99 protein-coding genes and 1 pseudogene (2 of these 100 only partly in view) are annotated in these 113837 nt (G+C 61.9%); 36 read left to right on the forward strand and 64 right to left on the reverse strand.

The window, feature by feature from the left end; all coding sequences use genetic code 11:
* A protein-coding gene (locus THIDRDRAFT_RS07020; RefSeq protein WP_007040128.1) for a hypothetical protein crosses the window boundary here: on the forward strand, positions 1-287 show its 3' portion. It extends 34 nt beyond the left edge of the window; the window shows 287 of its 321 coding nt (coding positions 35-321); the start codon falls outside the window, past its left edge; its stop codon occupies positions 285-287.
* 82 nt (positions 288-369) lie between these two features.
* Here the strand turns inward: THIDRDRAFT_RS07020 and THIDRDRAFT_RS07025 are convergent, their stop codons facing one another.
* From THIDRDRAFT_RS07025 to mnmL, 5 genes are all read right to left on the reverse strand, one after another.
* Positions 370-1728: a sigma-54-dependent transcriptional regulator gene (locus tag THIDRDRAFT_RS07025; RefSeq protein WP_007040129.1), complete on the reverse strand. Its 1359-nt coding sequence runs from the start codon at positions 1726-1728 to the stop codon at positions 370-372.
* Complete coding sequence (locus tag THIDRDRAFT_RS07030; RefSeq protein WP_245535792.1) at positions 1725-3680, reverse strand: sensor histidine kinase; 1956 nt, start codon at positions 3678-3680, stop codon at positions 1725-1727. The genes THIDRDRAFT_RS07025 and THIDRDRAFT_RS07030 overlap by 4 nt, the downstream gene beginning before the upstream one ends.
* Entirely contained in the window at positions 3614-4546 is a 933-nt protein-coding gene (ubiV, locus tag THIDRDRAFT_RS07035) for a ubiquinone anaerobic biosynthesis protein UbiV (RefSeq protein WP_007040131.1), read from the reverse strand. Before ubiV ends, THIDRDRAFT_RS07030 begins: the two co-directional genes overlap by 67 nt.
* 73 nt (positions 4547-4619) lie before the next feature.
* A complete protein-coding gene (gene ubiU, locus THIDRDRAFT_RS07040) occupies positions 4620-5615 on the reverse strand; it encodes a ubiquinone anaerobic biosynthesis protein UbiU (protein WP_007040132.1) in 996 nt (331 codons plus the stop codon).
* Positions 5616-5635: 20 nt separating this feature from the next.
* Positions 5636-6610 (reverse strand): tRNA modification radical SAM protein MnmL/YtqA, encoded by a 975-nt coding sequence (mnmL, locus tag THIDRDRAFT_RS07045; RefSeq protein WP_007040133.1) that lies wholly within the window; start codon positions 6608-6610, stop codon positions 5636-5638.
* Between the two features lie 297 nt (positions 6611-6907).
* Here mnmL and THIDRDRAFT_RS07050 point away from each other — a divergent pair, with 297 nt between their 5' ends.
* Positions 6908-10759: a DUF3683 domain-containing protein gene (locus THIDRDRAFT_RS07050; protein ID WP_007040134.1), complete on the forward strand. Its 3852-nt coding sequence runs from the start codon at positions 6908-6910 to the stop codon at positions 10757-10759.
* Between the two features lie 288 nt (positions 10760-11047).
* On the opposite strand, the gene THIDRDRAFT_RS07055 is transcribed toward THIDRDRAFT_RS07050, so the two are convergent.
* The gene (locus THIDRDRAFT_RS07055; RefSeq protein WP_007040135.1) at positions 11048-11242 is read right to left on the reverse strand and encodes a hypothetical protein; all 195 of its coding nucleotides are present in this window, start codon (positions 11240-11242) and stop codon (positions 11048-11050) included.
* Positions 11243-11567: 325 nt separating this feature from the next.
* Positions 11568-12485: a LysR substrate-binding domain-containing protein gene (locus THIDRDRAFT_RS07060; RefSeq protein WP_040844218.1), complete on the reverse strand. Its 918-nt coding sequence runs from the start codon at positions 12483-12485 to the stop codon at positions 11568-11570.
* 378 nt (positions 12486-12863) lie between these two features.
* On the opposite strand from THIDRDRAFT_RS07060, the gene clpB reads away from it, so the two are divergent.
* From clpB to THIDRDRAFT_RS25510, 3 genes are all read left to right on the forward strand, one after another.
* A complete protein-coding gene (gene clpB / locus THIDRDRAFT_RS07065; RefSeq protein WP_007040137.1) occupies positions 12864-15461 on the forward strand; it encodes an ATP-dependent chaperone ClpB in 2598 nt (865 codons plus the stop codon).
* Positions 15462-15576: 115 nt separating this feature from the next.
* Entirely contained in the window at positions 15577-16554 is a 978-nt protein-coding gene (locus THIDRDRAFT_RS07070; RefSeq protein WP_007040138.1) for a PDC sensor domain-containing protein, read from the forward strand.
* A gap of 128 nt (positions 16555-16682) precedes the next feature.
* On the forward strand, positions 16683-16997 hold the full coding sequence (locus tag THIDRDRAFT_RS25510; RefSeq protein ID WP_159105397.1) for a DUF4124 domain-containing protein: 315 nt from the start codon (positions 16683-16685) through the stop codon (positions 16995-16997).
* Positions 16998-17123: 126 nt separating this feature from the next.
* Here the strand turns inward: THIDRDRAFT_RS25510 and THIDRDRAFT_RS07080 are convergent, their stop codons facing one another.
* From THIDRDRAFT_RS07080 to THIDRDRAFT_RS07095, 4 genes are all read right to left on the reverse strand, one after another.
* A complete protein-coding gene (locus THIDRDRAFT_RS07080) occupies positions 17124-18374 on the reverse strand; it encodes a NupC/NupG family nucleoside CNT transporter (protein ID WP_007040140.1) in 1251 nt (416 codons plus the stop codon).
* 42 nt (positions 18375-18416) lie between these two features.
* Positions 18417-19289, reverse strand: a complete 873-nt coding sequence (gene hslO, locus THIDRDRAFT_RS07085) for an Hsp33 family molecular chaperone HslO (protein WP_007040141.1) — start codon at positions 19287-19289, stop codon at positions 18417-18419.
* Positions 19290-19349: 60 nt separating this feature from the next.
* Positions 19350-20186, reverse strand: coding sequence for a metallophosphoesterase family protein (locus THIDRDRAFT_RS07090; RefSeq protein ID WP_007040142.1), 837 nt, complete (start codon positions 20184-20186; stop codon positions 19350-19352).
* Between the two features lie 71 nt (positions 20187-20257).
* Positions 20258-20590, reverse strand: a complete 333-nt coding sequence (locus THIDRDRAFT_RS07095; protein WP_007040143.1) for an MTH1187 family thiamine-binding protein — start codon at positions 20588-20590, stop codon at positions 20258-20260.
* Positions 20591-20730: 140 nt separating this feature from the next.
* On the opposite strand from THIDRDRAFT_RS07095, the gene THIDRDRAFT_RS07100 reads away from it, so the two are divergent.
* The 4 genes from THIDRDRAFT_RS07100 to THIDRDRAFT_RS23665 all read left to right on the forward strand — a co-directional run bounded on the left by THIDRDRAFT_RS07100 (position 20731) and on the right by THIDRDRAFT_RS23665 (position 24957).
* Positions 20731-21192 carry a hypothetical protein gene (locus tag THIDRDRAFT_RS07100; protein ID WP_007040144.1) on the forward strand — a complete coding sequence of 154 codons (462 nt, stop codon included), beginning with the start codon at positions 20731-20733 and terminating at the stop codon, positions 21190-21192.
* Positions 21193-21291: 99 nt separating this feature from the next.
* Positions 21292-21564, forward strand: coding sequence for a DUF6489 family protein (locus THIDRDRAFT_RS07105; RefSeq protein WP_007040145.1), 273 nt, complete (start codon positions 21292-21294; stop codon positions 21562-21564).
* Between the two features lie 239 nt (positions 21565-21803).
* Positions 21804-24257: an EAL domain-containing protein gene (locus THIDRDRAFT_RS07110; protein WP_245535793.1), complete on the forward strand. Its 2454-nt coding sequence runs from the start codon at positions 21804-21806 to the stop codon at positions 24255-24257.
* Positions 24258-24339: 82 nt separating this feature from the next.
* Positions 24340-24957, forward strand: coding sequence for an Lcl C-terminal domain-containing protein (locus tag THIDRDRAFT_RS23665; protein ID WP_007040147.1), 618 nt, complete (start codon positions 24340-24342; stop codon positions 24955-24957).
* A 16-nt stretch (positions 24958-24973) separates the two neighbouring features.
* Here THIDRDRAFT_RS23665 and purN read toward each other — a convergent pair whose 3' ends face one another.
* Together purN and purM are read right to left on the reverse strand one after the other, a co-directional pair.
* A complete protein-coding gene (purN, locus tag THIDRDRAFT_RS07120; RefSeq protein WP_007040148.1) occupies positions 24974-25657 on the reverse strand; it encodes a phosphoribosylglycinamide formyltransferase in 684 nt (227 codons plus the stop codon).
* The gene (purM, locus tag THIDRDRAFT_RS07125; protein WP_007040149.1) at positions 25650-26723 is read right to left on the reverse strand and encodes a phosphoribosylformylglycinamidine cyclo-ligase; all 1074 of its coding nucleotides are present in this window, start codon (positions 26721-26723) and stop codon (positions 25650-25652) included. The genes purN and purM overlap by 8 nt, the downstream gene beginning before the upstream one ends.
* Positions 26724-26884: 161 nt before the next feature.
* Here purM and THIDRDRAFT_RS07130 point away from each other — a divergent pair, with 161 nt between their 5' ends.
* Positions 26885-27442, forward strand: coding sequence for a CDP-alcohol phosphatidyltransferase family protein (locus tag THIDRDRAFT_RS07130; protein WP_007040150.1), 558 nt, complete (start codon positions 26885-26887; stop codon positions 27440-27442).
* Between the two features lie 81 nt (positions 27443-27523).
* Here the strand turns inward: THIDRDRAFT_RS07130 and hda are convergent, their stop codons facing one another.
* Positions 27524-28282 (reverse strand): DnaA regulatory inactivator Hda, encoded by a 759-nt coding sequence (hda, locus tag THIDRDRAFT_RS07135; RefSeq protein ID WP_007040151.1) that lies wholly within the window; start codon positions 28280-28282, stop codon positions 27524-27526.
* The gene (gene wrbA / locus THIDRDRAFT_RS07140) at positions 28283-28882 is read right to left on the reverse strand and encodes an NAD(P)H:quinone oxidoreductase (protein ID WP_040844224.1); all 600 of its coding nucleotides are present in this window, start codon (positions 28880-28882) and stop codon (positions 28283-28285) included.
* A 244-nt stretch (positions 28883-29126) separates the two neighbouring features.
* On the opposite strand from wrbA, the gene THIDRDRAFT_RS07145 reads away from it, so the two are divergent.
* A complete protein-coding gene (locus THIDRDRAFT_RS07145) occupies positions 29127-29669 on the forward strand; it encodes a thioredoxin family protein (RefSeq protein WP_007040153.1) in 543 nt (180 codons plus the stop codon).
* Between the two features lie 82 nt (positions 29670-29751).
* Positions 29752-30042 carry an acylphosphatase gene (locus tag THIDRDRAFT_RS07150; protein ID WP_007040154.1) on the forward strand — a complete coding sequence of 97 codons (291 nt, stop codon included), beginning with the start codon at positions 29752-29754 and terminating at the stop codon, positions 30040-30042.
* 157 nt (positions 30043-30199) lie between these two features.
* On the opposite strand, the gene cpdA is transcribed toward THIDRDRAFT_RS07150, so the two are convergent.
* Positions 30200-31069 carry a 3',5'-cyclic-AMP phosphodiesterase gene (cpdA, locus tag THIDRDRAFT_RS07155; RefSeq protein ID WP_007040155.1) on the reverse strand — a complete coding sequence of 290 codons (870 nt, stop codon included), beginning with the start codon at positions 31067-31069 and terminating at the stop codon, positions 30200-30202.
* Between the two features lie 288 nt (positions 31070-31357).
* Here cpdA and THIDRDRAFT_RS07160 point away from each other — a divergent pair, with 288 nt between their 5' ends.
* Positions 31358-31777, forward strand: a complete 420-nt coding sequence (locus THIDRDRAFT_RS07160) for a rubrerythrin family protein (RefSeq protein WP_007040156.1) — start codon at positions 31358-31360, stop codon at positions 31775-31777.
* 118 nt (positions 31778-31895) lie between these two features.
* On the opposite strand, the gene THIDRDRAFT_RS07165 is transcribed toward THIDRDRAFT_RS07160, so the two are convergent.
* The 3 genes from THIDRDRAFT_RS07165 to glgX all read right to left on the reverse strand — a co-directional run bounded on the left by THIDRDRAFT_RS07165 (position 31896) and on the right by glgX (position 36297).
* Entirely contained in the window at positions 31896-33386 is a 1491-nt protein-coding gene (locus THIDRDRAFT_RS07165; RefSeq protein WP_040844172.1) for a lytic transglycosylase domain-containing protein, read from the reverse strand.
* A gap of 134 nt (positions 33387-33520) precedes the next feature.
* Positions 33521-34114: a Maf family protein gene (locus THIDRDRAFT_RS07170; protein WP_007040158.1), complete on the reverse strand. Its 594-nt coding sequence runs from the start codon at positions 34112-34114 to the stop codon at positions 33521-33523.
* A 104-nt stretch (positions 34115-34218) separates the two neighbouring features.
* Entirely contained in the window at positions 34219-36297 is a 2079-nt protein-coding gene (gene glgX, locus THIDRDRAFT_RS07175) for a glycogen debranching protein GlgX (RefSeq protein ID WP_007040159.1), read from the reverse strand.
* A gap of 503 nt (positions 36298-36800) precedes the next feature.
* On the opposite strand from glgX, the gene THIDRDRAFT_RS07180 reads away from it, so the two are divergent.
* Positions 36801-37196, forward strand: a complete 396-nt coding sequence (locus THIDRDRAFT_RS07180; RefSeq protein ID WP_007040160.1) for a DUF2750 domain-containing protein — start codon at positions 36801-36803, stop codon at positions 37194-37196.
* Between the two features lie 93 nt (positions 37197-37289).
* Here the strand turns inward: THIDRDRAFT_RS07180 and THIDRDRAFT_RS07185 are convergent, their stop codons facing one another.
* Positions 37290-38216: a LysR family transcriptional regulator gene (locus tag THIDRDRAFT_RS07185; RefSeq protein ID WP_007040161.1), complete on the reverse strand. Its 927-nt coding sequence runs from the start codon at positions 38214-38216 to the stop codon at positions 37290-37292.
* 117 nt (positions 38217-38333) lie between these two features.
* Here THIDRDRAFT_RS07185 and THIDRDRAFT_RS07190 point away from each other — a divergent pair, with 117 nt between their 5' ends.
* Both THIDRDRAFT_RS07190 and THIDRDRAFT_RS07195 read left to right on the forward strand, forming a co-directional pair.
* Positions 38334-38939 carry an FMN-dependent NADH-azoreductase gene (locus THIDRDRAFT_RS07190; RefSeq protein WP_007040162.1) on the forward strand — a complete coding sequence of 202 codons (606 nt, stop codon included), beginning with the start codon at positions 38334-38336 and terminating at the stop codon, positions 38937-38939.
* A gap of 11 nt (positions 38940-38950) precedes the next feature.
* Positions 38951-39802, forward strand: a complete 852-nt coding sequence (locus THIDRDRAFT_RS07195) for a pirin family protein (protein WP_007040163.1) — start codon at positions 38951-38953, stop codon at positions 39800-39802.
* Positions 39803-39845: 43 nt separating this feature from the next.
* On the opposite strand, the gene THIDRDRAFT_RS07200 is transcribed toward THIDRDRAFT_RS07195, so the two are convergent.
* The 16 genes from THIDRDRAFT_RS07200 to THIDRDRAFT_RS07275 form a co-directional block, all read right to left on the reverse strand.
* Positions 39846-41798 (reverse strand): bifunctional diguanylate cyclase/phosphodiesterase, encoded by a 1953-nt coding sequence (locus THIDRDRAFT_RS07200; protein ID WP_007040164.1) that lies wholly within the window; start codon positions 41796-41798, stop codon positions 39846-39848.
* 7 nt (positions 41799-41805) lie between these two features.
* Positions 41806-43677: a methyl-accepting chemotaxis protein gene (locus tag THIDRDRAFT_RS07205; RefSeq protein WP_007040165.1), complete on the reverse strand. Its 1872-nt coding sequence runs from the start codon at positions 43675-43677 to the stop codon at positions 41806-41808.
* Positions 43678-43687: 10 nt separating this feature from the next.
* Entirely contained in the window at positions 43688-44413 is a 726-nt protein-coding gene (locus THIDRDRAFT_RS07210; protein ID WP_007040166.1) for a hypothetical protein, read from the reverse strand.
* Between the two features lie 162 nt (positions 44414-44575).
* Positions 44576-45400: a phosphate ABC transporter ATP-binding protein PstB gene (pstB, locus tag THIDRDRAFT_RS07215; protein WP_007040167.1), complete on the reverse strand. Its 825-nt coding sequence runs from the start codon at positions 45398-45400 to the stop codon at positions 44576-44578.
* Positions 45401-45425: 25 nt separating this feature from the next.
* On the reverse strand, positions 45426-46331 hold the full coding sequence (gene pstA / locus THIDRDRAFT_RS07220; RefSeq protein WP_007040168.1) for a phosphate ABC transporter permease PstA: 906 nt from the start codon (positions 46329-46331) through the stop codon (positions 45426-45428).
* Positions 46328-47302, reverse strand: a complete 975-nt coding sequence (gene pstC / locus THIDRDRAFT_RS07225; RefSeq protein WP_040844174.1) for a phosphate ABC transporter permease subunit PstC — start codon at positions 47300-47302, stop codon at positions 46328-46330. The genes pstA and pstC overlap by 4 nt, the downstream gene beginning before the upstream one ends.
* A 134-nt stretch (positions 47303-47436) precedes the next feature.
* Positions 47437-48495: a phosphate ABC transporter substrate-binding protein PstS gene (gene pstS, locus THIDRDRAFT_RS07230; RefSeq protein ID WP_007040170.1), complete on the reverse strand. Its 1059-nt coding sequence runs from the start codon at positions 48493-48495 to the stop codon at positions 47437-47439.
* 167 nt (positions 48496-48662) lie between these two features.
* Positions 48663-48941, reverse strand: coding sequence for a hypothetical protein (locus THIDRDRAFT_RS07235; protein ID WP_007040171.1), 279 nt, complete (start codon positions 48939-48941; stop codon positions 48663-48665).
* Between the two features lie 220 nt (positions 48942-49161).
* Complete coding sequence (locus THIDRDRAFT_RS07240) at positions 49162-49923, reverse strand: SDR family oxidoreductase (RefSeq protein ID WP_245535794.1); 762 nt, start codon at positions 49921-49923, stop codon at positions 49162-49164.
* A gap of 132 nt (positions 49924-50055) precedes the next feature.
* Complete coding sequence (locus THIDRDRAFT_RS07245) at positions 50056-53151, reverse strand: serine hydrolase (RefSeq protein ID WP_007040173.1); 3096 nt, start codon at positions 53149-53151, stop codon at positions 50056-50058.
* A 60-nt stretch (positions 53152-53211) separates the two neighbouring features.
* The gene (locus THIDRDRAFT_RS23670; RefSeq protein ID WP_007040174.1) at positions 53212-54306 is read right to left on the reverse strand and encodes a hypothetical protein; all 1095 of its coding nucleotides are present in this window, start codon (positions 54304-54306) and stop codon (positions 53212-53214) included.
* A 347-nt stretch (positions 54307-54653) separates the two neighbouring features.
* Positions 54654-55838: a sulfate transporter CysZ gene (gene cysZ / locus THIDRDRAFT_RS07255; RefSeq protein ID WP_007040175.1), complete on the reverse strand. Its 1185-nt coding sequence runs from the start codon at positions 55836-55838 to the stop codon at positions 54654-54656.
* A 273-nt stretch (positions 55839-56111) separates the two neighbouring features.
* Complete coding sequence (locus tag THIDRDRAFT_RS07260) at positions 56112-56849, reverse strand: alpha/beta fold hydrolase (protein ID WP_342610828.1); 738 nt, start codon at positions 56847-56849, stop codon at positions 56112-56114.
* Entirely contained in the window at positions 56840-57694 is an 855-nt protein-coding gene (gene folE2, locus THIDRDRAFT_RS07265) for a GTP cyclohydrolase FolE2 (RefSeq protein WP_007040177.1), read from the reverse strand. The genes THIDRDRAFT_RS07260 and folE2 overlap by 10 nt, the downstream gene beginning before the upstream one ends.
* A gap of 245 nt (positions 57695-57939) precedes the next feature.
* Positions 57940-58833 (reverse strand): (2E,6E)-farnesyl diphosphate synthase, encoded by an 894-nt coding sequence (gene ispA, locus THIDRDRAFT_RS07270; RefSeq protein WP_007040178.1) that lies wholly within the window; start codon positions 58831-58833, stop codon positions 57940-57942.
* Positions 58826-59068: an exodeoxyribonuclease VII small subunit gene (locus THIDRDRAFT_RS07275; RefSeq protein WP_040844180.1), complete on the reverse strand. Its 243-nt coding sequence runs from the start codon at positions 59066-59068 to the stop codon at positions 58826-58828. The genes ispA and THIDRDRAFT_RS07275 overlap by 8 nt, the downstream gene beginning before the upstream one ends.
* A 135-nt stretch (positions 59069-59203) precedes the next feature.
* Here THIDRDRAFT_RS07275 and parE point away from each other — a divergent pair, with 135 nt between their 5' ends.
* A complete protein-coding gene (gene parE, locus THIDRDRAFT_RS07280; RefSeq protein WP_007040180.1) occupies positions 59204-61090 on the forward strand; it encodes a DNA topoisomerase IV subunit B in 1887 nt (628 codons plus the stop codon).
* 40 nt (positions 61091-61130) lie between these two features.
* On the opposite strand, the gene THIDRDRAFT_RS07285 is transcribed toward parE, so the two are convergent.
* The 9 genes from THIDRDRAFT_RS07285 to THIDRDRAFT_RS07325 all read right to left on the reverse strand — a co-directional run bounded on the left by THIDRDRAFT_RS07285 (position 61131) and on the right by THIDRDRAFT_RS07325 (position 70916).
* Positions 61131-64730 (reverse strand): EAL domain-containing protein, encoded by a 3600-nt coding sequence (locus tag THIDRDRAFT_RS07285; protein ID WP_007040181.1) that lies wholly within the window; start codon positions 64728-64730, stop codon positions 61131-61133.
* A 42-nt stretch (positions 64731-64772) separates the two neighbouring features.
* Positions 64773-65444: a YceH family protein gene (locus tag THIDRDRAFT_RS07290; RefSeq protein WP_007040182.1), complete on the reverse strand. Its 672-nt coding sequence runs from the start codon at positions 65442-65444 to the stop codon at positions 64773-64775.
* Positions 65445-65511: 67 nt separating this feature from the next.
* The gene (locus tag THIDRDRAFT_RS07295; RefSeq protein ID WP_007040183.1) at positions 65512-66123 is read right to left on the reverse strand and encodes a histidine phosphatase family protein; all 612 of its coding nucleotides are present in this window, start codon (positions 66121-66123) and stop codon (positions 65512-65514) included.
* Positions 66120-68285, reverse strand: a complete 2166-nt coding sequence (locus THIDRDRAFT_RS07300; RefSeq protein ID WP_007040184.1) for a tRNA(Met) cytidine acetyltransferase TmcA — start codon at positions 68283-68285, stop codon at positions 66120-66122. Before THIDRDRAFT_RS07300 ends, THIDRDRAFT_RS07295 begins: the two co-directional genes overlap by 4 nt.
* Positions 68286-68291: 6 nt before the next feature.
* The gene (locus THIDRDRAFT_RS07305) at positions 68292-68588 is read right to left on the reverse strand and encodes a hypothetical protein (RefSeq protein ID WP_007040185.1); all 297 of its coding nucleotides are present in this window, start codon (positions 68586-68588) and stop codon (positions 68292-68294) included.
* A gap of 94 nt (positions 68589-68682) precedes the next feature.
* Positions 68683-69120: a YqaA family protein gene (locus THIDRDRAFT_RS07310; RefSeq protein WP_007040186.1), complete on the reverse strand. Its 438-nt coding sequence runs from the start codon at positions 69118-69120 to the stop codon at positions 68683-68685.
* Between the two features lie 182 nt (positions 69121-69302).
* Positions 69303-69512, reverse strand: coding sequence for a hypothetical protein (locus THIDRDRAFT_RS07315; protein WP_007040187.1), 210 nt, complete (start codon positions 69510-69512; stop codon positions 69303-69305).
* A complete protein-coding gene (locus THIDRDRAFT_RS07320; RefSeq protein WP_007040188.1) occupies positions 69509-70057 on the reverse strand; it encodes a hypothetical protein in 549 nt (182 codons plus the stop codon). Before THIDRDRAFT_RS07320 ends, THIDRDRAFT_RS07315 begins: the two co-directional genes overlap by 4 nt.
* A 382-nt stretch (positions 70058-70439) precedes the next feature.
* A complete protein-coding gene (locus tag THIDRDRAFT_RS07325; RefSeq protein WP_040844183.1) occupies positions 70440-70916 on the reverse strand; it encodes a DsrE family protein in 477 nt (158 codons plus the stop codon).
* Between the two features lie 433 nt (positions 70917-71349).
* Here THIDRDRAFT_RS07325 and THIDRDRAFT_RS26360 point away from each other — a divergent pair, with 433 nt between their 5' ends.
* Positions 71350-71490: a DUF3096 domain-containing protein gene (locus tag THIDRDRAFT_RS26360; RefSeq protein WP_007040190.1), complete on the forward strand. Its 141-nt coding sequence runs from the start codon at positions 71350-71352 to the stop codon at positions 71488-71490.
* A 158-nt stretch (positions 71491-71648) separates the two neighbouring features.
* Here the strand turns inward: THIDRDRAFT_RS26360 and THIDRDRAFT_RS07330 are convergent, their stop codons facing one another.
* The 10 genes from THIDRDRAFT_RS07330 to THIDRDRAFT_RS26135 form a co-directional block, all read right to left on the reverse strand.
* Positions 71649-72023: a Rieske (2Fe-2S) protein gene (locus tag THIDRDRAFT_RS07330; RefSeq protein WP_007040191.1), complete on the reverse strand. Its 375-nt coding sequence runs from the start codon at positions 72021-72023 to the stop codon at positions 71649-71651.
* 74 nt (positions 72024-72097) lie between these two features.
* The gene (locus tag THIDRDRAFT_RS07335; protein ID WP_007040192.1) at positions 72098-72325 is read right to left on the reverse strand and encodes a hypothetical protein; all 228 of its coding nucleotides are present in this window, start codon (positions 72323-72325) and stop codon (positions 72098-72100) included.
* Positions 72326-72574: 249 nt separating this feature from the next.
* Positions 72575-75298: a bifunctional diguanylate cyclase/phosphodiesterase gene (locus THIDRDRAFT_RS23675; RefSeq protein WP_007040193.1), complete on the reverse strand. Its 2724-nt coding sequence runs from the start codon at positions 75296-75298 to the stop codon at positions 72575-72577.
* A 67-nt stretch (positions 75299-75365) separates the two neighbouring features.
* Positions 75366-76760 (reverse strand): sensor histidine kinase, encoded by a 1395-nt coding sequence (locus THIDRDRAFT_RS07345; protein ID WP_007040194.1) that lies wholly within the window; start codon positions 76758-76760, stop codon positions 75366-75368.
* Positions 76757-77431 (reverse strand): response regulator transcription factor, encoded by a 675-nt coding sequence (locus tag THIDRDRAFT_RS07350; protein ID WP_007040195.1) that lies wholly within the window; start codon positions 77429-77431, stop codon positions 76757-76759. Before THIDRDRAFT_RS07350 ends, THIDRDRAFT_RS07345 begins: the two co-directional genes overlap by 4 nt.
* A gap of 613 nt (positions 77432-78044) precedes the next feature.
* Positions 78045-81194, reverse strand: coding sequence for an efflux RND transporter permease subunit (locus tag THIDRDRAFT_RS07355; RefSeq protein ID WP_007040197.1), 3150 nt, complete (start codon positions 81192-81194; stop codon positions 78045-78047).
* A complete protein-coding gene (locus THIDRDRAFT_RS07360; protein WP_007040198.1) occupies positions 81184-82458 on the reverse strand; it encodes an efflux RND transporter periplasmic adaptor subunit in 1275 nt (424 codons plus the stop codon). Before THIDRDRAFT_RS07360 ends, THIDRDRAFT_RS07355 begins: the two co-directional genes overlap by 11 nt.
* Positions 82455-83822 carry an efflux transporter outer membrane subunit gene (locus THIDRDRAFT_RS07365; RefSeq protein ID WP_007040199.1) on the reverse strand — a complete coding sequence of 456 codons (1368 nt, stop codon included), beginning with the start codon at positions 83820-83822 and terminating at the stop codon, positions 82455-82457. The genes THIDRDRAFT_RS07360 and THIDRDRAFT_RS07365 overlap by 4 nt, the downstream gene beginning before the upstream one ends.
* A gap of 245 nt (positions 83823-84067) precedes the next feature.
* Positions 84068-84490, reverse strand: coding sequence for a site-specific integrase (locus THIDRDRAFT_RS07370; RefSeq protein ID WP_007040200.1), 423 nt, complete (start codon positions 84488-84490; stop codon positions 84068-84070).
* Positions 84487-84720, reverse strand: a complete 234-nt coding sequence (locus THIDRDRAFT_RS26135; RefSeq protein WP_007040201.1) for a hypothetical protein — start codon at positions 84718-84720, stop codon at positions 84487-84489. Before THIDRDRAFT_RS26135 ends, THIDRDRAFT_RS07370 begins: the two co-directional genes overlap by 4 nt.
* Positions 84721-85003: 283 nt before the next feature.
* Here THIDRDRAFT_RS26135 and THIDRDRAFT_RS07380 point away from each other — a divergent pair, with 283 nt between their 5' ends.
* From THIDRDRAFT_RS07380 to THIDRDRAFT_RS07390, 6 genes are all read left to right on the forward strand, one after another.
* Positions 85004-85810, forward strand: a complete 807-nt coding sequence (locus tag THIDRDRAFT_RS07380; protein ID WP_007040202.1) for a GIY-YIG nuclease family protein — start codon at positions 85004-85006, stop codon at positions 85808-85810.
* Between the two features lie 110 nt (positions 85811-85920).
* Positions 85921-86394: a hypothetical protein gene (locus THIDRDRAFT_RS25520; RefSeq protein ID WP_139058662.1), complete on the forward strand. Its 474-nt coding sequence runs from the start codon at positions 85921-85923 to the stop codon at positions 86392-86394.
* 233 nt (positions 86395-86627) lie between these two features.
* On the forward strand, positions 86628-87215 hold the full coding sequence (locus THIDRDRAFT_RS25525) for a hypothetical protein (RefSeq protein ID WP_007040203.1): 588 nt from the start codon (positions 86628-86630) through the stop codon (positions 87213-87215).
* A gap of 139 nt (positions 87216-87354) precedes the next feature.
* Complete coding sequence (locus THIDRDRAFT_RS24490; RefSeq protein ID WP_007040204.1) at positions 87355-87951, forward strand: NAD(P)H-dependent oxidoreductase; 597 nt, start codon at positions 87355-87357, stop codon at positions 87949-87951.
* Between the two features lie 198 nt (positions 87952-88149).
* On the forward strand, positions 88150-88602 hold the full coding sequence (locus THIDRDRAFT_RS07385; RefSeq protein WP_040844187.1) for a DUF6714 family protein: 453 nt from the start codon (positions 88150-88152) through the stop codon (positions 88600-88602).
* 110 nt (positions 88603-88712) lie between these two features.
* Positions 88713-89960, forward strand: coding sequence for a S41 family peptidase (locus tag THIDRDRAFT_RS07390; RefSeq protein ID WP_007040205.1), 1248 nt, complete (start codon positions 88713-88715; stop codon positions 89958-89960).
* Between the two features lie 167 nt (positions 89961-90127).
* Here the strand turns inward: THIDRDRAFT_RS07390 and THIDRDRAFT_RS07395 are convergent, their stop codons facing one another.
* Both THIDRDRAFT_RS07395 and THIDRDRAFT_RS07400 read right to left on the reverse strand, forming a co-directional pair.
* On the reverse strand, positions 90128-91618 hold the full coding sequence (locus THIDRDRAFT_RS07395; protein WP_007040206.1) for an aldehyde dehydrogenase family protein: 1491 nt from the start codon (positions 91616-91618) through the stop codon (positions 90128-90130).
* Between the two features lie 36 nt (positions 91619-91654).
* Positions 91655-93253, reverse strand: coding sequence for a GMC family oxidoreductase (locus THIDRDRAFT_RS07400; RefSeq protein WP_007040207.1), 1599 nt, complete (start codon positions 93251-93253; stop codon positions 91655-91657).
* An 886-nt stretch (positions 93254-94139) separates the two neighbouring features.
* On the opposite strand from THIDRDRAFT_RS07400, the gene THIDRDRAFT_RS07405 reads away from it, so the two are divergent.
* The 6 genes from THIDRDRAFT_RS07405 (at position 94140) to THIDRDRAFT_RS07430 (ending at position 98832) form a co-directional block, all read left to right on the forward strand.
* Positions 94140-94970 (forward strand): hypothetical protein, encoded by an 831-nt coding sequence (locus tag THIDRDRAFT_RS07405; protein WP_040844242.1) that lies wholly within the window; start codon positions 94140-94142, stop codon positions 94968-94970.
* 40 nt (positions 94971-95010) lie between these two features.
* Entirely contained in the window at positions 95011-95493 is a 483-nt protein-coding gene (aprB, locus tag THIDRDRAFT_RS07410) for an adenylyl-sulfate reductase subunit beta (protein WP_007040209.1), read from the forward strand.
* Positions 95493-97355: an adenylyl-sulfate reductase subunit alpha gene (gene aprA / locus THIDRDRAFT_RS07415; RefSeq protein ID WP_007040210.1), complete on the forward strand. Its 1863-nt coding sequence runs from the start codon at positions 95493-95495 to the stop codon at positions 97353-97355. The genes aprB and aprA overlap by 1 nt, the downstream gene beginning before the upstream one ends.
* A gap of 140 nt (positions 97356-97495) precedes the next feature.
* Entirely contained in the window at positions 97496-97846 is a 351-nt protein-coding gene (locus THIDRDRAFT_RS07420) for a hypothetical protein (RefSeq protein WP_007040211.1), read from the forward strand.
* 15 nt (positions 97847-97861) lie between these two features.
* Positions 97862-98371: an FKBP-type peptidyl-prolyl cis-trans isomerase gene (locus tag THIDRDRAFT_RS07425; protein ID WP_007040212.1), complete on the forward strand. Its 510-nt coding sequence runs from the start codon at positions 97862-97864 to the stop codon at positions 98369-98371.
* Between the two features lie 41 nt (positions 98372-98412).
* Positions 98413-98832 carry an HIT family protein gene (locus tag THIDRDRAFT_RS07430; RefSeq protein ID WP_007040213.1) on the forward strand — a complete coding sequence of 140 codons (420 nt, stop codon included), beginning with the start codon at positions 98413-98415 and terminating at the stop codon, positions 98830-98832.
* 30 nt (positions 98833-98862) lie between these two features.
* Here the strand turns inward: THIDRDRAFT_RS07430 and THIDRDRAFT_RS07435 are convergent, their stop codons facing one another.
* Together THIDRDRAFT_RS07435 and THIDRDRAFT_RS07440 are read right to left on the reverse strand one after the other, a co-directional pair.
* A complete protein-coding gene (locus THIDRDRAFT_RS07435) occupies positions 98863-99174 on the reverse strand; it encodes a hypothetical protein (RefSeq protein ID WP_007040214.1) in 312 nt (103 codons plus the stop codon).
* Between the two features lie 566 nt (positions 99175-99740).
* A complete protein-coding gene (locus THIDRDRAFT_RS07440) occupies positions 99741-100685 on the reverse strand; it encodes an alpha/beta hydrolase (RefSeq protein WP_007040216.1) in 945 nt (314 codons plus the stop codon).
* Positions 100686-100937: 252 nt separating this feature from the next.
* On the opposite strand from THIDRDRAFT_RS07440, the gene THIDRDRAFT_RS07445 reads away from it, so the two are divergent.
* From THIDRDRAFT_RS07445 to THIDRDRAFT_RS25530, 4 genes are all read left to right on the forward strand, one after another.
* Positions 100938-101984 carry a ligand-binding sensor domain-containing protein gene (locus THIDRDRAFT_RS07445; RefSeq protein WP_007040217.1) on the forward strand — a complete coding sequence of 349 codons (1047 nt, stop codon included), beginning with the start codon at positions 100938-100940 and terminating at the stop codon, positions 101982-101984.
* A gap of 214 nt (positions 101985-102198) precedes the next feature.
* Positions 102199-103935, forward strand: coding sequence for an OPT family oligopeptide transporter (locus THIDRDRAFT_RS07450; protein WP_007040218.1), 1737 nt, complete (start codon positions 102199-102201; stop codon positions 103933-103935).
* A gap of 202 nt (positions 103936-104137) precedes the next feature.
* Positions 104138-104341, forward strand: a complete 204-nt coding sequence (locus THIDRDRAFT_RS07455) for a cold-shock protein (RefSeq protein WP_007040219.1) — start codon at positions 104138-104140, stop codon at positions 104339-104341.
* Between the two features lie 72 nt (positions 104342-104413).
* Positions 104414-104584, forward strand: a complete 171-nt coding sequence (locus THIDRDRAFT_RS25530) for an IS3 family transposase (RefSeq protein ID WP_139058663.1) — start codon at positions 104414-104416, stop codon at positions 104582-104584.
* A 186-nt stretch (positions 104585-104770) separates the two neighbouring features.
* Here THIDRDRAFT_RS25530 and ppk2 read toward each other — a convergent pair.
* The 5 genes and pseudogenes from ppk2 to THIDRDRAFT_RS07480 all read right to left on the reverse strand — a co-directional run bounded on the left by ppk2 (position 104771) and on the right by THIDRDRAFT_RS07480 (position 111313).
* Positions 104771-105690, reverse strand: a pseudogene (gene ppk2, locus THIDRDRAFT_RS27295) (polyphosphate kinase 2).
* 88 nt (positions 105691-105778) lie between these two features.
* Positions 105779-107350 carry an inorganic phosphate transporter gene (locus THIDRDRAFT_RS07465; protein WP_007040223.1) on the reverse strand — a complete coding sequence of 524 codons (1572 nt, stop codon included), beginning with the start codon at positions 107348-107350 and terminating at the stop codon, positions 105779-105781.
* A gap of 309 nt (positions 107351-107659) precedes the next feature.
* Positions 107660-109183, reverse strand: coding sequence for a carboxypeptidase-like regulatory domain-containing protein (locus THIDRDRAFT_RS07470; RefSeq protein WP_007040224.1), 1524 nt, complete (start codon positions 109181-109183; stop codon positions 107660-107662).
* Between the two features lie 187 nt (positions 109184-109370).
* A complete protein-coding gene (locus tag THIDRDRAFT_RS07475) occupies positions 109371-110099 on the reverse strand; it encodes an esterase family protein (RefSeq protein ID WP_007040225.1) in 729 nt (242 codons plus the stop codon).
* Positions 110100-110359: 260 nt separating this feature from the next.
* Positions 110360-111313: an acetylxylan esterase gene (locus THIDRDRAFT_RS07480; protein WP_007040227.1), complete on the reverse strand. Its 954-nt coding sequence runs from the start codon at positions 111311-111313 to the stop codon at positions 110360-110362.
* 511 nt (positions 111314-111824) lie between these two features.
* On the opposite strand from THIDRDRAFT_RS07480, the gene THIDRDRAFT_RS07485 reads away from it, so the two are divergent.
* Both THIDRDRAFT_RS07485 and THIDRDRAFT_RS07490 read left to right on the forward strand, forming a co-directional pair.
* Entirely contained in the window at positions 111825-113540 is a 1716-nt protein-coding gene (locus THIDRDRAFT_RS07485) for a methyl-accepting chemotaxis protein (protein ID WP_007040228.1), read from the forward strand.
* An 84-nt stretch (positions 113541-113624) separates the two neighbouring features.
* A protein-coding gene (locus THIDRDRAFT_RS07490) for a substrate-binding and VWA domain-containing protein (protein WP_007040229.1) crosses the window boundary here: on the forward strand, positions 113625-113837 show its 5' end (the start). Its footprint extends 1569 nt past the window's final position; only the first 213 of its 1782 coding nucleotides appear in the window; the start codon lies at positions 113625-113627; its stop codon lies beyond the right edge, outside the window.

Genomic DNA, 113837 nt, shown 5'->3' on the forward strand with positions numbered 1-113837 from the left:
CGCTTGCTCTGACCGGCTGCGGCAGCGGTATCCTTGCACCGGAAGGCCCGGTGAGCAATGCGTTTCTGAATCGGGTGGCCACCAACTGCGCCAAGCTCAAGATCGGAAACCAGCCGATCGACTTCCTGCTCGACGTCAACGGCGACGATGACTATTTCATCGACGAGACCAGCAAGCTCGCTGTAGGCAGCGTCGACAAGGCTACCTATGCCGAAGACATCAATGCCTATTATCCGACGGGCACCGATCAGGCGGCCCTCGACTGCATCTTCGATCAGATCGATTGATCCCTCGATGCGCCTCAATAGACGCCCATTCCAACCTCGAGGTTTGAGCGCATCCCTGTAGGCAGGAGCCGCCCTTAGCGGCTCATGCCTTGTAGTCGTCCTTGTCGAGTTGGTACTTCTGCATCTTGTCGTAGAGTGTCTTGCGGGGGATGCCGAGTGTGGTCATGGTGTCCTTGATGCAGCCTTTACTGAAGGCGAGGGCCTGTACGATCAGACTCTTTTCGAAGTTCTCGATTTGTTCCGGCAGGGTTCGAGGTGCACCTGCCATTGGGGTGGCTAAGAGGTCTGCGAGGGACCAATCGAACTGTTCGCCGAGCAGGACGTAGCGTTCGGTGAGGTTGCGCAGCTCGCGCACGTTTCCCGGCCAATCGTAGCCGATCAGGCGGCTGACCTCGCTCTGGGCGGGGAAGGGCGCGTCGCGCTGGAAGCGGTCCTGGGCCACCAGGAGGAAATGGTGGAAGAGCAGCGGGATGTCGTCGCGTCGGTTGCGCAGTGGCGGGATGTGCAGGGTCACGACATTGAGCCGATAGTAGAGGTCCTCGCGGAAGCTGCCCTGATTGGCCGCCTCGCGCAGGTCGACCTTGGTGGCGGCCACCACGCGGAAGTCGAGCGGGATGAGCTGGTTGGATCCCAGCCGCTCGATGGCGCGTTCCTGCACCACCCTTAGCAGCTGCACCTGGGCCGAGGCGGGCATGCTCTCGATCTCGTCGAGAAAGAGGGTTCCTCGATGGGCGTGCTCGAATTTGCCGATGCGTTTGGATTTGGCTCCGGTGAAGGCGCCCGCCTCGTGGCCGAAGAGTTCGCTTTCGATCATGGTCTCCGGCACCGCGCCGCAGTTGACCGCGACGAAATTGCAGTCGCGCCGGCGGCTGTGTTCGTGCAGCGAGCGCGCCACCAGCTCCTTTCCGGTTCCTGTCTCTCCGAAGATCAGCACGTCCGCGCCCGTATCGGCGATGCGGGCGATGGTCGCGCGTAGCTGGCACATTTCAGGGCTGCGTCCGATGATGCGCGGCCCCAGTGCCGTGTTGGCCATGAGCTCGACCCGCAGGTTGCGGTTCTCCATCACCAGGGCGCGTTTGTCCAAGGCGCGCTGCACCGTGTCGATCAGACGCTCGGCGGGATAGGGCTTCTCGATGAAGTCGTAGGCCCCGCCGCGCATCGCCTTGACGGCCGTGCTGACGTCGCCATGCCCGGTGATGAGAATGACCGGGATGTCCGGGTCGATCGCGTGAGTCTGTGCCAGCAGTTCCAGGCCGTCCATTCCGGGCAGACGGATGTCGGTGATGAGGACGCCCGGCCAGTCGCGGGTGATCATTGGCAAGGCGGTCTCGGCGCGCTCGAATGTCTGCGAGGTCAATCCGGCGAGATCGAGTGTCTGCTGATTGGCCGCGCGGATGTGTTGTTCGTCGTCGACGAAGAGGATCGATGGGCTGCTGTTCATGTTGCCTGAGATGGGTGGATGTCCGCCGCTGGAAGCCTGAGTTCAAAGCAGGCGCCAGACTCGAGCGGGACGGTGGCGAGCGAGCCGCCCATCTCGGCGGCGATGCGGGCCGAGATCGCGAGCCCCAGGCCCAATCCCTCGCCGGCGTCCTTGGTGGTGAAGAAGGGCTCGAAGATGAGATTCAGATCGGATTCGGGAATGCCTGGACCTGTGTCTTCGACGGTCGTGATCACCCAATCCTGGGTGCGGTGTGCCTCGATGCGGATACGTCGCTCGGTCTGTCCGTCGATCGCCTGGCAGGCGTTGCCGAGCAGATTGACCAGGACTTGCTGCAACAAGACGTCGTTGGCCTTGACGCTAAGCTCAGACGGAACCCGCGATTCCAGGGTGCCTCCGCAGCGGTCGAGGATAGGAGCGGCGATACGCGCCGCGCCCTCGACGACCGGCGCCAGCGGCAGGGCGATCAGATCGCCGGAGGTCTTGCGGGCGAAGAGCTTGAGCTGAGAACCGATCTTGGCCATGCGCTCGGTGAGCGCCAGGATCTGTTCGAGGTTGAGCTCGACCTCTTGGGTGCGGCCCTTGGCCAGCAGCAGCCGACCGTTGTCGGCATAGGTGCGGATGGCGGCGAGCGGTTGGTTGAGCTCGTGGTTGATTCCGGCCGACATTTGTCCCAGCGTGGCCAGCTTGGCCGACTGGATCAGCGCCTGCTGGGCCTCGCGTAGCGCCTGTTCGGCGCGTAGCCGTTCGTCGACCTCGGCCAGCAGGCGGCGGTTGGTGCGGGTCAGCTCGGCCGTGCGGGTGGTGACCCGTTCCTCGAGTTCAAGGTTGATGCGTTCGAGCGAGGCCCGTGCCCGTTCGGTCAGGATGGTATGGACGCGTCGTGCGCGCTGGTGCTGCAGCAGGAGTGCGGCGATCAGGGCAGCGGTGGCGGCGAGTGCGGCGGCGAGGGTGGTCAGCTTGAGCGTGTCGCGGATGACTTCGCGGGTATCCGAAAGTTCGTGAACCTGCCAGCCGGCGTTTGGCATGGCGCGGGACTGTAGCAGATAGCGTCTGTGCTTGCGCCATCCCTGTTCGGACTCTAGGCGCACGAGCTGGCCTTCGGGAAGACGTTTTAGGATCTCCAGCCCCATCGGGGATAGTGTGGCGTCCAGATAGCGGTTGCTGTGGGCGATGCGCTGGCGGGCTGCCTCGTCGAGCGGGAAGAGGGTGCGGAAGCGTTGTTCGGGTTGGGTGGAGACGAAGACGACCCCGTCCGGGTCCGTCACCAGAAAGATCCGGTCCGTCTTGGCCCAGCGGCGCTCGGCTTCGCTGATGTCGATCTTGACCACGACGGCGCCGAGGATCTCGCCTTTTTCATGTACCGGATAGGCGAAATAGTAGCCGCGCTGCTTGGATGTGGTTCCGAGGGCGAAATAGCGTCCCAGTTGTCCGCCCATGGCGTCGCGGAAATAGGGGCGGAAGCTGAAGTTGCGGCCCACGAAGGGACGTTCCGCCTGCCAGTTGCTGGCCGCGATCGTCAGCCCCTCGGCGTCCATTAGGTAGGTGTCGGTGGCGTCGCTGATCCGATTGATAGTTTCGAGATAGCGGTTGAGCGCCTGGATGCTTTCCTGGCCGCCGGGCGCGCGCATGAAGTCGATCAGGCGGGGGTTGGTGGCCAGCAATTCGGGGAGCGGTTCGTATTTGGCGAGCAGCCCCTGGAGGTGGGCCATGTAGAGATTGAGGTCGGTGCGTCCCTGGGCGGCGAGGCGTCCGATGCCGTCGCGGTAGGACCAGAGGCCGAGCGCCCAGAGCCCGGCGCACAATCCGAGGAGCAGCGCCGCCCAGAGCAGGCGGCGCTTGAGTCGGCTGGACCTTGGCTCGATGCCGATTGCTCCTCCGGGGGCGTTTAGCGCGAGCTCGGAATCGCCAGTCCGGTCAGGTGACCGGCATCGCCAGTCCAGTAGCCGTCGCACAGACCGGAAGGCGCCCAGTCGCGCAGCTTGGCCATGCCTTCGGCGGTGTCCAGTTGGCCGCTCAATGTGTCGGCGAAGACGCGGACCACATCGGCGGTATGGGCGGACTGGGGACTGATGCGCAGCAGGTCGACACCCAGTTCGCTCACCTCGTCCAGCGCGGGCAGCAGATTGTGCGTATTGGCCGACTGGGTCTGGATGCCGTTGAGGGTCAGAAATTGCAGTCCGTCCTGGGTCGAGATCGTCAGTCCGTCCGGATAGTCGCCGCAGCAGAACTGACAGTCGTCCTTGCCCAGGTCGCGGTTGTAGGCGGTAAAGCAGCGCGCCGAGTAGGCGAGCGGAAGACGGCCGAAGGCGAACAGTTCGCACTCGACGCCGGTCGGGCGCAGACGCAGCAGATCGGTGGCATTCTCACGGCCGAGCTCGACCGGCAGCACCCAACGCTTGAGTCCGCGCTCGGCGAGGAAGGCCAGGGTGCGGTGGTTGTAGAGGTTGATCGAGTGTCCGGCGATGAAGGGGCGTCCTTCGAGGAAGTCGAGCGCGCCCAGATCATTGGCCTCGATCGAGAAACGCTCGTCGGCGCAGATGCGTTTGAGGGTCTTGAGTTCGCCGTCGGATTCGATCAGGGCCAACGTGGAAATGACCGCTTCCTTGCCGGCGGCGACGACGCGCTCGGCCAGCTCCCAGTAGTCCTCGGGACGCAATTGGCGGCGCTTGGAGCAGATGGTCTCGCCCAGATAGATGACGTCGACGGGCGACTCGATCATCTCGGCGTAGAAGTCCATGACCTGCTCGCGCGACCAGAGATAGAGGATGGGGCCGAGCGAGAGGCGGGGGCGATGTGTGCTGTTGCTCAAGGATGTCATAGGTTCGGTCGGGTGTTCATCAAGGCGTGCTGTTGCAGCGCTGGAAACTGGGGTCTGGAAGCTGGCCGCTTCTTCAGTGCCAGGTCCGCTCGTAGGGGCCGATGGTGGTCTGGGCGCCTTCCGAGACCTGTGCCAGGATCTGGTGCCAGCTCTCCTTGGGACGGAAGGCCTGCGGATTGCGCTGGCAGCTGTCGATTGCCTCGCGCCAGACCTTGGCGATCTGGGAGACGTAGCGGGTGCTGCGCTGGCGTCCCTCGATCTTGATGGCGCTCACACCGGCAGCCATGATGTCGGGCAGGATGTCCAGGGTGTTGAGGCTTGTCGGCTCCTCGATGGCGTGGCGCAGCTCGCCGTCGACCTGATAGCGCCCCTTGCAGAGGGTCGGATAGCCGGCCGCCTCGGAGTGCGAGCGGCGCTCGATCAGAATGCCGCCGAGCCGCGTCTCCTGGCCCTCGGGGGTGTCGCGCCACTCGACGTGCGCAGCCGGTGAGCAGGCGCCGTAGGTATTGGGCGACTGGCCGCTGGCGTAGGAGGACAGCAGGCAGCGTCCCTCGACCATGACGCAGAGGCTGCCGAAGCCGAAGATTTCGACCGGGACCGTCGTTTCCTTGATGAGATTGGCGACCTGGGTCAGAGAGAGCACGCGCGGGACCACCACGCGCTTGATGTTGAAATGACGTTGCATGAAGCCGATCGCGGCCGGATTGGTCGCCGATCCCTGGACCGAAAGGTGCAGGTTGATGTTCGGGTGACGTTGCGTCGCGTAATCGAGTATGCCCATGTCGGCCAGGATGATGGCGTCGACGCCCAGCCCGGCGGCACGGTCGACGGCGGCCGTCCAGCGCTCCCAGCCGTTGGGTTGCGCATAGGTGTTGATGGCGACGAAGACCTTGACGCCTCGGTCATGGGCGTACTGGATGCCCTGCTGGATCTGTTTGTCGTTGAAGTTCAACCCAGCGAAGTGGCGGGCATTGGTGTCGTCACGGAAGCCGAGATAAACGGCATTGGCGCCGTTGTCGACGGCAGCCTTGAGCATCGGCAGGTTGCCGGCGGGGCAGACGAGTTCCATGGTGGATGGTCTCCAGCGGGTCAGGCAGTGCTAAGAAGTTTCTGTTGAGAGAGCGGATCGATCCCATCGCCCTGGCGCGTACCGCGACGGTGCAGCTCCGCCTCGATCCCGTTCAGGGCCGCCCATTTGCCGCTGCACCAGTCGGGCGCGAGCAGGATGTCCTTGGACGCGGTTCCGGTGAGGCGGTGGAAGATCACGGAGGGCGGCGTGCGCTCGATCAGATCGGCGCAGATGTTGATGTATTCGGCGAGGGTCAGCGGTTCGTAGTCGCCCCGCTGCCACTCGATGGCCAGACGCGTGTGGCGGACCACGTGCAGCGGATGGAGCTTGAGCCCCTCCACGCCGAGCTCCAGCACGCGGTCGAGGGTGCGCAAGGCCGCCTCGCGACCCTCGCCGGGCAGTCCGATGATGAAATGGGTGCAGACGGGGATACCGCGCCGGTGCGCCGCCATGACCGCCGTGCGATAGTCGGCGAAACCATGCCCGCGGTTGACCTTGGCGAGCGTGGTATCGTTGGCGGACTGCAGACCCAGTTCGAGCCAGACCTCCTTGCCCTTGGCGCGATAGCTGGCCAGCAGGTCCAGAACCGCCTCGGGGACACAGTCCGGCCGGGTGCCGACCGAGAGTCCGATCACGTCCGTGTGGCTCAAGGCGTCGTCATAACGCGACCTCAGCACCTCCACCTCGTCGTAGGTGTTGGTGTAGGTCTGGAAGTAGGCCATGAAGCGACGGGCACCCGTGCGCTTGGCGAGCACGCCGCGTCCTGCTTCGAGCTGCGGGTCGATCTGCGGCGATCGCTTGGCGTTGGGGCCGAAGGAGACGTTGTTGCAGAAGCTGCAACCGCCATGGCCTTTGGTTCCATCGCGGTTCGGACAGGTGAAGCCGGCGTTGAGCGCGAGCTTGTGCACCCGCTGGCCGTAGCGTTTCAGCAGGTACTGTCCAAACGTATTGACGCGATCACTTAAGATGCGGTGTTGAGCGGGAGGGGAGGGCATCCGGGCAAAACTAACTGGGCTGGCTGGTGAAAAGTTTGATCTTGATCAATTAAAACTCAATTAAGGTTTCGTTGATAGTCAGCGATTGAGATCTGGACTTGGATCTGAGGCAGGTTCACTGGGTACCCTCCTAACGGATTCAGTGCGGCGTCGATTGGTCGAGGTGCCGGGACTAACACGAGAAGCAACGTCGTCTCGCAAGACGGATACCTGCGCGAAAGACAGGGAAACGCGGGGGGCGACTTTGCAGTACCATTTTGTGCAGTGCAAAAACACGCCCTACAGCAGAATTCAATAATGTCAGACACCCAGCAGCGTATCCGCGAGATCCCTTACAACTACACCTCCTTCTCCGATCGCGAGATCGTCATCCGGTTCCTCGGCGAATCCATGTGGAGCCTGATCGAGGAGCTGCGCGGTACGCGTCGGACGGGGCGCTCGGCGCGGATGCTGTTCGAGGTGCTGGGCGATATGTGGGTGGTTACCCGCAATCCCTACCTGCAAGACGACCTGCTCGAGAATCTCGATCGGCGTCGGCTGTTGCTGCAGGCCCTTGAGCACCGGCTCGATCAGTTCGAGCATCGGCTCAACGATAACCAGCGCGCGGCGCGGCTGCTGGAGGCCGCGCGCGCTGCGGTGCAGCGTTTCGGAGACTGGTTCAAGGCCGAGCGCGCCCAGCGCGAGGGTTTGAGCAAGGCGCTGTCCGGGATTACCCGCAAGGATAATTTGGACTTCGGCGGTCTGGCGCGCGTCTCGCACGCCACGGACGCCACCGACTGGCGCGTCGAACTGCCCTTCGTCGTCATTTCGCCGGACACCGAGGCAGAGGTCGCGCCCATCGTGCGGGCCTGTATCGACTGCGGTCTGACCTTGATCCCGCGCGGCGGCGGTACCGGCTACACGGGATCGGCGGTGCCGCTGCATCCCATGACGGCGGTCATCAACACCGAGAAGCTGGAGACCCTCTCGGGTGTCGAACAGCTCGCCCTGCCGGGCGTCGAGGGGTTGGTGCCGACGGCCCATTGCGGCGCCGGTGTGGTCACCCGACGCGTTTCCGATCTGGCCGATGCCAACGGCTTGGCCTTTGCCGTGGATCCGACCTCGCAGGATGCCTCCTGCATCGGCGGCAATATCGCCATGAACGCGGGCGGCAAGAAGGCGGTGCTGTGGGGTACGGCGCTCGACAACCTGGCCTCCTGGCGCATGGTGACGCCGGACGCGGACTGGCTGGAGGTCGAGCGGCTCGATCACAACCTCGGCAAAATCCATGACCAGGAGCTGGTGCGCTTCCGGGTGACGCGTTATGCCCTCGACGGCAAGACGCCGCGCGGCGAGCCAGAGATCCTGGAGATGCCGGGTCAGTCCTTCCGCAAGTTCGGTCTCGGCAAGGACGTGACCGACAAGTTTCTCTCGGGCCTGCCGGGCGTCCAGAAGGAGGGCTGCGACGGCATCATCACCTCGGCGCGCTTCGTGCTGCATCGCATGCCGGATCATGTCCGCACGGTGTGCCTGGAGTTCTTCGGCACCGACCTGGATCTGGCCGTGCCCGCCATCGTTGAGATTAAGGATTACATCGAATCCCAGTCGGGCGTGCTGATGGCCGGTTTGGAGCATCTGGACGAGCGCTATGTGCGCGCCGTGGACTACTCGACCAAGGCGGCCCGGCACGAGCTGCCGAAGATGGTCCTGATCGCCGATCTGGTGAGCGACGACGAGGCCGCGCTGGTCAAGGTCGCCGAACAGGTCGTGCGTTTGGCCCAGGCACGCGACGGCGAGGGCTTCATTGCCGTGAGCCCCGAGGCGCGCAAACGTTTCTGGCTCGATCGCGCCCGCACGGCCGCGATCTCGCGTCACACCAACGCCTTCAAGATCAACGAGGACGTGGTCATCCCGCTCGATCGGCTGTCCGACTACAGTCGGGGCATCGAGCGTATCAACATCGAGCTGTCGATCCGCAACAAGGACGCCATCATGGCGGCCGTGCTCGACTACCTAGCCTCGGACATGCCGGAAGCGCGCTGCGAGGGCGATTACGAGGAATCGGACGAGGGCCGTGCCATCCTCAACGCCAAGCGCGATGCGGCCCGCGATTCCATCGTCGGGGTGCGTACGCGCTGGCAGGCGATCCTGGAGCGTCTCGACCAGCCAGCCGCCGAGAACCTGGATCTGCTGGAAGATGCCGAACGGGCGCTGATCCGCGAGGGCGATAGTCTGGCCTCCATGATGCTGCGTCGCGACCTGCGTCAGGCGCTCAAGGGTGAGATCGCCGACCGCCTCGACGAGATCTTCTCGGGTCAGGAGTTCGCTCGCGTACGCGAGCGGCTGCGTGAGATCCACAAGCGCGTCAAGGACTCGCGTCTGTTCGTTGCCTTGCACATGCACGCCGGCGACGGCAACGTGCATACCAACATCCCGGTGCACTCCTCGGATTACGCGATGCTGCACGAGGCCGATCAGGTCGTCGCGCGCATCATGAAGCTGGCGACCGGACTGGGTGGCGTCATCTCGGGCGAGCACGGCATCGGCATCACCAAGCTGCAGTTCCTGGAACAGGAGAAGCTGGACGCCTTCGTCGCCTACAAGCAGAAGGTCGATCCCAAGGCGCTCTTCAATCGCGGCAAGCTGATGCCCGGTTCCGGGTTGGACGGGGCCTACACCCCCTCGCTGCGCTTGGTGCAGCAGGAGGCCATCATCCTGGAGGAGACCGAACTCGGTGCCCTCAACGATGACATCAAACACTGCTTGCGCTGCGGCAAGTGCAAGCCTAAGTGCATGACGCATGTACCGCGCGCGAACCTGCTCTATTCGCCGCGCAACAAGATTCTCGGCACCGGGCTCATGATCGAGGCATTCCTCTACGAGGAGCAGACTCGGCGCGGCCTCTCGCTCAGACACGTCGCCGCGATGAACGACGTCGCGGACCATTGCACCGTGTGCCATAAGTGTCTGACCCCATGCCCGGTCGATATCGATTTCGGCGATGTGACCATCCGGCTGCGCCGCATCCTGGTTGCGCGTGGTCAGAAACGCTTCAGTCCGGGCGCCTGGGCGGCTATGCAGTTTCTCAACGTCACGGACCCTACAGCCGTGCGCTGGCTGCGCATGGGGCTGGCCAAATGGGGCTTCGCTGCGCTCAATGTCGCCCATCGTGGCGCCAAGCTGTTGCGTCTGACCCGCAAGCGTACCCAGCGTCCCGGCAGTACCACGGGGCGTCCGGCCATGACTGATTTGGCGGTGGATATGGTCAGTCGGTCGATCCGCGTCGATCTACCGCGTCGGACCTTCCGTCAGGTGCTGAATCTGGAAGACAAGACCCAGGTCGCCATCCTGCGCGATCCCCAGGTCGCCGATGATGGCGAGGCGGTCTTCTATTTCCCCGGTTGCGGGTCCGAGCGGCTCTATTCGGACATCGGTTTGGCGACTCTCGCCATGCTGTGGAACCAGGGTGCCCAGACCGTGCTTCCGCCCGGTTACCTCTGTTGCGGCTATCCGCAAAACTCGGCCGGGCAGGAGGCGCGTGGTCGTCAGATCACCATGGAAAATCGGGTGCTCTTCCACCGCGTCGCCAACACCCTGAACTATCTGGATATCCGCACCGTGCTGGTGTCCTGCGGCACCTGTATGGATCAGCTGCTCAAGTACGAATTCGAGCGTATCTTCCCCGGTTGCCGGCTTCTGGACATCCATGAATGGTTGATGGAGCAGGGGGTCAGTCTCGATGGTGTGTCCGGGGTCCAGTATCTCTACCATGATCCCTGCCATACCCCGATGAAGACCTATGCGCCGACCAAGGTGGCGACCAGTCTGATCGGTCAGAAAGTCGATCTCTCCGACCGTTGCTGCGGAGAGGCGGGTACCTTGGGGGCCTCGCGTCCGGACATCGCCAATCAGGTGCGTTTCCGTAAGCAGGAAGAGCTGACCGGCGGGATTCGTGCCCTGACCGGACGGGATCAGGTGATCGATGGCGAGGTCAAGCTCCTGACCGCTTGTCCCGCCTGCCAGCAGGGTCTAAGCAAATATCAGGACGATACCGGGCTCAAGACCGACTATATCGTCGTCGAATTGGCCAACCGCATGCTCGGTGAGGGCTGGCGCCAGCATTTCCTCGATGAGGCTGCATCGAAAGGGATCGAACGGGTTCTGTTGTAGACGCCATCATCCAGGCTGTCGTTGCGCTCCATCTGGATCGTCGAGGCGTTGTCCTTGATCCGGGTGGAGCAGCGCTGAATGTTGGACTGGTGTCGAGTTGGCCCTTTTGGGCGATCTGCGGACGTCCTGCGGGGTAGACGAGCGTTACCGGACGCTGGTCGAGACGAGGGAGTGAGAGCAAGCGCCTCGTCCGGCATGTGTGCTACCGGTACGAAGCGTTCGGGGCTGTGATGGCGCGTCGATAACGCGCATTGCTTCGTGCCATAAACGGCGCGAAAAGAAGTGGGATCAGATCTTGCTGTGCTCCTTTTCGATTTCCCAATTGCATTGTTCGATGAGGTTTTCCAGCGGTTTGTCGAGATGGGATTCCTCTTCGGGTTCGAAAGGTGCCCCCTTGTTCCAACACCGTGCCGCATCATCTGCGGTGATGGGAAATCCCTGCCGGCAAAGTTCCCAGATCGCTTGTAACTGTTTGACGCTCATGATGGCCCCCCTTGGGTCGATCGACTTCGAGGCGAGCGGTTCGGTCGGTGACCGGTGAATCCGCTCGATACTCGATGGGAGGAATTGGGCGAACGTCTCTCTTTGGCAACAGTCAATAATTAGAGACATTTTACCCGATCCCCAGTACATACTAGCCGATTCCTTCTCGCTCGTGATGACGAGCAAGAAATAAATGGCTCATTTTTGTCACACAGCCGTCATTTTGGCTCTGAGGCCGAGGATGGTGGCATGTGGTGATATTTTCAGTATGCGTGAAGGGTGTTTGCGCGAAGTGTGAGCAAGATCTCGGCTTTGCGCAGGGGCGTCAGCCAATTCGAGTCACGGTGTTCGGGAGTTGGTTGCAGACCGTTGAGGCAAATGCCTCCAATGCCTGGCGGCGTGGAAAGCTGCGCCGGTAGACGAGTGAGATACGACGGAAGGCGTCTTGGATATGTAGCTGGCGGGCGATGATTCCCGTGTCGGTCATCCAGCCGCCGCGGATCGCCAGGGCCGGTACCAGGGTGCAGCCGAAGCCGGCGCCGACCAGCTGTAGCAGGGTCTCCAGACTCGATGCGCGCAGGTCCGCCATTTCGCCGTGGACCGGGCGCACGGCCAGGCGGCAGACCTCCATGACCTGATGCGCCAGACAGTGGCCGTCGGCGAGCAGGAGGAGTTCCAGCTCCTCCAGGTCCTGGGACGTGATCTCGTCCTTGTCGTTGAGCGGGTGTCCCGCCGGATGGGCGAGCCAGAAGGGCTCGTCGAACAGGGGAATGCTGTCGAAGTCGGACTCGTCCACCGGCGTGGCGAGGAGTGCGGCGTCGATTTCGTGGCGCGCGAGTCGGCCCAGCAGGCTGTCGGTAATCTCCTCCGACAAAATCAGCTTGAGCTTTGGAAAGGTGCGTTTCAATGGCACCAGAACGAGCGGCATCAGGTAGGGGCTGATCGTCGGGATGGCGCCGACGCGCAGGGGGCCGGCCATGGGGTCTTGGTGCGCGCGCGCGACCTGTTCGATGGTTTCGGCCTGCTCCAGCGCGAGTCGGGCGTGCGACAGGATGACCTCGCCGACCGGCGTGATCTCGACCGACCGATTGGTGCGTTCGAAGATGACGATGTCCAGCTCGTCTTCAAGCTTCTTGATCTGTCCGCTCAGGGTCGGTTGGCTGACGAAGCAGCGCTCCGCAGCACGTCCGAAGTGGCGCGTTTCGGCAACGGCGAGGATATATTTGAGGTCACGTAGATTCACGTGCGCATGATAACGGAAATCGGCGCCCGCGCGCTCCTTCATCCGTGTCGGCATCCTCTATGACTCGGCTGAAGACTGCATAACCTCGGGCGATCGGGGGCATGCCTCTTGTCGAGGGTGACAGCGACTCTCTGAGCTGGCCCGACGAGGTGCGCCATGCATTGATCGGCTGGTCCAGGGGCTGTAGGAAAACCCGGGTTTGACGCGCGGAGGGATGGGACGCCCGTCGGTATTCTGTCTGGCGCGGCCATCGTCTGAGATACCCTGAGCGGACGTCTGTTTCCACCCGATTTCTGAGGCATGCCGGCGACTTGATACCCTTGATGCGGCGCCCCAATTTCCCATGTCATTAGACAGGAATTATTTGGAGATACGACTGTGAGACAGGACAAGCTGACCGCGAAATTTCAGATGGCGCTCGGCGACGCCCAAAGTTTGGCGCTCGGGCGCGATCATCAGTTTATCGAGCCCGTGCACCTCATGATCGCCTTGCTCGACCAGGAGGGCGGAACCATTCGGCACCTGCTGAGCCGGGCCGACGTCAATACGAACCAGCTGCGCTCGGCCCTTGGCGAGGCGCTCGACCATCTGCCGATGGTCGAAGGGGTCGGAGGCGATGTTCATCTGAGCAACGACCTGAGTCGATTGCTCAACCTGACCGACAAGCTCGCCCAGCAGCGTAATGATCAGTACGTCTCCTCCGAGCTGTTCGTGCTCGCGGCGCTGGAGGACAAGGGGGCGCTCGGGAATGCGCTGCGCGAGGCGGGGGCCAGCCAATCGGCTGTCGAGCAGGCGGTCCAGTCGGTGCGCGGCGGCCAGAAGGTCGATGACCCCAATGCCGAGGAACAGCGCCAGTCCCTGGAGAAATACACCATCGATCTGACCGAGCGCGCCGAGCAGGGCAAGCTGGACCCGGTGATCGGGCGCGACGACGAGATCCGCCGCACCGTGCAGGTGTTGCAGCGTCGCACCAAGAACAACCCGGTGCTGATCGGCGAGCCGGGCGTGGGCAAGACCGCCATCGTCGAAGGGCTGGCGCAGCGCATCGTCAACGGCGAGGTGCCCGAGGGGCTCAAGACCAAGCGTCTGCTCTCGCTCGACATGGCCGCGCTCATCGCCGGGGCAAAGTTCCGCGGCGAGTTCGAGGAGCGACTCAAGGCGGTGCTGAACGACGTCGCCCGCCAAGAGGGCAACGTCATCCTCTTCATCGACGAGTTGCACACCATGGTCGGGGCCGGCAAGGCCGAGGGCGCCATGGACGCGGGCAACATGCTCAAGCCCGCCCTGGCGCGCGGCGAGCTGCACTGCGTCGGCGCCACCACGCTCGACGAGTACCGCAAATACGTCGAGAAGGATGCAGCGCTTGAGCGCCGCTTCCAGAAGGTGCTGGTCGACGAGCCCAACGTCGAGGACACCGTAGCCATCCTGCGTGGGCTCAAGGAGCGCTACGAGGTCCATCACGCGGTCGAGATCACCGACCCGGCGATCGTCGCCGCCGCCGTGCTCTCGCACCGCTATATCGCCGACCGCCAGCTCCCGGACAAGGCCATCGATCTGATCGACGAGGCCGCCTCGCAGATCCGCATGGAAATCGACTCCATGCCCGAGGAGATGGACCGGCTCGACCGGCGTCTGATCCAGCTCAAGATCGAGCGCGAGGCGGTGAAGAAGGAGACCGACGAGGCATCCAAAAAACGCCTGACCGACCTTCAGGGTCAGATTGAACGGCTGGAGCGCGAGTTCTCCGATCTCGACGAGATCTGGAAATCCGAGAAGGCGGCCAGCCAGGGCAACGCGCACATCAAGGAGGCGCTCGACCGCGTGCGTCTGGAGATGGAAACCGCGCGGCGGGCGGGGGACTGGGCGCGGATGTCCGAGCTTCAGTACGGGCGCATCCCGGAGCTGGAGAAGCAGCTGGCGACGTCGGCGGATGTCGAGAAGGGAGAGAACCGCCTGCTGCGCAGCAAGGTCACGGAGGAGGAGATCGCCGATATCGTCTCCAAATGGACCGGCATTCCGGTCTCGCGCATGCTTGAGGGCGAGCGCGAGAAGCTGCTGCGCATGGAGCAGGCGATCGAGCAGCGCGTAGTCGGCCAGAATGAGGCGGTGCGCGCGGTGAGCGATGCCATCCGCCGCTCGCGTGCCGGGCTCTCGGATCCGGCGCGCCCCATCGGTTCCTTCCTGTTTCTGGGGCCGACCGGCGTCGGCAAGACCGAGCTGTGCAAGTCGCTCGCCTCCTTCCTCTTCGACACCGAGGAGGCCATGGTACGCATCGATATGTCCGAGTTCATGGAGAAGCACTCGGTTGCGCGCCTCATCGGCGCGCCTCCCGGCTACGTCGGCTACGAGGAGGGCGGCTACCTGACCGAGGCCATCCGTCGTCGGCCCTACAGCCTCATCCTGCTCGACGAGGTCGAGAAGGCGCACCCGGACGTCTTCAACGTGCTGCTGCAGGTGCTCGACGACGGGCGTCTGACCGACGGACAGGGACGCACGGTCGATTTTCGCAACGCGGTCATCGTCATGACCTCGAACCTGGGATCGGACGTCATCCAACAGATGGCTGGCGAGGACAACTATGCCGAGATGAAGGATGCCGTCATGGAGGTTGTCAGCCATGCCTTCCGGCCCGAGTTCATCAACCGGCTGGACGAAATTGTCGTCTTCCACCCGTTGCAGCGGGCTCAGATCCGCGCCATTGCGCGTATCCAGATCGACTATCTCCAGAAGCGTTTGGCCGAACGTGACATGAAACTGGCGGTGAACGACGCCGCGCTGGACCATCTCGGCGAGGCCGGGTTCGATCCGGTCTACGGCGCGCGTCCGCTCAAGCGTGCCATCCGGGCGCAGTTGGAGAATCCGCTGGCGCAGGAGATTCTGTCCGGCAAATTCGCTCCCGGAGATTTGATCGAGGTCGGCTTCAGCGACGGCCAGCTCGTCTTCGAGCGGGTGCTGCAGGGCGAATTGGTCGATTGATTCATAGCTTCCAGCTTCCAGCCTTCAGCGACCAGCGGATAATCGCGCTTTCGAAAGCTGTAAGCTGCCCGCTGGAGGCTGGCTGCTTTACTTAAATGAGGCATGGCATACCACTATGAGTCAGGCATTGCAGACCACGGTCGCGCGTCAGCGCATCGAGCTTCAGGGGCGTCTTGCCGGATTGCTGGACCGCCTGGTCGTCGATTGTCGTGCATGCTGGCCCGAACGCGCGGCATTGGAGGCGCTGTTGAAGGAGGCGTTGCCGGTTCTGCCGTCCTGCAAGTATCTCTACGTGCTCGACGCCGAGGCTCGCCAGTTGACCGCCAACCTCTCGCCCCAGGGGCTGTTGCCCGAGCATTTCGGCCGGGACCGTAGCGAGCGGCCCTATCTGGCCGAGGCGCTGGCCGGCGCGCGTTTTTCCTTGTCGCCGGCCTATCTCAGCCGCAATGCCCGCCGTCCCTCGCTGACGGCGGTCCAGCGCATCGAGACGGACGCGGGCGAACTGCTCGGCTTCCTCGGCGCCGATTTCGATCTGCGTGAGCTGCCATTGACCCGCGAGCTCTATCAACAGCCGGGGCAATGGGTCCAGCTCAAGGGGGATCCGGCGATTCGGGGTGGTCTCTTCCAGCAGGAGCGGATCGAGAGCCTCATGGACAGCCGCATCGAAGAGGTCTTGGATCTGCTGATCGAACTGATCGCCGCGCACGGCGTCTTCCACGGCAAGCTGCATTTCTCCAGCTCGCGGGCGACGCTTTGGATGATCGACGATCCCTTCCGTTACCGCATCCTCGACTACGAGGATCTGGCCGATCCGGGAACCTGCCTCGCCTATCCTCGGCGCGACTACCCGCAGGATGCGGCCATCCCGGTCGAGCGCCTTGCCGAGGTCTTCCGCGCCTTCCGCGATCTGCGCTTCATGGATGAGACCATCTATCTGCGCTCCGGATCGCTCAACATCTTCAACGGCATGGTCGGTCTCAATTTCTCCTGCGACGGCTCGCACTACATGCCCTGGGATGAGTTTCTCGACAAGAGCCTGTCCTTCTGGCTCGGAACCGGTGAAGCCTGTGCCGCCGTGAAGCCACCCTGTTGATAACGCGTCCGGCACCGCCGGATTGGCCGCTGATCTGGCGCAGGTCGACGCCGAGCGTGAACGGGTGGAAAAAGAGGCGGACCTTCCTGACGTTGGACGATCTCAAAGAGGACGATCATATGAAGCGGATGTCGGCACTAGCAGTGGGTCTGTTCATGGTCAGCGGTTCGGGGTGGGCCGCTATGTATAAATGCGACGATCCCGCAACGGGAAGGCCGATCTATTCGCAGACCCCATGCGCCCCGGACGCACAGGTCATGGAACTCAAGATCCATCGTCCGACCCCTGAGCAGGTTCGCCAGCACGAGGCTCAGGTCGAGTCAGAGCGCAGGCTCATCGAGGAGAGCCGCGCGCGCCGTAAGGCATCGCAGGAGCCGTCCCAGTCGCAGACACCGCGTGATACCCCTCCGCCGCCACAGCCTGGCAAGCCGGCCGAGTCATGATGTTCAGCCGCCAGCCGCCAGCCGCTATCCTTATGCTGGTAGCTGGTAGCTGGTAGCTGGTAGCTGGTAGCTGGTAGCTGGTAGCTGGTAGCTGGTAGCTGGTAGCTGGTAGCTGGTAGCTGGTAGCTACAGCAGCATCCCCACGACAGCGCCCGTCATCAGGGTGGCCAGGGTTCCTGCGACGATGGATTTCATGCCCATGGACACGATCTCTCCGCGTCGTTCGGGGGCCATGGCGCCCAGTCCGCCGATCATGATTCCCAAGCTGCCCAGGTTGGCGAAACCGCATAGGGCGTAGGTCATGATGAGTCGGCTGCGCTCGCTCAATGCCTCTGCGGGCAGCTTGGCCAGATCCAGATAGGCGACCAGTTCGTTGAGGACGGTCTTGATCCCCATGAGCGAGCCGGCGGTCGGTGCTTCGGACCAGGGGATACCGATGAGCCAAACGATGGGTGCCATGATCCAGCCGAGGATACGCTGGGCCGAGAGCGGTTCTCCCGAAACCTCGGGCAGCCATCCGAGCAACTGGTTGACCAGGCTGACCAGCGCGACCATGACGATGAGCATGGCGATGATGTTGAGCCAGAGCGGGATGGCGTCGAGCGTGCCTCGGGTGATGGCGTCCATGCTGCTGTGGTCCTGATTGGGGATGTCCTGCGGGATGTCCTCGATGTCCGTGCGCTGTTCCGGGACCATGACACCGGCGATCATGAGCGCGGCCGGTGCGCTGATGAGCGAAGCGACGAGGATGTGTCCCATGGCGTCCGGGATGACCGGACCGATGATGCCGGCGTAGAGCATCATCATGGTGCCGGCAATGGTCGCCATGCCGCAGGTCATGAGTCCGAACAAGGCCGAGCGTGACATGGCGCTCAGGTAGGGGCGGATGAGCAATGGCGCCTCGGTCATGCCGACGAAGACGTTCGCTGCGGCCCCGAGCCCCAGCGGGCCGCCCGTGCCCATGATGCGGCGCAGGATCCAGGCGAATCCGCGGACCAGTTTCGGCATGATTCCCCAGTAGAAGAAGAGCGCAGACAGTGCGCTGATCACCAGGATCAGGGGCAATGCCTGAAAGGCGAGAACGAAGCTGTTCTGCGGGAATTCGGTCGTGAAGGGTGCCGATCCGCCGCCCAGATAGCCGAAGACCAGTTGGGTGCCCGCCTGCGTGGCCTGCTGCACGGCGAGGACGATCTGGTTGAGCGCCAGGAAGAGTTCCTTGGCGTGGGGCAGTTTGAAAAAGAGCAGGGCGAAACCGAACTGTAGCGCCAGTCCTGAGAGGATCAGTCGCGGGCTGACCTGGCGTCGGTCCTCGCTGAGCAACCAGGCGAACAGGGTCAATAGCGCGAGGCCGAGCATCGGTTGCAGAAGGCTCGTCATGGGGTGCGATTCTCGTCGAGGGCGCCCTGAGTGGGCAGGGCTTCAGTGTTGCGAGGTGGGTGTCTCGTGACGCGTGTGCTCGGCGAACAGCTGGCGCGTATCGACCGGATCGAAGCGGTATTCGCGGTTGCAGAACTCGCAGGTGACCTGGATGGAGCCCTGTTCGGCCAGAATGGAATCCACCTCGTTTTCGCCGAGCAGTTTCACGGTGTTCTCGATCCGGGTGCGTGAGCAGCTACAGCGGAATGCCATGGGCTCTGGATCGAACAGTCGGACCGATTCTTCGTGGAAGAGGCGGTGTAACAGCTGGTCGCTCGGCAGCTCGACGAGCTCTTCCGGTGTGATGGTGGCGGCAAGCATGCAGATGCGCTCCCAGTCCTCGTCGATCGTTTCCGATCCAGGCATGCGCTGCAACAAGAGTCCGGCCGCGCGGTCGGCAGAGGCGGCGAGCCACAGTCGTGTGGGCAGCTGTTCGGATTGTCCGAAATAGCTTTCGATCGCCTCGGAGAGTTGTTGTCCTTCCAGCGGGACGACGCCCTGGTAAGGCTCACCGTCTTCATGCTCCACAGTCAGCACCAGGCGTCCCTCGCCGAAGCAGGCGTCGAGGCCCTGTTCCGTCGGCACCTCGCCGCTCCAGCGGGCCAGTCCTCGGATGGTGTGCTCATGCGTCGCCTGAGCGACCAGTGTGCGGATCGGGCCGGAGCCCTGGGCCTGGAGGATGAGCGAACCGTCGAACTTGATGGTCGCGCTCAGGAGTGAGACGGCTGCGAGCGCTTCGCCAAGCGGGTTGCGCACGGTTTCGGGGTATTCGTGGGCGGAGAGGACCGCCTGCCAGCTGGCGTCCAGATGGACGATGTTGCCGCGGATACCCGCATGCTCGAAGAGAAAACGCGAAAGAGTGTCGGAATCGTTCATTGATGGTGTCGTTGAGATTGTCGCGGTGCTGAATTCAGCACGATCGTGATACATAGAGATTCAGTCGAGCGTTGCGAGGAAGGCGTCCACGGCGGGCTGCAGTGGACGCTCGCCGCGCAGTACGGCCGGTTCGAAATCGCGTCGCCAGAGCGGCATTAGGAGACGTGCCCGGCGCCACTCCTCGTAGAGAATGCGCACCAGCGGTCCGCCCTGATCGATGAATCCGGAGTCGTGGAAGTCGCGGTCCGCATGCGCGCGATCGTAGTCGAATCGGATGATGTCCCAGTGCCAGCGCCCATGGTGCCATTCCAGTTGCGCGTAGCTGCCACGCGGATCGCCGTCGAAGGGCGAGCCGGCGGATCCGACGTTGAGGATGGGAACGCCGTCGAGTGCGCGTTGCAGTGGGCGATGGGTGTGCGCCGTTACGAAGAGCGCGATGTCCTCGGGCAAGGCATCCACCAATTCCGCGTCGGGGATGCTCGCCGTGATGCCCTGGCGGTTGCTGGTCATGGTGCCATGGGTGACGTGGACCCAGTGCGTCTCTCCCTCACCGGGGAAACACAGATGGTCCGGCCAGTCGATCAGCGCATCCATTCGCGGTTGGACCTGGGCCAGGGTCCAGTCGGCGAAGCGGCGCAACTCCTCTTCGAGCGCGTCTTTCGGTGCCTCGCGGGCGCAGCGCATGATCCAGGTTTCGTGGTTGCCATTCACCGGGAGCCATCCGGATTCGCGGCGCAGCCGGTCGAAGAGTTCCAGGCAGGCGAGGCTGCTGGGGCCTCGGTTGATGAGGTCGCCGTCCATGACGACCAGGTCCGGATGCCAGGCTTCGATGGCCTCGACGACCGTTTGCATGGCCGGCAGATTGCCTTGGACGTCGGAAAAGATGGCGACCTTCATTGGTGTCGGCTCGTCTCGGTTGAGGATGTTGCGCGGACACGATACTCAAAGCCGGCCGCGAGGAAAACCACTCAGGATACGAGCGGAGCGGCTGAGTCGACATCTCCGATGTGCGCTCGGATGGAGTCTATTTTACCCGTCAGTCGTCCAAGAGGCCCTTCGCGGATATCGAACTTGGAGACCACGTAGATTCGCTTGCAGCCGAATTCGTCGAGAAGGCATTGGGCGCGGTTGATGATGTCGAGCGCCTCTGGCAGGGTGTCGGTTTCGATTTGGGTGCCCATGGGCGAGAGTTGGTAGGTGTGTCCGCTGTCGCGGATCATGCCGATGACGGGTGCGACGAAGCGACTAACGCTGACTCCTTGGTCCATTGGGAAGATGGTGAGATCGAGGATGACGGACATACTGGTTGCCTTCTTGGGTTTGGTTCGCCGTTTGCTCGGAGGAGACTGGGATTGCCGCCTTCGGGTCCAGGGCCGTAGACTGGGAGCTTGATCATTGCCATTCGAGACCCGGCGCGAGCCTAGGATCCAAATCGACCAAGATGACTCCAGAACATGACACCTCCGAACCGGACTGGGATACCCCGCTATCGCTGACGATTACGCCGGCCTTGCTGATTCATGCACTGATGGGCACGGCGAGCGCGGTCCATACGGGGTGGAGTAGTTGTGTCGATGATACCTTGATGCTGTCGAATCTGGTTTCCATGGATGATGCCAACGGGACCTACGTTCGTCTTGTCGAGCAGGAATTCGTCGAGGAAAACCAGCCGGAGACCCTGTGGCACGACTGGACGTTGGAGATTCGCATCGGTGCCATCCTCACGACCGGCCACTGGCAGTTCCAGTCGACGGCTCACCCCTCCGAATGGGAATGGAATGCGCGCGAGGCGACTCGTGCCTTCGAGCGTGCCTGCGTCTTGATCGGCCGGCGTGTTCGTCCAACGGTTGCCGTCGAGGAGCCGGTGCCGATGGACCCCATACCGCGTGCAAGCCGGCATTGATGCCCATGGCGGCCTCGTTCACACGTCTTTGTAGCTTCGCCCCGGTCCGTCCGTCTGGCGAACCATCGCGGCAGGACGCTGCTCCCACCGGAGAAACCCATGAAGGTCACCGTCGATTTCGATATTACCCCGGAAGAGGTGCGCAAGCTCTTTGGTTTGCCTGATGTCGAGGCGTTTCAACGTCAGCTCATGGACGATATTCGCGACCGCATGGCTGCGGGCGCCGAGGGCTACGATCCCCTCAAGCTTTTCCAGCCCTATCTTGCCGGCACCATGGCCTCCTGGGACATGTTCCAGAAGATGCTCGGCAATGTCACCACCATGGCGGCCTCCGGCTCCGCAAGCGCGGATGGGGATCGTGGAAAGAAATGAGTCTTCGTCGGGATCCTGATGGTCCAGGCTGGTTGCGCGGGGGCATTCGGCGTTTTGGCGTCGATGTTGCCCTCCTGGATCGCGATCGGAATCTCGGGTCGCTCCCGGTGACGCTTCCGGTTGTTCGTCGATGACCTTTTCTCTGCAGATGGCCGATGTCCCAAGGTAAGCGATTAGAACGGCAATCGAATAATCGAATCTACGGACAGGATTTTGCGATCGAGCTAGTTCGGCAGCTGGTGATTCCCACCTTCGTCCTCGACGCAGGCTGCCGGGTCATCGTCTGGAACCGGGCCTGCGAGCGTCTCACGGGAATGGCGGCGATCGAGGTCATCGGGACCCGTGAGCATTGGCGGGCCTTCTATGAAGAGCCGCGTCCCTGCTTGGCCGATCTGGTCGTTCAGGATCGCGGGGGGGAGTTGCCCTGCTTCTATTCGATGCATGACGTCCGATTCGAATCGGCGTCCGACCTGCATGCGGAGAACTGGTGTCGCATGCCGCTGTTGGGGGCCGAGCGCTATCTGGCACTGGACGCCAGTCCGATCTGCGACGCGGACGGTCACCTGATCGGCGTCGTCGAGACCCTGCGCGACATGACGGAGCGTAAGCGGGCCGAGTCCAAGCTGCAGCTGATCGCAAGCGTTTTCGATCACTCCCAGGAAGGCATCCTGATCACGGATCCCAATGGTCGGATTCTGGATGTCAATGCGGCATTCACTCAGGTGACCGGCTATTCGCGCGATGACGTGCTTGGCCAGACACCGGCGTTGCTCAAGTCGGGTCTCCAGGAATCGGCCTTCTACAAAGAGATGTGGCGCGGGCTCGAAAAAACGGGCCAGTGGCAGGGCGAGATTTGGAATCGGAAAAAATCGGGCGAGGTCTATCCCGAAATCCTGCACATCAATGCGGTGAGCGGAAACGACGGGGCGGTCACGCATTACATCGGGATGTTCACCGATATCACCGACCTCAAGAGTACCCAGCAACGTCTCGTCAGCCTCGCCTATTACGATGCCTTGACCGACTTGCCCAACCGTGTCCTCTTGGCCCAGCGCCTGCATCAGGCGATGTCGCGGGCTAAGAGCCGCGAACGGTTGGTGGCCATCTGTTTCCTTGATCTCGACGACTTCAAGGTTATCAACGATCGCCATGGGCACGAGGTCGGCAACCGTTTCCTGGTCGAAATAGCCAATCGTCTGCTCGCTTCGCTGCGCAATAGCGACACGGTGGCGAGACTGGGCGGGGACGAGTTCGTGCTTCTGGTCACCGAGTTGGTCAGCGCCGAGCAGCTCGAAGGAATCCTGGCCAAGATCTTCGAGGTGGTGGCTGCACCGTTTCGTATCGGCGACATCGACATCGCGGTGTCGGCCAGTATTGGCGTGACCCTCTATCCGCTGGACGACAGCGATCCCGACACCCTGCTGCGACATGCCGATCATTCCATGTATCAGGCCAAGCAGCTGGGGCGCAACCGCTATCACCTCTACGACCTGGATGCCGCCAAGGATTTACAGACGCGTCACCGCGAGTTGGAGCGTATCCGCCGGGCATTGCAGCATGGCGAGTTTCGCGTCTATTACCAGCCCAAGGTGAATATGCGTAGCGGTCAGGTCGTCGGGCTGGAGGCGCTGATTCGCTGGCAGCATCCGGAAAAGGGCCTGCTCAGTCCCTTGTCCTTTCTTCCGCAGATCGAGCAGACTCCGCTGATCATCGATGTCGGCGAATGGGTACTGCATGAAGTGTTGGCCCAGATGGGGCAATGGTTGCAGGAGGGGTATCGTCTGTCGGTCAGTGTCAACATTGCGGCGCGCCATTTCCAGCATATCGATTTCGTGTTTCGACTGGAGGCGATACTCTCCGAGCATCCCGATGTGTCTCCGCATCTGTTGGAGCTTGAGATCCTGGAGAGTGCGGCCCTGGATGATGTGGTGTTGATGCGCGAGGTGATGGCGGCCTGTCAGGGAATCGGGGTTTCTTTCGCCCTGGACGATTTCGGGACCGGCTACTCGTCGCTTTCCTATCTCAAGCAGCTGCCTGCGGAAACCATCAAGATCGACAAATCGTTCGTGCATGACATGCTGGACGATCAGGAAGACCTGGCTATCATCGAGGGCGTGATCGGACTCGCCAGGGTCTTCCGCAAACAGGTGATCGCAGAGGGCGTGGAGACGCCGGAGCATGGTCTGCTGCTGATGCGTTACGGCTGCGACTGCGCCCAGGGGTACGGCATCGGTCGTCCGATGCCGGCCGGGTCGATCTCTCACTGGATCTCCGATTTTCAGCCAGACTGGAAGTGGCCGCTGTGGGCCGACGATTGCTGGGACTGGAACGACATGCCGTTGTTGCTGGCCACCCATGATTACGAGAAATGGGTCGAGCATTTGCAGGCGTGCGTGACTGGGAGGGTGCGGGACGATCCGCTATTCGAACTTTCGGATCTGCATGTCTGTCGTCTGAGCCAATGGTATGCCGGCGGCAGTCGGGAACGGTACGGTAATCTGCGCGAGTATGTCGATCTGGAGGCGATTCACGCCCGCATGCATCATCTCGGTTCCAAGGTCATCGCGATGCATAGGAGCGGACGCCAGGTTGTCGCCGCCAGGCTCTGGGAGGAAATGAGCGCGTTCAAGGACCCATTCATCGAGAAGCTCGTCGAGTTGCAAAGGCGCGTAGCGCGTGTGCGGGTATCCTGATGTCGTTGCGCGCTCCTGCGGATTGTCTCGCCGCGTTGCCATCCTCGGATCGAGTTTCAGCACCTTGGGGAGAGCCGCATCCATGAAGCTATCGAGTCCTCTACTGCTGGTCGGGCTCTTGCCTGTCCTCTCCCCGGCGCTGGCGCAGGATTGTGTCGAGAATGGCGTACCGATTCCGGCGGCCCACTTCATTCAGGTTCAGAACGGCACGATCATCGATCGCGCGACCAATCTGATGTGGAAACAGTGCAGCGAAGGTGCGACTGGGGTCGGATGTGCCGCCGGGCAGCCGGAACGGCTCAAATGGAAGGCGGCGATGGGGCGGGCGAGGGATTCCCGTTTTGCGGGCTATGCCGACTGGCGTCTTCCAAATCGGCGCGAACTCAAGACCCTGATGCAGAATCGCTGCTATGGGCTGCGTATCGACGGCGTCATTTTTCCCAATACACCGGCGGCCCGCTTCTGGACCTCGACGCCGGCGGCCTACTATCCCGGTAGCGCCTGGACGCTCGATTTTGCTGATTCCAGCATCGGCTACGGGACCCGGAGCGACAGAGCTTACGTGCGGCTGGTTCGGGATAGCGAGGCCTGTTCTCCAGTGATTCCCGGCACCTGTCTTCCTCACGAAGACCGGCTGTACGAACCGCATGGTTCGGTCGAAGAATTGGATCCGAGCCAGGAGATTCCCCAGGATCCGTAAGGATCCTGGGGCGATGTCAGTCGAGGGGGGCGTTCTCGGAAACGCGTTCGTCGATCAGGTACGGCGATTCGAGCCGCGTTCCATCGAGATAGGGCACCCCGTCCGCACCCAGCTGCAGCCGCCCCTGGGCGAACCAGTCTGCGGCCATGGGATAGATGATGTGCTCGTGTGCCAGGACCCGCGCGGCCAGCGTTTCGGCAGTGTCGCCAGGCAGTACCGACACCTTGGCTTGGGTGACGAGCGGTCCGCCATCGAGTTCTGCCGTCACGAAATGCACGCTGGCGCCATGCTCGGATTCTCCCGCATCCAGTGCCCGCTGGTGTGTGTGCAGGCCACGGAATTTGGGAAGCAGCGAAGGGTGGATGTTGAGCATCCGGCCCTGATAGTGGGCGACGAATTCCGGTGTGAGGATGCGCATGAATCCAGCCAGGATGACCAGACCGGGCGCGTAGCCGTCGATCAGTTGGCGCAGATCGGCATCGTAGCTCTCGCGGTCGGGGTAGCCGGAATGACTCAGCACCTCGGCCGGGATGGCGTGCCGACGCGCCCGCTCCAGTCCGAAGGCATCGGCCCGATTGCTGATGACGGCGGCGATCCGAAAGGGCGCCCCTCGGTGTTGGGCGTCGATCATCGCCTGTAGGTTGCTTCCGCTGCCCGAGATGAGCACGACGACCGCGAGCGGTCCCTGCTGATCAGGCATCGGACGAACCGCCCTGATAGACGACCTCGGGCGCACCCTCGGTCTCCTCGATCTGTCCGATCGTCCAGGCATCTTCGCCTGCCGCGCGGAGTCGTTCGAGCGTCGGCTCCGCGTCCTCGGCGGCGACACAGACCACCATGCCCACGCCGCAGTTAAAGGTGCGGAGCATCTCGGCGTCGGTGATACCGCCCGCGTCTTGCAGCCAATCGAAGACGGCCGGGCGGCGCCAGGAATCGAGATCGATGCGGGCGCGGGTTCCTCCAGCCAGCACGCGGGGCAGATTCTCGGTGAGGCCTCCACCCGTGATGTGGGCAAGCGCGCGCACTCGGATCGCGCGGGTCAGAGGCAGCAGCGAGCGCACGTAGATGCGCGTGGGCGCGAGCAGCCGATCGGCGAGCGACGCGCCGTCCAGGTCGATGCTCAGATCCGTGCCACTCACCTCGATGACCTTGCGGATCAGCGAATACCCGTTCGAGTGTGGCCCGGAGGAGGCCAGTCCGATCAGGACATCGCCGACCCGGACGCGGTCGGGCTGGATGAGCTCGGATTTTTCGGCGATCCCGACGCAGAAGCCGGCCAGATCGTAGTCGCCTTTGCTGTACATTCCGGGCATTTCTGCGGTTTCGCCGCCGGTGAGGGCGCAGCCGGCCAGTTCGCAGCCCTTGGCGATCCCGGAGACGACGGAACTGGCGACATCGACATCGAGGTGCGCCGTCGCGTAGTAATCGAGGAAGAACAGGGGTTCGGCGCCGCTGACCAGGATGTCGTTCACGCACATCGCGACCAGATCGATCCCGATGGTGTCATGACGGTTCAGCTCGATCGCGAGACGCAGTTTCGTGCCAACCCCGTCGGTTCCGGAGACGAGGACCGGCTGACGATAACGATCCAGCGGGATCTCGAAGAGCGCGCCGAAACCGCCCAGTCCGGTGAGCACCCCGGGCCGCATGGTCGCTGCGGCCAACGGTTTGATGCGCTCGACGAGTTCGGCACCGGCATCGATATCGACGCCGGCATCACGGTAGTTGAGAGAGGCGGTTGTTGGCTGTTGCGAATCCTGCGGCACGCGAGGGCTCCGATATTGGGTGGATATAGGGTGCGATCTATCAAGTCGATCGGGGACCGATTCGGTTCAATAGATCGATTGTATAACGAGCCTTGGACAGCCGGCATGCGTCAGGCTAGCATCTGGCGATTAGAAAGCGGTTAAGCGCCAGAGATACTGTCGTGCAGCTCAGGGATATTCCAAATATAATCAGCGTCTTGAGACTGATCGCCGTGATCCCGGTGGTCTATCTTCTGTTGGTGAACGCGTTCGGTTGGGCGTTGCTTCTGTTCATCGTGGCCGGCATATCCGATGGGCTCGACGGTTTTCTCGCCAAGCATTACGGCTGGCAGAGCCGTTTGGGCGGCATGCTGGATCCGCTTGCGGACAAGACACTGCTCGTCTGCTGTTTTCTGGTCCTGGGTGCGCTCGGTCTCATTCCGCTGTGGCTGGTTTTGGCCGTCATCTTCCGTGATCTGATGATCGTCGGCGGTGCCGTGCTCTATAACTATCGGGTGGCCGAGGTCGAGGCCGCGCCCATCCCCGTCAGCAAGCTCAACACGCTCCTGCAGATCCTGTTGCTGGTTGCCGTCATCACCAATGCCGGGATCCGTCCGTTGCCGGATTGGCTCCTCGCGGGCCTTATCTGGGGCTGTTTGGTCACCGTCGTCATCAGCGGGGCGCAATACGTCTGGATTTGGGGGCGTAAGGCGATCGCTCAGGGTTGGAAGGACGACTAGAGCAGGCGCGTCCAACTGCATCCTAGCCTTGTTCGTCCTGTCAAAATCAGGGATCGCGGGTCCGAGACTGCCCTGAAGCGCTCACCCCTCTTCTTTCGAGTCGTCTTCCATGGCGCGGCGCACGAGCGGGATCGTCGGCTGGCGCTGCTCGCGTAGACTGAAGCTGTCGAGGCGCGCGATCAGCGTCACGAGCGACGCAGGGTCTCGCGCACTGTTGTTCATGATGAAGCGCACCACGTCGGGACTCAGACGCATCCCGCAATGCTCGGCGGATCGGATCAGCAATTCCTCGCACTGACGGTCGTTCAGCGGGGCGAGACAGTATCTCGGTCCCCATTGGAGCCGTGAACTCAGGTCCGCCAGTTCGAGGGAAAGGTTGTCCGGGGCCGTGCGCGCGGCCACCAGAAGCCGATGTCCCTGGGCGCGGATCTGGTTGAAGAAGTCGAGTAGCGAGCGTTCCCAGTCCGCCTTCCCGGAGATGGCCTCGATATCGTCGATGGCGACCAGATCCGAGTGTTCCAGGTTTTCCAAGATCCCAGGACCCAATCCCTCCGTTCCCAACGGAACGAAATTGGCCTTGAGTCCGCGCTGCGCGGCATCCAGGCAGGCGGCCTGCAGCAGATGGGTCTTGCCGGTTCCCTGATTGCCGAAGAGGAACAGGAAGGGTTCCCCCGTTCCGGCCGCCATGGCGGCGATATTATCCACCGCCTCGGCGTTCGGGCCTGGAAGGTACTCGGCGAGCGTCGGCTCGCGCCTGAGTTCGATCGGCAGGTGCAGTTGTTGGTTGGAGGTGTTCACGCCGATGGCGACCGCTTGAGCGAGCTGTGTTGCGTTGGACATTCAGTCGTGGCTCCGTGCGAGCTTGGTCGCCGTTTCGGCGAGGCGTTTGCCGAGCCCGTGGCAGAGCCGTTTTTCTTCGTCCGAGACAGGTAGGTTGCTCTCGGTTCCGGCGAGGTGGGAAGGGCCGTAGGGGGTTCCTCCAGTGCGGGTGCGCAGTAGATCGGTTTCACTGTAGGGGAGCCCGGTAATCAACATGCCGTGATGAAGCAGCGGGAGCATCATGCTGAGCAAGGTCGTTTCCTGACCGCCATGCAGGCTCGACGTGGAGGTGAAGACTCCGGCCGGTTTGCCCGCGAGTGCCCCGCTCAGCCAGAGTCCGCTGGTTCCGTCCAGGAAATATTTGACCGGCGCCGCCATATTGCCGAAGCGAGTGGGACTGCCGAGCGCGAGACCGGTACAGTCTCGTAGGTCGTCGAGGTTGGCGTAGGGGGCGCCAGTGTCCGGAATGCTCTCTGCCGTTGCCTCGCAGACGGTCGAGACCGGTGGAAGCGTGCGCAAACGGGCCGCGAGACCGCCGGATTCGACCCCGCGTGCGACCTGTCTGGCCATCTCGGCGGTTGCACCATAGCGACTGTAATAGAGGACGAGGATGTAGCTCACTGTGTTGTCCGGCTCTGTTCTATCGGTCATCGGTTCTGGACTCGCGCTCTAGCTGGATTCGAGGTTGCGAAATCCAACCGACAGTCTATCAGTGTGCGAGTGATTCGTATCCCCCGAATCTGGTGCTCGAGGGTCGGGCGCGAATGCGTTGATCGACTTGACGGAAGCAGCGAGAATCATGCGAACGCCGCGACTGTGGCGTTCGTTCGGACAAACGACGATAAAAACGATGGAGGATGAATCAATGGTCAATCGACTCGATTTCGAGATTTCGCGCTGGGTTGCGGCGATCGCCGTGGCGCTGGTCCTGGTCGCTGGAGCCTCGGCGGCAACCCGCGATCCAGGTCAATATTTCTTCGACACCACCTTCGGCGATCTCCCGGAGGAGTTGAGCACGGCGAAGGCGGAGGGCAAGCAGGGCATTCTGATCATGTTCGAGATGGATGAATGCCCCTTCTGCCATCGGATGAAAAACACCGTGTTGAACCAGTCCGAGGTTCAGGAGTATTTCAAGGAGCATTTCCTCATCTTTCCCCTGGACGTCGAGGGCGATGTCGAGGTGACCGACTTCAACGGTTCTTCGATGTCTGAGAAGGATCTGGCGCTCAAATCCTATCGCGTTCGAGCGACTCCGGTTTTTGCCTTCTTCGACCTCGACGGCAAGCTCATCACCAAATACATCGGAGCGACGCGAGATCCCGCCGAGTTCATGCTGTTGGGTCAGTATGTCGTCGATGGACACTACAAGGAGATGAGCTTCCAGAAGTACAAGCGCGAGCATCAGTAGATGGACGTGGAATATGGCGCGGCTCGTTGCTGTAGGGCGTCGGGCGGCGCGGCCTGGGATACTGGATCGCGAGGACTGAACGATGGATGACCAATCGAGTGAGCAGAAGGTTTGCTATCGCTGCCTCGTCGGCGGGCGGGTGCAGGGCGTTTTTTTTCGCGGCGCCACGCGAGAGCAGGCGATGCGTCTCGGCGTGACCGGGTATGCGCGCAACCTGCCCGATGGACGGGTCGAGGTCATGGTATGCGGTGACGCGGTCGCCGTGTCCCATTTGCGAGATTGGCTGCGAATCGGCTCGGCCCATGCCGAGGTCACCGGGGTGGCGTGCGAGACGCTGGATTATCAGCCGCACGCCAGTTTTCTGATCGACTAAGACGTTTGCCGGAAAAGCGCCTACCAGATGGCGCCGGATCGCGGTTCGCCTTCAAGGCGTGCCGACAGGCGCATAGTCAAGCGATGTGACTGTCGGTGCGACACGGAAGGCGGGCCGCGAGACCCGTCAGGTGGTATGAGATTGTGACAGAAATCGCCTAATAGCCTTGTGCCTGATAGATCGGTAGTTCCTCGTAACTGTCGAGCCTCTGGACCTCTGTCTCAAGCCGCCCATCCGCATGGAGGGAGAGCGTGCGGTAGCCCGGTGGTGTTGAGTCGAGCGCGAAGCACTGGTTTCGCGGTAAGAACTGGATGCAGGTCGAGGGCGTTCCTAGGATCTGATATCCCTGGCGATAGCTGGAGAACTCCTGGTGGATATGACCGAAGATGATGCCCTTGACCTGCGGATTGCGGTCGCAGGTCGCGATGAGTGAATCGCCGTTGTCGATACCGATGCCATCCATCCAATCGCTCTGGACCGGGATCGGGTGGTGGTGCATGAACAGCAAGGTCGGCGCCCGGTCGTCGGCCAGAAGATCCTCCAGTTGTGCGATCTGCTCCGGTTTCAGGTGACCTCCGTCGCTGTCGCAGCGGCTGGAATTGAGGAAGACCAAATTCCAGCCCTCCAGGCGGCGCAGCGCGAATGGGCCGACCGCCGCCGCTCCGAGATGCTCGTCCATCAGTCGCTGCTGGTCGTGGTTGCCCGGTGTGCAGAAATAGGGCAGGCCGGTGCTGTTCAGCATGTCGTGCAGATAACGGTAGCCGGCGGTCGATTCGTCATGAACCAGATCTCCGGTGAGCACCAGCGCCTGTGCGCCCGATGAGCGTTCAAGCGCCATCTCCAAGACAGATTCGAAGCTCCTGCGGGTCGTGATGCCGAGCAGACGGCCTTGCGGGGCGGCGAATAGATGCGGATCGGTGAGCTGAATGAGTTTCAATGGATCTGTCGTATGGTTGCGTTTCCCAGAGTCCTGATGCAGCCAAAGTGGATGGCCAAGGTGACGGGTTGAGGACGTGTTTGCCGACATATGATATCCAGTGTTTTTTGTCCGAATCCGCGATTTCAAGGGAAATCCGCGATCGCATGCAGTTTTACCAGCCGCAGTCCTCGTCAGTCGGGAACCTGTTCACGTGCGCTGCAACCGCGTGCGGAACGCGCTTGTCGTTTGCGAACCAGTTCACATGCTCTGTGTTTTTCCTCGCTCTATGAGGAGGGTCCGTGGAAAACTCGATGTTTGCGCGCGCTGCTCGGTCGAGAGTCATCCGTCCAGCCAACCCGTTACAACCCAATCGTCGTCGATCATGAGGAGAGCACAATGGAACTCAAGGGCAGCAAGACCGAGCAGAGTTTGAAACAGGCCTTTGCGCACGAATCTCAGGCGAATCGGCGCTATCTCTATTTCGCGGCCAAGGCGGACATTGAGGGATATAGCGACGTCGCTGCGGTTTTCCGCTCGACTGCCGAGGGCGAAACGGGTCACGCTCACGGCCATCTGGAATATCTGGAGGCGATCGGCGATCCGACGACCGGCCTGCCGATCGGCGCAACCGAGGCGAACCTGAGGGCGTCCATCGCCGGAGAGACTCATGAGTACAGCGATATGTATCCGGGCATGGCCAAGACGGCGCGCGAGGAGGGTTTCGATGAGATCGCCGACTGGTTCGAGACGCTCGCCAAGGCGGAGCGCTCTCATGCCAATCGGTTTCAGAAGGTATTGGACAATTTGGACGCCTGAACATCCTTGGCTCAGAGTCGACGAAAAAAGGGGCGCCAAGCGCCCCTTTTTCATTCCGTCTCTCCATCCGAAGAGACAGCGCCCAGTCAATGCGGTTGGCGTTCCCAGGGCCGCTGGGTCAGATGCCGACGAGCAGGCGCTGACCGACCTGAATATGGTTGTCGTTCGGTCGCATCTTGTTGAGCTTGCGCAGTTTAGCGACCGAAATGCCATTTTGGAGTGCAACCCGGTAGAGGGTTTCCTTAGGTTTTACGGTGTGGTAACGAACCTTTGCGGTCTTCGAGTGGCGCTTGGTGGAGGTCCGGGCGGTTTTGGCATCGGATTTCCGTGCGACCTTGGCGAGCGCCTTGCGCGAGACGGTGGATTGAGTCCGTTTAGGCTCGGCGCGTGCGATCATGGTCGGGACCGGAGGGGGCGGTGTGGAGACGCGCTTCTTCGAGCCATGCGGCAGCCAGACGGTGGTTCCGACCGGAATGTTTCGAGCCCCGTTGCGCAGCGCGTTGCGCCAGTGCAGGTTGAGGTCGGCGAGAACGCGCGGAGACGTTCCGTAATGTCGGGCGATATGATCCGCCGGCATGCTCGATGCCAGGATGAGGCGATCATGTGGCCAGGGGGATTCATAGTGTATCCCTTCGGAAAAATATCGCTTTGGATGCGATGCAACCTCACGGGCGGCAACGAACTCGGAGTAGAAGTTGCGCGAGGCGAAACCGAAATACCGCCCCTTGTAGCTGCTCACGATCCGGCCGATATCGTTTCCGAACTGGGATTTTGCCTTGGCCATACCGCCTTGGCCGTGGTTGTAGGAGGTGATGGCGAGCGGCCAGCTACCGAGCTTGTCGTAGGCCTGTGCGAGGTAACGGGCGGCACCGTCTGCGGCCAGGATGGGATCGTAGCGTTCGTCCACCGAGTTGTTCACGGTCATGTACAGACGGCCGGTGGAGGGCATGAACTGCCAGACTCCACCCGCGCCGACGGAGGATCTCGCGTTGGTCTGAAAGGAGGACTCCACGTGGGGCAGATAGGCCAGATCCTCAGGGACGCCGTGACTGCGCATGATTTCGCGGAAGATGGAGTCGTAGCGCCCGCTGATCTCCAGACCGCGCTTGAAGCGCTCGCGCAGACCGCGTTGAGAGCGAATGCGATCGGAGGCTCCATAGATATTGCTGAGTCCGCCGGATTGCTCGAATTTGGCGACCAGATCCTTATCCGCCGAGGTCGGTTTCTGACCGGAGCGCAAACGTTGTTCGAGGGATCTTACGCGGTCCGTGTAATAGTGGGTTCGGGTTTCCAGCCAGGCCTTTTGGGTGGCGCTATAACCGGCCTGGACCGGACCGGGAAGCCTGACGACCTCGTACACGACGCCTAGATGGTCGCTGTCGTGAATGGCGACGTCGGAGCGGCTCCAGATGCCATAGACATGACGCCAAAAATCCACGTTGTCCTGAATCTCATCCGGCACGGGGAAGGTGCTCGCGTTGCCGTAATCGATGTGCTTGTGGGTGAGTTGACGCTCTCCGCCAGTCCCAGCGCATCCGGCCAGAAATAACATGGCGAGCAGGGCGAGCATTCCCGCTGATGTGCGAAGGTGGGTGAGGTCAGGTCGCATTGTTTGAAAATCCCCCTGGAAAATCGAGGCCCTATGCGGGGTCTCTCGTGTATAGCATGAAGTTTGGACTAGGGTTTGAGGTCTTTCAATGGGCAAATTCCCTAGTGACGGGGACGGTGCCGCGAGGCCGACGTTCAATCGCCGAGGGGATGGATGCCTGCTGCTTCGAGGAGGGGGATGAGACGGATGAGCGGGAGTCCGACGAGCGTGTTCGGATCCTCGCCCTCCAGCCGTTCGAACAAGGCGATGCCGAGGCCCTCGGACTTGAAGCTCCCCGCGCAGTCATAGGGTTGTTCGCGGTCGAGATAGCCTTCGATCCGACGGCGTGAGAGCGCACGGAAATGAACGTGAAAGGGTTCCACCAGGGTGTGCGCTTGGCCTGTTCGGGCATCGAGTAGACAGAGACCCGTCTGGAAGAGGACACAACGCCCCGATGCCCGCTCCAACTGGGCGATGGCTCTGGTGCGATCTCCCGGTTTGCCGAGAATCTCTTCATCGATACAGGCAACCTGATCGGAGCCGATGATGAGCGCGTTCGGATGGCGTTCGGCCACGGCCCGCGCCTTGGCCTCGGCCAACCGCAGAACCAGCACCTGTGGCGGTTCGTTCGGCCGTCGACTTTCGTCGATTCGGGGCGAGTCCGTCAGGAAGTCCAGCCCGAGCTTTTCGAGCAAGGCGCGACGGTAGGGCGAGGTGGATGCAAGGACGAGCGGGAGGGACGATGACAAACGGATCGACTCCTGGTGTCTGGCTGATCTATTAGGAACGGTCTCCTTCGCTGTGCGAAGGGCGTCTGGTTTCAGTGTGCGAAAAGCACGATGAAATGCCGATTTCAGGCTGGTCTGGCCTCCAGAACGACGACGCTAAAGGGACCGAGCTGAAGTCGGTCTTCTGCTATCGGGCGTTGGTCGGCGGGCTCCACGGCGGGTCTTTCGGACGAGGTGTCGAGTGCGAGTCCCCATTGCAGTCCGGCGATCGGCGGTAAGGCAAATGCGATGGGTTCGGATCCCATGTTCAGCATCACATGGAGTGGCTGTTCGTCGTCGACGGATCCTTCCAGCGTGAAGGCCAGTTGACGGCTTGTGGCATCTGTCCAGTTCGGTTGTTCGAGATCCACGCCGTGCCAGATGATGTCCGGCCGGCTGTGGCCGTAATCCGGTTTGCCCCTGAGAAAGCGGTCGCGCGTCAGCGTGGGATGGCGCCGACGCAGGGCGATCATGGAGCGGACGAACTCGAGCATTTCGCTGTTCGTATCGACCAGGTCCCAATCCGACCAGGACAGTTCGTTGTTCTGGCAGTAGGTATTGTTGTTTCCGGACTTGGAGCGAAAGACCTCGTCGCCCGAGAGCAGCATGGGCACGCCCTGGCTCAGCATCAGGATGCTGATGAAGTTGCGCGCCTGGCGACGGCGTAGCGCCTGGATTTCGGGGTCGTCCGTAGGGCCCTCGATACCGCAGTTCCAGCTCAGATTGTGGTCGTGGCCGTCGCGATTGTCCTCGCCATTGGCCTCGTTGTGCTTGGCGTTGTAGCTGACCAGGTCGCAGAGTGTGAAGCCGTCGTGACAGGTGATGAAGTTGATCGAGTTCATGGGCAGGCGTCCGCGCCCCTCGTACATATCGCTCGACCCGGACATGCGGGTGGCGACCTCGGGCACCATGCCGGCATCCCCGCGCACGAAGCTGCGGATGACGTCACGGTAACGACCGTTCCATTCCGCCCAGCGATAGCCCGGGAAGTCCCCCACCTGGTAGAGACCGGCCGCGTCCCAGGCCTCGGCGATGATGTGTGCGCGGTTCAGGGAGGGCGAGAGCTCGATCGCCCAGAGTACCGGTGCATGGTGATGCGGATTGCCGTCCTCGCCTCGGGCGAGCGCGCTCGCCAGGTCGAAGCGGAAGCCGTCCACATGCATATGGCGCACCCAATAGAGCAGCGCGTCGATCAGGAATCGCGTCACCATGGGGTGGTTGCAGTTCATGGTGTTGCCGCAACCCGTGTAATCCCGGTAGAGGCTGCGGTCTTCGAAATCGAGGTGATAGAAAATCTCGTTGCCGAATGCCTTGAAGCTGATGACGGGGCCGTTTTTGCCGCCCTCGGCCGTGTGATTGAAGACAACGTCGAGGATGACGCCGATCCCCGCGCGGTGGAACGCCTTGACCATGTCGCGGAACTCGTCGCGCGCGTTGATGGCGGTCACCGCGAAACCAGGGTGCGGGGCGAAAAAGCTGTGGGTGCTGTATCCCCAGTAGTTTTCCATCCCCATCTTGGCGGTCTGTGGTGGAACGTCTTGGGGATCGAAGGCCATGACCGGCATCAGCTCCACATGGGTGATGCCAAGGTCCTGCAGATAGGGAATTTTCTCGGTGACGCCCTCGAAGGTCCCCGGATGGACGACGCCGGAGGACGGATGGCGGGTGAAGCCGCCGACATGCATCTCGTAGATGATGGCGTTGTTCAGCGACACGTAGAGTGGCTGGTCTTCCTCCCAGTCATAGTCGTCGCGGATCACCTGGGCGCGCATCGCCTTGGCGACATTGTTGCCTGGGCGGCATGCGGTCGCACGGTCCCAGAGACGGTCGCTGATCGTCGTAGCCCAGGGGTCGAGGAGCGCCTTCTCCGAGTCGAGACGAGAGCCGGTCTCGCTGGTGTCGCCCGGTCCCGTGGCGCGCCAGTTGTAGTAAGTGCCGTCGGGTAGATTTTCGACGAAGATGTGCCAGAAAAAGAAGGTGCGGTTGATGCGTGGATTGAGGTGGAGGACCTCGTAAGGTTCCTTACTGGTCTCGCGCTCGAACAGCAGCAGGGACATGCGCTCCGCGTAACGCGAAAAGACGCAGAAATTCACGCCGTCATTCGAGACGGTTGCGCCGGCCGTATCCCAGCTGCCTGGTCTGACGCGATATCTAGGTGATCTCATTGGACGATCTCCAGCGGGTTCTCATCGACCTGACATCAGGGGCCACTGTCCGGTCGACAAGGATAGGAAGGCGTTGTTTTGTAACGCCATGTCTCAATCCTGCCAATTCACGCTCGAGGCCAACGTGTCACTGGCAGGGATGTCTGCCGCCATCCGCCACGGCGGAGGCGGCGACACAGCGTCAGCCTTGGCTCATTTGAGCATCCCTGGGACGAGGAGATAGCCGATGATGGTTCCGACGATGGTGCCAAGCATGGCGCCCAAGAGAATCCCATACCATTTCACGAGGTCACCCCTCTCGCTTCGATCCAAGCATCGGCTATTGTGATCCGCATCTGTGTTGATAGACAAGTCGCACGAATCTCTTTGGGAGCCAAATTGCGACACGCGTTCCGCCCGTTTTCGGGGTTTTCTCTCGTTGGCCCGCGCTGTTAGAGTGATCGGTCCGGTCGCTCGACCGGTTGCCGTTTGTCACCAAACCTGAATACAAGGCGACCCGATCCATGAACGCACCACTGTCTCAATTTGACATCTCCAACCTCTTCGGTCTGCCGGCCTCCGAGCGTTACACCTATTTTCTCACCGAGGTCGCTCAAGCGGGAAAGGTTTGGACGCTGTGCGGTGACGGAGGATTCGTCGCCTTCTGCGACGAGGAGGGGCACGACTGCTTTCCTTTCTGGCCGGCTCCGGAGCTTGCCCGGGCGCTCGCGGATGCGGATTGGTCCGATTGCAAGCCCGAGCCGCTCGAACTCGACGTTTTCATGAACCGTTGGCTCAAGGGTATGGCCAAGGATGATCGTCAGGTCTCCGTCTTTCCTGCGCCGGACGGAACGGGGATTGTCATGGATCCCTTGGCACTGCTCCAAGACCTCGAAGAGGAGCTGAGTCAGCCGGACTGAGGCCGCGAGCTGCCCCCGGATGCCGTCGAGTGGGCGGGTGATCGAGGCGTTGGCGTTGAATGCATCCTGGTTTTCGCCGCGCTTCATCCCGGGCTATGGGGTTGTGGGGATGCCGGTCGGATCGATGGCTCGATGTGCCTGATCCGTCAATAGGCCTCCCAGGGCTCGGGTCGCGGGTCCCGCTCCGATCGGATCCGCATAGACCAGATAGAGTGTCTCGTGACGTTCGCCGCCTTGCGCCAAGGGGAGGGCGACCAGCGTTCCCTGTTTCAATTCCTCTTGGATGTGCGTGCGTGGGATCCAGGCGAAACCGATGCCGCGCTTGAGAATGGCGATGGCCGTGAGCAGGTGGGAGACGGTCCAGCGCTCCTCGGCGCCGAGCCAACCGCTGTCGACCTGACGGAAGCGCCCGGTATCCCGAATCACCAGTTGGCGGTGGGCCCGCAGGTCTTCAAGCGTCAGGGGACGACTCGATCGGCTCAGAGGGTGGTCCGGGTGTGCGACGGCGAGGAAGGTCGCCTGAGTCAGCGGGGTGCCGAGGAATCCGGGTGGAACCAACCCAGTGACCGCGAGATCCGCCCGCTGCGACAACAGCGCCTCGTTGGTTCCGGATAGCACCGTCTCCATCAGTTGAACCCGTGTCTGGGGCGCCTCTGCGCTGAAGGCGGCCAGCGCGCACAGCAAGGGTTCCGGCGGCATGGCGATGTCGACCGCCACACGCACCTCCGCTTCCCAGCCCTGAGCAAGCGTCTCGGCGAGCTGCTCCAGACGACGCGCCTCCTCGAGCATGAATCGAGCGCGCTGCAGCAGGACCTGTCCCTGTGCGGTCAAAACCGTCCGCCGTCCCTGGGCGGAGAGGATGGAGACGGGAAGTTGTTCCTGCAAACGCTTGAGGCTGTAACTCACCGAGGATTGGCTGCGTCGCAAGGCATCGGCCGCCGCCTCGAATCCACCCCGATCGATGACGGCCTGGAGCGTCGCCCATTGCTCCAGTGTCGTTTTAGGTGCCTGGTTCTCCATGATTCATCGAATTATTTGATGGGAAAGCGCCGAAATTAGAATAAATAAACCGATCAGTCGATCCCATCTTCTTCCTCGAATCGTTCGAAACCCTTCAATACCTTCGAGGACGTCAACATGAAACGCATCCTGCACATCGACAGCAGTCTCTTCTCCGGCGACGGTGTCTCTTCGACCCTGGCGGGCGACTATGTTTCGCGTCTGTTGGAACGCGACCCGCAGTGGCAGGTCACCCATCGAGATTTGGGGCGTGACCCCATCGCGCACCTGGATGCAACGCGTCTGACGGCGATCATGACGCCCGAGGCCGATCGCTCGGCAGAGCAGCGGACGATCGCCGAGGAGGCGGACACCCTGATCCGCGAGGTCCAAGAGGCCGATCTGCTGGTCCTGGGCGTCCCCATGTACAATTTCGCGATTCCGAGCGTGCTCAAATCCTGGTTCGATCATATCGCCCGGGCCGGCGTGACCTTTCGCTATACCGCCGAGGGATCCGTCGGGCTGCTCGAAGGCAAGCGGGCGGTGGTGCTCGCCAGTCGCGGGGGCCTGCATCTGGGGCAGCCCACCGATACCCAGACCGACTACCTGGCCACGATGCTGGGATTCCTCGGGATCGACGATGTCGAGTTCGTCTATGCCGAGGGGCTCAATCTGGGAGACGATGCGCGAGAGCAGGCCCTGGCTTCCGCCAAAGACGAGATCAATCAGCTGTTGGCTGCCTAAGGAGAGACATCATGAACAGACGCTCGATCGAGCGCATTTTGACGGCGGTTCCGGCCTCCGACGGCGGCGGAGTCAGCCTCTATCGCATCCTGGGTCCGGACGGGATGCGTGGTCTGGATCCGTTTCTGATGCTGGACGATTTCGGCTCGGACAGCGCCGAGGACTATATCGCCGGCTTTCCGCCGCATCCGCATCGTGGCTTCGAGACCGTCACCTACATGCTGCAAGGACACATGCTCCATGAGGATCACCTGGGCAATCGCGGTGTTCTCGCCTCGGGCGGGGTGCAGTGGATGACGGCCGGTCGTGGCGTCATCCATTCCGAGATGCCGCAACAGGATTCTGGGTCCATGCACGGTTTCCAGCTCTGGCTCAACCTGCCTGCGTCCGAGAAGATGAAGGATCCGGCCTACCGCAACCTTCCGGCCGAAGAGATCCCCGAGGCCATCCTGGACGATGGCATCCAGGTCAAGGTCGTCGCCGGTGACTTCGCGCAGGGTGACGCACATCTGGCGGGTCCGGCCCAGGGAATCGCGACCGATCCGCTCTATCTGGATCTGAGCCTACCGGCTGACGCGCGTCTGGAGCTTCCGATCCAGTCTGGCCATCGTGCCCTGGTCTATCTGATCGAGGGTGAGATCCTGTTGGATGACCGGAATCTCGTTCGGCGTCAGATGGCGGTCTTCGACATGGACGGCGAGTGCATCGCCTTATCGGGCGGTCCGGGTGGTGCACGAGCACTGGTGCTCGCCGCACGTCCATTGGGTGAGCCGATCGTCCATCATGGCCCCTTTGTGATGAATACGCGCGATCAGATCCGGCAGGCGATCCGGGACTACGAGTCCGGTCGACTGACCGGTTGACGGCGTTCGCTCGAACCCCATCGGGCACCGGGCCACCGAGCGTTTATGCGGTATCGGTGGCCAAGTGCCGATGGTTTACCCCCTTGGAGTCCGAGTCGATCGATTTCTCTGGGGCCGTCTCATGCCACGTCGAGTCGGGCAACGTGTTTGTCCGACCTTGCCGATGTTGTCTCAGGGTCAGCCCGGAAGCGCTCCGTTTCGCCTGACTCTTCATGGTCGCGATGATGCGTCCCAACTCGTCGCCGCTCCCGTAGTCGTCTCCGGGCTGGATCTCCAGAATGGCACCGCTGCAGCGGATCAGCGGAATCTGACGCTTCTGACCGAAACGGTCGCGTGCGTTCAGATGGCCCTGGGCGCGGTCTTCGGGATCATAGAGACTTTGGACGTCCGAGCGGAATTTGGTGACCAGCCCCTGCACCTGCTCGATCACCCGATCGAGATCTGCGTTGCCGATCGCGGCGAAGAAATCGTCCCCTCCGATATGCCCGATGAACCAGCGCCCGGAGTTCAGGTGTTGGCGCATGGCCTCGGCGAACATGAGGATGACCCGATCGCCGCGTCTGAAGCCGTAGTGGTCGTTGAATGCCTTGAAATTGTCGAAATCCAGATAGACCAGGTGCCATGTCTCGGAGCGCACCGATAGCGTCCGCGACAGATACTCGTGGATCGTGTTGTTTCCGGGGAGCTTGGTCAGCGGGTTCTGGTCGCGCGCGGCGGCCAGGTTTTTCTCCTCGATCAGCTGCAGTAGCGCCATCGTGCTGACGAAGCCGTGATAGCGCCCATCCAGCGTGACGATGAGTCCGGCCGGATTGGCGCTGGCGGAGAACGCCTCCAGAAAGCGGTCGGCCGAGTCGTGGATATCGATGGTTGGGCAGGGCTTGACGAAATGCTGCAGCGTGCGACCGAAGGAGCGGTTGGCGATCAGATCCCGTCCATAGTTGGAATAGATGTATTCCTTCATGTCGGTCTCGTGGATCAGGCCGATCGGTCGGTCGGCCGAATCGAGCACTGGGATGATGTTGTGCGTCTTGTCGAGACGGAAGGCGTCGAACAGACGCGAGATGTTGTCGCTGGCGTGCAGTGGGGGGATGCGCTCCAGGCAGCGCTCGATCAGTGCCACGTCGCTCGGGGTATCGCGGCGGTTGTTCGCATGGATCTCTGCGACCCGGTCGTAACGGGTCTGCAGCGATTCGATGTGCGTCTGCGGGTGCGCGATCAGATAGCCCTGTACCAGATCGCAGCCGACTTCGCGGCAGGCCAGCAGCTCGGTCTCGGTCTCGATGCCTTCGGCGATCACCTGGATGCCCATGACGTGCGCCAATTGAACCATGTTGGTGACGAAATGACGCTTGCGATGGTCCTCGGGCATGCCGCTGATGAAGAAGCGGTCGATTTTCAGCAGGTCCGGCGGATGCTCGTACAGCAGTCTCAACCCGGCATAGCCGGTGCCGAAATCGTCGATCGCGAAATGGAATCGGTGGTCACGGTAGGCCGAGATCGCTCGCGCGACGGCCGGGTTCGCGGTCAGATCGACGTGTTCCGACAGCTCCAGGCAGACGGTGTCCGGGGTCAAACCCTGTTGGCGTAGAAGTTCGACCATGGTCTCCGGGTCCTCCTCTTCGATGAGGTGCGGATCCAGGTTGAAGAAGAGTTTGTGGCGCGCGGATCCGGGGATTGCGATAAAGCGTTCCAATGCCAGCGCGCGCAGGGTTCTGTCGAGTTCGCGTGAGCAGCCCAGCGCCTTGGCCAGGTCGAATAGAGACAGGATAGTGGGGATGCCCAGTGTCTCCACGCCGCGCAGGAGCGCCTCGTATCCATAGACGCTGCCCGTGTGCACGTTGACGATCGGTTGCAGTGCGTAGGTCAGATGGTCGCGTGCCTGCGCAAGCAACGTCTGCGCGTCCTGTTTCGATCGATGATGGGTGGGATCGATCATCGCAGGCGCTGTGTCGATCTCCTGTGCTGGATCGCCGTTTGGGATGCGGTTTAGATGCATGACAACCTCAATGGATGCGGAAGGCGGCGACATGCTCCGAGAGCCGGCTGGAAAGCTGCTGAAGTTGGGCGCTCTGGGCGAATCCGGAGTCGGCTGCGCCTGAGTTCTCGGCGGCGAGTTGGGAGATCTGGTCGATGGCGCGCGCGATCTCGTCCGCCATGCGGCTTTGCTCCTCGGCCGCGTCGGCGATGCGGCGAGTCATTTCGGTCAGGCTGTTGATCGATTCGCCGAAGGCATCCAGGTTGCCCATCGCCTGGCCGTAACGGTCGAGGCTCTGCTTGGCGCGATCGCGGTTGGCGTGGATAACGCCGACGGCGTCGGTCGAGCGGTTCTGCAGGGATGCGATCAGGGACTCGATATCCTGGATCGAGTGCTGTGTGCGCATCGCCAGTTGGCGCACCTCGTCCGCGACGACGGCAAATCCTCGACCGTGCTCTCCCGCGCGGGCCGCCTCGATCGAGGCGTTCAATGCCAGGAGGTTGGTCTGACTTGCGATGGCGCGAATGACTTCCAGCACGCTGCCAACCGCATTGCTCTGATCCGCCAGGCCGATGACGACCTCGGCGGCCTGATCGATCTCGGTCGCCAGCGTGTCGATCAGCGCCGAGGTTTCCTCTAGGATCTGGCGGCTGTCGAGGATGCGCTGATGGGCATCGGCGGTCGTTCCGACGGCATGGGTCGTGTGGTTGGCCACGTCTTGAGCGGAGCTGGCAAGCAGGCTGACGGCCGCGTTGACATGATGCGTTTCCGCCTTGTGCCGATCAAACTGGATCTTGCTTGTCTCCGCACGCTGGGCCATGTGACTCGCCGAGTCCTGCAAGTTCCCGCTCGCCTCGCGCAGATGGGTCACGATATCCCGGATGTGTTCGACCATGGTCTGCATGGCGCGCATGAGTTCGCCGACCTCGTCGTGGCGGTTGCTGGCGAATGCGACGTTCAGATCGCCGTCGGCCAGTTTGGATACCATGCCGATCGCCTGGTCGAGCGGACGGGTCGCCCGACGCATGTACCAGTAAAGCGCAAGCGTGGCCAGGATCAGGGTCAGAGCGATGCTGGAATAGGCGATCGTCTCGAAGTGGCTCTGAGCGGCGTAACCCGCCGAGAAGTCGCTCAGACTGACGAGACGCGCCACAGGGTTTCCGTCGATTCCTTGGACGTCGATTCGGGTGGCGTTGAAGACGCCCTGATCCAGGTTGGCCGTGCGCCGTCCCTGCTCGCCGAGCCGGCTCAAGGCGTCACCCTTCAGTTGATCGAAGAGCGTGGCATTGGTGTCGCCGAGACGCGCTCCATCGAGACCGATCAGCGCCGACTCGGTCTCGTCCCACTCCTTGACGCGGTCGAGCAGTGGGGCGATGGGCTGCTCTAGGACCAGCGTGCCGATCTGTGCGTGCCGAACGTTCAATGGCGCGGTCAGCAGCGCGATCGGCGTTCCGTCGGTGTCGCGACCGATGCCCCGATGGCGCTCGCCATCGTCGGCGGTCTTTGCCGCCAGGGCGACGGCGTCCTGAGAGACGCGCGCCGGGTCTCCGCAACAGAGAACGGCGTTCTCCGTATCGAAGAGATGGACATGTTCGAAATAGCCTTGCCCCCCAACCAGGTTTTCGAGCGAGGCGACAGCCTCCTTCAGCGCCGTGGCGTCCTTCTGCTTGATGGCCTGTCGGAGATAGAAATCGTCCTCGAAGCTCTTGGCGCCCACAGCCATGTGGGTGAAAAGGCGCTCGCTGACCTGGCGCCAGATGAGTTGTTTGGCGTCAGCCATCTCCGTGGCGACCCGGCTCTGTAGACGCTGGTCATTGAGGTGCGAGACGAGGATCAGCAGTGCCGCCACGACGAGGGTGACGGAGATGGCTGCGAGAGTGACGCTGGTACGGATACGCATGAGGTTCGGTCTAAAGGTTCCTGCAGCGGGCGACGTTGGGTCCGCCAGCTGCGTCTGGTTGGGATCCGTTCAATAGGTAGCGCGGGTCCTCCGCGTTCTGCAGTAGATTCGCCAGGCGCGTTTGCATTCTCGGGATGTCCAGGAACGCCCGGAAGCTCCGTTTGCGGAATCCCTTCACCAATGACGAGGGGTCGAAATAGTCCTTGGCGTTTTGCTCGGTCAGGATGAATGGGGGTTTGCCGCCACGCAGCAGTACATGGTTCATGAGGAGCGTTCCGGTGCGGTGATTGCCCTCGAAGAAGAGTTGAGGCTCGGACAGAATCTGGATGTAGACGCCTGCCGCGCGCCGCCAGATCGAGGGTTCGGGGTGGTCCGCGAGATAGTTCATCAGCGAACGCACGCCCCCGGGATTGCTGTCGTCGTAGAAACGCCGTTCGGTCTCGCTGAAGTGCGGTTTGCAGCTCTGGGACTCGGTGTCCGTGCTTCCGCACAGCACCAGGCAATTGAGCTGGAGCAGAAGCGCCGAGTTGCCGATCGCGAACAGATCGATGTCGGCCTCCTGGAGCCGGTCCAGGAAGGCATAACCGGCGATCAGGTTGTTCAGAACCTCTTCGCCGAGCGGATCGCGGCGACTGGTCAAGTCCGCATTGATGTGGGCGAAATCGCGTTGAACCTTCCGCAGTGCGGCCTCTATCGCGCTCAGATCGAGACGCAGCGTGGATTGGATCCGTTCCAAGCGGGTTCGGCTCCGATGTGCTCGATTCGCGTCATGCCGATTCGAGTCATACTAGGTCTGTTGTTCTATAAGGTGCCGGAGGCGTTCACCTGGAATGCCTCCGGCTGCCCGTATCCTCTGCGCTCCCGTTGGGCGCGGGCATTCGGCACATGGGGCTCGCTGTCAGCTGAATTCGCCGGAGATGTATTCCTTGGTCAGCTGCTCGCGCGGATCTTCGAAGATCTGGCGCGTGGGGCCCATCTCGACCAGATAGCCGGTGCGACCGCCCTGCGAGATATCGACCGAGAAGAAGGCCGTCGTGTCGGCCACGCGGGTCGCCTGCTGCATGTTGTGGGTAACCATGGCGAGCGTGTAGTGCTCCTTGAGCTCCAGCATCAGCTCCTCGACCTGGCGGGTCGCGATCGGATCCAGAGCGGAGCAGGGCTCGTCCATCAGCAGCACATCGGGTTCGGTGGCGATGGCGCGCGCGATACAGAGTCGCTGCTGTTGACCGCCGGAGAGCGAGAGACCGCTGTTCTTGAGCTTGTCCTTGACCTCGTTCCACAGCGCGGCGCTGCGTAGTGCCTTCTCCACCCGCTCCTCGACGTCCCCTTTGAAGCGATTCAGACGCAGTCCGAAGGCGACGTTGTCGTAGATGCTCATCGAGAAGGGATTGGGCTGCTGGAACACCATGCCGATGTAGCGGCGCACTACCACAGGGTCGACCTTCTTGGCGTAGATGTCCTGACCGTGATACATGACGTTGCCTTCGAACCGGAAGACCTGAATCAGGTCGTTCATGCGGTTGAGGCTGCGCAGCACGGTGGATTTTCCGCAGCCCGATGGGCCGATGAAACCGGTGATCTTGTGCTTTTCGATGGGGACGATGCTGTCGCGCACTGCGAGAAAGTCACCGTAGAAGATCTTGTCGACCTTGCAATCGATCACGACGTCTCCGCTCGCCTGGAAAGGCTCGGCGACGAACAACGCCTCAGCTGTTGCGTTCATGTCTTAAATACCTATGTTGCGAGCTTCAGTACTTCGATCGGCCGAGGATGCGTGCCAGGATATTGAACATCAGCACGATCAGAACCAGGGCCAGGGAGGCGGTCCAGGCCAGTTCGATCTGGTTCTGGAACGGCATTCCCGAGAAGTTGTAGATGAGGATCGAGAGCGAGGCGGTTGGCTCGTTCAGCTCCGAGATGTAGTAATTGCTGAAGAGCGCGGTGAAGAGCAGTGGCGCCGATTCGCCCGCCGCCCCGGCGATGGCCAGCATGACGCCGGTGAGGATCCCCGTCAGCCCTGTCGGTAGCACCACCTTGAGGATGACCTGGGTCCGGGTGCAGCCCATGCCGTAAGCGGCGTCCTTCATGCGTTGCGGAACTTGAGACATGGCCTCTTCGGCGGCCAGCAGTACGGTGGGGAGCATGAGCACCGCCAGTGCGATACCGCCCGCCATGGCCGAGTAGCCGAAGTGGATGACGATGACCGCATAGACGAAGACGCCTGCGAGAATGGACGGGAAACCGGTCAGGACCTTGGCCAGAAAACGGGCATTGGTCGAGATTCGGCTGCTCGGTTCGAGTACGCCGAGATAGATGGCTGCGAGGATGCCGATCGGGATGCTGATGAGGGCGCCGATGCCCACCATGACCAGGGTACCGACGAGTGCCGGCCCGATGCCGCCACCCATTTCGAAGCCCGCCGGAGGCAGTCCGGTCAGCACCTCGCCGATCGAGGAACTGAAGAGCCGGCTGCCGCCCTTGAATATCAGCATGTAGATGACGGAGAGCAGCGGGATGGCTGCGAGTCCGGCGGCGATCCAGGTAAGCCAGGTCAGGAGACCACTCTTGAGGGCCCGGATCTCGAAAGTTTGGTGTTCGAGCCGAGGTAGGCGAGGGGGCTCGATCGCGCGGGTCGTGAGGTCGATATCGCTCATTTCTTGCCCTCGAACTTACGCAGGGTGTATTGCTGAATGCCCAGTCCGAGCACGTTGACCAGGAAGGTGATCGCCAGCAGGACCATGGCGGCGTACATGAGTGCATGCACCTCGACCTGTCCGGCCTCGGGGAAGTTGGAGGCCAGGAGCGAGGCGAGCGTGTTGGCCGGCGAGAAGAGCGAGAGGCTGATCTGGTTGGCGTTGCCGATCAGCATGGCCAGTGCCATGGTCTCTCCCAGTGCGCGGCCGAAGCCCAGAACCAGGGCGGCCAGCAGGCCGGAGGAGGCGGTCGGCAGCATAACCTTGAGAATGGCCTCCCAGCGCGTCGTCCCCATGCCGTAGGCCGCTTCTTTGACCTTGTAGGGGATGCGGCGCAGTGCATCCACCGAGATAGCGGCGACCGTGGGCAGGATCATGATGGCCAGGACCAGGGCGGCTGGCGCCATTCCGGGGCCGGAGAGATCGCTGCCGAACAGCGGGATCCAGCCGAACTCGTCATGAAGCCATTCGGCGCCCGGCTTGAGCAGCGGGATGAGGACGTAGATGCCCCAGAGACCGAAGACGACCGAGGGGATGGCCGCGAGCATTTCGATCAGGGTGCGGAAGATCGTCGCGAGCCGGTGATTGATGAAGTCCTGGGTCAGGAAGATGGCGATGGCGATCCCGAAGACTCCGCCCAGCAACAGAGCGAGCAGCGAGCTGTAGAGTGTGCCCCAGATCTCGGGCAGGACCCCGAAGGTTCCCTTGTTGACATCCCATTCGGTACCGGTGATGAATCCCAGCCCATAGTCGCCGATGGCAGGCATGGCCTTTCCGGCGACCTCCCATAGGATGTAAGCGGTCAGGATGATGATGACGGACGCGGCGCTCAGCGCGATGGCGCGGAAGATCCGGTCGCTGGCGTATTCGAGTGCGCTCGGCGGCCCGGAGATGGGACTCGCGGACTGGGCGTGTGGAAACGGATTGGCCATGGCGTTCTCTTGAGAGTGCGGAAACGGCTGACGGTGGCGTTCGGTTCCGAGCCCAGCTGCCACCAGGCGCGGACGAATCCCAGGCGGCTGCCTGGGATTCATTCCTCGCCTAAATCATCAGCGGATGAACAAAATCAGCGGATGAATTCAACCGTGGAGAGGACACGCTCCTGAACGCTCTTGGGGAGCGGGATGTAGCCCATGGAATCGGCGATCTTCTGGCCCTTCTTTACGCCGTATTCGACCATCTCACGCAGCGCGGCGGCCTTTTCGTCGTCCTGGTCCTTGTAAAAGAGCATCCAGGTGAAGGTCGCGATCGGATAGGCGTCCTCGCCGGCCGGATCCCAAACCCAGGCGATCAGGTTCGGCACGTCGCTGTTGGGCAGGGTGCCCTCGGGGAACTCGGCGGAGGCCAGCGCGGCTGCGCCAGACTCGGGACCGGCGGCGATGAACTTGCCGGACTTGTTTTCGAGCTTGGCGACCTGCTTCCAGCCGGTCAGCTTGGCGTAACCGTACTCGACGTAGCCGATGGAGCCCTCGTTCTGCTGCACCTGAGCCGTGACGCCATCGTTTTTGGGCGCGGCGATGAACTTGCCGGTATTGGGCCAGTTCGGGGCCTTGCCCTGACCGACGGTTTCCTTGAAGGTTTCGTTGATAGCCGAGAGATGTCCGGTGAAGACGAAGGAGGTCCCCGAGGAGTCGGAGCGGGTCACGACGGTGATCGGCTCGTCCGGGAGATCGACGCCCGGATTGGCCTCGGCGATGGCGGGATCGTTCCACTGGGTGATCTTGCCGGAGAAGATCGCCGGATAGACGTCACGGGGCAGATTGAGCTCCTTGACGCCCTTGAGGTTGTAGATGATGACGACCTCGCCAGCGGTCATGGGCAGCAGCACGACGCCCTGCTTGACCTGGGCCATGTCCTTGTCGTTCATGGCGGCGTCGGAGGCGGCGAAATCGACGGTGCCGTTGATCAGATCCTGAATGCCGGCACCGCTACCCTTGGACTGATAGTCGATACGGATGTCCTCGTGCTCGGCGCTGAAGTCCTTGAACCACTTTGAGTAGATGGGGAAGGGGAAGCTCGCGCCAGAACCGTTCAGCTTGACCTCGGCGTGGGCGGCGACGGAAACGGCGCAAAGGGAGACCAGCCCGGCGGCGAGCGCCGACTTGATATAGGAAGGTGTTTTCATGACAGAACCCCAGGGGATGATTGACGGCCGGGGCGAATGCCCAATCGGCCTGCGTGGAAAGCCGCTTAATTTTCCCGCTGGACTGCGAACGCTATGATGACGTTTTCAAGAACGTTTGATGACGGCGAGGGCCTCTGGCCATCAAAATCTTGGGGGTGCTGCATGGATCAGGCGATCAGATCCTCAAGATGACCTGTGTCCGTGTCGCCGCGTTTCGACTTGCCGTGATTGGATTCGATCAGACGACGGAAACGCTCTGGATCCTCGTTCAGCATGTGCACATAGTCCTCGACCAGACTCTGCCAGCCGCGTCGGTCGTGCTCCTTGAGTTCGAGCAGGGCGATCATGAGGAGTTTGGAGGCCGCCCGGACCTCCCTGTCCTTGCCTTCTCCGTACCAGGCGACCAGTTCCTCGTAAAGCGCTTCGACCTTTTCGAGCGGTGTCATGATGGCCTCTTGGGCCTGCTGGGCAGGCAATGATGAATGGGCTGATTCGCTCGGGCAGCCGCCGTCGTTCCGATCGGTGCGGGATCAGAGGAGAGACTCCAACCTGTTGAGCGATTCCCGTCCCGAGCCGACATATCCTAGTGCCGGATTGTTGCTCTCGGATGACGTTCGTCGACGCCCTGTCTGCGGGCGCTAGGCTTGCCCGCAGACACGCGCGCGATCAGGGGTAATCTTGGCGGGTGGGGCGAACCACGATGTCGCTGATATGGACATGCGGCGGCTGGGTGACGATGTGATGGATGGCGTTGGCGATGTCCTCGCCGAACAGTAAGGGACCGAACTTCTCGTCGAATTCACGCACCAGATCGTCGCTGTATCCCGCCACCGCTTGGAATCCGCTGACCACGATCCCCGGTTCGACCAGCGAGACGCGTACCCCCTTGGGGCCGATCTCGCGTCTCAGCCCCTCGACCAGTGCATGGACGGCGAATTTGGTAGAGCCATAGACGGCGCTGAAGGGTGAAATGTGGCGTCCGACGACCGAGCCGATGACCACGATGTCGGCGGCTTTCTTGGGATAGGTGTCCTGCTGGGCGGCGACCATGTGTCGTCCTGCGGCCTGCATCAGACGCATTGCACCGCCGATGTTGATACGCATGACCTCCTCGAAGGCGTCTGCGTCGGCACTGGTCACCGCACCGCCCAGACCGCGTCCGGCATTGACCACGACGATGTCGGCTGGGCTTCCGAATTGGTTCTCGGCGGTCTCCAGCATCTGTTGGATCACGTCGGCCTCACTGGCATCGCCCGCGACGCCGACGAAGGATGCGCCGAGTTCGCTCTCCAGGGCGCTCAACTTGTCGGCGGTGCGACCGTTTCCGACCACTGCGAAGCCGGCGGTGACGAAGGTTCGAGCCGTCGCCTCGCCGATCCCGGAAGTGGCGCCGGTAACGATGGCGATACGTTTAGGGTGTGATGACATCATTGCTGCTCCCATGGTTTGGAGGGTCGGAGTGACGTGGTCTTCGTGCCCACGGACATCCCGTTTAAGAGCGCATTTTCTCAACGAGGTTCATTGATCCCTTAGTCCCGTGCCGTTGCCGGTCGAGCGTCTTCAGAAAGCGAAATCGACGCCCGAAGTAAATCCGACATTGGAGTAGTCGTCGCCAGCGCTGACATATAGAGCGGCTTTGACCATCGCGTTTTTGGTCAGTTTGTAGGAGAGACCCGCCGTCATTCTGGCCTCTGGGCCATCCGCCGAGCGACCCTCCAAGGTGCCGTGGCTACCGTCATCGTACGCGTAGGCGATGTCGGAGTTGTCGAGATCCAGGTGTTGGAACAGATCCAGGCTGAGCGAGGGTGCCACTCGCTTGAGCGTGGGTGTAACAGACGCCGTTGCGCCGATGCCGAGGCGCAGCCGCTCGTAATGGCGTCCGCCAAACCGTGCCGGAATGCCGAGTTCGCTGGCCTCGGTGAACGCGGACTCGCTGCCGCGCATGTAGGTCAGATTGGCGAGCCAGTTCCAGTTCCAGCCCCGCACGACCGTGGTGCGCGAGACTTCCATTCCCAGGATCCAACGCTCGTGATCGGTGTCTCCTGTTGCCATCGCGCTTCCCAGATCTCGCTGATAGTCGATATCGCCGAAACCGTAGGCAATGCCCAGACCGAGGTCGACGAGATCCAGATCCAGCTTGGCCGTGATGCCGATCATGGAGGTGTCGAGCTTTTGCTCCCGGTGCGTGTCGTCGATTTTGGCCTTTTCGGAGGTTTTGGCCAGAGAGATCGCCCAGACTCCACGCTCTCCGAGCGGGCCGCTGAGGCCGGCCAACATGCCGCCGATCCGGATGTCATAGCCGGATACGCCATCCGCGTCGTCGAATGAGAACTCGTCTCCGAGCGCGGAGACGACGAATCCGGACAGCTGTTTCTGTTGCTTGGCGGAGGTAGTTCGTGCGAACGTCAAGACGCTATCCATGACGGCAAGCGAGCTTCGATACGCCGTTTCGGCGGTCCCGTCGAAGATGGCAGGGCTGGTGCTCGTCAGCGTCACCGCGCTGGATGAACTCAGCACATCCAGCGCGGTGCGGCTGGAAGCGGCGCTCATCCCGTCGGGATCTTCAACCCTGGCGAAGCGACCGCTAACACCGTTGGCTGCCGTGAGGATCGGCAACTGCACGTCTCCCTTGAGCGCGCTTCCCTTCAATCGCAGCGTTCCATTGCCGAGGATCGCCACTCCTGTGTCCGCGACCGCGTAGTTCTCGACGGTTGCGGTTTGCTCGACGACCGACAAGAGGTCCGCTCGGCTCGAAGCACCATCGACATCGATCTCTAGGACCCCATCGGCGGCCTCGTAGCGCGTGACGGTCAGCGTCCCAAGCGTGTCGCGGTCACCAGGAGTCATGGTGCCGGAACCGGAGACGAGCCCGTTGATGCGTCCGTTGCCGGACAGACGCGAGGCCGCTCCTGTGGAGACATCTCCCGTGAGGATCCCGTTGACGGTGAGTCGGTCGGATCCCCGGGTGATGTCGATACCGCCGCTCACGCTGCCCGTGGGGCCTATGTCGATCGTATCGTTCGATGGGGCGCTGGCGTCGATTGCGATCGTATTGGCTCCGATGGTCTCGATCTTGCCATCGACCTGTACGCTGTTTTCGGTGCCTTCGAGCCGGATCAGGGTCAGATCGTTGCCATAACCTTTCAGAATCCCTTGATCTTCGATCCTGATCGAGCCATTGGTCATGCGTGTGGCGGTCGTGTCTTGGCCGTAGAAGACATAGGTGGGCACGGGCGCGTCGAAGCCGATTTCAGGGCTCACCCAGCGGTATCCCGAAGGTTGGACCGTGAAAGCAGTCGTCATGTTGCGCTGTTGATCCGCAACCGTGGTGCCCCGACAGAGGGTGCCGCTGTCCGAGGTCGAGCAACCGTTCGGATCCCTCACAAAGGCATCGAAAATGGCGACCGTCTCCTGCAGATCGTAAAAATAGTCGTTGATGTCGGCTGGCGTGAACTGGCGGTTGCCAGGAAAGCTCAGGAAGGTATTGAGATCCGATACGATGAAGAGATCGTCCGCCGTGGTGTCGGGGTCGCCGGGGAAATGGAACATCAGGGTCTGATAGCCGCTCAGCTCGCCACCGTGACCCAGCATGAAGACGCCGGTCTCGGTACTGTGCTGGCCATAGATCGCAAAGCCGTAGCCGCCTTCGATGATGCCGACCTCGCCATTCATGATGTTTGTGTTCTTTAGTCGCTCTGCAAAGACTGCCGGGGCCAGGGTGCCATTGCGGTTCGTTGTCAGCTCGATGAGCCAATCCAGTTGGTCATGAACATTCGAGATCATGGCGCCGGCCGAGTTGGGCACCGAGGGGGTCGTGAAGGTGAAGTCCGTCAGCGCGCCGTATGTATTCCATGTCCCGTTCGTATGCTGGTCGGATCCCCACTCGGTGCCGGTGGGATACAGCGTATTGGTCAGACCCAGCGGCTCGATCACACGCTCGGTGATCAGTTCGCGGATGGTTCTGCAGTTTCCTGTCTCGCAGCTGGCCGCCTCGGCGATAATGCCTGCCAGCGTGAAATTGGTATTGGAGTACTCAAAGGTTCCTTGATCTCCTGGTGTCATCGTCGATCCTTCGGCGAGAGCTGCAGCGATCAATTGGGCGCGCGCCAAGTCGTAGTCGCCATTCTTGGCATTCCATGTATCCAGAATGGTTGCGCCTGGGTGGTTCGGGTCCTCGCCTGACAGATATTCCGCGATTCCGCTGCGCATCGAGATGAGGTCGCGAACGGTGAAGGTCTCGCGCTGCTGCTGGCTCATGACGCTTAGGGCCTGTGTCGCGGCGGGTTGGCGCACGTACCATTCCTGTAGCGTATCGTCCAGGCCAATCACACCCTCTCCGACGAATTGGAGCACCACGGTCCCGGTATAGGTCTTGGTCTGACTACCGATGTGAAAGCGGTCGTCGACCGTCAAGGCCCGTCCGCCCTGGGACGCCGTAGCCGGGCCTGTCGTCCCTGTCGCATGGGTCCAGCGGCCTCCGTTTCCGAACTCCATCCCAGAGACCACCCCGTAGAAACCATGCTGTCCGACCAGCGCGTCTTGGGTGATGTCCAGGTAGCGGGAGAGCGCTTCGACGTCCTGGGCTTCAGCTCCGCCGCACATCGCCAGTGTCAAGGCTGTCGCGAGTGCTTTGCGTGTGTCATGAGTGCCGTTCATCGTGAATGTACTCTCTCGCAGTGGTGGAAATTAGCCATCGGATGTGAGTTCTACGAATCGTCAACCATATTTGGGCAAGCGCAATGGAATGATGAGGTCGAATGAGAGGTAGCCTTCGGGCCTTCCGGCGGTTGCGACAATGGATAGCCCGGTCTGCAGCTTGAATCCGTCGTGCCAGTCATAGTCAATGCCAACCGATATCAACGATGTGTTGCTGCTTTGTGATAGCCGGCGATAGGCATAGGTCAGTGAGAAGGTGAGTCGTTTGTACTGGTAGGCGGTATTCAGCTCGGTGTATTGGGCGCTTTGGTTCATTCCTTGATAGCCGTCGAAGGCGGCGACCTCGGCATAGAGCGACCAAGCGTCGCCGATTTGCCGTAATAGGCTGGCGACGCCTCCGATTTCATCATCTTCGGATGTGCTCACACCCGGAAGATAGCGTGCGCCTAGTGAAAGGCGTCCCTTGTGAATCGTATGAGCCCACTCCAGCGCAACATTGTTCAGGTGGCCAGAGGGATAAGAGCCGACGGCATCGAAGGAGACATTCTTGCCCAGCTTGCAGACTGCATCGGCGGGCAAGACAGTGTCTGCGGACGAGAACAGAGAGACGGTCAATGAACCGTTTTCGGTCTTGTGCGCTAGGGAGGCGCCAAGGCACTCGGTGAGTTCATAGTCTTCGGCGAGGTAGGCGGCCGCGACCCCCTTCGCCAGGGACCAGCTGTTTCCGAAGACGGGTGCGAATTTACCGATGCGTAACCTGTTGTCAGCTCGATCGAATTCGGCGTAGACCTGGTAAACGACATGGCTCGGCGCGCCGAACTGAGCGCCACTGGAAGACTCGGTGTAGTCGATCTCGTTTCCGTAGAGCCCATAGAGCTGCGTGCGGTTGGAAAAATACCACTGGCCTAGAATGAACAGTTCGATATCGCCGTCGTTCGTGGCCGCCTGATTGAGGGCTAAATCGAGCTCGGTCTCAACGGATACCGCCCAATCGAAGCCATGCCGCTCCTGTGCGTCTTTGGCATAGACTCCCGAAGGTGACGCGAGCGTGAGTAACGCGAGAATGGCGGGTCGTGCCGCGTCGTGAAGATGGTTGGGGCGCTTCCTGTCGCGAGGCGCTGTCCAGGATGCGCTCAGAGGCTGATCGACAGTCATCGCAGCGACATCCGGTGATATTGACAGGGGTACGACCTTCTCTTGTGGAGAGGACCAAATGCCCGATGGGGCAGTGGTCTCAGCCGTAATGCGGGGTGCTGCCCGTTTTTAAAGGTCGGTCAATCGAAGCCAGTCTCGGACGATTTCGTTCACGTCACGTTGACTGTAGATCACGCCGGCAATCGCTGCCAGCCGGGGACGTGGTGAGGTGCCGTCCCCTGGGTTCGCTGCACTGTACCCGGGCTATGTCTGTCGCCCGGATGGAGCGGGAGCGCAATCCGGGGATGTCGTTGAGGTGGGGTGGTCGCCTGGGTTTCGCTGTGCTCCACCCAGGCGACGGACGGGCGTCAGGCTGTGAGGATGCGTTTGGCCTCGTTGACCTTGGCGGCGAGGTAGTCCGAGCCGCCGCGGTCCGGGTGGATCCGCTGGATGAGTCGACGGTGCGCGGTCTGGATCTCTTCCGGTCCGGCGTCGCGCTCGATGCCGAGGATGGCGCGTGCCTCGCTCTCGGTCATGGGGGCCGACCCCGGCTGTGGCGCGGCCTCGGGGCGGTGACGCGGCGGTGGTTCTTCCACCTGGTGTCCGCGCGCGCGGGTCAGGTAGACCTCCAGCGCCTCGGCCGATTCGGCGTCCGTTCGATAGCAGGTGGCCAGGAGGTCCAGTAGCTGCTCGGTCGGGATCTGTTCGAGCGATTGTCCGCGCAGTGGGCCGAGCAGGATCTCGCCGCTCATGGCGCCCGAGAGATGGTCGATGACCAGCAGCACGTAGCGGGTTGCGACCCGTGACTGGTTGGGATCCTGGTAGTTGCTGGCGCTCCGGAATTCACGTACCCACATGGCCGTGGCTCCGGCGACCGCGCTCGGCATCATGATGAAGTTGACCACGGGGATCATCCCGAGTCCGGCGGCGGTCGCGCCGAAGCTGAGGCTCATCGTGCGGCGGCTACGGAGCTTCTGGCGCATCTCGGCGAACTTGAGTCCGTGATTGCCCATCGGGTAGTCGGAATATTCCACCGCCAGCATCCAGGCTGTATAGAGAAACCAGATCGCCGGACCCACGATCGGGACGAACAGCAGCACCAGGAAGGGGATGGCCCAGAGCAGCGCATAGAGGATCTTGCGCAGTTCGTCGAACAGGGTCGGTACCAGCTCTGCCAGCAGTCGGCGGAAATCGCCTTCCTGCTCGATCGGGCGTCCGGTCAGCAGGAGTTCGACCTTCTCGGCCAGCAGGCTGTTGAAGGGTGAGGCGACGAGGTTGGCGACCATGCCGAAGGTGTAGAAGACCACGACGAGTAGCAGCACGATGAAGATGGGCCAGAGGATCCAGTCCAGCCAGCCGAGCCATTCGGGGACGTGCGACTGCAGGGTCGCCATGAGTCCCTCGAACTGGGTGACACCGAAATAGATGCCGCCCGTGAAGATGAGGATGTTGATCAGCAGTGGGATGAGCACGAATCGCCTGAGACCTGGGCGTACGATGAGGCGCATGCCCTGCAGCAGGTATCCGGCACCAGAAACGGGATTGGTGACCATAAGAAGACTCTGAATGATTGTCGATGATGACTCAGCGCGCGCTCTGCATCCGGCGGCGCGACGTTCCGGTGCGCGCTCGGTCGGGTGCCGAGCGGCGCGGGCGATAGGTTCGCGAGCGAGCTGAATCCTTCACTGATGAGGTGCGACGGGGAACGGCTGGACCCGCGTTGAATGGGGTCCAGTATACCCTTCGAATCCCGGCAAATCAGGCGCGTTCTGACACATCGGCGTGCCTGCGTCGCGCTGGAGCGACGTGGTGCGGATCGCCCGAAATCAATCGGACAATAACTGGGCGAGTGCGTTCGGCGCTTCCAGGAGCGGATTGTGCCCAACGCCCTCGATCAGGTGGACCTGTGTCGCCGGGCGGCGCTCGGCGACCTGGCGTGCGATCTGGATGAACTTGCGGTCCTCGCCTCCGACGATCCAGGTCAGATCCCCAGGATAGCGATCGAGGTCGTCCCAGGTGCTGGGCATCTCGGCGAGACCGAGGCTGGCGAGACAGCGGGCCAGTCCTCCCGGGCGATGGCTGAGTCGGATCCGGCGCTGGCGTTCGAGTGTGGTCGGCGGTAGCGTCTGCTGGGTGGCGAACAGCGGTTGGCGCTCCCAGGCGCGCACGAATGCCTCGATGCCCTGGGTGTGCAGGAGCTGGATCCAACCCAGATCGGTTGCGCGACGCTGGTGACGCAGCTCCCGATCCGTCAGTCCCGGATCTGCCGAGATGATGGTGGCGGCGCGAAAGCGCTCGGGCGCGGCCTGTAGCAATCCGAGCGCGACTCGCCCGCCCATCGAGTAGCCGATCAGTGAGTCGATGCTGGCCGGAAGCCTGGCCAGCAGCATGGCGACCTCTTCGCTGAAGGTACCGATGGGGGCGGGCTCGTGCCTATGGCCTGGCAGATCGATCGCGACCCTTGATGCGTCCTCGGGGAGGCAGGCGGCCCAGTCGGCCGCGCAGCCGGTGAATCCATGGAGCAGCAGGGTGCGCGGTGCGCTGGAGTTGGAGGTCAGAGCGATGCCTCGGCCATGCGAGCCTCAGCCTGCTTGTCCCTTTCGATCAGGGCGTAGGCCGAGTGGTTATGAATGGACTCGAAGTTTTCCGCTTCCACCACATAGGAGAGGATGCGGTCGTCCTGGTTGAGCCGCTTGGCGACGTCGCGCACCAAGTCCTCGACGAACTTTGGATTGTCGTAGGCGTGTTCGGTGACGTATTTCTCGTCCGGGCGCTTGAGCAGGCCGAAGAGTTCCGAGGATGCCTCATGTTCGATCAGTTCGATCAGCTCCTCCAGCCACATGAGTCCCTGCATGCGCACCTGCACCGTGACGTGCGAGCGCTGGTTGTGCGCGCCGTAGGCCGAGATCTCTTTCGAGCAGGGGCAGAGACTGGTCACGGGCACCACCACCTTGATCTCCAGTCGCGGTTCGCCGTGACGGATCTCGCCAATGAAGGTGACGTCGTAATCGAGCAGACTCTCCACTCCGGAGACGGGCGCCTTCTTGCTGATGAAGAAGGGGAAGCGCATCTCGATGTGGCCGGCCTCGGATTCCAGCCGATGCGACATCTCGGTGAGCATCTCCTTGAAGGACGAGACGCTGATGTCGCGCTCGTGGTTGTTCAGCACCTGCACGAAGCGGGACATGTGCGTCCCCTTGAAATCGTGCGGGAGATAGACGTTCATATTGAAGGTGGCGACCGTGTGCTGCTCGCTGCCGCCACGCTCGCGCACCCGCACGGGGTGGCGGATATCCTTGATGCCCACCTTGTCGATGGCGATGCGGCGGGTGTCGGCGCTCCCCTGAACGTCGGCAATATCGGTCGCCGCGCGCGCGGCGCAGCAATTGGGTTCGAGCGCTTGCTCCATGGGTCAACTTCCTCGGCGGATCTGCACGGCCTGATGCCGGACGATTTGGGTTCTATTAGACCGAAAATAAAGCGAGAGTTGCTCCCGCCGGTCGTGCGATGCGGTGTGCGTTCAGGTGGATTCGGTTCGATCCATGCTTGTTGGTCGGACTCGAAACGGACAGGCTGCAGACCTGGGTGTCCAGTGCATCCCGTCCGAATCGCGTCCTCTGGCCTTGATGTCGATGTTCCGGTGGGTGCGGTGCCTCAGCTCTTGCGTCCCAGCAGACCGCCGGCGATCCAGCGTAGCGGGTCGGCCCCGGCCGGGAATATCTCGATGGCCGAGAGTGCCTCGGCGATGAGATTGGCCGCCATCTCCTTCGCCTCGGTCAATCCGACCAGGGAGGGATAGGTCGCCTTGTTGAGCGCCTGATCGCGGCCTGCGGTCTTGCCGATCTCGGCCGTGTCGCCCTCGACATCGAGTACGTCGTCCTGGATCTGGAAGGCCAGACCCAAACATTTTGCATAGCGGTCCAGGCGCTGGGAGTGATCCGGGTCGAGCGATCCGTGGGCCAGCATGCCCATCTGGACCGAGGCGCGGATCAGTGCGCCCGTCTTGTGGATATGGATGTGTTCGAGCATGGCGACGTCGAGCGGTTTGCCCTCGGCGGCCAGGTCCATCGCCTGTCCTCCGACCATGCCGCGTGCGCCGCTGGCGCGTGCGAGCGCCTCGACCATGAGGACGCGATTCTCGGCGGCGATCCCGGGGGCTTCGGACAGTGCCTGGAAGGCCAGGGTCTGGAGCGCGTCGCCGGCGAGGATGGCGGTCGCCTCGTCGTAGGCCTTGTGGCAGGTCGGGCGACCACGGCGCAGATCGTCGTCGTCCATTGCCGGCAGATCGTCGTGGATCAGCGAATAGGCATGGATCAGCTCCACGGCGCAGGCCGGGCGGTCGAGCAGGTCCGACTCGATGCCGAGCGCGGCGCCCGCCGCGTAGGTCAGCAGCGGACGCAGCCGCTTGCCGTTGGAGAGCGCCGAGTAGCGCATGGCCTCGTGCAGCCGCGCGGGCTCAACGCTCACCGGGGGCAGCAATTCATCGAGTGTGGTGTCGACGCGCGCTTGACAGCGCGCGCGGAAGGCGTCCAGGTTCTGATCAGTCATGGATGTCGAAAGGCTCTGGCTCGGCGCTGGGCCGTGCATCGGTAAGGATTCGCACCCGCTGCTCGGCCGCTTCGAGCGACTGTTGGCAGAGTCGGGTGAGACCAATCCCGCGCTCGAAGGCCGCCAGCGATTCCTCAAGGGGCATCTCGCCCTTCTCCAGTGCGTCGATGAGTCCTTCCAGTTCGGTGAGGGCTTGCTCGAAGGTCGGTTCGGGCGGATTGGTTGTTTTCTTCATGGGGTTTGAATCTGAGTTTCCAGGTACGGTACCGTAGGTCCTTTTGGCGGTCAAACCAGCCTCGGTCGAACCAGGGCCTCTGGATTGGCCATTCTCCCTCATCCACGTCCCTCCTTAGGAAGATCACGCAGCGCCATGACCGGCAATTACGACGCTTCAGCCATCGAGGTCCTGATGGGCCTCGATCCAGTGCGCAAACGCCCTGGGATGTACACGGACACCAGTCGTCCAAACCACCTGGCCCAAGAGGTCATCGATAACAGCGTCGACGAGGCACTGGCCGGCCATGCGCGGGCGATCGCCGTGGTGCTCCATGCCGACGGCTCGCTGGAGGTCGCCGACGATGGTCGCGGCATGCCGGTCGATATCCATCCTCAGCAAGGGTTGCCGGGCGTCGAGGTCATCCTTACCAAACTCCATGCCGGCGGCAAGTTCAGCAATGACAATTATCGCTTCTCCGGCGGTCTGCACGGCGTGGGCGTCTCGGTGGTGAACGCGCTCTCGGGCCGTCTGGAGGTTTGGGTCAAGCGCGGCGGGCATGAGTACCAGATGGCCTTCGAGCATGGCAATAAGGTGAGCGATCTGGTCCAGGTCGGTACGGTCGGGCGCGGCAACACCGGGACCCGGTTGCGCTTCTGGCCGGATCCCAAATATTTCGACAGCCCCAAGTTCGCCACCCGGCCGCTGACCCATCTGTTGCGGGCCAAGGCGGTGCTCTGTCCGGGGCTGGAGGTGCGTTTCCGCGACGAGGTTGCGGCGGACGAGCAGGTCTGGTGCTATCGCGAAGGGCTCAAGGACTATCTGGTTCAGGAACTGAAGGGTGCCGAGACCATCCCCCCCGAGCCCTTCGTCGGCGATCTGCAAGGCTCCACCGAGGCGGTCAACTGGGCCGTCGCCTGGCTGCCCGAGGGCGGCGAGCCAGTGGCCGAGAGCTATGTCAATCTGATCCCGACCGTGCAGGGCGGTACCCATGTCAACGGGTTGCGCAGCGGTCTGACCGAGGCGGTGCGCGAGTTCTGCGAGTTCCGCAACCTGCTTCCGCGCGGGGTGAAGCTGGCGCCGGAGGACATCTGGAACAAACTCAGCTACATCCTCTCGGTCAAGCTGCTCGATCCCCAGTTCTCGGGCCAGACCAAGGAGCGGCTCTCCTCGCGCGAATGTGCCGCCTTCGTCTCGGGCGTGGTCAAGGATTCGTTCAGCCTCTGGCTTAACCAGCACGTGGCCGAGGGCGAGCGCATCGCCGAGCTGGCGATCGGCGCGGCCCAGGCCCGGCTGCGCGCCGGGCGCACCGTCACCCGCAAGAAGGTCACTCAGGGGCCGGCATTGCCGGGCAAGCTCGCCGACTGCACCGCGACCGATCCCGAGCGCGGCGAGCTGTTCCTGGTCGAGGGCGATTCGGCCGGCGGCTCGGCCAAGCAGGCGCGTGATCGCGAGTTTCAGGCCATCCTGCCGCTGCGCGGCAAGATCCTCAACACCTGGGAGGTGGATCCGGCCGAGGTGCTGGGGTCGCAGGAGGTCCACGACATCGCCGTCGCCATCGGGGTCGATCCCGGCACCGACGACCTCTCCCGGCTGCGCTTCGGCAAGATCTGCATCCTGGCCGATGCCGATTCGGACGGCGCCCACATTGCGACCTTGCTGTGCGCGCTCTTCCTCAAGCATTTCCGACGACTGGTGGCCGAAGGGCATGTCTATGTCGCCATGCCGCCGCTGTATCGGATCGATGTCGGCAAGCAGGTCTTCTATGCCCTGGACGACGGTGAAAAACGGGGCATCCTCGATCGTATCGCCGCCGAGAAGATCAAGGGCAAGGTCAATGTTCAGCGCTTCAAGGGCCTGGGCGAGATGAACCCGGCACAGTTGCGCGAGACCACCATCCATCCCGATACCCGGCGCCTGGTTCAGCTCACGGTCGATGCGGACGACGAGAGCGAGCGTCTGCTCGACATGCTGCTCGCCAAGAAGCGGGCCGCAGACCGCAGGGGCTGGTTGCAACAGAAGGGAGATCTGGCCGAGGTGTGATCCCTTCCTGGTCATCCGGTCGCGGCCCAGGGCGGGGGTGTTAGGCCGCGAAGGCGCAGATGAGGTTGTAGCAGACGTGAACGTCCTCGGACATGTCGAGGAAGTTCATGGTCCGTGCCCGCCAGCCCCTGTAGTCGAACCCCTGGTCGAGATGATCCATGTTGCGGAATCCCATGCTCCAGTCGCTGAAGATGCGCTTGTCGATTCTGCCTTCGTAGAGACGGGTGACGTTTCGATGCCGAGGGTCGGCCTCGATGCGCTCCATCAGGCGCTGGATGCGTGGATAGCTGCCCTCGATCATCTGCATGAAGGAGCCGTTGAGATAGAGCAGGAATCCGGTGATGCCCTGGGCCCGGTTCGTCTCGCGCGCGAAGCCGAGCAGATCCATGAGGGCGTCCTGACTCATGGGCTGGGTCGCCAGGCTCACGTAGAGCACGGCATGGAGATCCTCGGGCATCGCTTTGCGTTCTTGCGCGTCGCTTTCGAGCAGTAAGGAAAGGAATTCGGACGGCGGCAGGGGGCGGTGAAAGAAATAGCCCTGGACATAGTCGCATCCGATGTCGCGCAGATAGCCGTGCTGAGTTTCGTTCTCGACCCCCTCGGCGACCACCTGGAGCTGCATGGCGCGGGCCATGCTGCATACGGCCGAGACGATGGCCTTGCTGTCGTGCCGCTTGTCGAGCCCGTCGACGAATTCGCGGTCGATCTTGAGAAAGTTCACCGGCATGCGCAGCAACTGGGCCAGAGACGAATAGCCGGTGCCGAAGTCGTCCACGGCCACCCGCAGGCCCAGATCGGCTAGGCGGTGGAGCAGACGGAGATTCGAGGTGACGTCGCTCATCAGCGACGTCTCGGTCAGTTCGAGCAGGAGGCGGCTCGGGTCCGCCCCCGTGTCACGCAGGATTTCGGAGAACGCCTCGACCACCGACTCGTCGTTGAGCTGACGTGCTGAGATGTTGACGCTGACATAGGGGGCCTGTTCGCCGAAGCGCGCGAACCAGTCGCGCTCGGCTTCGCAGGCGGCCTGGAACACCCATTTGCCGATCGGCACGATCGAGCCGCTCATCTCGGCGATGGGGATGAAGAGCGAGGGCGGGATCTCGCCTGTGGGAGGCATCCAGCGCAGCAACACCTCCGCCCCTCGGATGATCTGGCTCTCGGTGCAGAGGATGGGCTGGAACCGGATCTCCAATTCCGCGTTCTGGATTGCCTGGCGAAGTCCGTTACTGATGTCGAGCCGTTTGCGCGCCTGTTCGTGGATCTCCTCACTGAAAAAGCGCCAGCCGTCGCGTCCTTGCTCCTTGGCCGAATACATGGCCGTATCCGCGTTGCGCAGCAACTCCTCGGCGCAATGGGTGCGTCCGTGTCCAATGGCGAGTCCGATGCTCGCGGTGGCGAAGAGTTGCCGTCCCTGCAGGTCGAGCGGCTCGCGCAGCGCGTCGTTGAGCCGTTCGGCGAGGCTCACGATGGAGACGGAATCGTCGACCTGATCGCAGAGGACGACGAATTCGTCCCCGCCGAGTCGGCCCACGGTATCTCCAGGTCGGACGTGCTCGACCAGCCGCGTGGCGATCCCTTGCAGCAACGCGTCTCCGACGCTGTGGCCGTGCGTGTCGTTGATGAGCTTGAATCCGTCGAGGTCGATGAAGAGCAGGGCGACCGCGTGGCCCTGTTTCTTCGAGCGGGCCAGGGCGTGCGCGAGACGCTCCTGCATCAGATCGCGGTTCGGCAGCCCGGTCAGCGCGTCGTGCGAGGCGCGCCAGACCAGTTCGGTTTCGGCGGTCTTACGGTCGGTGATATCGCGCAGTGCCGCGACCAGGATTGTATCGCCGTCGGCGTCGAATCGGGAGATGGCGACCTCGACCGGAAAGAGCGAGCCGTCACCTCGATAACCGTGGACCTCGGTGCGCATGCCCATGCGTCGTTCGTTGTCGGCCTCTGCCTGGAAGCGCCGGATGTTGTCGGCGTGCCGGCGGCGCGCCTGGGGTGGAACCAGTTCGTGGATGGAGAGCCCCAGCAGTGCGCCACCGGCGTAGCCGAACAGGTCGTTGGCCCGGTGGTTGGTCTCGATGATGGTGCCCGAGGAATCGGTGGCGATCACGGCGATGTCGGCCATGGCCAGGCACTCATAGGAGGCGATGGTCTGCTGGAGTCGGACCGCATGGGTGTCGACACAGCTCAGGATGTATCCGGGCCGCTCGGCGTGCAGATGTGGGCTGATCTCTCCGATGACCCTCAGCCGTTTGGGGGTGCCATCGGCGAGTCTGGCCGTGAGAGCGTCTTGCCATTCCGTGTGATGTTGGTGCCGAGTCATGAACTCGGCGAATGCCTCCGCTGACTGCCAGAGCGTTTCGACCGGGACGCCATGCAGTGTATGCCGTTCATCGAAGCCCCAGAGCCGCGAAGCGGCACGATTGACGAATGCGATCCTTCCATCCGCGTCGATGCCGATGACGGCGAACTCCGGCATGTTGTTCGCCCCCTGGGGCGGCGCTGTCTGGTCCTGGGCTGGGGCGAGTGGCTGTTGGTCTGTTGGCTCGGACGCGCTGGCTGGCTCTGGGATGGGGTCGAAGGATTGAATGATGCTGAAGGTGCCATCGAACCTGCAGCGCGCCAGATGGGTGGCGAGACGGACGCGGTGGCTGACCGGGTCCATCCGCACTGGACCCTGTGGACCGTCCAGTTCGAGCCGCTCCAGCGCGCTGATGAGCGCGGAAGGCTCCAGGCTGCCGGCTTGCTCGGCGGCTCGGGCGAATCCTCTGACGCAGAGATAGGTGGACGCCCCGACTTTGGCAACGGGTGGCAGCGGGGTCTCGGTGTCCCCCAGTTGGTTGCCGAGTGCGGCCAGATAGGCCCGATTCGCCGGGTTATCCAGGCAGGTGAAATAGCTGCCGCAGGCAAAGACGCCCTCGCGCACCTCGGGTGCGAGCCGTGCGGCGACCGATTCGTCGAGCCGGCTTGCCAGGACCGCGATACGCCGCTTCAGTCCGCGCCGGGTGAAGCGAGTCAGGAGCGCCGGGAGATCCTTGCGGTCGAAACAGGGCAGGAAGACATCGACGCCGGATCGCTCGACGTGATCTAGGAGCGTTTCCATCTGCACCCCATCCAGATCCAGATGTTCGGTCGAGACCAGCTCGCCGCCGATCGCCTCCAGCGCCCGGGACGCGGCCTCCGTCGTGCCGCACGACCAGGCATCCCGGCCGCCAGCGATGAAGAATTTCGGACCGGCGATCCGGGCCATGCGCTCAAGCACGGGTGTGACGTTGTGCACGGGCAGGGGGGTGAATCGAAAGACCTCCTGCGATGCCTCGTCGAGGGTTGCGCCATGGTCGAGCGCGATGCGTGGACGGCTCGGCGCGACCGAAGTGCTTGGGTTCCCGATCAGCGCGTCGCAGCCGAGCACCTCGGTCAGGTGTCGGGTTGCCGCTTCAAGCCCGAGGGTCGGTGCTGCTTCGATCAGTTCGATCGGACGCCCGAGGAGACCGCCTGCGGCGTTGAGTTCGGTGCAGGCCGCCTGCGCCGAGATGCGGATTTTACCGAGCTGGCGGGCATCCACGACCTTTGCGGATGGAAGGAGACCCAGTCTGATCGGCTGTGGCGGGCCGCTTTCGATCGGACTCAGTGGTTTGCTCGATGACACGGTGGCAGACCTCGGGTTTGGGTTGCACGTGACGCTGGGAGGCTAGCGTTGATCCGAGAATCCGGTGAGTTCCCACAGCCGATCCAGCTCGTCGCGTAACGTGGCGACCTCGGCTTCCAGCGCCGCGACGCGATCCTCCGCGTGCGTCGTTCTAGACGTCTGTCGGTTCGGCGCGGGTGCGTCCTGGGCTTCCGGCTCGGGATGTCCGCACAGCAGATGGGCATAGCGCTCCTCGCGTTTTCCAGGTAGGCGGGGCAGTTCGGTGACGAGCGCACGCTCATGCCCAGACAGTCCCTGGACCGTTTTGGCGACGCCCTCCAGATCGGTGAAATCGGCCATGCGGGCGCAATTGACGCGCAGTTCGCCCAGGGTCTGCGGCCCGCGTAGCAGCAGGACGCAGAGCACGGCCTGTTCCTCGCGGCTGAGAAAATAGGTGCCGACCATCTTGTGGTCGTAACGCTCGGTCCGTCCGTTGGAGCTTTCATGGACCAGGCCCCGGTCGCGTAGCCGATTGACCGTGTTCCCGACCTCGCCCTGGGTCAGATGCATGACCGGGTGACGGGCCGTCTTCTGATTGCAGGCGCTGACGAGACCGTTGAGTGTGAGCGGGTACTGATCCGGGGTCGTACGCTGCTTCTCCATCAGACAACCGATGACACGCGCTTCGAGTGGCGTCAGCTGAGCGGTCGAGCTGGATGAGTCGTCTTGGGGCATGGTTTCGCCTGTTCGTTGAGAGTCGATGGGGCTGGAGACGGGATCTTCACGCGGAATGCCGGTCGAGTCACGGATGCTTGGACTGGTCGCATGCCTGGAACCCGCCATCGGCGTGCGGCTCGATCCAGAGACATTCGCCATTCTTGCGCTTCATATCGAGAACGGTGGTTCGTGGCAATCCCATGACCTCGCGTGTGATGACGTCCATGACCCAGCCGTGGGTGATGACCAGTATATGGGTGCCGACGTGGTCGCAAGCGATGGCGTTCAATGCATTCATTACCCTGTTTGCGAAGGGGTCGAGCGCCTCGCCGTCTTCGAAGTCGCAGCAGGGATTGCGGCGTGCGATCTCCTCGTGCAATCCGGGATGGGTCAGCGACAGCTCCTGCTTCGGCATGCCCTGGATGTGCCCGAAATGGCGTTCCTTGAGACCCGGATAATAGTGCGGCGGACCCAGGCCCCAGGTCGCGGCGATGATCTCGGCGGTCTCGGCCGCCCGTTTCAGCGGGCTGGAGCAGATGTGCGAGAACGGGTGACGGGCGAGCTGTTGGGCGAGCTCGCGCGATTGCGCTCGTCCTCGCTCGTTGAGCGGGACGTCGGTCCAGCCTTGCAGAATGCCGGTAAGGTTCCAGTCGGTCTCGCCGTGACGGCTGATGCACAAACGTGTCGTATCGCTCATGCCGCGCCCGCCATCAGTCGTCCGACCGCGCGGCGCAGCCGGGTCAGGATCTCCTCGCGTCCGCTGGCGTCCAGGCAGCGGGCCAGGTCTCGCGCTGGGCGAAGCTGCAGACAGACGGCGACCAGGATTGCCGCCTCATCGGCGGTGACGACCCCCTGTTGCATGGCGGGTGCGAGGCGTTGCTGGGTGAGTTGGTGAAGCAGTGGCAAGCTGGCCTCCAGTGTGCGATGGCCCGCGACGAATCCTCGGAGCTCGTCGCGGCTGTCCGAATCCAGATCCGTTGGGGCGAGATGCGGTGGCGTGTCGAGGGTGCGGATGAGCGCCGCCGCGATCGAGGGGGCCAGTCGCCGCAACGGTCCGGCGAGCAGGACCGGAAGTCGCGCGGTCAGGCGCCCCTGGGCGCGGCGGATGAGTCGGTCGCCCCGATCGCTCGTCGCCCCGGCGACCACGACCGCATGCTCGCCGCTCGCCGCGTTGCGGCTGGTGCCGATCTGTAGCGTCGCATGGCCGCAATGGTGCCAGAAGCGCAGTAGCTCGGGGGTGGCGCCGAAGCTGGCGCCGACCAGGTCCAGATCCTCGCTCACCGCCTGCCGCTGTACCAGATGCAACAGCATGCGGCCGAGACCTCGGCGCGCGGCCGCCGGATGCACGGCGATGCGGATCACCCGCAGATAGCGCAGTTGTGGTGCATCCATCAGACCGGCATGGGCGGAGAGCGTCTGAGGCAGCAGATGGCCGCGCGGACGGCGGTGTCCCATGAAGATGGCCTCGCGTAGTGAGGCGTCCTCGAAGCCGCCTTCCTCGGCCGCGAGCAGCGTGGCGGCGACATGCCCGTCGTGACGCAGCACCAGCACCCGAACGTTGGGGCCATCCAGGAGCATACGCAGATCCATCGGGCGGGTTTGGTAGTGGGCCAGCACCAGGAGTCCGAACAGTTCGCTGAGCGTTCTTTCGTCCTTGACGAGCGCGTCTCGGTCGAGTCGCTCGAAGCGGCAGTTCCCCGGGCTCGCCGAGGCCAGTTTGTCGTCGGGTGCCGGGGTGGCGTCGAGCAGAAGCGCGCGCAGTGTCAGGGCCTCCAGCGGATCCTCGGGTGCCCAGCGGATCGGCGTGGACAGCTCGATCGCGCGCCAGTTGGGTGTGAGATGGTCGAGCGTTGCGCGAAAACGGATCTCGAAGCCGCGTCCGGTGCCCTCGTAGCCGTGAACCGTGGTCGAGAAGACGATCCGGCGATAGTGCGCGAGCAGGGCGTCGAGCAGCGGGGTCGGAATGGCGGCCGCCTCGTCGATCAGCAGCAGATCGGCCTCGGGGCGCTCCTCGACGATGGCGTCCGGCGAGAGGAATAGAATCCGCTCCCTGGCGTTCGGTCGCTCGGTCTCCGTCAGCACGCAATCGAGATGGGCGAAGACGCTGTCGACGCTGGCGCGTTTGGGTGCGGTCAGCAGGATGCGCAGCTCCGTCTCGCACAGCAGACGTCCGGCGGCGATGCCCAGCGCGGCGCTCTTACCGCGTCCGCGATGGGCCGTCATCACCAGCGGCCGGCGCGCGCGGCCGCGTGCGGTCTTGAGGATGGCCTCGACCGCGAGCCTTTGGTCGGCGGTGTTGGGCTGGCTGCCGGTCGTTCGGTGCTCTGCCGGAGCCGGTTGCGCGCGCGGTGTGTCGGCTGTCCATTGGGCCGGCTCGGTGTCGGATTCGCGCAGATGCAGGATGCCCTCGGCGTCCTGGAGCGTTCGGACCAAGCGGGCCAGGAAGCGTCCGCCGACCGCTTCGGCGCCGTGCGGCCAGACGGCGATGCGCTCGGCCTGGGGATCCGGCAGAGTGGGCCAGACGTCGAGCGGCGGGGCGAGCAGGATCAGCAGCCCGCCGCCGCGAATGGCCCCGGTGGCGGCACCGAATCCGTCCGGATCGAATCCGCTGTGGGCGTCGAAGACCAGCAGGTCCAGGTCTTGGCCCAGCAGGGCGAACGCGGAGCGCATCGGGTGCACCTGGGGCGCGATGGGGCGCTCGGAGAGCCAGACGGTTTCGACTCCCACGAGTCCGTCCACCAGCTCCCGCGCCCGCTCGGCCGTCCAATCCGCCGAGCCGCTGAGGAGCAGGGTGCGTCGTTGGTTGGCCGAACGGGCCTGTTCGATCAACGGGATGAGACGGTCCTGCCGTTCGTTCATGTCGGGCTATTTGAACAGATCATCGGCGGCGCTGCGTAGCTGGTCCGGGTCCGTACAGCCGTTTCCAGCGTCATTGGGCGAGGTCGGCTCGAACAGCTCGCAAAAATTCGCCCGGGTCTTGTCCAGAACCCGCTCCACCATGGGTTCACGACATGCGTTGGCCAGTCCGGGGGCGTAATGGGCGCAGTTGCGGCAGCAGCGGGTCGGTTTGTCGCATGCGCGGCAGCTTGCCTCGCGTCCGTAATCGGCGGCGGTCAGGGCGCCGCCGCAGTTCCAGCAGTGACCTAGGATGGTGTCTGGCATCGTTCGACCTCCCAATAGGATCGGTTCATGAATGTGCGCCGATCATAAGCAATCGGGAGGCGGCGGACATGGACTCCTGCCCATCGCCGTCCATTCAGGACCCGCCGAGCGTGATGGCCGCGAGTACCAGATAGCGCCCGCCCTTGGCGAACGTCACCAGACAGAGCAGGCGCCAGAGCGGTTCGCGCAGGACTCCCGCGACCAGCGTGAGCGGGTCGCCCACGACCGGGGCCCAGCTCAGCAGCAGAGACCAATGGCCCGCGCGGCGATAGAAGGACTCGGCCCGTTCGAGTTGTTCAGGGCCGATGGGGAACCAGGGGCGGTCGCGCCAACGTACCAGGGAACGCCCGAGCCACCAATTGACGACCGAGCCCAATACATTGCCGGTCGTGGCGACCGCCAGCAGGCTCCAGGAGGAATAGTCGTCGGACAGCAGCAGTCCGATCAGCAGCGCCTCGGACTGCAACGGCAATAGTGTGGCTGCGCCCAGTGCCGACAGGAACAGCGCCAGATAGCCGGACAGTTCCAGCATGAGGGAGTTCGGGCCTCAGTCGCCTTGATTCGGCGCGGTCTCTATGCGCGCACGCGGATCGACGAACGCCTGGTCGATGTTCGGTGCTTTTGACGTCCTGGAGATCTGTTGCGTGTTGGAGCGGGGTTGCGGTGGCCGCGACCCGCCTGAGGGTTTTCTCGGACGGATCGCGCGCGTGCGCCTTATTGGCCGTTATCCGGATTCTGCTCGTGTTTCGTCGGGGCCACAGGGATGCAGCGAATTCCGACCGCGCGGCGGACGACGCTGGTCGTCATGGTGCCGTCTGGTTTGAGTGCGTCTTGCGGCTCCTCGGATGCCACTGGCGCTTCGTCCGGGTCGTCTCGGGGGGTGCAGCGGATACCGAACGCGTGGCGAACGATGGTGGTCTTCATGGTGAAGTCTGGCTCCAGTGAATGCCGGTTAAACCGGTCTCGACGGCTGTTCGAGCGGTCTTCCAGTCGGGTGGTTGAGTCTGCGCCGCCTTCATGGCTGCATCGATCGCTGTCCGTGACCGGTTCAGCGGCAGCCATCCGAGCCTGGTCTCGGCTCGATAGCGTTCGGAGGCGCTGGCTTGCGTTTCGAGCCGGATGGCGATCCAGCGATCCCCATCGGCCTCGCGTCCCAGCGAGGACATGGCCTCGTCTTGTTCCTCCTGGATTTCCTCATCCTCCGCCGGAAGCCCCAGTAGGGTCAAGTCGTCGCGCGCATTCTGGATCGCGACCCGCAGTAGGCCCGCCTCATGGTCGGTGATCGCCGATCGGGCCCGTTCGAGATTGTCGTGGATGTCGGTGGCGAGCGTTTGGACCATCGGCCACTGCTGCTGGTCAGGGGGCGGCTGCACCTGACCCGATGTTGGGGACGCGGCGAAGGTGCCAGCGCAGTTGACGGCCAGGAGGGCGGTAAGGATGCACGCGAGGGGGCGGTTGAGGTCAGGCATGAGTCGAGCTCCAGGGAGGATTCCAGCCATTCTTGGGCAAATGATGGGCCAAGGCTCGAGTGTCGTGAGACCGGTGAATGCATCCTCACGAGAGGGAGGCGTCGGGTCTTTATCACCATCGTGACTGGAAACGTTGGTCCATATGCACCAAAGGCGATGCTGCCGAACTCGGCTCTCCCTCGCGCTCGGGCGCAACGCCGTGCCTGTAGTTCGGGCGACCCAGTCTGTCGGCACAAGGATGTGCCGAGATTACGCTCGTCTGGCGCTGGATGCATTGGAAGAGGATGTGGGGCGGTGCGCCGACTTGGGTGGCGCCTTGAGAGGGCGGCCCCCTGGGCCGGGCGCCGGTCCAGGGGCTGGAGTTTGCGGGCGAACCCGTCGATCAGGGCTTGATGTAGGTGAATCCCATCTGCTGCAGTCGCGAGAGCTCCGCGACACCGCTTGGGACGATGTCTGCATCCTCCACGTCATAGAGCGCGTCTCTGGGGATGTTGCGTCCCTTCAACGTGTTGGCGCAGACCTCGAAGGCGACGCCCTGCTGTTTGAGGCCGGCGATTCGGGCCTGCATCTCAGAGGTCCCGTTGGCGACCTTCATCTTGGTCCCTTCCAGATAGTCTGGGTCCATCACCAGCGAGACGCCGTCGCCATGCATCACGATCTTGAGTTCGATGTTGTCGGCGCCGACGGCATTGACGTGGTTCTGCACGTTGCGCAAGGCGGCGACCTGTGCTTGGGCGTCGTCGCCGTTGATGTGATAGACAACCTTTTGTTTTCCGTAGCGGTCGTTGGCCAGGAGCGGGCTGCTGAGCGTGATGGCGATCAGGATGAGGGCGAGTGTTGTGAGTGGGCGTTTCATCATCTTCTCCAACGGTGGATCTTTATTGGTTGTCGTGGATGACGCCGACCTTGCCCGTCCGGAGCGCAGCCGACGCGGGACCCGCGAGAGACGCCGGATCCTCCCGGAGAGACGCGCGGAGCGCGTCTTCCAGGCTCTGAACTGCTCCTTGATGTGGCGAGCCCTCGCCCGATGATTCCGCTCCCCTAGGAAGAGATTCCTGCGATGAGGCGGCGTGAAGGCGGGTGGGTGAAGGCTCTCGACGGCCCGAGTGCAGGGGCCGATCGTGGCGAGATAGGGGCGCGATCGAAGGGTCGCAATGCTGGTGTGGTCTTGGGAAGTGGCATGCTTCGTGCTTTCGTTATCCCGAATCCGAATGGTTGCGCGGCCTGTCACGGTGGCCCTGTTTCCAGTTCGGACTCGGGTTTTTCACGACATCTCGCTGGAGGTACGTACCATGGGTATCATGATGATTTCCCCATTGCTTTCGCTGCTGGCCGGGGTCGCTATCCTCGTCTGGCCAAGGCTTCTCAATTACATCGTCGCCTTCTATCTCATCTTTTTCGGTCTGCTCGGCTTCGTGGCTCAGATGCAATGAGACGCGTGCGGCATTCGTACAACGGACTCGGCCCGAGTCGGGCCGAGTCCATTCCTCGAAAGACCACTGCGGATCGGTCGTCACGGCGCTGGAGCGCCGTGCGAATTGGATGGCGGGGTCATGTCTGAAAACGGGATACGAGGTCGATCGGCAATCGTCTAAGTTGAGCGCTTCACGCGCTTGTCGGTGATGTACACCTGCCCATCGAGTTCTGTCGAGCGCAACGCTTCGAGTTTTTCGCCGGCGCAGAGGACGCTCAAGGATTCGCCTGTTGTCGGGTCGTAGACGATCCCATGCATCGAGCAACGCAGGCGTTCCCGCCCCTCATCGAAGATGGCGTCGTGCATGCAATCCAGACGGCGCACCATATGCACGCATTGATTCAAGTAGGCGTAGACCTGGCCTTCATGCCGCAACAGGATGGCGGTGTGTGGCTCGCCCTTGAATAGCAGAGGCACGATCCGGTGTTGCTGATCGTCCAGATCGGCGCTCGCGCAGACCGCCAGCTTACGTTTCTCTCGTATTGTATTCACGGATCAGAATAGGGCCTTGTAAGCCGGTCTGTTCAGAAACGAGCGGGCACTTTTCGAGTCGATTGGAGGCGTGCTCATCCGAGCTGCTCGCGGCGGTAGTTGATGGTTTTGAACAGCTTGCGAGTGACGTAGGTCGCGAATTCTTCGCTGTTGTCGTAATCCCGTTCGATGGCCAGCGTGGCCAAGGCATCGATCGCGTTCCGCAGCCGTGCGATTTCGTCCAGTCCCCGGCCGCAGGTCAGACAGCGCTCGCCGTCATCGCGACAGGCATTCTTGCCGTGGCAAGGCTCAAAACGGGCCATCGTTCAATCCTCCAAGAATGCCGTGCAAAGTCTTGCCGTCCGGTGCCTATCGATGCTCGGGGACCAACGGAGGGCGTGTTTTGCTTTGGCGTTGTTGGTAGCACTAAGCAAACCGCGAGCCAGTATTGATGTTTTAGGATTTCAATGACTTGGGAGTTTTGCGCGCCCTGTGCTACAGCGAATCGTCGTGTTTGCGACAGAGCGCTGGCGGGGGCGCGTCTCTCAGGCGGCTCCTGAGTGCCTGTTGCCTCAGGCTTCGATTGGATGCTGGGTTTTCTTCGGTGCCGCGAACGGTAGCAACAGCGGTGCGATCTCCGTCGCCGATACCGGCCTGCCATACAGGAATCCCTGGACTTGGTCGCAGTGCTTGGTCTTGAGGAATTCGGCCTGTGCCTCGGCTTCGACTCCCTCCGCGATGATGATCTGCCCCAAGGCATGTCCCAGTGCGATGATCGATGCGATGATGGCCATGTCGTTCGGATCCTCGGGGATATCGTGCACGAACGACTGGTCGATCTTGAGCTTGTCGATGGGCAGCTGTTTGAGATAACTCAATGAGGAATATCCGGTGCCGAAATCGTCGATGGCGATCTGAACGCCGAGTTCGCGAATGCGGTTCAACTGCACCACGGAATGCTCCAGGCGTCGCATCACGAAGCTCTCGGTGATCTCCAATTCGATCCAGCGCGGCTCGCAATCGGCCTCAAGGAGCACTTCGTGTACCGTTTCGGCGAAACCGGCTCCGCGAATCTGATTGCCCGAGATGTTGACGGCGATGCGTCCAAAATCGAGTCCCGCATCGTGCCAGGCCCTGGCCTGTCGGCAGGCGGTCAGCAGGACCCAGCGCCCGATTTCTAGGATCACTCCATGTTGTTCCGCGATGGGCACGAAGCGCGCTGGTGATATGTCTCCCAGTTCGGGATGCCGCCATCGTAGCAAGGCCTCGACACCGCTCAGCTTGCGGTCAGCGAGGTCGAACTGCGGTTGATACACCAGTGCGAATTCTTCCCGTTCCAACGCCCCCTTCAGCGCAGTGTCGATCACGGCATGCTCGATCGCCACTTTGGTCAGTTCCGCGCTGAAGAACTGATAGCCGTTGCGACCGTCTTCCTTGGCGCGGTACATGGCGATATCCGCGTTGCGCATCAGCTCGTCGACCTCTTGCCCGTCCTGGGGGTAGATGCAGATGCCCATGCTGGCGGTCATGAGGATGGGGTGTCCCCGAACAGGGAACGGCGTCTTGAAAACCTCGATCAACTGTTCGACGGCGACCCTGGCATGCTCGGTCGGTCCGACGCCCTCCAGCAACACCATGAACTCGTCGCCACTGATACGGGCAACCGTATCCTCCTGACGGACGGCCTTGGCCAGGCGGTGTGCGACCTGTCTCAGCAGCTCATCACCTGCCGGGTGACCTTGGCTGTCATTGATGTGCTTGAACCGATCCAGATCGACGAAGACGAGCGCCAGTGAGCCCGAGCATCTTTCCGCGCGTTCGATGCTCTGCTGCAGTCGGGCGTTGAACAGCAAACGGTTCGGGAGCCCTGTCAGTGCATCGTGATGCGCCAAGTGATCCAAGCGTTGCTCGGATTCCTTGATATGGGTGATGTCGAAGAAGGAGATGATGATCTCGATCAGTTCCCCTCGTGCGTCCGACAAAGGGCTGCCGTTGGCCAGCATCCAGGTGGTGGTCTCGCGGTCCGGTCGGACGACGCCCAGTAGCATATTTTCCAGCGGTTGTCGGGTGGCGAGAATACGGCTGACGGGATACGACTCCACGGGCAAGGTTTGCATCTGTCGGTCGACGAAGCGCCAATAGGGATCGATGGCCAAGCGCCCCGCCATCTGCGCCTCCGAAAGTCCTAGCAGCGTCTCGGCGCGGTCATTCGTCAACAGGATCGATGTGTCGGGCGCGTGCACGACGACACCGGAATCGAGATGGTCGATGAGGGCGCGCAGCCGCGCCTCGCTGACCTGTAGCGCCTCGTTTTTTGTCTTCAGTTCCTTGGTGCGCGCCATGACCGTCGCATCCAGCTGATCTCGCGCAAGCCGCAAGCGTTGCTCGGTGGCACGGTGTTCGAGCACGACGCTTTGCAGAATCAGGGTTGAAATCACCTGGATAGCGATGAAGAGTTGCAGCTCGATGAGATTCGCGTTGGCATCGGCGCCGATGAAGTGGCCATGACCGATGAGGAATGCGGTGATCGCCGCAGCGGAGATGAACACGACCGAGGCGAAGGTGATGCTGGGAGTCAGGCGGAACAGGGACCACATGACCAGCGGCGTCAGGCTGACGAGGGCGATGTGACCCGCGACATGTTCGGGCAGCATCAGACCATGGAGCGCGGTAATGCCCAGCACCACGGCGAAGAGCCAAGCCTCGGGCAGAATCCAGCGTGAGAGCGAGTGCCGCTCAAGCGATAACAGGAACGGCGTGATGACCAGCACGCCCACGGCGTCGCCCGTCCACCAGGTGGCGAAGGTTGCGCCATAGCGTGACCAAGGGATGAAGCCGGTGGCACAGAGGCCGGTCACACCGAATAGTGCGCTGAGAAAGGTGCCTGCCACAACGCCGAAGAGGATCAGGGCGAAACCCTGAGCCGCCGTCTTGTAGGGGCGTGTGGTGTGGGTGGTTCGCTGGATCAGATAGGCCCCGAGGACGGCGCTCAAGACATGGCCGACACCATTCGCGGTGCCGGCCATCAGCGCGTTCGAGAGGCTCTGCAAGGAACTGGTATCGAGGTAGGCCGAGACGTTTACAGCAAAGGCGCCGAGGAAGATTCCCGGCCAGATCCAATAGCCGCGCCGCAGCACGGCGGCGAGGATGATCCCGGAAGGGATCCAGACCGGAGAGACGTAACCTGGCGGAAGCGCCAAGCTGTGTCCGAGCTTGGCGGTGGCAAAGTACAGGATGGCCAGGACCAGGATGTCTCGCCAGCGTTGATACGTTTGCCCTGAGAGTAGGGCTGTCATGGGTGTCTTCCAGCTTGCGCAGTCTATCGTTGGCGCTAAGGATACAGGGACGACGCAATCCGCTCTCTCATTCTGACGTTTCAGCACCAGGGACTGTGCTATCGGTTGTATCGGTTGAATGCTGGCCGCTGGCAACCGGATGCGCGGTTTCCTTCTCGCCCCTCAGCTTCAGAACGACCCGATGCCCACCAGACCCGGCCTCGTTCACATACCCCCACCCAAGTCGCTCCGTCAGCTGTGCGGTCAATTGCAGACCCAATCCGAATCCGAGCGATTGTTGCGTTTCCTCCTGGGACTCCGGGCGGCTGTTGAGGATCTCGATACGGCCTTCCTGTTGTCGGATCGAGACCCATCCGTCCCAGGTGTGCTGGAAGGCGTTGCGGATGAGGTTGCCGAGTACGATGCGAGCGGGAACCTCGGGGACAGAGAGGTTGTACGGGTGGGTGTCCAGACAGATGCAAACGCGCTTTTCGTTGAGCAGATAGCGCATTTCCTCGACCAATTCCTCGACGAGCGCGTCAAGTCGTACAGGGTGCGACGAGGGTGCCTCTCGACCCTCACGGCTCAGCCAGAGCAGGGTTTCGGTCAGGTGCTGCATGTTGAGGCTGGCCCGGTTCATGCGCTCGAGCACTTGGCTCTGGCGGATATCGACCGGGTTTTCGCTCGTTTCCCGCAAGCGAGACAGCAGCTCCAGATTGCTGCGGATGACGGCGATTGGGGTGCGCAGCTCGTGACTGGCGTGACGCAGAAAGCGGTGCTCGCGCTCCAGGCTCTCCTGCACCGAGGAGAGGCTGGTCCGGATCAGTTCGGCGAGCGCGTTGAGCTCGGGGTAGGAGAAGTCAGGCGGCGGCTCGCGCAGACGCTGGGGATCGAGCGCTCCGGTCCAGCGTCCGAGCGCGGCGACCGGGCGCGAGATGCGCCTCAGCAGCAACCATATGATGAGACCGAGCGTCGCCACGATGAGGATGCTGATGATGATCAGGGTATGCATCGACCGGGCGGCATTGCGGCCGATGATCTTCGGCGAGGTTGCGGCGGATACGGTCTTGGCGATGAAGAGCGTTTGACCCTGGCGCTCCAGACGCATGGCGAAATGGATGATGTCGGGGTGTTCCAGCCAGCGCGATGTGTGCTGCTTGTAGAGTAGGCACTGGGCCTCGGGCGGCTCGGGGAAGGCCGCCTGGATCTCGGGCGGCATTCGCCCCCAGTTGCGGGTGATGTGATAGCCGCTGAAGAGACTCGGCGCCTCTCGCTGATCGAAGGGCACGCCATTCAGATAGCGCTCGGCGGCTCGCTCCATGTTGCTGGCGACGATGTTGTCCATGCCGCGAATGAAGAACTGGACCGAGAGCCAGGAGTAGCCGACCACCAGGACGCAGCCCAGGGCCAGGAAGGAGAAGATCAGGAACCATTTGAGACTCAGCTGCCCGCGCGCATTGCCCGGTATCGGCGATGCCTTCATGGGTCCGGTCCCTTGATGACGAAGCCGTGACCGGGAACGGTCTGAATGAGCTGAGTGGGGAAGGGCGCGTCGACCGCCTTGCGCAGATGGAAGAGGTGCACCTTGAGGCTGTCGCTGTCCGGCATCTCCTCGCCCCAGACCGCCGACTCCAGCGCCTGCCGGGAGACCACGGCAGGTGAGGCGCGCATCAGCGTCTCCAGCAGCCGCCAACCGGTCGGAGTCAGCTTGAGGGACTGCCCGGCGCGGGTCGCCGACCGCTCGGCCAGGTTCATCTCCAGGTCCGCGCAGCGCAGACACTGAGCCTGGCCGCTGCGGCGCCGGGCCAGGGCCTGGACCCGCACCACCAGTTCCTGGAGGGCGAATGGCTTGACCAGATAGTCGTCGGTGCCGGCGCGGAATCCGTCGAGCTTGTCCTCGAGCTGGTCGCGGGCGGTGAGCATCAGGATGGGGGTGTCGTTGCCGTCCGTGCGCAGACGTTGGCAGACGCTCAGACCGTCGAGCCGGGGCAGGTTGAGATCCAGCAGCAGTGCGTCGTAGTGCCCGCGCCGCATCAGCTCCAGTCCGGCCATGCCGTTGCTGGCATGGTCGCAGCGGATGCCTTCCAGATCCAGATAATCGACGAGGGTCTGGGCCAGGTCCAGGTCGTCCTCGACCAGCAGCAGGGTCAGCATGGCCGCCTCCGCCCGCGAGCCCGGCGTAGGGCGCAATAGCGATAGCGTATTGCGCCGCATGATCGCATGCGGTTTGCGCTTCGCTGTGATGGTTGGCGGAGAGGTGCTGAACAATCGAGGAATAGAGGTCGAAAGAAACCTGCCGCGTAGGGTACGGGTTGCCTTTCGGCGCAATACGCTGCGCTATTGCGCCCTACGTGTTGCTTATCCCTGCGAGCCCGGTGTAGGGCGCAATAGCGATAGCGTATTGCGCCGTATGATCGCATGAGGCTCGCACTTCGCTGCCGAGGTTGGCGGAGAGGCGCTGAACACGCGAAGAATGGAGGTCGAAAGGAACCTGCCGCGTAGGGTGCGGGCTGTCTTTCGGCGCAATACGCTGCGCTATTGCGCCCTACGTGTTGCCTATTCTCGCGAGCCCGGCGTAGGGCGCAATAGCGATAGCGTATTGCGCCGCATGATCGCATGCGGCTCGCGCTTCGCTGCGATGGTTGGCGGAGAGGGGCTGAACACGCGAAGAATGGAGGTCGAAAGGAACCTGCCGCGTAGGGTGCGGGCTGCCTTTCGGCGCAATACGCTGCGCTATTGCGCCCTACGTGCTCGACCAGCAGCAGGGTCAGCATGGCTGCTGCTCCTCCTTGCGATGCGACAGTAGGCGCCGGCGCAAGCGACCGATCAGACCGGCGACGTCCTGCTGGATCAGCAGCAGGGCCGGGATGAAGATGAGGGTGATGAAGGTCGCGAACATGATGCCGTAGCCCAGCGAGACCGCCGCCGGGATCAGGAACTGCGCCTGCAGCGAGGTCTCGCCGAGCAGCGGCACCAGGCCGGCGAAGGTGGTGAAGGAGGTCAGCAGCACCGCCCGCAGCCGGTCGAGTCCGGCGTGCGCGGCTGCCTCGCGCACGTCGTCGGCATGTTTGTGCAGCTCGTTGAAACGGGCGGTCAGCAGCAGGCTGTCGTTCACCACCACGCCGCTCAGGGCGATGATGCCGTTGAGCGAGAGGATGCCGAGCGAGAGCCCGTTGATCCAGTGTCCCAGAATGGCCCCGACGATCCCGAAGGGGATGGCCGTCATGATGAGCAGCGGCTGGACGTAGGAGCCCAGCGGGATCGCCAGCAGCAGATAGATGAGCAGCATCGCCAGCATGAACATCTGGGCCATGGACGCCTGGGTCTCGGCCTGTTCCTCGGCCTCGCCGGCGAAATGGATGTCGAGCCCAGGATACTGGCGCTCAAGTCGGGGGGCCACATCGGCCCGCAGCTGGGCAACCAGCTCGGTCGACGAGAGCTGCTCCTTGTCGACGTCGGAGGAGAGGTAGACCGCGCGCTTGCCGTCGATGCGGGTGATGGTGTCGCGGGTGTAGCCGAAGGTCAGGGTCGCCACGCTGGCGAGCGGCACCACGGATCCGTCCGGCGTGCGCACCCGTGCCTGGAGCACGTCGGCCGCGCTCTGACGGTCGGCCTCCGGATAGCGGACCTTGACCTCGATCTCGTCGCTGTCGCGCTGATAGCGCTGCACCACCTGGCCGCTGAAGGACTGGAGCACCTGGACGGCGAGGGAACTGGTGGTCATCCCCAGCGCGCGCCCCTGCTGGGTCAGCTCCAGTCGCAGCTGGGGCTGGCCGGGCTCCAGGTTGTCCTCGATGCCGAAGACGGCCGGGATCTGTTGCAGATGCGCCTTGAGCGCCTCGCCGGCCAGGGTCAGCACCTCGTCGTCGTTGGCGCGCAGCTCCACTCGCAGCGCCGAGACCATGCGCCGGAAGCTCTGGATGTTGAGCGTGCGCACGCCCTCCGGGAGTCCGGCCGCCTCGCGCCAGCGCTTGGTGAAGACGCGGATGTCGTAGGGCGGATCGGCGTGCAGCTCGACCGTCACCCGGCCGGACTGGTCGCCCGAGGACAGCACCTGCAGATTGGCGATGCCGCTTTCGCCCTTGTCCTTGCGCAGTTCGCGGTCGACCGCGTAGGCCAGCGACTCAAGCCGGTCGAGCGCCCGGTGGGTCTGGCCGAAGCTGGCGTCGTTGCGCATGGTCACCTGGGCGCGCACCGTGTCCCCGAGGATGTCCGGGAAGAAGCTGAGACGGACCGCGCCGGTGAAGGGCATGGAAATCACCAGCACCAGCACGGTCAGGAAGATGAGGACGGTCGCGTAGCGATGGATCAGCGCCTGCTCCAGCAGCGGCCGGTAGAGGCGGTCGCGGAAGAGTGTCATCCCCAGATCCGCGCCGCGCTGCACCCATTGCCAGCCGCGTAGCAGCGGGTTGCGGGTCGGTCGGCGATGGGTCTTGAGATGGGCCAGATGGGCCGGCAGGATCAGCTTGGACTCGACGATCGAGAGGATCAGACAGATGGCCACCACGTCGGCGAACTGGGCGTAGAGCTCGCCCAGGTGGCCCTGGATCTGGGACAGGGCGTAGAAGGCGGCGACCGTGGTGAAGACGCCGAAGAGCGTCGGCACCGCCACCCTCAGCGTCCCCCGGATGGTGTTGCCCAGGGTGTCGCCGCGCTCGGAGCGCAGTGTGTAGACACTTTCGCCGACCACCACCGCATCGTCGACCACGATGCCCAGGGCCATGATGAAGCCGAAGGTGGTGAAGGCGTTGAGCGAGAGCCCCATGAGGCCGTCGCCCATGAAATAGAGGGTGCCGAAGAAGATGAAGGGCAATCCCATGGCGACCCAGAAGGCCAGGGTCAGATCGAGAAAGGCGGCGAGCAGCACGAACACCAGCAGGATGCCGGTCAGGGCGTTGCGCACCAGCAGTTCGAGCCGGCTCTGGATGCTCTCGCTGCGGTCGTACCAAGTGGCCAGCTCGACGCCTTTCGGTAGCTCGCCGCTCGTCTGCCAGGCGTCCGCGACCCTGCGTGCGGCCTTGACCGTGTCGATGATGTCGTCCTGCCCGGTGGTGATCACCTGCAGTCCGATGCTGTCTTGCCCCTGATAGCGCAGGAGCGAGGAGGTGAGGTCGTCGTAGGCGTCGCGGATCCGGGTCACGTCCCCGAGACGGATCTCGCGCCCGTCGGCGCCCGTGATCAGGGGGATGGCGGCGAATTCCTCTACCCGGTAGGCCTGCTCCGATGCCTTGAGCTGCAGATAGAGATCGCGGTCGCGCAGCACCGCCGTCATGGTGTTGGAGGATCCGGCGTTGACCGCCTCCTCCACGTCCGAGAGCGAGAGTCCGTAGGCCTGCAGCCGGCCCTCGTCGATCTCGACCACCATCATGGGGTCCAGCCAGCCGGAGATGGTGACCCGGCTGATCTCGGGTGTGGCCATGAGGTCGGACTTGAGCTCGTCGGCCAGGCGCTGAAGGGTGTGGCGATCGGCGTCGCCGTAGAGCTGCAGCCAGAGCGAGTGTTCCTCGCGCTCGGCCTTCTGGATGACCGGATTCTTGGCGTCGGCCGGGAAGGTCGAGATGGCGTCGACCTTTGTCTTGACGTCGGTCAGCAGGGTGTCGAGGTCGTAGTCCGACTGCTTCTCGATGGTGACGGTGACGCCGCTGCCGGTCGAGCTGCTGGTGATGCTGTCGATGCCGGTGACGCCTTCGAGCTGATCCTCGATCTTGATCGCCAGCCCTTCCTCGGACTGCTGGGCCGAGCCGCTGTCGTAGGAGACGGACACCGTGATGCTGTTCGGCTCCAGGCTGGGAAAGGCCTCCTTGCGCAGATCGCCGGCGGAGAAGACGCCCGCGAGGATCACCAGGATCATCAGCAGGTTGGCCGCGACCGGGTTGCGCGCGAACCAGCCGATGATGCCGCCTCTGTCAGTCCTCATCGCGCGATACCTCGACCGGATTGACCGCCATGCCCGGCAGATAGCCGTTCAGCGGATGCACCAGCACCTGCTGCGCGCTGTCGCTTAGCGTCTCGGGCGCCTCGATATAGATGCCCTGGGCATCGCTGAAGACCGGCTCGGCGGTGAAGCGCTCCAGACTGCCCTCGGGATCGACTCGCCAGATCTCGCCGCGCTGGCTGAGCGCGGCGCTCGGCAGACGCCAGAGCCCGTCGAGCTCGCGGCCTGCCACCTCGGCCTCCACGAAGGTGCCGGGCAGCAGCGGCAGCGCACGGTCGAGCGGTCGGTCGACGGCGATCACCAGTGCGCGCTGGCGGGTGGTCTCGTCCAGATGGCGCTCGGCGCGCAGCACACGGCCGGTCCAGACCTGGCCGTCCTCGACGCTGGTGAGCCTGGCGGGCCAGTCGCCGCGGGTCAGGGTTTGCGTGTCCGGCAAGGTGCTCCAGTCGCGTGCCGAGAGCGCGACCGAGACCTCCAGGCGGTCCAGGCTGTAGAGCGAGGCGACCTGGGTGCCGGCCTGGACGTAGCTGCCGGGCGCGACACTGCGCTCGACCACCAGGGCATCGAAGGGGGCGGTGATGCGGGTCTCGGCCAGATCCTCGCGGGCGCTGACCAGGGTCGCCTCGGCATGGGCCACGGCCGCCTTGGCCGCCGCCAGCTGGGGCTTGCGCAGGACCAGCTCAGAGTCCGGCTTGCCGCGCAGCCCGGAGGCCTTCCATTCGGCCGCCGCCTGGACGCCCTGGCGCTCTTCTTCGAGCAGGGCCAGGCGCGCCGAGGCCAGATCGTTCTCGGCGCTGGCCACGGCGGCGCGGTAGTCGCTGTCCTCCAGCTGCACCAGGACATCGCCCTTGGCGACCCGCTGACCGGATTCGAGATGTTCCGACAGCGCGTCGACCCGGCCCGAGACCTGGGCCGTCAGGGTCAGCGCATAGTGCGCCCGGGCCTCGCCGTAGCCGCTCACCTGGGCCTGATAGCGCGCGGGCGTCACCCGCACTACGCGCACGTCCGGACGCTGGGTGGTCGTGCCGGATCCCTTCGGTGCAGCTCCACCGGGTGGCGCCGATTCCGAGGGTCCGCCCTTAGGCTCGGGCTTGGAGCCGGCTTGGCTCGGCGGTCCGCCGGCCCCGGGTGGTCCACCCGATCGGCCACCCGGGCCATGCAGGTGGGTCTGTACATAGAGTCCGGCGCCGGCCAGTAAGACCAGAGCGGCGATGAAGACCAGCCATTGTCTGGAGCGCGAACTCATGCGCGCGTCCCCAGCCCAAGGGCGAGTCCGAGCACGACACGGTTTGTCAGGCGTTCGTAACGAAGGTTGTCCAACTGCGCCTCCAGATCATAGGTTTGCTGCTGGACGCTCAACAGATCCAGGATATCGACCAGCCCGGCCCGGTAGCTGCGTTCGTACTGGGCCAGATTGTTGCGTGCGGCGGTCAGGGCCGTCTCGACATGGGTCTGACGCTCGGCGAGCGTCCGTTCCTGGCCCAGGGCGTCCTCGACCTCCTGCACGGCGGTCAGCAGGGTCTCGCGATAGGCCTGATAGGCCTGGGCCGTCTGTAACTTGGCGATCTCGGCGGCCGCGCGCAGTTGTCCGCCCCGATAGAGTGGCGCGGTCAGCTGACCCAGCAGCGACCAGAGCGGATCCTGAAGCAGGGTCGCACTCGGTTTGGCCGCCGCATCGGAGAGGGCCGCCTGCAGACTGATGCTGGGCAGCAGATCCTTGTAGGCGACCGAGGTGCGCAGATCGGCCGCCTGGATCGCGGCATAGGCGGCCTGGAGGTCCGGGCGGCGCTGAAGCGTCTGATCCGGCAGGGCGGCGAGGGGAGGGAGCACCTGCGGATAGTCGGCGGGAAAGTCGATCGTCTCGGTCCCGCCGACACGTCCCAGCAGCACCCTGAGCGCGCGCTGGCGCTGTGCCAGGGATTCGCGATACCGGGCGAGCGAGGCCCGCGAACTGGCCGTCGAGCTGCGTGCGCTGTCCAGATCCTCCAGGCGGCCGAGCCCGCTGCGGTAGCGCTGCAGGATGAAGTCGGCGTTCTGCTCCAGGGTGGCGAGCCGGCGCTGTTCGATCTCGATCGCGTGGCGGTCGGCGATGAGACCCAGCCAGTTCTCCATCAGGTCCGCCGCCAGTGCGTCGCGGGCCGACCGATAGAGCGCCTGCTGTTCCTCGACATCCTTCTCGGCGGCCTGATCGTCCTCCGACAGCTTGCCCCAGAGATCCACCTCCCAGCTCACCGTGACCGAGCTGCGGTAGGCGGGATCGCCGAACTGCTCGCGCGATCCCGAGGCCGAGCCTTCGACCGACGGCAGCCGCGCGGCCCCGGTCTGGCGGCGCTGGGCGCGCGTGATCCGCAGCGTGGTCAGGGTCTGCTGCAGGCTGGGATTGGCCGCCAATGCCTCTTTGACCAACGCATCCAGCTCGGGCGCTTGGATCAGATCGTCGAGATACGCGGACGGCACCGCGTCCGACTGCGGCGACCAGGCCGGAACCTGGTCGGTATCGCGCACCGCCTGGGCGGCCAGATCCGGCCGCGTCGGTCCCACGGCGCAGCCGCAGACCAGAGCGGCCAGGCCGAAGGCGATGCCCTGCTGTATGAATAACTTCGATCGCATTGATGAGCCTGAGAAGAACTGCCGAACCTCTAAGAGCGCAAAGCGCGCAAAGGGTTTCAATGGTTCACGCCCTTGGCGAAGCCCGGCTAGAGGTCGAAGGACGCTGAAGATTCACGACCTCGTATTTCTTAGCGTCCTTCGCGTCTTTGCGGTTCAAATTTTCCGATATCGGAAAGATACGCCTGGAGGGGTTAAGTGCGGGTTAAGGGCAGGTGAAGCAGCTTAAAGTTCGTCGACGGGGCTCTTCACTGGCCCCGCGTCCCGGCCAACTGGTCGAACAGGGCGCGGATCTCGTCACGGGTCAAGACGACTGGCATGCGCGGCGGACGCCGGCCACGGGTGAAGCGCAGCTCGTCCAGAGGCCGCTCCAGGACATGGCGAAACAGGAACACCAGCGCATTGAGCGCCTGGTTCTGGGTACTGGCCGCGACACCCCGATCGGCCGCCAGATAGGCCAGGAAACGCTCGACGTCCGCTGGTCCCCAAGTTGCCGAATCCGAATTGCCACAGAAGCGCATGAAGGGGTGACACCAGTCGACATAGGTCTGCTCGGTCCGGATGACATAGCGCCTCGCGCGCAGTGTGCGTGCGAGCGACTTCAACAGATCGAGATCCTCGGCCGAGCGTTGGAAATAGGAGCGGTTCTCGACGGCCTCCTCAGGCGTCACGGTCCGTGCAGGGTCGAGTGATCCGATGCCAGATCCTTCGCCGCCGATTTCCAATAGTCCCAATCGACCTTTTCCGCGCTCGGATTATGCGCTAGATCAACGAGGAGCAGTTGCACGGCATCCACGGTTTGATGAAACTGCCAGTCAGTCAAACGCTGCTCACGGGCATAACGAGGGAAAAAGGCCGTGATCTGCTCCTCCGTCACCTCCCGCATACGTGTCGGGCGCATCGCCTCGATGAATGCCTCTGCGCGTTTGACGTACCACTCGCGTTGTTTGTGGGGGATGCGATGGCGTTCTAATAGAGATAGGTATCGATCCCAGCCGGATGGATTCCCGGTTTCGCGCCGGGTATTGGAACCATCGGAAGGTGCAGAACGAGAATTAAAATGGCGAGGAATAGCGGTCCTGAAATATTGTGCTAGGCTGACTTCAGGTTAGCACAATATTACCGGACATCAGTCCATTTCACTGTTATGCGTTAAAAAACCGACAACCATTTGTTCTGAAAAAATGAATCTTGAATTGATATTTAGTGAGTTCAATGACGATAACCAATTTCGTTTTCACCTCGCCAAACAAGAGCCTGAAGGAACAAGGCCTATAGATGTTTTGGCCAGATCTAGTGAGGAATGGTTAGGTTGGCAGGTGTATAGGGGGACGAATAAGGAACGATTTGTGAAAGACAGGATCGTCAGCTTTGCTCAAATATATGGAAATAAATTCTTGTACGGTGGCGTGTTCAATATTCTACGCAGAGACCGAGAAGAATATGACGTTGCCCACTCTGAAGAACACAGTGATTTAATAGGCCGCTTGATAATTGAATACAAAGGCGGCAATTCACGGGGCACGGTATTTACTCCAAGTTATATTTTTCAACATTCTGTGGTCTCAAGTATATTAGAGTACAAATACCAAGGAGAGCCATTTTGTTCGTATGATGAAATTAATCACAGCTTTGAGCAGATGGAGATCGTTATAAAAAATCAACTTAATGACTGGAAGGTAGCGCTAAGCAACGTGTTTGGGGTGTATCTTCTAACAGATAAGAAAACTGGAAGGCATTATGTAGGTTCTGCCTATGGTGCTGAAGGGATATGGGGACGATGGAGCGAATACATTTACGGTGCTCACGGTGGGAACAAAGAGTTGGTCGAATTATTTAATCAGCACACCGAGGCATATTTTAAAAACAACTTCAAGTTCACTATTTTGGAAATATTGCCAACAACAAAAACTCCAGATCAAGTTATTCAGAGAGAATCTTTGTGGAAGAAAAAACTGCTTTCCATAGAATTTGGTTACAACGGCGGGTAGCGCATAACAATGCCATAAACTCGGACCCCAAAAAGCGCCGCTGCTTCGTCGCTCTTCTTTTTGGGCTCGGTTATGGCAGGCGTTAGGTTTCTTCGTATGTAGGTTCACTCATGGATATTTTGTCGGTTGTCAGTGTTGGGCTTGGCATCGCCGGATTAGGATACGCGCTATATCAAAGTCACGAAAGACGAAAACTTCAGGATTATAATCGTTCTGAAGCTTGGTATTTGTATGCCAAGACGAACAATATGACAGGGATTTCACAAGTCGCTTTTGAGCGTTACAAGGAAATTCACGCAGACACATTGAATCCAGAGCTTATCGAGCTTATGGCAAAATCTTCTGCTTTCGGTCTCGACCTATTTCGAGAAACTGTACGTTTGATCCAACTATCTGAAACGGATTTCGATTACGCATCTATAGATAGATGGGCTCAGCATGGGAAAATTGATGGGGAAAGCCATAAATCCTTGTTCACCGGATTGGTTGTTGATACCAAGGACACTGAAAGTGTATTTCAAAGAATGTGGCGGAGGGCCGTAGATTGGCGTGAACGCAGGCAAACCAAGAGCAAAAATCGTTGAGTCTAGAGAACAGTGTGCATCACTCCTAGAATCCGCCGGAGAAATTGACGAGAAAGAATCGCCTAACACGCTCATCAAGCCGAGGCCATTCTGCGCAACGAACTCAGAGCAATCCCGTAGTGTTGTCAGAGCGCAGTATGGCCCGGCTTATGGGTGACGTTAGGGTGCAAACCCAATCAAATCACCGTGTACCACAAGAACGAAAAAAGCTGCAGTGATAAGTGCTTAATAAAATGACACTATTAGAAACAACGGCCGGAAGCCTAATAAAGAAGCTACTTGATCGCGCGCTGGAATACCCAGCCCATATCTCTTTAATGATTTTGGTCATTCTTCTCTCACCCATGCTGGTTTGGCTAGAATCCCAAGGATTAGCAACTTGGATACCGGATACAGTGCCAACATGGCTATTAACATTATTGCTATTACCAACATTTGTTGTGCTCCATGCTATATATAGCAAGCTGAAAAAATACACTAGCTTTGAGTTGCTTTCATACACAAATAAAAACATATCGGTGATTCCAGAAGGAATCGTTGTGTATTTAACCATCCATCCAAAATTCGACATTCTTGACCCGGAAGATGTTGTTTGTAAAAAGTGCGATATGTTGCTACGGAAAAACTCTATTCAAGAAAACCCTAATAATCCTACCGGATGGTCATGTATGCTGTGCAGTATAGACATTACCGGAGCCGAATATAACAAATCTACAGAGGCGGCGAGGAATCAAGCTATTGGCTATTTTTATAAAACAAGGCACAGGATGCCTGGAATCAAAGACCCGCTTACGCTAGAAGATATTGACCCTAACAATTGAATCAAGCCGACCCAAAAAGCGCGCGTCGTACTCGGCGAGAGCATCTGAGCTTGTGGTAGCGCGCTTTTAGGTCGGCTTATTGGCAGTTCTGGGGACAGTTTACGTAATTCGCTAGCCGGGACGTAACAGCTAATTTCAAATGAAGTGCCTTGTTGTAAAAGCTCATCCCCTTTCAGAAAGCCTGTGCACATCACTTACTCACCGGGCCAGTGATGTGCTTCGTGCTGCCGGTCATGTGGTTGAGGCGGAAGATCTCTACGCTGACGGGTTTGCTGCTTCTCTGACAGAAGCAGAGCGAGCCAGTTATTACGCTGGTCCCTATGCGGCTCAGCGAGTTGCGCCGCAGATTGAGAGGCTGCTGGCGGCAGAAGCAATCGTTCTGGTTTTTCCCACTTGGTGGTTTGGCTTTCCTGCCATTCTCAAGGGATGGTTTGATCGGGTCTGGGCGCCAGGCGTGGCATATGACCATGCTGGTTATTACGGTCCCATCAAACCCAGGCTCAAGAATCTCCGCCGTATGCTGGCCGTCACTTCGCTTGGTTCTCCATGGTGGGTAGATCGGTTTGTACTACGCCAGCCTGTCAAGCGTGTGCTCAAGACAGCCATCGTCGGCACCTGCGCCCCACAGTGTCGTCTGGACGTTCTGTCGCTATACAAGAGCGAGCAGCTTACAAGGGCACAAGTGGAGCAGTTTGAGTTGCGAGTAGAACGGTCACTGCGGCGGTGGCCGGTCTAATTGACAAAATTGAACGGTGCTACCGGAAGCGGTGGTGCCTCCGCGAAAAGGGGACAGATTTATTTTGTCTCGATCGGATAAAGTGAAAAGCGCCTAACACGGCGGTAAAGCCGACCCCGCGCGGCCGGCGTCGTGGGCTAATCTCAAGCGTGGTGCCGCGCGCGGGTCGGCTTACCTTGGTCGTTAGATTAATTAGCAATGGACAAGTCAAACGTTAAAGACGAAATTAGATCAGCTTTTGAGGGCGTCAAGCTAGGCGACGGTATTGGCCTGTGGGAGGCGCAAGCAATCGACGATTACGAAACGGTAGTCACGCAAAAAAGATTCCGTGAGAAAGACGAAAAAGAAGACTGGACTAAATTTAATAAGGATCAGTTGCAGAGATGCCATAGCAGTCTTTCATTCTTTGATGCAAATGGCATGCGGTTTCATTTGCCTGCGTATATTTTAGCAAGTCTTGACGAGAAAGTGGATGATCCATTATTCCATTTAGAGCAGCTTGATGATGATTCTCTTTCGAGGTTTAGCACATTTTCAAAAACCCAGAAATTGGCGGTCGTGACGTACTTGAAATGGTGCCTTAACCAAGACGACTACAAATTTGACCACCCGGCAATCGAGCGGGCTTTGAGTGAATACTGGGAGAAATAATCTAACGAATAAGGTTAGATCGTCCGAGCGAAGCGAGCGACGATCTGAACCGGTTGTTAGGTTTTACGTCCCGTGTGATTATTCTCATTGTGAAATTTAAGAGCCTTGCCATGAAAAGACTCATCCTGCTTATTTTGAGTGTGTGCCTCATTATTGTGCAGGCTTCAACGGCTGCGGCTAAGGAAAACCATAGATCCTATTCTGCTTTATTTGATGAGATCACTGATCTTGTCGAAGAGAATTTTTATAACCCAGACCAGGTAGCCAAGGATTTTCCTGTAATTAAAGCCGACTATCTCATGAAGCTGCAAAATGTTCATTCTCAACAAGCGTTTTCCAGTTTGGTGAATGCCATGCTTGGTGAGTTGAATGCTTCTCACACGTACTATTTAACGCCAGATGATTATGAGTATTACCAGCTGTGTGCGTTGTTTTCAAAAATTCCAGAGATCGGCGAATTATTCGATGGGAAAGAGGTTTTGTATCCAACAGTTGGTATTTTAACCCAAGAAATCGAGAAGCGCCTGTACATTGCCTCTGTTCTTGCTGGAAGTGTGGCCGAGAAAGCGGGGCTGTTAAAGGGTGATGAAATTCTTTCCGTCAATGCTGAACCTTACTCGCCAATCGCTTCACTTCGTTCGTATGTCGGGGAGGATGTGGTTTTTGAAATACGACGAAAACAGATGGGCGAGCCATTCACGATTGCAATGAAGCCTGTGCTCGTTAATCCCAAGAAGGAGATGTTGGAAGCACAGAAATCCAGCGTTCGGATTATTGAGCGAAATAAGAAGCGCATTGGCTATATTCATATTTATTCTTACGCGGGTTATGAGTATCAGCAGGAATTACTGAATACCATTCAGTGGGGTCAATTGAAAGAAGCCGATGCGTTGATCATTGATTTGCGATATGGCATGGGCGGGGCGGCGCCATCTTATCTTAATATCTTCAATACGAATATTCCTGTCCTCAAGATGCATCATAGAGATGGCGCGGAAACTGTTTTCGATTCCCAATGGCGAAAAAAAGCGGTTTACTTGGTTGACGGGTCTAGTCGAAGTGGAAAAGAAATATTGGCATATGGTGCTCGAAGATATGAACAGGTAAAAGTCATTGGCGAGCGGACGGCGGGGCAGGTCCTTGGAGGTCGGCTTTTCCCATTGTCTAATGGCGCCGTCCTTTTTCTTGCAGTGCAAAGCGCCTTAGTCGATGGTGTTGATCTGGAAGGAATGGGTGTTTCACCAGACATTGAAGTTCCATTCGATGTTCGCTATTGCGCCGGACAGGACGCACAGCTAGAAAAAGCCCTTGAGTATCTTGTCGAGCAACTGTCGACTCAAGCAACACGCGATTTGTGAGCAGGTGTCGAATCGGGTAAGGGCGAGTATTGCGTCAGCACAAGCCCCCGCAACAACTGGTGGCAGGCGCACAGCAATGATGAGGGGGAAGGGACTATCTCGTAAGGATCCGGACCTGTCCGCGCAGGCCCGGATCGCACACAGACGGCGGATGTGCCGCCTCGGGGTTAGTAGCGGATGGTGACCGACTTCAGCTCGGTGAAGTCATCGATGAAGGCGGAGCCGTACTCGCGTCCCACGCCGGATCCCTTGGCGCCGCCGAAGGGCACGGCCGGGTCGACCATGGTGTGCATGTTGATCCACACGGTCCCCGCCTCGATGCGCGGCACCAGACGCAGCGCCTTGGAAAGGTCGTTGGTCCAGAGGCTTGCCGTCAGGCCGAAGGGGGTGTCGTTCATCATGGCGATCAGTTCGTCCTCGTCGTCATAGGCGACGAAGGCGCCGAAGGGGCCGAACACCTCCTCGCGGAAGGACGCGGAGTCGAGCGATTTGGGGCGCACGATCGTCGGCTTGATATAGAGGCCGTCGCAGTCGTAGGCCTCGCCGCCGGTCACGATCTCGTCGCCGTCGCGCCGTGCCTTCTCGAATGCCTCCAGGCATTTCTCGTACTGCGCCTTATTGGCCACGGGGCCGACCATGCCCGTCTCGTCCATGGGATCGGCCGGAGCGAAGCTCTCCAGGCGTTCCTTCATGCGGGCGAGCACCTCGTCGATCTGAGAGCGGTGGACGAAGAATCGCTCGGCCGAGGCGCAGACCTGCCCGCAGTGCAGGAAGCCGGCCTCGACGATGCCGTCGAGGATCTTATCGATCGGCGTGTCGGGCAGGAAGGCCGCTGGGTTCTTGCCGCCGAGTTCGAGGGTGAAGCGGGTGAAGTTTTCGTTTACCGCCTCGCGCCCCACGATATGTCCGGTCTGCACCGAGCCGGTTAGCGAGACCTTGGCCACCCGAGGATCCGAGATCACTTGGTTGCCGATCGCACCGCGGCCGTTGACGACGTTGAGCACGCCTGGCGGCAGGCCAGCCTGGGTGCCCAGTTCGGCCACCCGCATCAGCGCCAGGGGCGTGTGGCCGGAGGACTTCAGCAGCACCGTGTTGCCGGTGGCGAGCGCTGCGCCGAACTTCCACACCGGGATCATGACCGGGAAGTTCCAGGGAATGATGGCGAACACCACGCCCAGCGGCTGACGCAGGGTCATGGAGGTATAGCGTTCGCCGCCCATGCTGGGATAGGAGGGCGAGAGCGTCTCGCCCGCGATCTTGGTCGCCCAGCCGGCATAGTAGCGCAGCCAGCGCGCCGACCAGCCGGCCTCGATGACGCGCGAGAGGCCGATCAGCTTGCCGGACTGTGCGGTTTCGATCTGGGCGATCTCCTCGCCGTGCTCCTCGAGCAGATCGGCGAAGCGCATCAGGATGCGTTCGCGCTCGGCCGGAGTCGTCTGCGCCCAGGCGCCCTGGAAGGCGGCGTGCGAGGAGGCGATCGCCGCCTCGACCTCCGCCTCGGTGGCCACGGCGACCGATCCGACCACCTGGCCGCTGGCCGGGTTGGTGACCTGGATGCGCTCGGTTCCAGAGCCCGCGATCGCCTTGCCGTCGATGTAATGCCCGTGGTCGCGGGCCAGGAACTGGTCCACTTCCTCAAGCCGTTTCACGAGAGCCATAGTCGTTGATTCCTCTTGCTTGGATTGCTCGGGCGCTCAGGCCGCCTCGCAGATGAGATCCGCCGCCTTTTCGGCGAGCGCGATGACCGGCGCGTTGGTGTTGCCGCTCGGAACCTGGGGCATCGAAGAGCTGTCCGCCACGCGCAGATTGGCGATGCCGTGCACGCGCAGCTGCAGATCGGTGACCGAGGTCTTGGGATCTGTGCCCATGCGGCAGGTGCCGACTGGGTGAAAGACCGTCTTCGAGGAGTTGCGCACCCATTCCTCGATCGCGGCATCGTCGTCGATGGAGCAGGCGGGATTGAAGACCTCGTCGATCATGGCGCGCAGCGTCGGCTGTTCGAGGACCTGTAAGGCCAGCCTGGTCGCGCGCACCTGTCCCGCCAGATCCTCGGGGTCGGAAAGATAGCCGGCCTCGATGCGCGGCAGCGCGTTCGGGTCGTTCGAGCGCAGGGTGACGCGTCCGCGCGAGCGCGGCTGCAGATGGCCGGTCTTGATCGTCAGGCCGTGGGTGCGTCCAGCAGTGGCTCCGACCGGATCGTCGAATGAATCGATCACCGGCAGGAAGTGCAGCTCCACGTCCGGGCGTCCCTGATTGCAGGTGTCGGCGAACAGAAAGCCCTCCAGGATGGTGGAGGTGAGGATGCCGGTGCGGAACAGCAGCCACTGCGTGAGGTTGCGCAGCGCCCTCAGTCCCCGATCCTGTCCGTACAGCGAGATCGGATGACGGGTCGTGGCGTTGACCGACATGTGCATGTGGTCGTGGAAGTTCTCGCCCACCGGCAGCACCAGTTTGGGCTGGATGCCGACCGCCTCGAGCGCGTCCACGGGGCCCACGCCCGAAAGCTGCAGCAGCTTCGGCGAGCCGATTGCGCCTGCGCAGACGATCACCTCCGCGCGCGCCGTGGCGGTGTGGCGGGCGTTGCTGCGGCGCCAGGTCACCCCGGTGGCGCGCTTGTTCTCGATCTCGATGCGCTCGACCAGCGCGTCGGTGACGATGCTCAGGTTGGGGTTCTTCCTGACCCCGCTGAGATAGGCGACCGAGGTCGAGCAGCGCCGGCCGTTGATGGTCGCCGCCTGGAAGAATCCGCATCCCTCCTGGCGCCAGTTGTTGTAATCGGTGATGTATTGGTAGCCGAGCTGCTGCCCGGCGCGAATGCATGCCTGGGTCAGGGGGTGACGATAGCGGTTCTCGCTGACCCTCAGGTGTCCATCGTTACCGTGGAATTCGCCGGAGAGCGACTCGTTGTTCTCGGACTTCTTGAAATAGCGCAGCATCTCGCCCGCGTTCCAGCCGGTGCATCCGAACTCCGTCTCCCAACGATCGTAATCCTCGCGCTGGCCGCGAACGTAGAGCATGCCGTTGACCGAGCTCGAACCTCCCAGGACGCGTCCCTGCAAGACCGGCAGGACGCGTCCGTTGGTTTCCTCGGCGGGCTCGGCGGCATAGGGCCAGGTATGGCGCGGAATCGCTTGACCGACCGCCGCTGGAATGTGGATGAGTGGATCGCGGTCGTTCGCGCCCGCCTCGAGCAAGAGGACGGTCCCCTTGCGCCGCTCGATCAGGTTGGCGGCGATGGTCGCCCCGGCGGAGCCGGCGCCGACGACGATGTAATCGAAACTCTTCTCGGCCAATGAAGGTGTCTCCAGGTATCAGCATCGACCACGCGGCAGAGCGCGCGGCTGCGTCAGTCGGAAGCTCTGGCGGGACGATTCGGTGAATGTCGGAAAAGCGCGGACATTGTACGTTGCCGGTCTGCGGGGCCGAATTGATACTTTGTGTATGGATCCGCCAAGAAATAGGCGTCCAGGGCGCTTGTGCGAAAAAAACCGGACACGATTAGCGGGTATTCGTTTGAAGCGTTGGGAGTGCCGACGGGTTTGTCTCCCTGGCAGGCAACACTCCATGCCGCGCTCTGGCGAGCGGCATGGGGACTTTCCGGGGTCCGAGGTCATGTCGAGCCTGACACCGAGGTACGAGCAATGACGTCCGGTAACGCGGGCCGATTCCTCGTACCTCGCTGTAGTCAACGAAAGTCGGTTCGCCACGTGTGCCTGTCAATTCAATCGGTTACAGGACCGCGTATGGCTTTGAGGTCACCCTATTGGCAGGGACGTTCTGCTTGGTTTTTGCTGCGATAAACTGGGTTTCTGACCCCATATGTTGCGAAATTGATGATCGAGGTCATCTGGTTGCGTCATAGTCGAGTTGTGTAAAACAGCCCGAAGTCTCTAGTATCCACACAGGTGCTCTATGTGAGCACTCGATAATGCACTAAAAAACCAAGAAGTTTTTCGTTAGGGCCGAGTGTCCTGAGATCTCGAAAACGGTTTCCGATCCCGCCGAAGGCAGGACGCGTCACAGTTGAAGGCGGTCTGTCGCCGAGCGGCACAAGAACGGATCCGCTGAAGCAAACCGAGTGTGACGCTTCAGGGTGCCGAAAAGACGCTGATCGGGTGCCGGATTGCCATCCGGGGTCTTTCCCTAGGCTGTACGCTAATCCATAACGGAGGCCAGCTCATCATGATCGCCAATCCCTTCGCCGAGCTTTCGGCGCTCATCTCGCCTGCTGTGATGCAGGCCTATGTCGTGCTGATGATCCTTTTGGTCATCGGTGGCACCCTGCTCGACGTCATGCACAAGAAGAGTGCAAAGTACTTCTTCGAGAAAGGACAGACGCTCAAGAAACTCGCCAAGCGTGACGTCAAGGGCGCAGAGAAGGTCAGCATCGCCCTCGGTACGCTCGCGAACGAGGTTTTGGCCTCGGGCGAGTTCGAGAATCCCGACCGGCGCAAGTCCCACCTGCTCATCAGCTACGGCTTCGTCATCTTCGTGGTGACCACCGCGCTCCAGATCTTCGCCCTGCCGCTCGCGGAAGGCGAGGGCTCGGCCTTCATGGCCCTGCTCTGGCATCTGGGTGCCCTGATGGTCTGCATCGGCGGCTACTGGTTCTGGTTCAAGATCCGCGTCGACGTGCGCTCCGAGGGCCACGAGTGGTACGACGTGCATCTCTCCGATCTGTTCATCGTTTCGCTGCTGCTGACGGTGACCTTCGCGCTGGTGTGGTCCCTGTTCAACTCGACCATCGCGCTGGTCATCTTCATCGGCGCGGCCACCACGCTGTTCAGCACCGTCTTCTGGTCCAAGTTCGCGCACATGTTCTACAAGCCCGCCGCCGCGTTCCAGAAGAAGGTCGCCAAGGCCGACGGTTCGAGGGACAAGTTGCCCGATCTACCCGAGCTGACGGATCCCAGCGTCAAGCAGCGCTATCCGGATATCCCGGAGTACATGGGCGAGACCCCGCCCTACATGGGGCTGGGTATCAAGCGCGACGCTCCGAGCCATTACTGAATCCTGATTCGCCGAATCGAATCACGAAGAGGACTAGAAGATGCCAACTTTCGTCTATATGACTCGCTGCGATGGTTGTGGCCAGTGCGTGGATATCTGCCCCTCGGACATCATGCACATCGATACGACCGTCCGACGCGCCTACAACATCGAGCCCAACATGTGCTGGGAGTGCTACTCCTGCGTCAAGGCGTGCCCGCATAACGCGATCGACGTGCGTGGCTATGCCGATTTCGCCCCCTTGGGCCACTCGGTTCGTGTGCGCCGTGATGAGGAAAAGGGTGTCATCGCCTGGCGGATCATCTTCCGCAACGGCGAGAAGGATATGAATCTGCTGGCACCCATCACCACCAAGCCTTGGGGGACGGGCATTCCGAAACTCGCCGATGTACCCGCGCCTAGCACGGACATGCGCGACAGCCAGCTGTTGTTCAACGAGCCCAAGTACATCCGCCTCGATGACGGCGGCCTTCATACGCTCGAGTCCAATGGCCTGAAGATGAAAGCAGGGGTGTACTACTGATGGCTTACAAGACAATCATCGAAGACGGTATCGACATCCTGGTCGCCGGGGCCGGCTTGGGCGGCACGGGCGCCGCCTTCGAGTCGAGGTACTGGGGTAAGGATAAGAAGATCGTCATCGCCGAAAAGGCGAACATCGATCGCTCCGGCGCCGTGGCGCAGGGTCTGTACGCCATCAACTGCTACATGGGAACCCGTTTCGGCGAGAATAACCCGGAAGACCATGTCCGTTACGCGCGTATCGATCTGATGGGGATGGTGCGCGAAGACCTGCTGTTCGATATGGCCCGTCACGTCGACTCGACCGTGCATCAGTTCGAGGAATGGGGGCTGCCCCTGATGCGCAACCCGAAGACGGGGGCCTATCAGCGCGAGGGTCGATGGCAGATCATGATTCACGGCGAGTCCTACAAGCCGATCGTCGCCGAAGCCGCGAAGAAGTCCGCCGACAAGGTCTTCAACCGCATCTGTGTGACCCATCTGTTGATGGATGAGGCCAAGCCGAACCGTGTGGCCGGTGCCGTCGGCTTCAATGTGCGCACCGGTAACTATCACGTCTTCAAATCCAAAACGGTCATCGTTGCCGCAGGCGGCGCCTCGAACATCTTCAAGCCACGCTCGGTGGGCGAGGGTGCGGGTCGTGTCTGGTATGCGCCCTGGTCGTCGGGCTCGGCCTATGGCTTGCTGATCGGCGCCGGCGCCAAGATGACCCAGATGGAGAACCGGATCGTTCTGGCGCGCTTCAAGGACGGTTACGGTCCGGTCGGCGCCTACTTCCTGCACCTCAAGACCTATACGCAAAATGGTATCGGCGAGGAGTACGAGTCTAAATGGTGGCCGCAACTGCAGGAAATGGTCGGTAAGGAATATCTGGATCCGGAGGCGTCGCACCGGACGCATCGTCCCATCCCGACCTGTTTGCGCAACCATGCCTTCATCAATGAGGTCAATGCCGGTCGCGGTCCGATCCACATGGTGACCATGGAGGCGTTCCAGGACCCGCATCTCGAAGAGATCGGCTGGCACAACTTCCTCGGTATGACCGTCGGCCAGGCGGTGCTCTGGGCCGCGACCGATGTCGACCCGAAAAACGAGAACCCGGAGCTGACCACCTCCGAGCCCTATGTCATGGGCTCGCACGCGACCGGCTGCGGCGCCTGGTGCTCGGGGCCGGAGGATGTCTCGCCGTCGGAGTATTTCTGGGGCTACAACCGCATGACCACGGTCGAGGGTCTGTTCGGTGCCGGTGACGCTGTTGGCGGCACGCCGCACGCCTTCTCGTCCGGCTCCTTCACCGAGGGCCGTCTTGCCGCGAAGGCGGCCTGTCAGTACATCGACGACGGCAAGGCCGAAGGCATCCGTGTCTCCGACGCGCAGATCGAACGTCGCAGGGAAGAGATCTACAAGCCGTTGGAGCATTACCGGGTCTATCGGAACGAGATCACGGCCGGTTCGGTCAACCCGAACTACATCAATCCGCGCCAGGGGCTGGATCGCCTGCAGAAGCTGATGGACGAGTACGCTGGCGGTGTGACGGTCAGCTACATGACCAACGAGAAGCTGCTGAACATCGGCCTGAAGAAAATGAAGATGATGGAGGAGGATCTCGAGAAGATCGCGGCAGAGAACATCCATGAGCTGCTGCGCGCCTGGGAACTGAAGCATCGTCATCTCACGTCCGAGGCCGTCATTCAGCACACCCTGTTCCGCAAGGAAACCCGCTGGCCGGGTTATTACTACCGTGGCGACGCAATGAAGCTCGACGACGAGAACTGGCATGTGCTCACCGTCTCGCGCCGCGATCCGGAAACGGGTGAATACACCATGGAAAAGGCGCCTTTGTATCACCTCGTAGAGGAGTAGTCTCAAGCGTGTCTTAAGGCATGGGCCCTTGGTCTATCCAGGGGCCTTGCTTTTTACCGGCAGGTGAATCGCGAAGCACTTTGGCGTCTTTCCCTGATCATTCTAAGCCGGTTGCTTATTTTGCTTGATGGCGATGTGAAATGAACATTATCGATAAGACTGACGAAGAGATACTCGAGATCGCGCATCCTATGTGGGACGACCTCGTCAATTATTCGAACAAAGGCCAGTATGGCAAGTTCATCAAAAAATTCTCTTACGACTTGCTGCTTGGTTTGAACGAGGTCGAAGTAGGTAATCAGTTCGCTCACAGCGAGCTGGCGCGCAATCTTGTCGAGGAACGGGACTTTCTAGGGATCATCCGGCGTGGTCAGCATGTAACGGTTCTCTACCGGGTACGGTGCAAAACGCGAGAAGGCGAGTGGCTGGGACGGATGGTCCTCGGCTACGAGCGAGGTGAGGTGCGGATCTTCGCCGCATCGATTTTCTGATCCATGAAGCGGGCTATGAAACACACCATTGCAGATAACAGGTTCGTCGAGCTGACCTATCGGATTCTGGATCAGAAGACGGGGGATATCCTGACGACCGTGGAGTTTCCACTGGGCTATGTGCACGGCAGCAACGATGTGTTGTCTCCTCAGGTCATGGCCGAATTGGAAGGGAAGTCGGCTGGAGAGACGATATCGGTGCCGATCGACTGCACCGATCTCTATGGCGCCAGGGATGAGTCGTTGGTCATCACCGATTTGATCGAGAACGTCCCCGAGGAGTATCGGGAAGTCGGTACGCGCATTCTGATGGAGAACGACAAGGGTCAGGCCAAAAGCTTTCTCGTCACCCGAATGGACGACAAGACGCTGACAATCGATGGGAATCATCCGCTTTGCGGCAGGATGGTCGTGTTCGAGCTCGAGATCCTGAGCGTGCGCGATGCAACGGATGAAGAGATCATCGCGGGCGGCAAGGTGGATAAGGGGCCAGACCTCGGTGGACTTCTAACCAGACCCATCTAAATCGAGTGCCGGCTAACGGTCCGTCAAGCGAGTAACCTGTCATGAACAGCACAGATCCCAGCGTAAAGGACGAAGAACCCTGTCGTTTCTGCGTATCCAAACCCGGCAGACATCTGCTGATCGAGAGCGAGCATGGGTTTGCCGCCTATGATCGGTATCCTGCAAGTCCCGGGCACTTTCTGGTCATCCCGTATCGACATTTTGCAAGCTACTTCGACATCAACGATGACGAGTTAATCGACCTATGGGGTTTGGTGGCCCGAGGGAAGGAGATCGTCGACGAGCGATACCATCCGGATGGCTACAATATTGGCATCAACGTCGGTCACTGGGCCGGGCAATCCATTCATCACTTGCATATCCATGTGATCCCTCGATACAAAGGGGACGTTGAAAACCCGAAGGGCGGAGTGCGCGGCGTCATTCCAGACAAGAAGCTCTATCCGATTTCACCTGATTAAGGATCCGCGCCGGTTCTTGCGGTCTTTCCGCTAAGGGTGAAACAGCTTCATCATGGCGCTATAGACATTCTCGTAGGTATAGGCGTTTTCACCGCAATGAATGAGTTCGTCCTCATCGGTACGGAACGTTAAATAGGGGTGTACCTCCACGCCATCTGTCTCGATTCCTGCAAGATCGTCAATGGTGGCGGCGATGCTCAACGCAATACTTGCGGTGAGGTCTTCCAGCTTGTCTTGTTCCACGCCAGCTTCTTGAAGCTTGATCTTGATTCGTTCAACGATCTCGGCGGTGAAAATAGCCTGTTGCTCGTCGAATTTCGAACTCGCCAGTGTTAACTTCATTTTTGATAGTCGCCGATTGATCGTATCTGCGGATGATTCTCGAGACCTGGCGGCCGCGCGAGCGATTCATGTTCACGCGGCCGTGCATCATCTAAGGACGCTTCGGGGTCTGATACTCGACCTCTTTCTGGAACTTTTCCCAAATGACATCGTATCCAACGAACCCCTGTTCATTGGGTTGCTTCTGACGGGTCACGATAAACCGGCTGTGGCCGTCAGGAACCTTGGGGCGGGTATTTTTTTGCTCGCTCATAAGTGGCCTTTATGTTCAGGAGGGGAGTACGTCTATTGCGGGATATGGCGACTAGAACCTATCGCGGCCGAGGGGTGCTGTCAAGCGTCAGCGAGGGGTACGGTGTTTTTAGGTGCGAATAACCCGTATTCTTTTGAATGAAGTGAAATGAAGCGCGCCCTGCTATTCGTGGCCGCAGTCATCATTCCAAGGTCTCGCGCTCGCCCTGTCTGCCGGGTCACCGATTTGCTTTTGGTCTGGCAGCGAATTCGGGCTCCGGCTTCATTCAAATCGAGAGGAATTCGCCGATCACCGCATAGCTTTGCGCGCAGACCTACGGGAGCAGGTCCTCAAGGTTGAGGAAGGCGTGGATGCTGCCCGCGAGCGCCATGTGGGTCGACTGAATGCCTTGGTCGAGCAATCGGCGGTGATAGAGCAGGCCCTCGTCGCGCAGCGGATCACATTCGGCGGTGAGAATGAGTGTTTCGGGATAGGTGGGCGGGACGGCCATCTCGATCGGAGAGAGCCGTTGCCGGTTCTCGGCGTGCTGGAAATAGGCGTCGAACATCCAAAGGATGCGCTCGCGTTCCAACAGGTAGCCCTCGGCGAAGGTGTCGGCCGAGGGTTGAGTGAGGCGGTAGTCGAGGCTCGGATAGACGAGCACCTGACGTTCGATGTCCAGCTCCGGGGCCAAATGCGCGAGCTGGGCGCAGAGCGCCCCTCCGGCGCTGTCCCCGATGGTGGCAAGAGCGCGGGTATGAGGCAGCCTTTCGGTTTCGAGCAGATCGAAGACGGATGCGGCGCAGGTCCTGACGTCCTCGAATCCAGCCGGGTAGGGGTGTTCCGGTGCCAACGCGTAGTCGACTGAGACCAGCACCCGACCGCTCGCCTCGGTCAGTTTGCGTGCGATGGGGTCGTAGACCTCGATGCTGCCGCCCATGTGTCCGCCACCATGGACGAAGAGCGCGACGTTAGGCGCGCGATTCGGATTCGGGTGATAGATGCGTACCTGGATCTCGTGGTCGGTTGTCTGGATCCGCGCGTCGCGGATCAAGTCTGGTGTCGGGGCATGGGTGACGAAGCGCCGGGTTAGGCTCGCCAGTGCGTCGCGAACGCTGGCCGGGGTCGTCTGAAATCCGTTGGCGCGCGCGACGGCCTGGGCCTCGCGAAGCATCTCCAGCCATTGGCGCAGCGGTTCGGGCAGGCTCGGATTCGACATGATGGGAACGGGATCCTTGATGAACGTGGCGGTGACATCCTGCCACTCCCGGGCCTTCATGTCGCGAGTCGGCTCGTTTGGGAAATCCTCACTGCAATCGCTGTCCGAACGAGAGTTCGCATTGACGCGGTTGTCGAATCGACTCAAGGTGCTGCTACAAACCGAGGTCGCCCTCGATCCTAGCCGCTATGCAATCGCGAGGATCGAAGTAGGCTGAAGTTAGATGGCAAGTCTTTGTAATCGTTAGATTCGAGCGTTGCCTTCGATCCTTTATCTCCAATCATTCTGTGGTTCCGAATTCACCAAATAGCTATGAACAATCGAAAGACGCTTGCTCTCGTTTTGACGTTTATCGGTCTGGTGCTCACCGTCGGTGGCCCTTTCGTTCCCGGTGGCGTGCACCTGGTTCCCAACCATCCGGTTGGCGCGGACCATGTGACGGATCTGATCGCGACCCCGAAGGACAGCATTCTGGCCGGCACCCAATCCGGTCAGGTCTGGCAACTCCGCGACCGTATCTGGATGCCGATCAACCTGAATCTCGGTGGCAATCCGGTGATGGCCATGCTCGGCGAGCCCGGTCGAAGCCCCATCGGGACCTCGGCCGGGCTCTACTTTGCTCCGCCGCGTGCACCTGAGCTGAGCGGACGGGTCGGCAGTCTGCTCCAGACTGCTCAGGGGCTGCTGGCCGGAACGCCGGACGGGGTGCGCTGGCTCCACGACGATCGTTGGGTGTCGCCCGGTCCCAAGGCCAACATCTACACGCTCTTCCTTCAGAAACGCGCCGATGGTAACTGGCTGCATGCCGGAACCGTCGGGGCTGGGGTCCTCTCGTCGCCGGTCGGTTCGCCTGGAGAGACCTGGCGGTCGAATGTCGAGGGATTGCCCGAGGGGGCGAACGTCTTCAGCTTCACGAGCGCTTCGAATGGCGCCCTCCTGGCAGGGACCGACAAGGGACTGTTCTGGCAGCCGAACCCCGGGGATGCCTGGCGCCTCTTGCAGCCGGAACTGGATGGGAAGCGAATCCTGGCGCTCTATTTCGATGAGCGTGGTGTGGCGGACAGCGGCGGTCGGCTCTGGATTGGGGGTGACGATGGTCTGTCCTGGATGAACCTCGCCGAGACCCCGGAGGGGTTGTCTGCCGCCAGCGCACCGATGCTGGCGGACAGTGTCGAGAATCAGCCCTCGGTCGGCGTCAGTTGGATCCTGCCGGTCGGCGACCGCCTGATGGTCAGTGCCGGGCAGGTCTATGAATACGGTCCGACCAAGCTGGCCAATTGGTACTGGATCTCATTGATCGGTTTGGCGTTGATAGTGATCGCCGGATGGGTGATGCCGCGCCCGCAGCCGGAATCCTGATCCAGGGCTGGGAGCGGTCCGCCTGAGGCGGCACGTTCCCAGCGATGGGTTCGGTTCCTTTTTGACGCCTTTCAACAAGGCGCCGCATGGCATGCGCCACAAGGCGCGTGCGGCAGGATCGATGCGAGGCGTCCGCGCGCCGGTGCGCCAGGTGCGTTAGCATGTTTCGGGATCCCGCGCGTTTCGATCGCGCACGAGCAGAGGGAATCCCGCCATGCCCGACAAGCATCTGACGATTCGCGCCCTGATCACCGGCATTCTGCTCGGCGCGGCGCTTGCTCCCTGCAATCTGTATTCCGGCCTCAAGATCGGCTGGTCCTTCAACGTCTCCATCATCGCCTTGCTTGTGGCCTCGGGCTTCTGGGCGCTGCTAGACCGATTGCGGCCCGGTTCGGCGCTGACGATCGGCGAGGGTAACATTGCCCAGACGGCCGCTTCGTCCTCCGCCAACATCATCTCGGGTGGACTGGTCGCGCCCATTCCGGCGCTCGCCATCCTGACCGGGTCCAATCTGCCCGCCGGTCAGCTTATCGTCTGGGTCTTCGCGGTCAGCTTTCTGGGCATCTGGGTCGCCTGGTATCTGCGCGATTCGCTCATCCTGCGCTCGGGGTTGGCCTTTCCCACCGGACGCGCGACGGCCGAGACCCTGGTCGAGATCTTCGATCGAGGCCGAGAGGCGGCGCTGAAACTGCGCCTGTTGCTGGCCAGCGCCTGTGTTGCCGGTGGGCTCAAGTGGCTCGACACCGGCTGGCTGCCGCTGCCCAGGCCGAGTTTGGGCTTCAGCCTGCCGGGGATGGGACAGGTGGCCGGATTCGGCGTCATCAGTGCCAAGAATCTGACCTTTACGCTGGATCCCTCGCTGATGCTAGCCGGATTCGGTGCCATCATCGGGTTTCGTGCCGGCGTTTCGCTCTTGCTCGGGAGCATCCTGTCCTGGGGACTGCTCGGACCCTGGGGGCTCTATGCCGGATTCGTGACACCGGGCGAGGCGGATCCAGACGCGGTCTGGTTCGCCTCCATGATCGAGTGGCTGCTGTGGCCGGGTGTTGCGCTCATGGTCGGCTCGGCCCTGACCAAGTTCGTGCTCCAGGCGTGGGAGAGCCGCCGTCGGGCGGGTGAGGGGATGTCCGAGGGTGCGGGCGATGGCGATTCGCTGATGCGTTTCGCTGGACTGGTCCTGGCCACCGCCCTGGTGATGATCGCTCAGGTCGTGCTGTTCGGAATCCATTGGCTGATGGCGGCGCTCGCCGTGCCCATCGCCTTCGTGCTGGCGATGGTGGCATCCCGCGTCGTAGGCGAGACCGGCATTCCTCCGATCGGCGCCATCGGCAAGGTCTCACAGCTCGGCACGGGAATCATGGCGCCGGGCGAGATGACCTCCAATCTGATCGGTGCCAACGTGGCTGGCGGTGCGGCCGGTCAGAGCGCCGATCTGCTCAACGACTTCAAGGCTGGACAGGCCATCGGCGCTCCGCCCAGATTTCAGGTGATCGCCCAGATGTTCGGAATCCTGACGGGCAGCCTCGTCGGCAGCCTGGTCTATCTTCGGCTGATCCCGGATCCTCAGGGCATGCTCATCACAGAGGAATGGCCGGCCCCGGCCGTCGCCACCTGGAAGGTGGTCGCCGAGACCCTCGGGCATGGTCTGTCATCCGTGCCCGAGAGCGCGCTCTGGGCCGTGGCCATCGGTGGATCGGTCGGCGTGGCCGCAGCCCTCCTGGAGCGGCGATCCCATCCGGTCTGGCTCCCCAGCATGCCGGCGCTGGGACTCGCCATGGTCATTCCCGCCTCACTGTCCATCACCATGTTCTTCGGCAGCCTGATCGGTCGGCTGATCGAGCGCTGGAGCCCAACGGTCGCCCAGCGTTTCCTCATCGCTGCAGCCTCTGGCCTCATCGCGGGCGAGAGCCTGGTCGGGGTCGCCAGGGCGCTGTTGGGGGTCGTCGGCTAGCGGGTTTTCCACGGCGAAGCTTTTAGCTAAAAAAAACCTTTGCTATGCGATCCTGAATTCAGCATACTATTTCGAATGCAGTGTTTCCTTGTAGTGTTCCGGTAGTACCTCTCTCCGCAGTGCGTAGCAGATCCTTCCGAAATATCTCCTCGACAGTCGTCTGCATTAACACACATTCAATTACATGCTAGGGGTATCCGAAATGGCTACAGGTACAGTCAAGTGGTTCAGCGACGAAAAGGGCTTTGGTTTCATCGCTCCTTCCGACGGCAGCAAGGACGTCTTCGTCCATCATAGCGCCATCCAGGGCGGCGGCTTCAAGTCCCTCGCAGAGGGTCAGAGCGTCTCCTACGAGGTCGAGCAGGGTCCTAAGGGTCCCAGCGCAGCCAAGGTCGTTTGCCAGTAAAACTGGTCGCCAGGTTTTAATCTGGTGAAAAAGCCCCGCTTCGGCGGGGCTTTTTTTGTTTGTGCGCCCAGCATGGGCGCACTTCTGTGCGAGCGCACCGATCTACGACTCTTCGCCACCTGCGATGAAGCTAGAGCGTGTGTGATCGACTACATCGAGATGTTCTACGACGGCCGGTGCTGCCACTCCTATCTGGGCTATGTCAGCCCAGCAGAGTTCGAGGCAAAGGCGAACGCAGCTTAACTAAAGTGTCCGCTTGGACTTGACCACTACAGCATCGGCTGGATCCTCGCCTTCGGACTCTTCCTGTGGGTGCATGCGCCCATGCTGGTGAGTGCGCGTCCTGACGGCCGACCGGGCTGAGAGGGTTCAATGGCCCTGAAGCGGGGGCTTACGTTGACGGGGCGGCATCCCTGCCGCTGGGAGAAATCAGTACCTTTGGGGCACATGCAGCTCCGGCGGAAGCGGCTCGCGCTCGTAGTCCGGATCGAAGACGCGGTCCGGCAGCGTGATCGGCTCGTGCGGCACCTCCTCGTAGGGGATCTGCTGGAGCAGATGGTGGATGCAGTTGAGCCGGGCGCGCTTCTTGTCGTTGGCCGCGACGATGAACCAGGGAGCCTCCGGGATGTTGGTCCGGGCGAAGGTCTCCTCCTTGGCCTTGGTGTAGGCCTCCCAGCGGACGCGTGACTGCAGATCCATGGGGCTCAGCTTCCATTGCTTGAGCGGATCGTGGATGCGCATCAGGAAGCGCAGCTGCTGCTCCTCGTCCGTGATCGAGAACCAGTATTTGATCAGCCGGATGCCCGAGCGCAGCAGCATGCGCTCGAATTCGGGACATCCTGGAAGAACTGTTCGACCTGATCCTCGGAGGCGAAGCCCATGACCCGCTCGACCCCGGAGCGGTTGTACCAGGAGCGGTCGAAGAGCACGATCTCTCCGCCCGAGGGCAGGTGAGGGACATAGCGCTGGAAGTACCATTGGGTGCGTTCGCGCTCGCTCGGCTTGGTGAGCGCGACTACCCGGCAGACGCGCGGGTTGAGCCGTTGGGTGATGCGCTTGATGACCCCGCCCTTACCGGCGGCGTCGCGGCCCTCGAAGATGACGGCGATCTTCTCGCCCGTGTGCTCCACCCAGTCCTGAAGCTTGATCAGCTCGGCCTGCAAGGCGAGCAGCTCGGTGAAATAGATCCGCCGGTCGAGGGTTTCGGGATGTCTGCGCTTGTAGATCTTGCGCAGCTCCATCGACAGGGCCGGCTCCGAGATCTCGAGCTCGAAATCCTCGTCGAGTGAGTCCTCGAGCTCGGCCCTGATCCAGTCCATCCCCTCGAATTGTGTGTCTTCGCTGCTCATGGGCATGCTCCGGTCGTGATTGTATTCAGCCCTCGCGTCCAGACCACCAGCAGCTGGCCGCTGGAGTCTGGAAGCTGGCGGCTCTCAATTAGAAGGCCGATCGCAGGGCCATGAAGGTCATTGCGCTCAGCAGGGCGGCGGCGGGCAAAGTGATGATCCAGGCCGCCGCGATGGGTTTCATCAGCTCCCAGTTGGCGGCGCGATTGACCAGCCCGACACCCAGTACCGCACCCACGAGTATATGCGTGCTCGAGACCGGGATGCCGAAGGTCGAGGCGAGCATGACCACCGCGGCCGCCGAGAGTTCGGCCGCGAATCCGGACGCCGGATGCATCTTGGTCAGGTTGTGGCCGACGGTCTGGATGACCTCCTTGCCGATGAACCAGAGTCCGGCGACCAGGGCGATGCCGAATGAGAGCATGGCGACCGGGGGCACTGGGGCCTTGGCGCTGATCTCGCCGTTGCGCAGCACGTCCAGGATGGCGGCGAAGGGACCGATGGCGTTGGCGATGTCGTTCGAACCGTGGCTGAAGGCGAAGCCCGAGGCGGTGAAGACCTGCATCCAGCTGAAGAGCAGGAAGGTGGAGCGATCGAGCGAGCCGCCCTTGAGGGTGCGCGCCAGGATGTAGATGGCCATCCAGACCGAGGCCGCCACCATGAGGATCACGAGCAGATTCTGCAGCTCGGACAGCTCCAGGTCGACGTGCTTGAGCCCCTTGTAGAGCAGCATGGCGGTGATGACCATGGAACCGATCGCGGCCAGCATGGGGACATAGGTCTCCAGTGCCCGGTGGGCCTGGATCTCGTCCTTTTCCTGGTCGATGCGGTAGAGGTCCTTGTAGTACTCGGTCTCGAAATCGTCCTCCTTGTGCCCCTCCTCGGTCTGTACCTGGGCGTCGCGCGCCATGGCCGTGGCATAGGAGAGCTGCTGGATCTCGCCGAGACGCTCGAAGGACGACCGGTGCTGCTCCTTGCGGGCGAGCTTCTTCTGCTTGATCTCCTGGAGCTTGGTCTGGGCCTGGTCGTTGTACTGGAGGATGAATCGCTTGATCTGCAAGAAGAGGAAGTATGAGACCAGTCCGCCCAGCACGGGCGAGACGACCCAGGAGAGTGCGATGGTGCCGATCTTGTCCCAATGGACCAGGGAGAAGGCGTCGCTTGCTCCGCTGGCGATGATCCCGAGCGTGATGGAGCTGCCGACGATGCCGCCCACGATCGAATGGGTGGTGGATACCGGCCAGCCGCGCTTGGTGGCGATCAGCAGCCAGAGTGCTGCGGCCAGCAGGGCCGACATCATGATGTAGACGAAGTCCATGGCGTCGAAGCTGGGCTCGGCGATCAGGGTCGAGAGATCCACGATACCCTTGCGGATGGTGTCCGTGACCGCACCGCCGGCGATCATGGCTCCGCTGACCTCGAAGATGGCCGCGACCACCAGGGCCTGCTTGATGGTCAGGGTACCGGCGCCGACGCTGGTGCCGAAGGAATTGGCGACGTCGTTGCCGCCAATGTTGAAGGCCATGAAGAGCCCGAAGGCCGTGGCCAGCAGGAACAGCAGTACCTGGTTGTGACTGGTGTAGTCCAGACCCCAGTAGACGAAGCTTCCGGCTGTCAACAGCAATAGCAGGATGAAGAAGAGATTCAGCTTGTCTTTGAACACGGGCGACGTTTCCTCCGCGAATAATCGGGTCAGGCCCCTTGACGGGCCGCCGCCCACCTTAGCTTCGGACTGTTACGGTACATCGGACGGCCTCCCGGGCGTCCGGTCGGCGAAACCGCTTGGGGCGTCGCCGTCATCGAAGGGCTCCAGAACTTCAGCTCCCTGACACGGAAGGCATTCAGTCGCCGTTCATCAGCCTATGGGGCCGGTACGGCATCAGCCGTATTGGCCGCCGGGATCGAACGGGCCACAGAGACGCCGGCCTATTGGGCTCGGCCATCCATGGCCCGGTTCTGGGATCGGCGCCGGTCAGCGAGCCTCGATCAGCGCCTGGCTCTCCTTCTTCGACAGGATCGAATATTCCGCTTCACCCGTCTTGGTGAGACAGGACGAGGCGTTGACCGATGGATTGAAATAGGGCTGATTGCCGTATCCCTCGCCGAAATAGGTGGTGGAGCAGATGGTGCTGTCTCCGCGTAAGGTCGAGGGGACCGGGAATTCGAAATAGAAGGCCCTCGACTCGCCGGCCCGCAACGAGATCGGCACGGGGTCTCCGGCCTGGAATTCGGTGGAGGATAGTGTGCCGCCGGGGAGATAGCCGGAGGCGATGCTCCAGATGGAGCCGCGGATCTGCTCGGGCGAGCGATTGTCCAGACTGACGCGATAGCGGCAGATTCCGCCGTCGATTGAGTCGCTGTCGCAGGGGCTGGTGACGGAGATCCTCACCGGCTTGGGATCGAGCGCGATGTCGCCGATCGACAGCGTTTCGCCCTCGACGCCCGAGGCGATCGTGGGGAGTTGCCGGGTCTCGTAGTCCGAGGCGGACGCCGTGATGCTGTATTCGCCGGGTCGCAAGTCTGGCGTGATCGTCTCGTCGAATCGAAAATAGCCGGCACGGTCCGGAGCGACATCGACTGAGTAGCAGAACTCGATGCATGGAAACTGCCGCAATCGGACGGATGCGAAGGGATATTCCTCCCCGGAGAGTCCGACGCCGGTCATGGCATCGACCAGTCGTCCCTCGATGGTTCCGATGCCCAGTGGCTCCTCGTAATAGAGCGTCGGAACCCGGTAGTGCTGGTTTTCGGCCACTGAAAAGATGTCGGACCAGGTGGATTCCTCCCGGAATCTGGCCTCGACGCGATAGTATCCAGGCTCCAGGGGCATCCCGTCCCAGTCGACGTTGAAGCTGTATGCGCCGCCGTTGGCCCCTTGGCTCGCGACCGGTGCGGTGCAGCTTTCGGGATCATCTCCATCCGTGCAGCGCAGGAGCTCGACCGATCCCTGCGGCGTGTATCTGCCGGTTATGGCGTCCAGGTAGAGCCCGCTGATCGAGCCGACCGATCGGCTGTAGGTGGAGAAGCTGAGGCGATAGCCGCCGGATTGCCGGTGATCCCCGGTCAAGGTCATGTCGCCGCTGCCCGTCACGGCGATCACGAAGGTTCCGGACGCGGGAACATAGAGCGGAAGCCGGGACATGAGGCTGAAGTAGTCGTCGTTCGAGGCCAGCAGCTCGCATCCAAGGCCGAGATAGGCCAGCATCGGATCCCCCAAGGCATCCGTGTGCTCCGAGTCGCCTTCCAGCGTGATCTGGACCGGCGTTTCGGGTGTGGCCGAGATCAGGTAGAAGTCGATGTCGCCCCTTCCCGCCCCGGGCGCCTCCAGGGTTCCGTTCAGTGTGGTGGGCATGGACGAGAGCTCGACGCGATCGGCCGATAGACAGCCGTCGTTCGGCTCGACGTCTGCGTGGGCCAGACTGGTGGCGAGGCACAACGCCGGCAACAGCAAGCGGGACGCCCAGCGTTGGGTGATGGAATATTCGGGATTCTTCATGGGACTCTCCTGTCGCTCCTTCGAGGCGGCCATCCAAGGGGGGAATTCGGCGCCAGCGGACGTTGGTTCCGCTGAATGCCCTTGGTGCATGGATCCTAACCAATCAGGAAAACCCGACTCAATATCGGATGAGACAGGACAGGGTCTCCGGCAACGGCTCGCCGCTAACCCCGGTTCGGGCGACGATTCAGAGATACAGAGGCGCCATCCGACGCCAGTGGTATCCCTGATGCGCCCGTCCATCCCATTCGTGCAGCGCATGCCAGACACCCTTGTCCCAGAGCGACCGGCTGAGATGGCGGTTGTTGTCGAGGAAGGGGTCCTCCCTTCCGATCACCAGCACGATGTCCATGCGCCGCAGGGCGCCGATCCGGTCCGGACAGCCGAGATTGGGCAGATACTGGGCCGGCGTGTGGAAATAGATCTGCTCGTCCCGGTGTCCGCTGAAGAGATCGCGGAAATGCTCGACGTTCAGGGTCAGGTCGTAGCGTCCCGAAAAGGCGGCGACCTTGCGGAACAGATGCGGGTGGCGAAAGGCGATGTTGACCGCGTGGAAGGCGCCCAGGCTGCATCCATGGGCGATGGTGCAGGGGTGCGGGTTCTTCATCGCCATCAGCGGCAACACCTCGTTGAGGATGTAGTCCTCGAAGGCGTTGTGTCGTCGAATGCGGTCGGCCGGATTGCACCAGAAGCAGTAGAGCGACTCCCAGTCCAGGCTGTCCACGCAATAGAGCTGAAGCTGTCCCGCCTCGATCTTATGGCGCACGGATTCCACCAGCCGAAGGTTCTCGTACTCGTAGAAGCGCCCGTCCCGGGTCGGGAAGACCAGTACCTTGGCCCCGGCGTGACCGAAGACGAGCAGCTCCATGTCCCGTCCGAGACGGTGACTGTACCAGCGGTGATATTCACGGTTCATCGGTTGCATCCAGTCGGCGGATTCAGTCCGACGGAATCCTAGCCAGGGATCATTTCATTACCGTGAAATCAGAGGGTTGCCTGTGCCCCATGAAGGAATCAGGCCTCGGTCGCCCGTGGGGACGTATCCGCGAGGCGCGCGTACCATCGCGCGGCAAAGATGCGGGTTCGGGACCAGAGGGTTGTCATGTCTCTCCGGTACTTGTTGGCCATTTGGTTGGGTCTCCCATCTTTGCCAGATCCCTTCCGGGCTCCTACGAGTCAAAGTGGCGCCAGAAAGTCGCCGAGTTCCTCGATCAGCTCCGCTTCCTGGCGGTTACGGTCGGGATAGTCGAAGTGTCCAGCCTCCAGTACGAACAGCGTCTTATCGCCTGGTATGGCGTTGTAGACGGCGAACTGACCGGGCGGTGCGACCGCCGGGTCGAACCGGGCGGCGGCGATGTGCATCGGCTGTCGGATATGACGGGCGGCGAGCGCCGAGTCGAAATAGCGCAGCGCATCCGGCATCCCTCCATGCTCTCGGGCGAAGGTCTGGACGGCCGCTCCGCTGCCGATGGTGGGCAGTGTCAGGCGCAGCGGCTGATGGCCGAAACTGGGGACATTGAGGTGTCCTCGGGCCAGTCGCGGGTCCCAGGCCAGGGCCATGGCGCCGAGTCCGCCCCCGAAGCTGATGCCGAGATAGCCGAGATGCCCGGCCAGATCCGGAAAGAGTCGGATCAGGGCGCTGACCCCGGTCCAGATGTCGTCCACACAGCCCCCGAGGATGTAGCGGTCGCGAAGATGGATGTCGTGAAGGACGTGCCAGATCGGATTCTCCGAGATCGGGGGGCGGCGGCTGAGTCCGATCCCACGGAAGCAGGGGACGAGATAGGCGGCGTCCTCCAGAGGCAGATCCCGCGGCGGTCTATCGATGCCGCCATATCCGTGTCCCAGTATCAGGCCGCGCCTTGGTGGCCTGAGGAGTGGCGTCAGAAACCAGCCCCGGATTCGAAAACCCTCGGTCGAGGCGTATTCGAGATCATGCACGCGAAAGCGCGGATGGGTCATGGAGGACGGGCGGATGTCTGGGCTCGGCTCCACCCCGAGCGCCCGGTCGTAACGGTCCAGCCAGAACGGCTCGAAATCCTCCGGCTCCTCAGGTGGCTCGACGGTCAATAGCCGATCCAGACTGTAGCCGTAGCTGGGATCGAAGGGGTAGGTATGCTCGAATCTCATCGGATGCCCATGGCGTTCTTTCGGCTCCAGTGTCGCCTAGCTTTGTGACGAGAATGCATCGATCCATGACGATCGGCCATGGGGCGATTCCCGTTCCCCGATGTGCGAGCCGTCGATGAGCCCGGTCGCGTCCAGCCGTGGAGACTTGCCTCATCAAAAGGTCACGGCCCTCTGCTTTCCGAGCCGCCGTCCCAGCGCGCCATGAGCCCGAGGATGCGACGGATTTGGCATCTTGCCCATCCGTCACGGTGATGTCATATCGATCGAGCAGAATGTGCCTATCGAGAGCAGCATCCTCTGCTGACATTCATCGATCTCCTGACGCTGTCTTTGCATCCGATCCCAGCTTCCACTCCCGTCAATCCCGAGTTGTCGTATGGCTCGCCGAGCCGAGTCCGTGCGCGATTCCAGGGTTCCCTACCCGGATCGCAAATCGACCTGATCGGATTGTTCCCGATGAAGCCTTGCCGAATCGTCAACGATACGAGTCCGTATCGCAGGTTAACCGAACATGAAATTGATCCATCACGCGAAAATCAAGACCAAACTGATCCTCATGGCACTGATTCCGAGTCTCGCCATGCTGCTCATCGGATTCATCTCTCTGGATCTTCTACGCGAGGTGAACGAGGGGGTGGATCGCATCTATGAGGATCGAGTCGTTCCAATGCAGCAGCTGAAATCGGTCACGGACGACTATGCCGTTCAGATCGTCGGCGCGGTGAACAAGGCCAATGCCGGTGAGCTGACCGCAGAAGAAGCCCTGGAACAGGTCGTGCGGGCCAAGGGGCGGATCCAGGAGAATTGGCAGGCCTATCTTCAGACCGAGCTGACGCCGGAGGAAGAGCAGCTGATCGAGGAGGCGCAGGCGCTCTTCGCTTCGGCGGATTCGGCGATCGAACGGCTCGAGGTGAGACTGGGCGACGAGAAGGGCAACATCGGCGGGCTGCTGGATATGTTCGATGGCCCCCTTTCCGCCCTGATTGACCCCATTGGGATCAAGCTCAACGAACTGGTGAACCTCCAGCTGCGCGTGGCCAAAGAGGAGCGCAAGACGGCCCATCATCTCTACAGCCATTCGGTGACGAACTTCGTGGGTATCGCAATGATCGCGCTGCTGCTGATCCTCGTCCTGGGCTGGTCATTCTATAGCTCGATCGTCGGGCAGCTGGGACGTTTGCGGGCGACCGTGAATCGGATTCTCGAGCACTCGGATCTTTCCGTTCGCACGGAGCTGGATGCCCGCAACGAGATCGGCGAGATCGCGCGAGACTTCGATCGGATGGTCGATCGCCTGAGGGAGCTGGTTGAACAGATCAGCGATTCGACCCTGACCCTGTCCACGGCGACCGGACAGATGTCCTCCGCCTTGGCCCAATCCCGTGCCGGGGCGAATCAGCAGCTTGGCGACACGGATCAGGTGGCCACGGCGATGCAGCAGATGACCGCCTCCTCGGAAGAGGTGGCGCGCAACACGGCCGAGTCCGCCGCCGCCGCTCAGAGCGCCAAGGACCTGGCGGATCGCGGCCGCGGCGCGGTCGGCGAGACCATCGGGGCCATGTCGACCCTCGCCGAACAGGTGAGCGCCGCCGGGGAGACGATACGCTCGCTGGGTCAGGACATGTCGAGCATCGAGACGATCCTTCACGTCATTCGGGGCGTCACCGAGCAGACCAATCTGCTCGCGCTCAATGCCGCGATCGAGGCCGCGCGCGCGGGTGAGCAGGGGCGCGGCTTCGCAGTGGTCGCCACCGAGGTTCGCACGCTCGCCAAGCGCACCCAGGTCTCCGCTCAGGAGATCGAGGCCACGGTGGCGCAACTGCAGCAGCGTTCGCGGCAGGCGGGGATAGAGATGGAGAAGAGCGAGCAGAGCTCCGCCATGGCCCTGTCTGCGGCCGGAGAGGCCGAGCATGCGCTGAATGCCATCGCCGAGGCCGTGACTGGTATTTCGGGATCCATGAGTCAGATCGCCAGCGCCGCCGAGGAGCAGAGCACCGTGGCCAATCAGGTCAGTCATCGTATCGTGGCGATCAGCGATTCCGCCCACCAGCGGAGCGCCAGCGTCAGCCAATTCGAGGCCGCCAGCCAGCAGCTGGTCCGGCTCTCGGACGAACTCAAGGCGCGCGTCAGTCACTTCCAGGGTCACGACCATGTGGATAGTGTAAGACCGCAGTTGGATTCGGTCTCCTCGGCTCCCATCGCGATGCTTGAACCGCAAACGGCCTGATCGGGGTGTCATCGAACGGACTTGTTCATTTGCAATACTCGCAATTCCGAGAGGAATCCTTCGTTCATCCCATCCGGAGGACCCATGCCGAAGGCATTGTCGCGATTGTCGGTCTCCATCGTCCTGGCGGTTCTCTTGTTTTCGGTCGGCACGGAGTCGCTGGCCGCCGGCGCGGACGTTATCTGCACACCGGCCACGGATCAGGTCGTGGTGCGCTTCACCTATGGTTCGGAGAAGAAGGCCTGGATCCGGGACCTGACCCCCACCTTCAATCAAGGCGGCGAGAAGACCGCTTCC

This window comes from Thiorhodococcus drewsii AZ1, from assembly GCF_000224065.1.
Classification (GTDB): Bacteria; Pseudomonadota; Gammaproteobacteria; order Chromatiales; family Chromatiaceae; genus Imhoffiella; species Imhoffiella drewsii.

What these genes read in the sequence shown, in the direction of transcription:
- THIDRDRAFT_RS07025 (WP_007040129.1), bottom strand. Translation starts at nt 1,728, where the DNA reads ATGAACAGCAGCCCATCGATCCTCTTCGTCGACGACGAACAACACATC.
- ubiV (WP_007040131.1), bottom strand. Translation starts at nt 4,546, where the DNA reads ATGACATCCTTGAGCAACAGCACACATCGCCCCCGCCTCTCGCTCGGC.
- ubiU (WP_007040132.1), bottom strand. Translation starts at nt 5,615, where the DNA reads ATGGAACTCGTCTGCCCCGCCGGCAACCTGCCGATGCTCAAGGCTGCC.
- mnmL (WP_007040133.1), bottom strand. Translation starts at nt 6,610, where the DNA reads ATGCCCTCCCCTCCCGCTCAACACCGCATCTTAAGTGATCGCGTCAAT.
- THIDRDRAFT_RS07050 (WP_007040134.1), top strand. Translation starts at nt 6,908, where the DNA reads ATGTCAGACACCCAGCAGCGTATCCGCGAGATCCCTTACAACTACACC.
- THIDRDRAFT_RS07055 (WP_007040135.1), bottom strand. Translation starts at nt 11,242, where the DNA reads ATGAGCGTCAAACAGTTACAAGCGATCTGGGAACTTTGCCGGCAGGGA.
- THIDRDRAFT_RS07070 (WP_007040138.1), top strand. Translation starts at nt 15,577, where the DNA reads ATGAGTCAGGCATTGCAGACCACGGTCGCGCGTCAGCGCATCGAGCTT.
- THIDRDRAFT_RS25510 (WP_159105397.1), top strand. Translation starts at nt 16,683, where the DNA reads ATGTCGGCACTAGCAGTGGGTCTGTTCATGGTCAGCGGTTCGGGGTGG.
- THIDRDRAFT_RS07080 (WP_007040140.1), bottom strand. Translation starts at nt 18,374, where the DNA reads ATGACGAGCCTTCTGCAACCGATGCTCGGCCTCGCGCTATTGACCCTG.
- hslO (WP_007040141.1), bottom strand. Translation starts at nt 19,289, where the DNA reads ATGAACGATTCCGACACTCTTTCGCGTTTTCTCTTCGAGCATGCGGGT.
- THIDRDRAFT_RS07090 (WP_007040142.1), bottom strand. Translation starts at nt 20,186, where the DNA reads ATGAAGGTCGCCATCTTTTCCGACGTCCAAGGCAATCTGCCGGCCATG.
- THIDRDRAFT_RS07095 (WP_007040143.1), bottom strand. Translation starts at nt 20,590, where the DNA reads ATGTCCGTCATCCTCGATCTCACCATCTTCCCAATGGACCAAGGAGTC.
- THIDRDRAFT_RS07100 (WP_007040144.1), top strand. Translation starts at nt 20,731, where the DNA reads ATGACTCCAGAACATGACACCTCCGAACCGGACTGGGATACCCCGCTA.
- THIDRDRAFT_RS07105 (WP_007040145.1), top strand. Translation starts at nt 21,292, where the DNA reads ATGAAGGTCACCGTCGATTTCGATATTACCCCGGAAGAGGTGCGCAAG.
- THIDRDRAFT_RS23665 (WP_007040147.1), top strand. Translation starts at nt 24,340, where the DNA reads ATGAAGCTATCGAGTCCTCTACTGCTGGTCGGGCTCTTGCCTGTCCTC.
- purN (WP_007040148.1), bottom strand. Translation starts at nt 25,657, where the DNA reads ATGCCTGATCAGCAGGGACCGCTCGCGGTCGTCGTGCTCATCTCGGGC.
- hda (WP_007040151.1), bottom strand. Translation starts at nt 28,282, where the DNA reads ATGTCCAACGCAACACAGCTCGCTCAAGCGGTCGCCATCGGCGTGAAC.
- THIDRDRAFT_RS07145 (WP_007040153.1), top strand. Translation starts at nt 29,127, where the DNA reads ATGGTCAATCGACTCGATTTCGAGATTTCGCGCTGGGTTGCGGCGATC.
- THIDRDRAFT_RS07150 (WP_007040154.1), top strand. Translation starts at nt 29,752, where the DNA reads ATGGATGACCAATCGAGTGAGCAGAAGGTTTGCTATCGCTGCCTCGTC.
- cpdA (WP_007040155.1), bottom strand. Translation starts at nt 31,069, where the DNA reads ATGTCGGCAAACACGTCCTCAACCCGTCACCTTGGCCATCCACTTTGG.
- THIDRDRAFT_RS07160 (WP_007040156.1), top strand. Translation starts at nt 31,358, where the DNA reads ATGGAACTCAAGGGCAGCAAGACCGAGCAGAGTTTGAAACAGGCCTTT.
- THIDRDRAFT_RS07165 (WP_040844172.1), bottom strand. Translation starts at nt 33,386, where the DNA reads ATGCGACCTGACCTCACCCACCTTCGCACATCAGCGGGAATGCTCGCC.
- glgX (WP_007040159.1), bottom strand. Translation starts at nt 36,297, where the DNA reads ATGAGATCACCTAGATATCGCGTCAGACCAGGCAGCTGGGATACGGCC.
- THIDRDRAFT_RS07180 (WP_007040160.1), top strand. Translation starts at nt 36,801, where the DNA reads ATGAACGCACCACTGTCTCAATTTGACATCTCCAACCTCTTCGGTCTG.
- THIDRDRAFT_RS07185 (WP_007040161.1), bottom strand. Translation starts at nt 38,216, where the DNA reads ATGGAGAACCAGGCACCTAAAACGACACTGGAGCAATGGGCGACGCTC.
- THIDRDRAFT_RS07190 (WP_007040162.1), top strand. Translation starts at nt 38,334, where the DNA reads ATGAAACGCATCCTGCACATCGACAGCAGTCTCTTCTCCGGCGACGGT.
- THIDRDRAFT_RS07195 (WP_007040163.1), top strand. Translation starts at nt 38,951, where the DNA reads ATGAACAGACGCTCGATCGAGCGCATTTTGACGGCGGTTCCGGCCTCC.
- THIDRDRAFT_RS07200 (WP_007040164.1), bottom strand. Translation starts at nt 41,798, where the DNA reads ATGCATCTAAACCGCATCCCAAACGGCGATCCAGCACAGGAGATCGAC.
- THIDRDRAFT_RS07205 (WP_007040165.1), bottom strand. Translation starts at nt 43,677, where the DNA reads ATGCGTATCCGTACCAGCGTCACTCTCGCAGCCATCTCCGTCACCCTC.
- pstB (WP_007040167.1), bottom strand. Translation starts at nt 45,400, where the DNA reads ATGAACGCAACAGCTGAGGCGTTGTTCGTCGCCGAGCCTTTCCAGGCG.
- pstA (WP_007040168.1), bottom strand. Translation starts at nt 46,331, where the DNA reads ATGAGCGATATCGACCTCACGACCCGCGCGATCGAGCCCCCTCGCCTA.
- pstC (WP_040844174.1), bottom strand. Translation starts at nt 47,302, where the DNA reads ATGGCCAATCCGTTTCCACACGCCCAGTCCGCGAGTCCCATCTCCGGG.
- pstS (WP_007040170.1), bottom strand. Translation starts at nt 48,495, where the DNA reads ATGAAAACACCTTCCTATATCAAGTCGGCGCTCGCCGCCGGGCTGGTC.
- THIDRDRAFT_RS07235 (WP_007040171.1), bottom strand. Translation starts at nt 48,941, where the DNA reads ATGACACCGCTCGAAAAGGTCGAAGCGCTTTACGAGGAACTGGTCGCC.
- THIDRDRAFT_RS07240 (WP_245535794.1), bottom strand. Translation starts at nt 49,923, where the DNA reads ATGTCATCACACCCTAAACGTATCGCCATCGTTACCGGCGCCACTTCC.
- THIDRDRAFT_RS07245 (WP_007040173.1), bottom strand. Translation starts at nt 53,151, where the DNA reads ATGAACGGCACTCATGACACACGCAAAGCACTCGCGACAGCCTTGACA.
- THIDRDRAFT_RS23670 (WP_007040174.1), bottom strand. Translation starts at nt 54,306, where the DNA reads ATGACTGTCGATCAGCCTCTGAGCGCATCCTGGACAGCGCCTCGCGAC.
- cysZ (WP_007040175.1), bottom strand. Translation starts at nt 55,838, where the DNA reads ATGGTCACCAATCCCGTTTCTGGTGCCGGATACCTGCTGCAGGGCATG.
- folE2 (WP_007040177.1), bottom strand. Translation starts at nt 57,694, where the DNA reads ATGGAGCAAGCGCTCGAACCCAATTGCTGCGCCGCGCGCGCGGCGACC.
- ispA (WP_007040178.1), bottom strand. Translation starts at nt 58,833, where the DNA reads ATGACTGATCAGAACCTGGACGCCTTCCGCGCGCGCTGTCAAGCGCGC.
- THIDRDRAFT_RS07275 (WP_040844180.1), bottom strand. Translation starts at nt 59,068, where the DNA reads ATGAAGAAAACAACCAATCCGCCCGAACCGACCTTCGAGCAAGCCCTC.
- parE (WP_007040180.1), top strand. Translation starts at nt 59,204, where the DNA reads ATGACCGGCAATTACGACGCTTCAGCCATCGAGGTCCTGATGGGCCTC.
- THIDRDRAFT_RS07290 (WP_007040182.1), bottom strand. Translation starts at nt 65,444, where the DNA reads ATGCCCCAAGACGACTCATCCAGCTCGACCGCTCAGCTGACGCCACTC.
- THIDRDRAFT_RS07295 (WP_007040183.1), bottom strand. Translation starts at nt 66,123, where the DNA reads ATGAGCGATACGACACGTTTGTGCATCAGCCGTCACGGCGAGACCGAC.
- THIDRDRAFT_RS07300 (WP_007040184.1), bottom strand. Translation starts at nt 68,285, where the DNA reads ATGAACGAACGGCAGGACCGTCTCATCCCGTTGATCGAACAGGCCCGT.
- THIDRDRAFT_RS07305 (WP_007040185.1), bottom strand. Translation starts at nt 68,588, where the DNA reads ATGCCAGACACCATCCTAGGTCACTGCTGGAACTGCGGCGGCGCCCTG.
- THIDRDRAFT_RS07310 (WP_007040186.1), bottom strand. Translation starts at nt 69,120, where the DNA reads ATGCTGGAACTGTCCGGCTATCTGGCGCTGTTCCTGTCGGCACTGGGC.
- THIDRDRAFT_RS07315 (WP_007040187.1), bottom strand. Translation starts at nt 69,512, where the DNA reads ATGAAGACCACCATCGTTCGCCACGCGTTCGGTATCCGCTGCACCCCC.
- THIDRDRAFT_RS07320 (WP_007040188.1), bottom strand. Translation starts at nt 70,057, where the DNA reads ATGCCTGACCTCAACCGCCCCCTCGCGTGCATCCTTACCGCCCTCCTG.
- THIDRDRAFT_RS07325 (WP_040844183.1), bottom strand. Translation starts at nt 70,916, where the DNA reads ATGATGAAACGCCCACTCACAACACTCGCCCTCATCCTGATCGCCATC.
- THIDRDRAFT_RS26360 (WP_007040190.1), top strand. Translation starts at nt 71,350, where the DNA reads ATGGGTATCATGATGATTTCCCCATTGCTTTCGCTGCTGGCCGGGGTC.
- THIDRDRAFT_RS07335 (WP_007040192.1), bottom strand. Translation starts at nt 72,325, where the DNA reads ATGGCCCGTTTTGAGCCTTGCCACGGCAAGAATGCCTGTCGCGATGAC.
- THIDRDRAFT_RS23675 (WP_007040193.1), bottom strand. Translation starts at nt 75,298, where the DNA reads ATGACAGCCCTACTCTCAGGGCAAACGTATCAACGCTGGCGAGACATC.
- THIDRDRAFT_RS07345 (WP_007040194.1), bottom strand. Translation starts at nt 76,760, where the DNA reads ATGAAGGCATCGCCGATACCGGGCAATGCGCGCGGGCAGCTGAGTCTC.
- THIDRDRAFT_RS07350 (WP_007040195.1), bottom strand. Translation starts at nt 77,431, where the DNA reads ATGCTGACCCTGCTGCTGGTCGAGGACGACCTGGACCTGGCCCAGACC.
- THIDRDRAFT_RS07355 (WP_007040197.1), bottom strand. Translation starts at nt 81,194, where the DNA reads ATGAGGACTGACAGAGGCGGCATCATCGGCTGGTTCGCGCGCAACCCG.
- THIDRDRAFT_RS07360 (WP_007040198.1), bottom strand. Translation starts at nt 82,458, where the DNA reads ATGAGTTCGCGCTCCAGACAATGGCTGGTCTTCATCGCCGCTCTGGTC.
- THIDRDRAFT_RS07365 (WP_007040199.1), bottom strand. Translation starts at nt 83,822, where the DNA reads ATGCGATCGAAGTTATTCATACAGCAGGGCATCGCCTTCGGCCTGGCC.
- THIDRDRAFT_RS26135 (WP_007040201.1), bottom strand. Translation starts at nt 84,720, where the DNA reads ATGCGCCCGACACGTATGCGGGAGGTGACGGAGGAGCAGATCACGGCC.
- THIDRDRAFT_RS07380 (WP_007040202.1), top strand. Translation starts at nt 85,004, where the DNA reads ATGAATCTTGAATTGATATTTAGTGAGTTCAATGACGATAACCAATTT.
- THIDRDRAFT_RS25520 (WP_139058662.1), top strand. Translation starts at nt 85,921, where the DNA reads ATGGATATTTTGTCGGTTGTCAGTGTTGGGCTTGGCATCGCCGGATTA.
- THIDRDRAFT_RS25525 (WP_007040203.1), top strand. Translation starts at nt 86,628, where the DNA reads ATGACACTATTAGAAACAACGGCCGGAAGCCTAATAAAGAAGCTACTT.
- THIDRDRAFT_RS24490 (WP_007040204.1), top strand. Translation starts at nt 87,355, where the DNA reads ATGAAGTGCCTTGTTGTAAAAGCTCATCCCCTTTCAGAAAGCCTGTGC.
- THIDRDRAFT_RS07385 (WP_040844187.1), top strand. Translation starts at nt 88,150, where the DNA reads ATGGACAAGTCAAACGTTAAAGACGAAATTAGATCAGCTTTTGAGGGC.
- THIDRDRAFT_RS07390 (WP_007040205.1), top strand. Translation starts at nt 88,713, where the DNA reads ATGAAAAGACTCATCCTGCTTATTTTGAGTGTGTGCCTCATTATTGTG.
- THIDRDRAFT_RS07395 (WP_007040206.1), bottom strand. Translation starts at nt 91,618, where the DNA reads ATGGCTCTCGTGAAACGGCTTGAGGAAGTGGACCAGTTCCTGGCCCGC.
- aprB (WP_007040209.1), top strand. Translation starts at nt 95,011, where the DNA reads ATGCCAACTTTCGTCTATATGACTCGCTGCGATGGTTGTGGCCAGTGC.
- aprA (WP_007040210.1), top strand. Translation starts at nt 95,493, where the DNA reads ATGGCTTACAAGACAATCATCGAAGACGGTATCGACATCCTGGTCGCC.
- THIDRDRAFT_RS07420 (WP_007040211.1), top strand. Translation starts at nt 97,496, where the DNA reads ATGAACATTATCGATAAGACTGACGAAGAGATACTCGAGATCGCGCAT.
- THIDRDRAFT_RS07425 (WP_007040212.1), top strand. Translation starts at nt 97,862, where the DNA reads ATGAAACACACCATTGCAGATAACAGGTTCGTCGAGCTGACCTATCGG.
- THIDRDRAFT_RS07430 (WP_007040213.1), top strand. Translation starts at nt 98,413, where the DNA reads ATGAACAGCACAGATCCCAGCGTAAAGGACGAAGAACCCTGTCGTTTC.
- THIDRDRAFT_RS07435 (WP_007040214.1), bottom strand. Translation starts at nt 99,174, where the DNA reads ATGAAGTTAACACTGGCGAGTTCGAAATTCGACGAGCAACAGGCTATT.
- THIDRDRAFT_RS07440 (WP_007040216.1), bottom strand. Translation starts at nt 100,685, where the DNA reads ATGAAGGCCCGGGAGTGGCAGGATGTCACCGCCACGTTCATCAAGGAT.
- THIDRDRAFT_RS07445 (WP_007040217.1), top strand. Translation starts at nt 100,938, where the DNA reads ATGAACAATCGAAAGACGCTTGCTCTCGTTTTGACGTTTATCGGTCTG.
- THIDRDRAFT_RS07450 (WP_007040218.1), top strand. Translation starts at nt 102,199, where the DNA reads ATGCCCGACAAGCATCTGACGATTCGCGCCCTGATCACCGGCATTCTG.
- THIDRDRAFT_RS07455 (WP_007040219.1), top strand. Translation starts at nt 104,138, where the DNA reads ATGGCTACAGGTACAGTCAAGTGGTTCAGCGACGAAAAGGGCTTTGGT.
- THIDRDRAFT_RS25530 (WP_139058663.1), top strand. Translation starts at nt 104,414, where the DNA reads ATGGGCGCACTTCTGTGCGAGCGCACCGATCTACGACTCTTCGCCACC.
- THIDRDRAFT_RS07470 (WP_007040224.1), bottom strand. Translation starts at nt 109,183, where the DNA reads ATGAAGAATCCCGAATATTCCATCACCCAACGCTGGGCGTCCCGCTTG.
- THIDRDRAFT_RS07475 (WP_007040225.1), bottom strand. Translation starts at nt 110,099, where the DNA reads ATGAACCGTGAATATCACCGCTGGTACAGTCACCGTCTCGGACGGGAC.
- THIDRDRAFT_RS07480 (WP_007040227.1), bottom strand. Translation starts at nt 111,313, where the DNA reads ATGAGATTCGAGCATACCTACCCCTTCGATCCCAGCTACGGCTACAGT.
- THIDRDRAFT_RS07485 (WP_007040228.1), top strand. Translation starts at nt 111,825, where the DNA reads ATGAAATTGATCCATCACGCGAAAATCAAGACCAAACTGATCCTCATG.